The sequence below is a fragment of the Butyricicoccus sp. OF10-2 genome (assembly GCF_003481925.1).
Lineage (GTDB): Bacteria > Bacillota > Clostridia > Oscillospirales > Butyricicoccaceae > Agathobaculum > Agathobaculum butyriciproducens.
In genome coordinates this window covers 57,672-162,593 of sequence record NZ_QUMC01000003.1, presented here as the reverse complement: position 1 = coordinate 162,593, position 104,922 = coordinate 57,672, and the positions used below count along the sequence as shown (strand labels likewise).

Sequence of the window (104,922 nt, the reverse complement as noted above, 5' to 3'; positions counted from 1 at the left end):
AGACCCTCCAAGGGAAAGGGGGGATTCACAAGAGGGTGGAAACCGCAGGTGTCTACCCTCTTGTGCCCCGCCGGGCAGGCCATGTCCCGCTGAATTCAGCGAAAAACTCACAAATCCTGAATATTCATCTTCTCGATCTGCTTTTTGCGGTTCATCCCTCTGCGGCTGAGGAAGTAGATCACCAGCAGCACGATGGTCGGCATGGAGATAACGAGCAGCGTCAGCACCGTGTTGAGCACCGTCACGAACACGTCATACGAATCCACTCCGCCAACCGCATTGTCAGCCACTGAGGTCATCACCACATTCGTCACCACGTTCAGCAGGATGAACAGCTCCCCCGAAAACGTGATGGCAGGCAGTACCAGTCCCGGCACTTTGCTCTTCCGTCTGGAAAGATAGACCTGCAAAATAATCATTGCCGCGACAAACGCGATCAGAAAAATCAGCGAAATAATTGTAGAAACCGTTGCAATCAGCATTATTTGTTCCCCTCTCTCAGCTTTTTGTACTCGTTGATGAGCAGCTTCGCCGTGTCAAAATCCAGCTTGTCCTTGACCGCAAGACGCTTGATGAGCGCGATATACGGCTCCTCGTCCGCCTGCTCGCCAAGTCTGATCTTCTGGATCAGACGGTCCAGACGCAGGCGCACGGTCGGGTAGGTCACACCGTAAATGCCCGCGACCTCCTTGAGCGAACCCGACGCCAGCACGAATTTTTTGATGAACGACACGTCCTCCTCGTCCAGCGATGCAAGCCACTCCGGCATTACCTCGATTGCCACGGCTATCACTTCCTTTCATTGCAACTTCATTATAATATCAAATTATATTAAAGTCAATCTTTAATTTTATCAAAGTCCGGAAATAAAAAAACGGCACACCGTGAGATTCTCTCCGGTATGCCGTTTGCTGTTTCTTACTTACTTTTCTACTCGTTTCTGGAACGCCAGACGTTCTCCGCGCCCGTTTTCCAGCTCAATGACGCCGCAATAGGTATAGCCGAGCTTGTTCAGCAGACCCTGCATGGGCTTGTTGTTCGCGTGCGTGTCGATGCGGATGTTGCCGCACTGCTCCATGCACCAGTTCATGCAGAACGAAGCCGCGCCGTGCGTGCCCTTTGCCGCCGCGATACGGTGGACAACGCCGTACGGCGCATCGTCCAGCCAGGCGCCGCCGCGAATGACGCGGTAGGTCGGCTCGCCGTCGGTCGTAAACGCAAAGGTCGCTGCGATTTTGCCGTTGTCCTCGCAGACGTAGCTGCGGTGCAGTGCAAGATCCTTGTCCAGCATTTCCTGCGTCGGGAATCTGTCTCCCCACTGATCGGGATTGCCGTTTTCGCGCATAAATGCCCGCGCGTCCGCAAAAATTTTCTGCATCGCCGGAAGATCCTCCGGCCGGGCGTGTCGAATCTGCATTGTTATTCCTCCTTCAGCCATTCCGCGCAGAGTACCTGCCAGCGGTTTATATGCCGGTCGGGCACGCGCCCTTTCATCGGGTCTGCTGTCTCCAAATCCGCGAGCGCGAGTCCGTGCACGCCGTGCGGGAACAGGTGCAGCTCGTGGCTGATGTTCTCTCGGCGCAAAGCCGCCTCGAGCAGCAGCGTGTTCTCGACCGGAACGGTCGCGTCCGTCAGGGTGTGCCACAAAAATGTACGCGGCATGCGCGCGGAAACCAGCGTTTCCAGCGAAAATCTCCGCTGTTCCGCAGCATTTTCACCTGCCAGACGCACAAAGCTGCCGCGATGCGCATACGCTCCCGCCGAGACCACCGGATAGCACAGCACCGCCGCATTCGGTCGGTGCGCCTGCAAATCCGTGCCCGCAGGAAACCAGTCCGCGTCGTGCCACGTCGCCGCCAGCAGTCCCGCCAGATGGGCGCCCGCCGAAAATCCGCCGACCGCAATGCGGTCTGCCGCGATGCCGAGCTGTGCCGCATGTTCTCTCACCCAGGCGACAGACGCGGACAGCGTGTGCAGCGGCTTTACGCCAAGCGGCACCTCCGTGCAGTCGTACTCGAGCACGAACGCTTCCACACCGTCCCGCGCAAACGCACGCGCGACCGGTGCGCCCTCCCGGATGGAGCAGTATTCGTAGCCGCCGCCCGGGCACAGGATGAGCGCAGGCTTATTCCATCCGGCCGGTGCCGGAAAATGCGTCAAAACGCCGTGATCGAGCCGCAAAACCTCTTTCATCGCGCACCTCACACGTTGTAGCGGTTGCGGATATCAATGCACGCAAGAATGCGGTCGGTCTCCGGCTTTTCGCCTGCCAACAGGTAGTCCATGAGCAGCTCGATCGGACGTGCCCCCTGCAGGGCGGCATCCTGATCGATCAGGAAGTCGATGAGTCCGCGGCGGACATTCTCCGCATTTGCCGGAATCAAATCGTGGCAGATCAGGTGCACCTTGCCCTGTAAACCCAGTTCACGCAGCGCGTCGCACGCGCCGAGCTGACCGTTTACCGAAACGTACACACCGCGCAGCGACGGATGCTCCTGCACGGCGCGGCACACAATATCATGCGCCAGCTGCTGATCGTCCCCGCAGGTCTGCGGCGGCAGCAGACTCAAACCGGGGAAATTTGCGGCAGCCTCGGTCTGAAAGCCGTCCACACGCTGCTGATGTGACCAGTTGTTTTCCTGACCGGCAACCAACAGGACTTCCCCGTGACCGGCGAGCAGCAGGTCCATCAGACCGGCGCTCATGCGTCCGCACGCGAAATTGTCCACGCCGACATAGCACAGGCGGCCCGAGTCCGGCAGATCCGAGTTGAAGGTAACGACCGGCATGCGCCCGGACAGCTCCTGAATACGGGCGCGTATCCGCTCGTCCTCCGCCGGAGAAAGCGCGATGCCCTGCACGCCTGCCTCGAGCAGCTCGTCGATCACGTCCAGCTGCTGCTGTGCATCGATGCCCTCAAGCGGCCGCACGAGCACCTCTGCGCCGGTGGTGGTAAAGTGCGCCGATGCGCGTTCGATCTCCTCAAATACCGTGTGCATGAACATGGTCTCGACCGACTGGACGATCACGCCGATCCTGATCGGGTTTTTCGCGCGTGCCAGCATGCGTCCCGCACGGTTCGGGCGGTAGCCTCGCTCTGCTGCAATGCAGCGCACGCGTGCCGCAACCTTGGGATCGACGCGTCCTCTGTCGTTAAGTGCCCGATCCACCGTACCGCGGGAAACGCCCGCCAGCGCAGCGATTTCTGCCAAAGTGACTGCCATGAATTTTCGCTCCTACATACCGCGTTGCGCGGTGTCATTCCAAAGGCACCACCACACAATTTGACTGCGGTGCTTTGTGGAAATTTTGCACTCTGACTTTGTTACGATTCTTGCAATACATCAAGTATTGCTGCGAAACCGTGCCGCGTCAGAACACAAACTTTACTCACAAATCACTCTTGTCCAATTATGTGGTGTTACCTTTTTATTTTACACGTTTTGAACGAAAATTGCAAATGCAAATCAGTGAAATCGACAGAAATCGGTCAGTCGTCCAGCAGTTCGCCCTTGATGGAAATGGTCTTCACCTGCCACGGCAACAGCTTGCCGCAGTTCTGCAGCGCGGTGCGGACGGCGTATTCCAGTCCGCCGCAGCACGGCACCTCCATGCGGACAACGGTTACGCTTTTGATGTTGTTCTGACGGAGGATTTCGGTCAGCTTCTCGCTGTAATCCACATCATCCAGCTTGGGACAGCCGACGAGCGTTACCTTCCCCCGGATAAAATCCTGATGGAAATTTGCGTACGCGTAAGCGGTGCAGTCTGCCGCGATGAGCAGGTTTGCGCCGTCAAAATAAGGCGCATTCACCGGCACAAGCTTGATCTGCACCGGCCACTGGCGCAGCTGGCTCGGCATCGGAATGAACGAGGCCGGCTGATTGACCGGGGCGTGTTCCATACTCCGTGCCATGCTGCCCGGCATCCGGTGTGCGGCTGAGATTTTGCCTGCATATTGGCCTGCACGGCGGCTTCGTCGTAAGCGGCGGCTTCGCGCTCGACGAACGAGATAGCGCCTGTCGGGCAGACCGGCAGGCAGTTGCCGAGGCCGTCGCAGTAGTCGTCGCGGAGCAGAGCGGCTTTGCCGTCCACCATGCCGATAGCGCCCTCGTGGCAGGCGTGGGCACACAGGCCGCAGCCGTTGCATTTTTCTTTGTCGATTTCGATAATTTTGCGAATCATAGTGTTTTCTCCTTATATATCCTGTTTCTTGTCTTGAGATGGTTCCGCTGAGCCAGCGGGGGGCCGCCTACCCGGCGGGGGCACAAGAGGGTAGACACCTGCGGTTTCCACCCTCTTGTGGATCACCCCTTTCCCTTGGATAGTCTGGCGCAGATTGCCGACATGTGACCGCTGCGAAATAAGGGAACGGCAGAGGATTTTTTCTTCCGTGTCTTTCGCAACCTGTTCGCAGGGTCAGATACCGTTCTGCTACACAGGTCGGCTACTTCCAGCAGGCGCGGCATGACAGTGCCGCGCAATTCGTAAGCGCATTATGATAGACAGCACCTACGAGGATAAATTGTACCAAACGTCTAAATTCGCAGATGCCGTGCGTTACAACGTGCCAAAGAGTTGCGCGACACTGTTATGTCGCGCCTGCGCAGAGTAGCCCGTATGTGTAGCAGTACGCTGTCTGTGAACTGCGAAAAGGCGGAGAAAGATACGCTGCGATAACCCGACTGCCGTTCCCCTTATTTCGCAGCGGTCACATGTCAGTAATCTGCGCCAGACTATTTAACAAGGGAAAGGTAGGAGTTCAAAGAGGAAGGAAAACCGCAGGTTGTCCTTCCTTTTTGCCCACCGCCGTGGGTACGGCGTCGTCCCCGCTGCGGGGCGCGGCACGTTCCCGCCGTCCGCAGACGGCGAATCCCCCGCTGAGGTTCAGCGGAAAACTTCCCGCCCGTCAGGGGCGAACACGCCTGCGGCAGTTCGAGTGCCCCGCTGGGTCGGTGCAGAAAAGAAGCCGCCCGGAAAGGGCGAACACGCTGACGCAGTTCGTGTGCCCCGGCTTTCCGGTGCTGAAAAAGCTGCCGCCCCGTTCGGGCGAACCCGCCTGCGCGGTTCGTGTGTCCCGCTTGACTTTACGCTCATATCTTACTATACTGAGAAGGCAAAGTATGTTGTCCCAACAACAAAACAGGAGGAAATATGAACCTGTCCATCCTTGCGCGCTGCGGCCTGTTCCGCGGCATTGAAACCGCAGAATTATCCCCGCTTTTGCGCCGTCTGCACGCCTGCACGCGTGAATTTGACAAATTTCAGCCGATTTACCGCGTTGGCGATACCGCGCATGCGCTGTGCATTCTGCTCTCGGGCGGCGTGAATATCGAGCGCTGCGACGCATGGGGCCACAAGATGCTGCTCGATCACATTACGCCCGGTTCGGTATTCGCTGAAACGTACGCCTGCGTCCCCGGCACGCCCATGATGGTCTCCGCGGTGGCGGACGAGCCGTCCGAGGTGCTGTTCCTGCCGAGCGAAATGCTGCTCTCCTCTGCCGCGCAGGACAGCGCGCACAGTGTGCTTTTACGCAATCTTTTGGACGTCACCGCGCAGAAAAACCTGCTTTTGACGCGAAAAATCTTCCACACAAGCCCGAAATCCATGCGCGGCAAGCTGCTGTCGTACCTGTCCGCGCAGGCGGTGCAGCACGGCTCGGACACGTTCGACATTCCGTTTGACCGTCAGCAGCTTGCCGACTACCTCGGCGTGGACCGCAGTGCGCTGTCCGCCGAGCTGAGCCGCATGCAGCGCGACGGACTTATCTCATACAAAAAGAGCCATTTTGTGCTCAATCATTCCCAATCCGATGAATAATCCACCCTGTTAAGGAGGTTTTTATTATGAACTGCAAACCCTATATCCGCGCACATGCGGACGAACTGCTGGAAAGTCTTGCCGCGCTCGTGCGCATACCGAGCGTGGAAGGCGTGCCGGAAGAGCATGCGCCGTTCGGCCGTGAGCCTGCCCGTGCGCTGCACGAAACGCTTGCGCTCTGCGAAAAGCTGGGTTTCCGGACCGGCAATATGGACGACCGCGTCGGCTGGTGCGAGTACGGCGAGGGCGAGGAAATGGTGGCTGTGCTCGGTCATCTGGACGTTGTGCCCGCCGGCGACGGCTGGACCGAGACCGAGCCGTTTTCCGGCGAAATCAAAAACGGCCGTATTTACGGACGCGGCACGATGGACGACAAGGGCCCGATGGTGGCGGCCATCTACGCGCTGGCGGCGCTCAAGGATGCCGGATTTGCCCCCTCCAAGCGCATCCGTCTGCTGTTCGGCACCAACGAGGAAACCGGCTGCGGCGATATGTCGTGGTACGTTTCGCATGGCGGCGAACTGCCGGTGTACGGCTTCACGCCGGACGGCGAATACCCGATCATCAACGGCGAAAAGGGCATTCTCAACGGCACTTACAGCCGAAAGCTGCACCAGACCGGCGATTACCGCCTGACAAAGTTCGAGGGCGGTGCTGCCTCCAACATCTCTCCGGCGTATGCAGCGGCGGAGCTGCAGTGTCCGGCGGACGCGGCTGCCAAAATCTCGGCGGACAAGGTAACCATCACGCCGATCGAGGGCGGCATCCGCGTGGAAGCCGAGGGCATTGCCGTTCACGGCTCGACCCCGGAGCAGGGCGAAAATGCCATCGGACGGCTGGCGCAGGCACTCAATCAACTGCCGCTGACCGGCGAGCTTGGCGACTGCATCGCATTTGTGGCAGAGCGCATCGGCATGGAGGTACACGGCGAGTCCCTCGGCCTCGCCATGCGCGATGAGCTGTCCGGCCCGCTGACGCTCAACCTCGGCGTGGCAAAATTTGAGCAGGAAACGCTGTCGCTCGTTTTCTCGGTGCGCTACCCGGTCACCCTGAAATACGAGCGCGTGTACCCGCGTCTGTTGCGCGGTTTCACGCTCGGCGGCTTTACTGAAACCGAAATGACGCACGCGGCGGCCATTTACATGCCGCCCGAAAGCGAACTCATCCGCAGACTGTCCAAGGTATATGAGGAGCAGACCGGCGAGAAGGCCGAGCTGAAGAGCATCGGCGGCGGCACCTATGCCAAGTCCATGCCGAACCTTGTCGCATTCGGCCCGATCTTCCCCGGCGATGAGGTGCGCGAGCACAAGCCGGACGAGTACATGGAGATCGAGCGCGTGCTGCAGAACGCGGAAATCATCGCGGCGGCAATGTACGAACTGGCAAAGTAAGGAGATTGTATGAGCAGAGAGACAAATATGACCGTCGGCCGTCCGACAAAACTCATTCTCGGACTGGCCGTACCGCTGATTTTGACAAATGTCGGTCAGCAGCTGTACACAGTCGCAGACGCGTCCATCGTCGGGCGCGGTGTCGGTGTGGAGGCGCTGGCCGCACTCGGCGCGACCGACTGGCTGTACTGGCTGGTGCTGTGGACCGTGCAGGCCATGACGCAGGGCTTTTCCGTGCTCGTGTCGCAGACCTTCGGCTCAAACGATAAAAAGGGACTGCGCAAGGCCATCACCATGTCCGTGCTGCTGTGCGCGGCAGTCGGCATCCTGCTGACCGTGGTGTTCGTGTCCTCGGCAGGCTGGCTGCTGCACCTGCTGGACACGCCCGAGAACATCTATGACGGCGCGCACATTTATTTAACCATGATGTATGCGGGCACGCTCATCACGATGGCGTACAACATGGCAGCGGCGATTCTCCGCGCACTCGGAGACGGCAAAAGTCCGCTTATTGCCATGTTTACTGCCGGATGTCTGAACATTGTGCTCGATCTGCTGTTCGTTATCCGCTTCGGCTGGGGCATTCCGGGCGCTGCCGCCGCGACGCTGCTCGCGCAGCTGTTTGCATTCGCGTACTGCGTCATTGCGCTGCGGAAAATCCCAGCTGCGTCCGTCGAAAAGCCGGACTGGCAGCCGGACGGCAGTGTAATCCGGCGGCTGTGCCATCTTGGTCTGCCGCTCGCGCTGCAGCATTTCGTCATCGTCATCAGCGGCATCATCATGCAGGCGGTTATCAACACCTGCGGCTTTGTGTTCCTCGCGGGCTTCACCGCGACCAACAAGCTGCACGGCCTGATGGACTGCTCCGCGTCCGCGTTCGGCTACGCCGCCTCGACCTACACCGGCCAGAACTGGGGCGCAAACCGGCTTGACCGCGTGCGGATGGGTGTCCGCTCGACGCTTGTGCTGGCGCTCAGCTTTTCCGCGCTGCTGGCGGCGGGCATGATCCTGTTCGGCCGTCACGTTGTCGCGCTGTTCATCTCCGCGGATGCTGCCAACGCCGCCGAGGCGCTGTCGGTCGCGTATGATTATCTGGTTGTCATGAGCACGTTTTTGCTGTCCGCCTATGTGCTGCACACCTACCGCTCGGCCCTGCAGGGCATGGGCTTTACGACCGCGCCCATGCTCTCCGGTCTGACCGAGTTCGCAGGCCGTGTGGGTGCATCGCTGCTGCTGACCAGGGCCATCGGTGAGCGCGGTCTGTTCTACACGGACGCGGCCGCGTGGACATTCGCAGCGGTATTCCTTGCGGCATCGTACTATATCCAGCTGCTTATCATCCGAAAAAAGGGTCTGACCTATCAAAACACCAAGTAACAAAAAGAGGCTGTAAGAGATGCTTACAGCCTCTTAATTTGTAGAAAAATCTATTTTTCTACGAATTTGACACAAATCGCGCAGCAGCGCGCATTCAATAGAATTTGCACTGCAAATTCATAAAAACCGGGAGCATGTATCACGGTTTTTATACCTATAGAGGGAGAAAGTTTCGACCATCGGGAGGAACTTTTGGACGACTTTGGAACGGCCCACGGTCCGTTCCTGCTTGTCGGCGAAACTGTAGTTTCGCAGCAGCTGCGCTTATTCGCCGTAGATTCCGGCGCGGTCGTTGATAACCAGTGTGCGGAGCAGCTCTTCGGTCAGGTCGAGTTTTCCGTGCTCGTCGCCAAGCAGCCAGCCCTTGCGCGTCAGCTTCTCGACAGTCGGCTTCGCCCACGCGGGAACGGCGGAAACGCTGTTGTACGTCCTGCGGGTGCTCTCGATGATCTTCTTTACCTCGGCTTCGGTCATGTCAGGTTCCTCCTTTTTCTGTAGACCCTGCTTGAATGCTGTCCACGCGGATGCGCTCTCGACGAACGGCGCAGGACAGTTTTTGTGTGTAACATCGTAGTGGCGCACAACATTTTCGAGCGGAATACCGTATTTCGCCATCAGTTCGCACGTCAGCGCCTGCGCCCGACGCACAGTCTCGGGCATAAAGTAGAATTTCTCGCCGTTTTTGCGGCTGCACAGCTCAATGCCGATGCTGTTCGCGTTGCGGCAGTACGGGTGGAAATAGACGCCGCGCGTGCCGCAGTGCCATGCGATATCCGCGTCGCGGACCGACTGCCAAACCTCGTTTTCGTCCACAAAATAGTGCGCTGAGGTCGAAATCTCCGCCCGAGCGAAGTAATCCGCGTTATTTTTTGCGGTATCGCCGTCGTTCGCCGTAAAGTGAATCACCAGATAGCAGATATCCTCCTTTCCGCGTGCGGATCGGCGGTAGTTGCCGCTGTGCGCCTGTTTGAATGCAATGTTCATCATTGCGTCACCTCCTTCAACCCTATGCCGGATGGAGGTGAAAATTGACCGTGAATGGTCAACTTTTTGAAAATTTTCGAGAAATTTTTCTGCACCGATTGTGCAGGGCACTCGAACTGCCGCAGGCGGGTTCGCCCCCCAACGGATCGGTGCAAAAAAAACAGAGGACGCCCAGACCGGGGCAAAAAGCCGCCGTTTGTTAACAGTATATCCCTTGTATTTTCCCGTCTGGCTTGATACAATAGGCTTGTAAGAGAAAGGAGGCGTTTACAATGAAACGCTCAAAAGTTATTATAGCCGTAATTGCGATCATTGCAGTAGTCGCCGCAGCCTGTGTATATGGATATGTCCGCAGCAAGCCCGCCGATGAGCCGGAAAAGCCTGCTGTTACCAAGCCGGAGAACCCGACCACGCCGGACGACAGCAATTCCGGCAAACCGTCCGATTCCAAGACCGATAAACCTGCCGTACAGCCGGAAAACCCCAATCCGAGCGGCACGGAGTCGGTCACGATCTACGTTCCGGATGAACAGGGCGAAACGCTCACACCGACCGGCGCAGACGCGAAGGACGACTCCGACCAGTCGCTCGTGGACGCGCTCATCGCCGCAGGCTCGCTGCCCGAGGGCGTCAAGGTGCAGTCCTCGTCACTCGAGAACGGCACGCTCACGCTCGACATGAATGCCGCCTTCGGCGAGGCGATCCGCGCCTCCGGCACCGCCGGTGAAACGCTCAAGATCTACGCACTGGTCAACACGTTCGCGCAGGCGCGCGGCGCAACCGCAGTGCTCATCACCGTGGACGGCAAGGTGCTCGAAAGCGGACACGAGATCTACGATTACGCGATCGAACCGAACAACTGACCGGCAAAAGAAAAGCTCCGAAACGCCTGTTTCGGAGCTTTTTCTTACTTATTCATCATTTTCAGGAACTTTTCCTTGATATGCGCGGCAGCCGCGCACGGATCGTCCGCCTTCATGACGGCAGAGACCACGGCGATGCCCTTGATGGGGCTGTCAGCCAGCACGTCCATGTTATCCGCGTTCAGGCCGCCGATGGCAACCACCGGAATCGGGACCGCGCGGCACACATCGTTCAGCACGGAGACCGGCGTAACCTTGGTGGTAACGTGGGTAGTCGTCGGGTAAATGGCGCCGGTGCCAAGGTAATCCGCGCCGTCATTGTACGCGGCAACGGCTGCTTCGACCGTCTTGGCGGTCGCGCCGACGATCTTATCCGGGCCGAGCAGCTTGCGGCACACGGCAACCGGCAGGTCGCTCGCGCCGACGTGCACGCCGGCTGCATCGCAGGCAATGGCAACGTCCACGCGGTCGTCGATGATGAGCGGCACGCTGTAGCGGTCGGTGACGGACTTGACCTGCTGCGCCAACTCAAGGTAGCTGCGTCCGCCGGTGTCCTTCTCGCGGAGCTGAATGAGCGTTGCACCGCCCTTGCAGGCTTCGTCCACCGCGTGAAGCAGGGTCTCGGTCGTGTGGTAGGTACTGTCCGTAATGACATACAATGTAGGATCAAACTGCATGATGATACTCCTTTTTTAACTTATTGTGCCGTTTCGCATTCTTTTACCGTCTTGCGAATGAAAAACAGGCTGATAACATCAACAACGTAAATAAACTGGGAAATGACCTGCAGGACTGCAGTTCCCGTGCCGATTGCACCCTGCTTGCACGCGTGCAGGATGAGCGCAATGCAGTAGCCGGACGAGGCCATCATGGCAAACCAGGCAACCAGCATTTGTAAGAGCACGACCGGCAGCGTCATCGGGAAAATCAGCGTAAACATGCCGTAAATCATGCCGAAAAAGAAATTCAGCAGGAACATTGGAATCGCGATGCACTTCATTGCAATGATGCAGCGCCACAGCGTCTGCCGCACCGCCGGGTCGGACAGCCGCCTGTACATCACAGCAGCGCAAATCAGATTGCAGATTGCCAACGGCCCAATAAGCAGCCAGAACAGGAATAATCCCATCTGAAATATGTCCTTATCCGTTCCTTGCGCCACAAAAGCGCACAGAAATTCGCCTGCATACGACAGCGCCAGACCGACAAAGCAAACGATTTCACAGATGATAAAGCATTTGGCAGCCTTCATTTCCTCTCCCCATTCACTTAATTTTCATCAATTTATTTTCACGATAAGCAAATCCTGTTCTTCCCCGAGTTCACCGAGCGCGGTGCCGTCCGGCTGAAACGCCATGCTGTGCCCGACAAATTTTCCGGGCGCATACTGATCTGCACCGAGCACGGTCAGACCATTCTCGATGGCTCGCGCGCACAGAAGGGTGCGCCAGTGCAGCAGCTTGTTTTCGCCCTGCACCCAGCCCGCCGGAACGAACAGCGTCTCGGCGCCGCGCGCCTTCTGCTCGGCGGCCAGCGCCGGAAACCGAAGCTCGAAGCAGGTAATGATACCCAGTTTTCCAGCGGGTGTCTCGATGGGCGAAAACGGCTTGTCCCCTGCCCGGCACTCATCGGATTCCCGATAGCCGAACGCATCGTACAAACGGTTCTTGCGGTGCGTTCCGCGCAGGCTGCCGCGGTCGTCAAGAACCGCAATCGTGTTGTACGGCAGACCGTCCGTGCGCTCGTACATGCCTGCGGCAATCCACAGGCCGTATCTCCTGCAAAGCTCACCGAGCGCAATAATGAACGCGCCGTCACACGGCTCTGCGGCCTCGATATTTTTCGACCGCGCGTTCACTTTTGCGTAATACATGCTGTATTCCGGCAAAAACAGCATTTCCGCTCCATTTTCCGCTGCCGTTTGTGCAAGGCGTTCTATTTCCCTGAGATTGGCAGTTTTGTTCTCTCCGGCGCCGAACTGCCCGATAGCAACCGTGCTCACGCCTCTCTCCAGCCCTTGCAGACGTCCACCCATGCCTTGAAACCGGAGAATTTCTCCAGTTCCGGGATGGTGACCTCGATGGCTGAGTTGGACGAGCCGCACGCTGGGAATACCGTCTCGAACCGTCGGAGCGATTCATCGAGGTAGACCGTTACGCCGTCGTTCACGCCGAACGGGCACACGCCGCCGACCGCATGACCGATCTCCGGCTCGACCTCCTCAAACGCGAGCATCCGCGCCTTGCAGCCGAACCGCGCCTTGTACTTCGGGTTGTCGATCTTGGTGTCGCCTGCCGCAACGATGAGGATCACGCCGTCATTCGTGCGGAACGACAGCGTTTTTGCGATGCGTGCCGGTTCGCAGTGGACAGCTTCGGCGGCCAGCTCCACGGTCGCACTGGACACCGGGAATTCGATCACGCGATCCTCTGCGCCGAACTGACGCAGATACGCTTTTGCTTTTTCGATGGACATGGGTCTCAATCTCCTTCTGTCTGCTGCGGGATATCGTCGATCATGCTTTCGCACAGCCGACGTAAATAATTTGCAATTTCGCTGAGCGCAAGGCATGTGCACAGCCGCTCCTCCGGGTCATCCGGCGTCTCGGGCAGCTGGGCAGTCAGCAGCGGCGGAATGGCTTCGCGCATGCGCTTCTTGTCCGCGAGCAGATGCTCGTAGCACGCCGCAAAGTCCACATCGTCCCGACCGGTCAGCGCCTTCACATCGTTTAAGCGCAGCGTCTGCTTCAAATGGTACACGCAGAGCAGCTGCATGATCTGCTGGCGCGTGTATTTTTTGCCCTTCACCGGCGTCATAAGCCCTTCCTTGACGTAGTTGTTGACCATGGTTTTTGTCAGCAGCTTATCCTCCGGCGTGCGCTTGCTGCCCGATAAGCACTGATCGAACAGCGTCAGCACCTGATCCATATACAGGTCAAGCTGCGGCACCTCGTCGGGCATGATATCGCGGTCGGCAAAGACCGCTTCTATGGTTTTCTCCAGCCGCGGCATGGCGTTCACCTCATCTTTTACAAAATATCGAGGCAACACCGAACAATTAAAGCTGCGGCTCCTTGTGCAGGCTCCGGTCGCACTGCCGCGGCGCTTTACAGAAATTTTGTGCCCTGACTTCGTTGTGAGTTCACGGTAATACATCAAGTATTACCGCAAACTCACGCCTCGTCAGAACGCAAAATTTACTCGTAAATCGCTCTTGTTCAATTATGCGGTGTTACCTTGCAACTGCAGTACCGAACGGAAACACGCAATTTTTCGTCTGCCCGTGCGGCCTGCAATGCTATTATTATAAGCCTTTTGCGCGCTTCACGCAAGAGTTATACCGCTCGACAAATCCACTGTAATATGATATACTGAACGAACAATAAGCGATAGGAGGCTTACATATGAAAAAATTCTGGCAACGCCTGGTCCTTTTCGGACTGACAGGTGCATTTTTTGTATCCTGCATCAGCTGCAGCGCGGCAAATACTGCCTCGAAGGTTCCGATTCTGATGTACCACAACCTGACGAACGACCCGTCCGCCGTGACGAGCATGACCATCACCGGCGAGCGTTTTCAGGAGGACATGGAATATCTGGAATACAACGGCTACACGCCGCTACTCTCGGCGGATTTGATCGACATCCGAGCCGGAAAGGAAGCCATGCCCGAGCGGCCGGTCATGATCACCTTTGACGACGGTTATCGCTCCAATTACGATATTGCGTACCCGATTCTGCAGAAAACCGGCATGAAGGCCGTCATTGCACTGATCGGCAAAAGCATCCGCGCAAACGACAACACGGAAGCGAACCGCTTTTTCATCAAGTGGGATGAGGCAGCCGAAATGGCCGACAGCGGTCTGGTGGAGCTGGCCTCTCACACCTACAACCTGCACAACCCGCAGTACGGCGGACTGACCGCACCGGACGGCATCAACGGCATCCAGCGGCTGAAGGGCGAGTCGCAGGCGGCGTATAACAAGCGCGTCGGCGAGGACCTCAAGCAGAGCATCGACCTCATCACGCAAAATACCAGCCAGAAAAACGTGCTGTTTTTCGCATATCCGTTCGGCGCGCGCGACGGGTGGATGCAGCCGCTGTTGCAGAAAAACGGTATTCAGGTCAGCGTACTGACCAACACCGGAACGGCGTCTATCCGGCGCGGATTGACCGATCTGCCGCGTTACCGCATCACAATGGACACCAAACTGAGCGATATTCTTCCGGCGAACCCGAACGCCTCGCACGATATTACCGTGCGGGCGCACATGCCGACCATGATCAAGAATGAGAAAATCCGGCAGGAAGTCGCCCGGCACCTTCCCGCGCAGGAGAGAACCATAAAGATTCCGAAATCGTATACCTGATTTTTCAAGCACTGTCTTTGATTAACAAAGACGGTGCTTGAGACTGTCGAAAAACTTTGTTTTCCGAACAGCCTCTCGCTCGAAACCACGCTTTCGAGCGAATCTCGAAGAAAAACCGCGTCCTGCGGACACATTTTTTCTTCCCTTGTATAAATTCCGAGATACATGCTCCCGGAATTTATGAATTTGCAAAGCAAATTCGATTGAATGCGTGCTGCCGCACGAAGCATAAAAATCGAATATTGCTTTTTCGACAAGCTGAGGCACAATGAGAAACTCATTGTGCCTTTTTATGCATAAATTTATCAAATTTGTGGGCATATCCGGTGTAACTGCTGAGATATGCGAAAAAATTTACGAATTATTAACGGAACTGTGCAAAAAATGTCATGTAAACGCGAGTGGATTCTGATACAATAAATATATCACACAATACAGTAAAAGGGAGGAATCATCATGACACCGGAACACGATATTTTACAGGTCACGCCGCGTGTGGAAGCGCTGGCGGCGCTCTGCCGCTCGAACAGCCGCATTGATCCGGCGTTGTACCGCAAGTACGATGTCAAGCGCGGTCTGCGCGACATCAATGGACAGGGCGTACTGGCCGGTCTGACCAACATTTCGGACATTATCTCCCGCAAGGAGATAGGCGGCGAAATCGTGCCCTGTGAGGGCGAGCTGTACTATCGCGGCATTCGCATTCAGGATCTGGTGCAGGGCTTCATCCGTGACGGCCGCAAGGGTTATGAGGAGGTTGCCTATCTGCTGCTGTTCGGTGAGCTGCCGGATGCCAAGAGTCTGGGCGATTTCAAGGCTCTGCTGGCACAGGGACGCACGCTGCCGACCAATTTCACGCGCGATGTTATCATGAAGGCGCCGACGCATGATATGATGAACAGCCTGTCGCGCAGTGTGCTCACGCTGGCATCCTACGACAGCAACGCGGATGATATCAGCCTGCCGAACGTGCTGCGGCAGTGCTGATGCTGATTTCGGTCTTTCCGATGCTGGCTGTGTATTCCTATCACGCCTACAATCACTACGAGTGCGGCGGCAGCATGTACATTCACTACCCGTCGGACAGTCTGTCTACTGCGTCCAACTTCCTGCGCATGCTGCGCCCGGATATGCAGTACACGCCGCTCGAGGCCAGCGTGCTCGATCTGGCGCTTGTGCTGCACATGGAGCACGGCGGCGGCAACAACTCGTCGTTCACAACACACGTTGTCACGTCCTCCGGCACGGATACCTATTCGGCTATTTCTGCGGCGCTCGGTTCACTGAAAGGCCCGAAGCACGGCGGAGCGAACTACAAGGTCGTGCAGATGTTCGAGGATATGAAGAAAAACGTGTCGGACACCACGGATGAGCAGGCAGTCGCGGACTATCTTGTCAAGCTGCTGCGCCGTGAGGCATTTGACCAGAAGGGACTCATCTACGGCATGGGCCACGCTGTGTACTCGATCTCGGACCCGCGTGCGCAGGTATTCCAATCCTTCGTCGGTCAGCTGGCGCACGAGAAGGGCAGAGATGCGGATTTCGCGCTGTACACCATGGTCGAGGAGGTGGCGCCTCGGGTTATCGCGCAGGAACGCCACATCTATAAGGGTGTGTCCGCAAATGTTGATTTTTACTCAGGTTTTGTGTATTCCATGCTGGGTTTGCCGCCGGAATTGTACACGCCGGTGTTCGCGATGGCGCGTATCGTCGGCTGGAGCGCCCACCGCTTGGAAGAGCTGATCAACACGGATAAGATCATCCGTCCGGCGTACCGCTGCGTGCAGCCTGCGGAGCCTTATATTTCTCTTAAGGAACGCTAAGACTTAATATAATAAAGAAAGCAGGTGCTGTAAGCGTAAATTACAGCACCTGTTATTATAGATATAAGATTTGAGGCAATACCGCATAATTGAACAAGAGTGATTTGCGAGTGAATTTTGCGTACTGACGAGGCACAGTTTTGCGGTAATACTTGATGTATTACCGTGAAACTTCGGCAGCGCGGACGGAACTCTCGCAAGGAACCGAAGCCAAAGTCAGGACACAAAATTTTCGCAAAGCACCGCGGCTTTAATGGTGCGGTGTTGCCTTAACCAATATTGAGCGCTTCGCGCAGCACCTGCAGGCTGGCGAGATGACCGTCGAGCATGGAGAGCGTCAAATCTTCCATTTCAAGGGAAATCTCATCGTTGTAGCCAGACATGCGGACAACCGAGAAAAACTCCTTCCACCACTTGGCATCGTGTCCCGCGCCGACGGCAACATAGTTCCACGAGCGTCGGGCAAATGCGTCGATCGGCTTGGTATCCAGCATGCCGTTTGGCTGCCAGTAGCGGCGCTCCGGCCGCGAATCCTTGCCGTGAATATGGTAAATCGCGCCGTGCTCACCGAGCACGCGGGCCGCTTCGATCGGATCGCCGCCCATCCAGAACAGGTGGGACGGATCGAGGTTCATGCCGATCATCGGACCGACAGCCTCACGCAGACGGAGCAGCGTTTCCGGGTTGTAAACCAGCTGCATACCGTGGTTTTCGAGCGCGATTCGCTCGATTCCGCAATCCTCCGCCAGCTTAACAAGGTTTTTCCATGCGGGAATCGCAACCTGATTCCACTGGTAATCCAGAATGTCCTGCGTCTCTGGCGGCCACGAGGTCGTGATCCACACCGGCGTTTTATCGCCCTCGCAGCCGACCGGCAGACCGCTCATCATAACGATCTTCTTTACTCCGAGCTGATGCGCCAGCTCGAAGGTTTTCTTGGTTACATCCATGTCCTTTTCATACGCGAGCGGGTTGCCCGAGCAGTTGAGCGCGCACAGCTCCAGCCCCTTTTTACGCATGGCGTCATACCATTTTTCACGGGCGGTCTTGTCGCTTACCAGAAGGTCGAGGTCACAGTGCGGCGCACCCGACCAGTTGCCGGTGCCGATTTCAATAGCGGCAATTTTCTGCTCCACGCAGAAATCGAGCATCTGCTCATAGGGCATATCCAGCGTGCAGGTTTTGATAGCAAGCTTCATTGTCGTATTCCTTCTCTCATTAGGATACTGTAATTTTACCACATTGTAACCTTTGGTGGCAAGAGATGTCTCCAAAATGTGCCCAAAACGACCATGAAATTTCCATGATTTTATGGGAAAAATGCCGTAAGAAAAATAAAAATGCACAATGCACGGCGTCGGATTTTCAAATGTCACAGCAGGAATTTGTGAATGTGTACAAAACGGAATGTGTGAAAATCACCACCTCTTACAAAAATAACAACGAAGGGTTGCCAAAACGATATTATTGCATTAAAATATTACCAGAACGTTGGAGCGTTCCTAAGTCCCACAGCAGTGGGAACCGACCGCAGAGCAGACAACATGAGAGACTGTCTGCTCCGCATAAAAAAGGAGAGAGGTTTTATCATGAAGAAGAGATTACTTGCTATGCTGATGACCGGCGCTATGGTTGCAAGCCTTGCAGCTTGCGGCGGCGGTTCTTCCACCCCGTCTACGGACGACAAGACCGGCGGCAATAAGGCTGGCACCACTTCCGGCTGCTCTGTTGACGTTATCCTGAAGACGACTGCTTCCGAGTACTGGAGCTACGTTAAGGCTGGCGCTGAGGCTTACTCCAAGGACAACCCGGACGTAAAGGTTGAGGTTAAGGGCGCTACCTCCGAGACCGCTTACGACGAGCAGCAGAATATGATCGAGACCGACCTGAACTCCGGTGCATACGATGCATTCGTTATCGCTCCGCTGCAGGCTGACCTCGTTAAGACCCTGATCGCTGGCCAGACCGCACCGATCGTTGCTGTTGATACCAACATCGACGCACCTGAGGTTCTGTCTTTCGTAGGCACCGGCAACGAGGATGCTGCTGCAATGGGCGGCAAGGCTGCTGTTGAGGCTGCTAAGGCTGCTGGCTGGGATAAGGTTCAGGCTATCGCAATTTCCGGTGTACAGGGCGACGGCACTGCTACCGCTCGTCTGACCGGTTATGAGAAGGGCGTTACCGAGGCTGGCGGCGAGTTCCTGAAGGACGAGATCCAGTACGCTGACGCTGTTGCTGATAAGGCTGCTACCTCGATGGAAGCAATCATGCAGAACCATCCGAAAGGCGTCGCTATCATCGTCTGCAACAACGACGATATGGCTATGGCTGCTGCTCGTGCTGCAAAGGGCAACGCTGCTTACGAGAAGACCATCTTCGTTGGTTTCGACGGCATCCAGTCCGCTTGCAACGCTATCCTGTCTGGCGAGGAGACCATGTCCGTTGCTCAGGAAGCATACGACATGGGCTACAAGGCAGTTGAGGCTGCTGTAAAGGCTGTTAACGGTGAGAAGCTGGAGAAGTTCATCGACTCCGGTTGCTCCGTTGTCAACAAGGATAACGCTCAGGAGCGTCTGGATACCCTGAAGGGCTACATCGGCTAAGCAATCCATCCCACACGCTTGTGGTTTTCCATTAGTTCCAGCATTTAAGTGAACGAGAAGAAACCCCTGCTCGATTTTAATCTCTGCAGGGGTTCTCTTTTCAAACATGCTCCCGCGGACAAGAAATGGTAAAGAGCTTGCACTGGGCAGGCTTTTCCTTAGGGAACTGAACCGAGAACAGTTTACTTTGTCCCGCACTTCATCTCGGAGAAGAAAAGGTGATATGCAAATGAGTGAATACGTAGTAGAACTGAAAAACGCGACCAAGCGTTTTCCGGGCGTAGTGGCTCTGAAAAACATGCAGCTTTCCGTCAAGCCGGGCGAGATCCTCGGCCTGATCGGTGAGAACGGCGCAGGCAAATCTACGCTGATCAAGGTGCTGACTGGTGTACATCAGGCAGACGAGGGTCAGATTTTCGTAGACGGCGTCGAGCAGCATTTTAAGGACCCGAACGATTCGGCAGCGGCTGGCATCGCGTGCGTATATCAGGAGCTTAATATTGAGAAGCTGCTGAGCATTACTGACAACATTTTCATCAACAAGTGGATTAAAAAGGGTACTCTGCTGGATTACCCGACCATGCATAAAAAGGCAAAGGAAGTTATGGCTTCGCTCGGTCAGGACGTAGACCCGACCAAGCCGGCAGGTAACTTTGGTATGGGCGTACAGCAGATGATCGAGATCGCGAAGGCGGTTCTGATCAACGCAAAAATGATTATTATGGACGAGCCGACCTCCTCTCTGGGCGAGAAAGAGGTTGAGCAGCTGATGAAGACGTGCCGTGAACTGAAGGCACGCGGCATCGGCATCGTCTTTGTATCCCATAAGCTGGAGGAGCTGTTCGAGCTGTGCGACCGCGTTGAGGTTATCCGTGACGGTGAGTTCATCGCAACCAAGCCGATCGATCAGTGGGATAATGACTCCCTGATCACCGCAATGGTAGGTCGTTCGCTGGACAACCAGTTCCCGAAGGAATTCGGCGAAAAGTCCAAGGAGCCGATGCTCGAGGTTGACAACGTTGTTGAGGCAGGCGTCCTGAACGATGTATCCTTCAAGGCATACGGCGGACAGATTCTGGGCTTTGCAGGTCTGGTCGGCGCCGGCCGTACCGAGATCATGCGCGCAGTATTCGGCGCAGATCCGATCGACAGCGGCAAGATCAAGATCAAGGGCAAGGAAGTACATATCAAGTCCCCGCGTCAGGCGATCCATCACGGCATTGCGTTCCTCACCGAGGACCGTAAGGGACAGGGTCTGGTACTGGCTCAGACCATTCGCACCAACCTGATTCTTGCTAACATGAAGGGCTTCTCTTCGGGCTTGTTCCTGAACGAAAAGAAGATCCTCGAGGCAGGCGAGCAGAACATTGCGTCGCTGCGCATCAAGACCCCGTCGATCGACGAGATCGTAGGCCAGCTGTCCGGTGGTAACCAGCAGAAGGTCGTAATCGGCAAGTGGGTCAACACGGATGCAGAGATCTTTATCTTTGACGAACCGACCCGTGGTATCGACGTCGGCGCAAAGGTCGAGGTTTACAACGTAATGAACAGCCTTGTCAAGCAGGGCAAGTGCGTTATCATGGTATCTTCGGAAATGCCTGAGATCCTCGGCATGTCCGACCGCGTAATCGTAATGCGCGGCGGCGAAGTAATGGCCGAAGTAGACCGTGACAGCGAACATTTCAATCAGGAAGACCTTATGAAGGCAGCTTGGGGAGGTAAATTAGATGACTAAATCGAAGAAATCCAGCAGTTTGATGTCTTATGCTGGTACTTTTGGCGCACTGGTAATCCTTTGTGTAGTTCTGGCGATCGCTTCGCCGAACTTCTTTAAGTATTCCAACATGATGTCTGTTCTCAAGCAGACCTCGTTCAATGCACTGGTATCCACCGGTATGCTGCTCTGCCTGATCACCGCCGGCATCGACCTGTCCGTAGGTGCGAACGCAACGTTCGCTGCCTGCCTTGCAGGTATGCTGGTTAACAAGGACATGAACAATCCGGTTCTGCTGCTGGTTGTTGCCATCGTTGGCGGCACCCTGATCGGTTGGATCAACGGTATGCTTCTTACCCGTCTGCACCTGCCGCATCCGTTCGTATCTACCCTCGGTATGAAGAACGTACTGTGGGGCGGTGCGCTGATCATCACCAACTCTCAGATGGTATCCTTCTCCGGTAATGATGCTGTTATGTGGCTCGGTTCTTCGACCGTAGCCGGCTTCCCGGTATCCTTTATCGTAGTACTTGTCATCTACGTTATCATGCACATCCTGCTGACCAAGACCGCTCTGGGCCGTTCCATCTACTGTGTAGGCGGCAACCCGGAAGCAGCTCGTCTGTCCGGTATCAACTCCGCTAACGTGCTGACCTTCTGCTACACCCTGTCCGGTTTCATGGCAGCTCTGGCTGGTATCGTATCCATCGGTCGTTCCGGTATCTGCAACGGCGTTAACGCTATTCAGCCGTACGATACCGACGCAATCGCAGCCTGCATCATCGGCGGCGCATCCTTCATGGGCGGCAAGGGCACCATGGTTGGTACCATGCTCGGCGCGCTGATCATCGCTGTTCTGCGTAACGGCTTCTCCCTGCTGTCCGTTTCTTCGGCAGTACAGAACCTCGTACTCGGCCTGGTTATCATCGGCGCCGTACTGCTCGACGTTACTCGTGAGCGCATGGCTGCTAAGGCTCGCCGTCTGGCTGCTAAGTAATCAGTCCGCGCATATCAAACAAAAAAGAGTCGCTGTAAAGCGGCTCTTTTTTGTTGTGTAAATCGTTATCTGATTACTAAAGTATTGGAAATGGGAGCCAACCTTTGGCTGGGGGACCAAAAGGATAGACACCTAAGGTTCTATCCTCTTGGGACTCCATCTTCCTTTATTTCTTAGTTTGGCGCAGATCAGAGAACGGCGACCGCTTCGATATGGGGAACGGCAGTCGGGTTACCATTGCGTGTCTTTCGCAAACTATTCGCAGTTCACAGATAGCGTACTGCTACACATGCGGGTTATTCTTCACAGGCGCGACATAACAGTGTCGCGCAACTCGTTGGCTTGGATATTTTGCACGACACCTACGAATTGCACTCGTTATACCGTAGGGTGTGACGACTCGGCGCACCGCTTGTATCCGACCTGCACAATCTATCCCGTAGGGGCGGCCATTGGCCACCCACACAACGGTAAACCGTCACGTCAATTTTCCATTCTCCATTATCAATTCTCAATTACTGCAAATCGCTAAATGCAATCTCTCGTTACAACATCTCCTGCGTAATCAACCGCAGATCGGTATAATACAGCTCCCGTTTGGGCTGCACGCCGCGCAGCAGCATTTGATACATCGCCAACACGGCGTGGAACGATTCCTGCGAGAATGACTGACCGATCACGAAATCCACCGTTCCCTCGCGCAGATACCGCTTCGCGGTTGGCGTGAGGTCGTTGCAGACGATATGCGGACGGGTGGTGCGCCGCGCTTTTCGGATGCCCGCGATGCAGCCGGAGAGCGGCTGGCAGGCCATATAGACGGCGTGCAGGCGGCTGTCGGCCTGAAGCGCCTGCGCGACGAGTTCACCGGTGAGTTCAGGCATTTCGTTGGTTTCGATCACGCGGTAGGCATCTTCGGAGAAACCCAGCTCGAGCAGCCGGCGGCAAAAGCCGTCCACGCGGCCTTTGTGGGCCTCCATACGCAGATTTCCGGTGACAATGAGAACGTGCTCGGGCGGGCGGATGAGCCGCGCCATGACACCGGCGGCGATAGCGCCTGCGCGGACAAGATCCTGTCCGGCGTGGCACAGACGGCCGCTGTGCGGCACATCGGCATCATAGGTGATGACGGTAACGCCTTTCTGCACCGCCTGCTCGATGGCGGCGCGGACCTCCGGCGTATTCTCGGCACGGATAATGAGTCCGTCCACGCCGGAACGAATCTGTTCGTCCATCGCGCGGAGCAGCTCCTGCATCGTCATGGTGCGCAGCGGCTGCTCGGTCAGTATAAACGCCGGATCGGCGATATAGCGCAGTGCCTTGCGAATGCCGCTGACGATCTGCCGGTTGAAGTGCCCATCCGTCCATTGCGGAATGAGAATAGCCGCTTGCCTGCAATCTGCCGATTTCGGCGGCACTGGAGACTGGTAGCCGAGTTTTTCTGCGGCACGGACAACTTTTTCGCGTATCATCGGATTGACGTTGGGGCGTCCGTGCAGCACACGGTCCACCGTGCCGCGCGACACACCGGACAGCTCTGCGATTTTTTGTATGGTAACTGCCATTGACACATTCTCCTTTTCTACTTCAAAGTATAGGGGAGAGCAGCGCTGACGTCAAGTATAACTACGCACAGTGCACAATCAAAAATGCACTGTCATCTGCTTTTGAGCCTTCATTTTGCCATAAATTTGCGGTGCTTTTTTAGGCAGGCTACCAATGTTTTGGTGGGACGGTTGACCGTGACGGCGGGATTGCGGTACAATGTATACAATGAAGAAAAAAGTGTGAAAAAACGCGGGAATCCGCGAGTATTAACGAGATTTTAAGCGATTATTCTTGCTGTTAAAAGGAGAGGATCAGCATGCTGAATATTGGTGTTATTGGCTGCGGCGCAATTGGCCGCGATCACATTCGACGCCTGACGGACATTGTTCCGGGCTGTCAGGTTGTTGCCTGTGCAGACTATTTTGAAGAAGCTGCGATTAAGGTTGCGGCGCAGTACGAAGGCATGAAGGCATACAAGACCGGCGAGGAGCTGATTGCAGCACCGGAGGTGCAGGCGGTCGTTATCACCTCGTCCGACCCGAGCCACGCAGGCTATGTGCTCGAGGCTCTCAAAGCGGGCAAGCAGGTGTTCTGCGAGAAGCCGCTGGCACAGAGTGCCGCCGACTGCGAGAAAATCATCGCGGCCGAGACCGCACACGGCAAGCGTTTGGTACAGGTCGGCTTTATGCGCCACTATGACCGCGGCTACGCCGAGATGAAGCGCATCATCGACTCCGGTGAGCTGGGTGCGCCGCTGATGATTCACGCGTGCCACCGTAACGTGTCTCAGCCGGACGGCTTCCAGACCGAGATGGGCGTTTCCAACGTTGCAATCCACGAGCTGGACATATGCCGCTGGCTGCTCGGCGATGAGTATAAGAGCGGTCAGGTGCTCAAGGTGCGCCAGTCCGCGTGCTCTACCAAGGGTTACGACAACCCGCAGATCGTGCTGCTGGAAACCCAGTCCGGTGCGCGTATTGACGTAGAGGTTCAGGTTGCGGACGCTTACGGTTACGACATCCAGTGTCAGGTCGTCTGCGAGAAGGGCACAGTCAACCTGCCTGATCCGTATGCGGTTGTCAAGCGCTCGAACGCAACCCGTTCGTTCCCGATCCTGACCGACTGGAAGGACCGCTTTATTGAAGCCTATGACATTGAGCTGACCCATTGGGTCAAGACACTCGAGGAGAAGGGTGAGCCGGATGGTCCGTCCGCATGGGACGGCTACGCTGCCTGCGTCGCAGCAGACACGCTCAACCGTTCCCGCGGCACGAATCAGTTCCTGCCGATCGAGATGATGGATAAACCTGCTCTCTACAAATAATCTCTCATATATAAGAAAAAGGACCGCCCCAGCGGTCCTTTTTCTTTTATATTGGGTTATACGGTCAGCTTTTCCGCTTGATATGCGGCACGGATAAACAGGGCAAGCAGCACAAGGCTGGCAATCTGCGAGAGAAAAATCGGAATGGAAGTTGGCAGCATGCGCAGCAAAATGTTGATAAGGGAAAGATAAAAGCACCAGCGAATACGCTTGGGCGGAAAGTCGTAGCCGCGCTCTGTACAGACATCGTCCAGTCCGGTGTACAGCCAGAACTGCGAGACATAGGCTGCGATCACACCGGCAAGTGCGATCAGGCTGAACAGCAGATAAAACGTGCTGGGTGTATACGGCGGCGTGTCGCTCGGAACGAGCGTCATGGCCAGCAGGCCGACAACGGTTGCCGCCACGCTGAGCACAGTGGCTGTGAACGCACGCTGCAGGCGCTCGGACACGCGGCTGAACCGGTAAAACGGATAAAACTGCACGAGGGTGCAGAATATACCGAGAATGCCGGTAACGGTGAGCGCTGCACCGTTTGTACCGTTCAAAGTGACGGAGCCGCTGAATTGTCCAAGCACCAGTGAAACGGCGCTGCACAGCCAGAACATGGAAAGCCAGCGGGCAATGGGAATGTTGTTGTTCATAATCTCTACCTCCTTGCCATTATAATAGCAGAGAAGATGAAAATATGCAAGAAAAAGCAGAGCCTTTCGACTCTGCTTTTGTGCGATTTTACAATATATTAATACTGTACCTGAACCGGCTTGCCGGAGTGGAACGAATCCGTAATCGCGTAGGTAACGAGGGTTGCCTTGGTGCCGTCGTAAACGGTCAGCTCGGGCTTGCGGTCCTTCTGGATGCAGTCGATGAAGTCCACCATTTCGAGCAGGTAAGCCTCTGCGAAACGCTGCGGGAAGTTCTCGACGATCTCCTGACGGGCACCGTACTGATCGTAAACCATTACACGGTCCTTCCACGGTACACCGGCTACGCGGATATGCGCCTCGGTGCCGACGATTTCGGTCTCGGTGTGGTAGCCGTGCGGCGCAGTACGGCCAACGTGCAGGAAAGCGACCGTGCCATTGTCAAACTTGAGCATTGCCATGCCGGTCTCGGTGTCGCCGTTCTCGGCAAACTCGGGGTGCTTAAAGTTGGTGCCTGCGGCGTAAACCTCGGTAACCTCACCGCCGAGGAACCAGCGCATCAGGTCAATGTCGTGCGAAGCCGCGTCGATGAAGATGCCGCCCGAGGTCTTGGAGAACTTGATGCAGCTCTCGACCAGTGCTTCCGGGTCCAGACCGGTAGCCTTTACCAGATACGGCTTGCCGATGCGGCCTGCGTTGATCTGTGCCTTTGCATCCGCATAGGACGGATCGTAGCGGCGCATAAAGCCAAGGAAGAAGATCTTGTCCTGGTGACGTTCAACAGCAGCCTCAGCGCGCTTGCACTCCTCAAGCGAGCAGCCGAGCGGCTTGTCGGTGAAAACGTGCTTGCCTGCATCGAGCGCGTACTCGATCATCCAGCAGTGCTCCGGAGAGGAGGAGACGATAACGACAGCTTCAATGTCTGCCTCATCAACCATTTTCTTGTAGTCCGTGGTGGTGTACTCCACCTTGAGGTAGTCCTTTGCCCAGTCCAGCTCCTTCTGCACGAGCGAGCAGGCAGCGACCAGCTTGCAGCCGGGAATCTTGAACGCAAGATTCTGCGCGTGTACCGAACCGAGACGGCCCAAACCAACGATGCCAACTTTGATTTCCTTCATGTTTGTTCTCCTTTTTATAGAGCGGATTTTCTCTCTACGGCAATCGAACGATTGCCTGTCTCTCTCATAATAATTTTATCACTGTGTGAACGCGAACGCAAGGAAAAACGACCAAATCAGAGCATTTTTCATACGGTGAAAATTGGCATTTCAGCACTCGGCAGACGAGTGTGATAAAATTCCGACCATCATTTCATAAATTGTTCACAAACAGCACTTGACTTTGTCCGTATGTGGTGGTAAATTAAGTTTAGCACTCGGGGAGATGGAGTGCTAACAACCGAAAGAAAGGAGTCTGCTTCGGTGGAGCTTTCGGAACGTAAAAAGCAAATACTCAAAGCCATCATCGGCGATTACATCCGCACGGCTGAACCGGTTGGCTCCAAGGCATTGACCGAGGGACACGAGCTGCCGTTCTCGTCCGCCACCATCCGCAATGAGATGAGTGAACTGGAGGACATGGGCTACCTCGAAAAGCCGCACACCTCTGCGGGGCGAATCCCCTCACCGCAGGGTTATCGACTGTATGTGGATGAACTGATGGAGCGTCCGGCCGACAATGCGGAGGACGGAAACGCACTGCAGAACAGCGTGCTTACCAAGGTACGCGAGCTTGACCACCTCATTCAGGAAGCCGGCAAGCTGCTCACCAGTCTGACGAATTACGCGTCGGTTGCTATCACACCGGCCATGACGCAGATCGCCATCCGGCAGTTTGAGATCATTGCAGTCGATAAGATGAATTTCGTAATCGTAGTAGTTACGGATTCGGGCACGGTCAAGAATAAAATGGTCCGCACGGTGGCCGAGGTCTCCAAGGATGAGGCCGAGCTGCTCACCTATGTGCTCAACCAGACGTTGACCGGACTGCCGCTCTCGAGCATCACCGCCGAGCGATTCGACATTGTGCGCCGCGCCGCGGGATTGACCGCGCTGCTCGCTCCGGTGGCCGAGTACATCGCAGAGCTGATCACCGAGCTGAGCGACCAGAAGGTTTACCTCGACGGTGCCAGCAAGCTGCTTCGTTTTCCGGAGTACCGCGATACGAAAAAGGCGCAGACGCTGCTCGATTACATGGAGGACGACCGTAAGCACCTGCTGCCGGCCACCCGCAAGATCGACGGCATCCAGTTCTTCATCGGACCGGAAAACGGTGAAAACCCGCTGAGTGAAACCTCGGCGATTTACGCAAAATACGATATCGGCAAGATCGGTCAGGGTGCGATCGGCATCGTGGGTCCGACCCGCATGGATTACGCCAAGCTGTCCGCACAGCTCAGCCGCTTTGCAAAAGGGCTGAACAAGCTGATTGCCGAGACATTTTTAGATGAAAAAGACGGAAATCATTGATTTCCTGTAAACGGAGGCACAAAACGACATGAGCAAAAAGACAAAGCCGGAGGCGGAAGAGCAGGAGCAGGTAAAGACCGAGGCTCCCGCAGAGGAGACCGCTAAGGCTGATGCAAAGCCCGCGACGGACTGGGAAGCCAAGTATAACGACTTGAACGATCGTTATCTCCGCATGGCGGCGGAGTACGACAACTTCCGCAAGCGCAGCCAGCGCGAGCGCGAGCAGGCGTACACCGATGCAGTCAGCCGCGCCGTAACCGCACTGCTGCCGACCTACGATAACCTCGAGCGGGCGCTCAAGGCAGAGACCGCCGACACCGAATATAAAAAGGGTGTCGAGCTGACCATGACGCAGCTGACCGAAAGCCTCAAGGGCATTAACGTCACCGTCATCGACGCTACCGCAGGCACCGCATTCGATCCGAACTTCCACAACGCGGTTATGCACGTTGAGGATGAAAGCCTCGGTGAGAATGTTATCGCGGAAACCTTCCAGCAGGGCTTCCAGATCGGCGATAAGGTTATTCGCCATGCGATGGTGAAGGTTGCAAACTGATTACTAACTATTAATTAAAGTAAACTAAATCCTAACTATTAAGGAGTGTATTTATTATGGGTAAGATCATTGGTATTGACCTTGGTACGACGAACTCTTGTGTATCTGTTATGGAGGGCGGCGAAGCCGTAGTCATCCCTAACGCTGAGGGTGCGCGCACCACTCCGTCTGTTGTTGCATTTTCCAAGGACGGCGAGCGTATGATCGGTCAGGTCGCTAAGCGCCAGGCTGTAACCAACGCTGACCGTACCATTATTTCTATTAAGCGTCACATGGGCACCGACTACCGCGTAAACATCGACGGCAAGCCGTACTCCCCGCAGGAGATTTCCGCTATGATCCTGCAGAAGCTGAAGGCTGACGCAGAAGCATACCTCGGCCAGCCGGTCAATCAGGCGGTCATCACCGTTCCGGCTTACTTCTCCGACTCGCAGCGTCAGGCTACCAAGGATGCCGGCAAGATCGCAGGTCTGGAAGTTCTGCGTATCATCAACGAGCCGACCGCTGCTGCGCTGGCTTACGGCGTAGATAAGGAATCCGAGCAGAAGATCATGGTTTACGACCTCGGCGGCGGTACGTTCGATGTATCCATCCTGGATATCGGCGAGGGCGTTCTGGAGGTTCTGTCCACCGCAGGTGATACCCACCTCGGCGGCGATGACTTCGACCAGCGCATCATCGACTGGATGGTTGACGAGTTCAAGAAGTCCAACGGCATTGACCTGTCGAATGACCGTATGGCTATGCAGCGCCTGAAGGAAGCTGCTGAGAAGGCAAAGATCGAGCTGTCCGGCATGAGCCAGACCTCCATCAACCAGCCGTATATCACCGCAGACGCAACCGGCCCGAAGCACCTCGAGCTGACCCTGACCCGTGCAAAGTTCAACGAGCTGACCGCAGACCTCGTAGAGCGCACCATGGGCCCGGTTCGTCAGGCTATGAGCGACGCTGGTCTGTCCGCTTCCGATCTGTCCAAGGTTCTGCTGGTTGGCGGTTCCACCCGTATCCCGGCTGTACAGGAGGCTGTTAAGGGCATCACCGGTAAGGAAGGCTTCAAGGGCATCAACCCGGACGAGTGCGTAGCAATCGGCGCATCCATTCAGGGCGGCGTACTTGGCGGCGAGGTCAAGGACGTGCTGCTGCTCGACGTAACTCCGCTGTCCCTCGGCATTGAGACCCTCGGCGGCGTATGCACCAAGCTGATCGACCGCAACACCACCATCCCGACCAAGAAGAGCCAGATCTTCTCCACTGCAGCTGACAACCAGCCGTCGGTTGAGATCCATGTTCTGCAGGGCGAGCGCGAGATGGCTGCGGGCAATAAGACCCTCGGCCGCTTCACCCTCGACGGCATCGCTCCGGCACCGCGCGGCATTCCTCAGATCGAGGTTACCTTCGATATCGACGCAAACGGCATCGTAAACGTATCCGCTAAGGATCTCGGCACCGGCAAGGAGCAGAAGATCACCATCACTGCATCCACCAATCTGTCTCAGGACGAGATCGACAAGGCAATGCACGAGGCTGAGCAGTACGCTGAGCAGGATAAGAAGAACAAGGAAGCAGTTGAGGTTCGCAACAACGCTGAGCAGCTGGTATTCCAGTCCGAGAAGGCACTGACCGATCTGGGCGACAAGCTGTCCGCAGATGAGAAGGCAGGCGTTCAGGCTGAGATCGAAAAGGTTAAGGAGCGCTCAAGGGCACCGATACCGATATGATCAAGGCTGCAACCGAAGGTCTGTCCAAGAAGTTCTCCGATCTGGCCGGCAAGATCTATCAGCAGCAGGCACCGCAGGGCGACCCGAACATGGGCGGCCAGCCGGGTGCAGGCGCACAGGGCGGCCAGCAGGGCGACTTTGTAGACGCTGACTTCACCGAGGTTAAGGACGACGACAATAAGTAATAAGCAAGAGTGAAGATAGAAGAGTGAAGAGTGGAGAGAAAAACTCCTCACTCTTCACTCTCCACACTCCACTCTAATGGAGAGGCGCACTTTGGTGCGCCTATCCCTGTGTATAGGATGATTTTTTATGGCTGATAAAAGAGATTATTATGAAGTGCTCGGCGTACAGAAGGGCGCAAGTGATGATGAGCTGAAAAAGGCATACCGCAAGCTGGCGCGCAAGTACCACCCGGACCTCAACAAGGATAATCCGGAGGCTGCGGATAAGTTCAAGGAAGTAAACGAAGCATACGAGGTGCTGTCCGACAAGGAGAAGCGCGCCAAGTACGACCAGTTCGGCTTTGCCGGCGTTGACCCGAGTTACGGCGGCGGCGCCGGTGCAGGCGGCTACGGCGGCGGCTTTGACATGGGCGATTTGGGCGACCTGTTCGGCTCATTCTTCGGCGGCGGCTTTGGTGGCGGACGGTCGTCCCGCCGCAACGCACCGCAGCGAGGCGAATCCATCCGTCAGACGGTGATCCTGTCCTTCGAGGAAGCCGCATTCGGCTGTGAGAAGGAGATCACGGTCGAGCGCATCGAATCCTGTGACGACTGCGGCGGCACAGGTGCCGCAAAGGGCACCACGGCGGAGACCTGTCCGAACTGCCGCGGCACCGGCGTTGTTACGCAGACCCAGCGCACGCCGCTCGGCATGTTCCAGACGCAGGGCGCCTGCCCGAACTGCCGCGGCACCGGCAAGATCATCAAGAAGCCGTGTCCGAAGTGCGGCGGTCAGGGTCGTGTCCGCAAGACCCGCAAGTTCAAGGTCAACATTCCGGCAGGTATCGACGATGGTCAGTCCATCCAGCAGCGCGGTCAGGGCAATGCAGGCGTGAACGGCGGTCCCGCAGGCGATCTGTTCGTAACGGTTGCCATCCGTCCGCATCCGATCTTTACCCGCAACGGCTCGGATGTACATGTCGATATTCCGATTTCGTTCGCACAGGCCGCACTCGGCGATACGCTGCAGGTGCCGACCATCGACGGCCGCATCGAGTACAAGATTCCGGAAGGCACGCAGACCGGTACGACGTTCCGCATGCGCGGCAAGGGCATTCAGAATGTCAACGGCCGCGGTCGCGGCGACCAGTACGTCCGCGTAAACATCGAGGTGCCGAAGAACCTGTCCGACAAGCAGAAAAAGCTGCTGCGTGAGTTCGAGGAAACGTCTACCGACGAGAATCAGGTCAAGCGCAAGAGCTTCTGGGATAAGGTAAAGGACGCACTTAAGGATAAATAATTAAAGGAGCTTTGCTTTTTGAAGAAATACGGCGAATTGGATTCGGTAAGCTGACCGGGAGGTCGGCTGAACCCATAAACCACCTCCCCAAAGGACGAATAATATCGACTTTTCAGGAGGAATTCTCATGAATCGGGAGAATAAACGCAAGCAATATCAAAAGGGTTATTACAAAACGCACGCCTGCGACGACAGCTTCACCTGCAGGGTGTGCGGCCGTCCGGTCGTACCGGCAGGCGCGGTGTACTGCACTCTAACCGCGCAGCGGCGGACGATAACCCGATGAAGCTGATGTCCATCGCCATGAAGCCGGTGGCGTTCCCGCCGTTCCCACTGGAGCGGATTGAGGAGCTGACCGCGCTCATGGGCGGAGAAGGCTCGGTAGAATAAAGAAAACCACCCGGGATTTTCTCGGGTGGTTTTTCGTCTGCAGGAGGAAAATGGAGAATTGAGGATGGTAAATAAAAATGCTCTCTGAATCATCAGAGAGCATTTTTTTTTTGCACAATTTTAGAGCTGCGGCAGCAGGTTTGCCAGCTCGAGAGCCGCAATCGCTGCATCTGCGCCCTTGTTGCCGGCCTTGGTGCCTGCGCGCTCGATGGCCTGCTCGATGTTCTCGGTGGTAACCACGCCGAAGGTCACCGGCACACCGGTCTGCAGGTTGACCTGTGCAATGCCCTTGGCAGCCTCGTTGCACACGAGGTCGTAGTGGCTGGTCGAGCCGCGGATAACCGCGCCGAGGCAGATAACTGCATCATACTTGCCGCTCTGCGCCAGCTTCTGCGCCGCCAGCGGAATCTCAAATGCACCCGGAACCCATACGAGCGTGATGTCATCCGTGTCCACACCGTGACGTACCAGCGTGTCCTCCGCGCCGGAGATCAGCTGGAAACGATAAATTCGTTGAAACGTGCACCAACGATTGCAAACTTGCCCTTGGTTGCTACTAACTTGCCTTCGAGTACCTTCATCTTAAAATCTTCCTTTCAATATGGTGAACAGATATATTGCAGGGCGAGGTGAGGTCATCCCGCCCTGCGGGATAGATTGATTACAATGTTTCACTAAAGAGGTGACCCATCTTAATTTTCTTGGTTCTGAGGTAGAACGCGTCGTCCTTCTGCGGTGCGATCTCGATCGGCACGCGCTCGGTGATCTCTACACCAAAACCGTCCAGACCGTAAATCTTCTCCGGATTATTGGTCAGCAGGCGCAGCTCCTTTGCGCCGAGGTCCTGCAGAATCTGAGCGCCGATCCAGTATTCACGCAGGTCGGGCGCAAAGCCGAGCTTTACGTTTGCCTCGACTGTATCGAAGCCCTTTTCCTGCAGCTCATACGCCTTCAGCTTGTTGATCAGACCGATTCCGCGGCCTTCCTGGCGCATATAGAGCAGCACGCCGCGTCCTTCCTTGTCAATCTGCTGCATGGCTGCCGCCAGCTGCTGACCGCAGTCGCACCGGCGGGAACCGAACACGTCGCCGGTCAGGCACTCGGAGTGTACGCGGCAGAGCAGGTTCTTGCCATCGCCGATCTCGCCCTTGACGAGCGCAACATGGTGCTCGCCGGTCAGGTCGTTGACGTAGCCGTAGATGCGGAACTCACCGAAACGGGTGGGCATTTTCGCACAAGCTTCGCGGACAACGTGCTTATCATGACGGCGGCAGTAGTCCTGCAGGTCCTTGATGGTGATGATCTTGAGACCCCATTCTTTGGCCTTCTCCATCAGCTCGGGCGTGCGCATCATCGTGCCGTCATCGCGCATGATCTCACAGCACAGACCGCACTGCTCGAGTCCGGCCAGACGGCACAGATCGACAGTCGCCTCGGTGTGGCCGTTGCGGGTCAGCACACCGCCGCGGCGTGCAACAAGCGGGAAAACGTGTCCCGGACGGCGGAGCTCCTCCGGCTTGGTGTGGATATCCGCACATTTGCGGCAGGTAAAGCCGCGTTCCTCGGCGGAAATGCCGGTCGTGGTGTCCACATGGTCGATGGAGACCGTGAACGCGGTGTGGTGGTTGTCCGTGTTGACCTTTACCATCTGCTCCAGACCGAGACGGAGCGCAACCTGCTCACTCATCGGTGTGCAGATCAGGCCCTTGGCATGGGTCGCCATGAAGTTGACGTTTTCGGTCGTGGCGAACTGTGCGGCGCAGATGAGGTCGCCCTCGTTCTCGCGGTCCGGGTCGTCGATGGTGAGGATGAGGTGTCCGGCGCGAAGTTCTTCGAGCGCTTCTTCAACTGTATTGAACTGATATTCCATAAAAGAAAACCTCCGTTAAAATCCGTGTTGTGCAAGAAAATCCATTGTAATACCGCTGGATTTGTGCGGCGTGAGCATTTTTTCAACGTATTTGCCGATCACATCGCATTCGAGGTTGACCGGCTCGCCCGGCTTTTTGCCGAGCAGAATGGTCTGTGCGCCGGTGTGCGGGATGATGGAGACCGAAAAGTCGGTGTCCGTCACAGCCGCCACGGTAAGGCTGACGCCATCAATGGCGATCGAGCCTTTTTCGACGATGTACCGGAGCAGGGGAGCCGGTGTTTTGATCGTCACCCACACGGCGTTGTCCTCGCGCCGCTGCGAGAGAACCGAGCCGGTGCCGTCGATATGGCCGGATACGATATGACCGCCGAACCGTCCGTCGGCAGGCATCGCGCGCTCCAGATTGACCAGCGAGCCGCTCTGCAGACTGCCGAGCGCGGAACGCCGCAGGCTCTCCGCCATCACGTCGGCGCTGAAGCTGTCATCCGTCAGCGCGACCACGGTCAGACATACGCCGTTCGTGGCAATGCTGTCGCCGATTTTGGTATTTTCCAGCACGGTATCTGCCGCAATCGTCAGCCGAGCGCCCTTTGCGCCGCGCTCGATGCGCCGCACCGTACCGATTTCTTCGATAAGTCCAGTAAACATTACAATCTCCCTTCAAGCAGGAAATCTTCGCCCATCGGCGTGCAGGTCACGTCCTTCAGCGGAAGCGCCTGCACCATCTTGTCAAATCCCAGACCTCCGACCGGACTTTTTGCGCCTGCACCGCCGATGATTTTCGGGGCGATGTACGCCTGCACGCGGTGCACCACACCGGCCTGCAGCGCGGAGAACGCAAGTGCCGAACCGCCTTCAAGCAATATGCCGTCGATGCCGAGTGCGCCGAGCTGGTGCATCAGGTCGGCAAGGTCTACGCGCTCGTCTTTCGTTTTGCATTCGAGAATGTGTACACCGTGCCGTTCCAGTTCAGCGGTGCGCTCATTTCGACCGACGACCGCGATATAGGTCGGGATTTTGTTTGCCGTCTGTACGATTCTGCTGTCGATCGGCGTGCGTGCGCGGCTGTCGCAGATTATGCGGATCGGATCGCGCCCGCCGTCAATGCGGCAGGTGAGCAGCGGATCGTCCTCAAGCACGGTGCCGATGCCGACCATGATGGCGGGCAGCCGGTTGCGCGTTTCGTGTACATTACGGCGGGCGGTCTCGCCGGTAACCCAGCGGCTGTCGCCTGTGTGCGCGGCGATTTTGCCGTCCAGCGTCATCGCGTACTTGAGCGTCACAAACGGCGTTTTGTGCGTGATGTAGTGAAAGAAGACTTCATTCACGCGGCGGCATTCGTCCTCGCACACGCCGGTCTCGACTTCAATGCCTGCGTCGCGCAGGATCTGTGCGCCTTTGCCGGCTACCAGCGGGTTCGGGTCGAGGCAGCCGACGAACACGCGGCCGATCTTGTGCTCGATGACTGCGTCTGTGCACGGCGGCGTGCGTCCCCAGTGGCAGCACGGCTCGAGCGTGACGTACAGGTCTGCGCCTGTGCAGTCCTCGGTGCAGTGCGCGAACGCGTTGCGCTCGGCATGCAGGCCGCCGATGTGCTCGTGCCAGCCTTCACCGATGATTTTTCCGTCCTTGACGATGACGCAGCCGACCATCGGATTCGGATTGACGTGACCGGCTCCGCGCTGGGCCAGCGCCAACGCCTGACGCATATATTCCTGTTTTTGCTCCTGCATAGAATCACCTGATATAATAATTCTGTAGAAAATTTCACGATAGTTTGGCGACAGCCAAAAAAACGTCCCAAAGACAGAATCTTCGGGACGCTGAAAAAAGCATTGTGAAAATAAAAAGTCTGAAACACCGAATCGGCATTTCAGAACAGCAAACAACGGAAAATCTTTCCGCGCATTCTTCTTTTATCCAGACTATACTGTCGGCCTCGGAATTTCACCGAATCATGCTTCCGCCGAATGGCATCCGCTCGCGGGCTGTACCGCCGGTAGGGAATTGCACCCTGCCTGAAGAATCAAATATTTGGTTTTGCGGGGCAGAGCCTTTATTGTTCCGCCTGAGGAAAGTATAGTCCCAAGCGGAGAAAAATGCAAGAGTTTTTTGAAAAAATAATTTTACAGAATATGTGAATGCAAACAAAACGCTGTAAAAGTTCGAAAAAGACTGGAAAATACGCTGATAACGCACAGAAAATATAAAATGACCATACGGTTGTTATTGATAATTTTCCGTTTTCCATTACCAATTTTCAATTTGCTCCGGTTGTGCTATAATCAAATAGCTATGAAACGAAAGGAGAGTGTGCCATGCGGATCTGGACCGGACGAGCGGGAAGCGGCAAGACAACGGCCATCCTGCGGGAGATCGCGGCGCTGAGTGAAAGGGGAGAGGGACGGCAGATTCTGCTCGTGCCCGAGCTGAACTCGCACCTGATGGAGCGGCGGCTTGCCGCAGCCACGCACAACCACGGCGCACGCACGGCCGAGGTGCTGACGTTCTCGCGATTGGCTGACCGTGTGTTCTCTGAGGTCGGCGGACTGGCACAGCAGATGCTGACGCCGGCAGGTCAGCTTTTGACCTTGCAGGAGGCGGCACGCCGTGTGCAGGGGGGGCTGAGTGCGTGGAAGGGTCTGGCAGACAAGCCGGAGCTGCTGCAGGAGGCGCTGCGGCTGATCGACGAGTGCAAAACCTGTGCGGTCGCACCGGAGACGCTGTTTGCGGCTGCCGAGGAAAGTGAGGACGCGGTACTTGCAGAAAAATTATCCGATCTTGCACAGATTTTAACAGCCTACGAGCGCCTGTGCGAGGAGTCCCTGCCCGACCCGAGAGACCGTCTGACACATTTGCGCGACCGCCTGGCAGAAAGCCACACGCTGGACGGTGCAGCGGTCTATCTGGATGGTTTTCTCGGCTTTACCGTGCAGGAAAGTGCAGTGGTCGATGCCATGCTGGCAGCGGGTGTGCCGCTCTCTGCGGCGGTAACCTGTGATACGGATTACCCGGAGATTTTCCTTACCGGCTGTAAAACAGTGCAGAGATTAACCCGGATGGCAAAGCATCATAACCAGATGGTCGAGCGCATCGAACTGGGCGAAAGCAAGGTGGCTCGACCGGCGGGACTGGCTGCGCTCGAACGCGAAAGCCTGCTGCCGGTGCGCACCCCGCAGGAGAGCGCGGCTGGCGTTCGTTTGTACGAGGCGGCTTCGCCGTTTGACGAGTGCGAGCACGCGGCGGCTTACATTCGGCGCAAGGTGCGGGACGAAGGCGCGCGCTGCCGCGATTTTGTGGTTGCGGCACGCGATATCGAGCCGTACAGCGCGTTTCTCGCAATGGCGATGGCGCGGTACGACATTCCGGTGTTCCTCGCGGAAAAGCCGGATCTGCTGTCCCGTCCGCCGATGGCGCTGGTCACAAATGCACTCGAGGCGGTACGAAATCACTTCCGATATGAAGATCTGTCTCCTGTCTCAAGACCGGACTTGCGGGCTTGGATTGGGACGAAATTGATAAATTAGAGAACTATGTGCTCACCTGGAACGTCCGCGGCGGAGCATGGGAACGCGAGTGGACCGAGCATCCGGACGGCTATGGTCTGTCCATCGACGAGAATGCGAAGGCGCAGCTTGCCGAACTGAACACACTCCGCAAACGGGCAATCGCGCCGTTCTCCGCACTGCGCGAGGCACTTGCAGGTGAGCAGCCTGCAGGTGACTGCGTGCGTGCGCTCTATGCATTCCTTCTCGCGGTGGACGCGCCGCAGCGCATGACCGACCGCGCCGCCGGACACGAGCAGGCGGGGCGTCTGCAGCTGGCCGACGAGTACCGCCAGCTGTGGGAAATCCTGGTTTCTGCGATGGAGCAGTTCGCGTGGGTGTGCGGGGATATGCCGCTGACGCTCGACCGTTTCGCGCAGCTGTTCCGGCTGGTGCTCGGCGAGTACGATGTGGGTACGATTCCGGTTTCGCTCGACCGCGTGACCTGCGGCAACATCGAGCGTGCGTGTACGGAAAATGCGAAATATGTCATCCTGCTGGGCGTTAACGACGGCCTGATACCGAAAACCCCGTCCTCGACCTCGCTGCTGAGTGACATGGACCGCGACAAAATGGATGCGCTCGGCGTGGAACTCAAAGCCTACGGCGAGGAACGCCTGCTGATGGAGCAGGAAACGCTCTATCGGGCACTCGCGTGCCCGACAGACGAGCTGCTGCTGACGTATCACACCATCGACGCAGGCGGCGGTGAAACGCGGCCGTCCTACTTCGTGAACACAGTGCGGGAGCTGCTGCCGGATGTGCCGTTTTCCACCCACCGGACGGAGACCGTGCGCGACCGCCTGCAGGCGGAACGACCGGCGGTCGAACTTGCGTGCGCGTATCTTTCGGGCGACCGGACAGCCGCTGTGCGGGCCGCCTATGACTACTATAAGGATGATGAGCGAGTCAAAAACGCGCAGGCGCAGCGGCGCGGCAGAGGACCGCTGAGCAGTCCGCACACGATTGACGGCTTGTACGGAAAAAGTCTTAATCTGACCGCTTCGCGCGTGGATACGTTCTATTCCTGCCGGTTTGCGTTCTTTATGCAGTACGGCCTCAAGGCCAAGCCGCGCCGCGTGGCGAGGTTTGATGCGCTCTCGACCGGCACGTTCATCCACTATGTGCTCGAGCATGCGCTGGATACCCTTGGAAAGTGCGAGGGCGGCGCCGCCCATGCCGATCAGCCGACCGTGCGGAAAGCCTGCCGTGAAGCGGTACGGCAGTATGTCGCGGAGGAGCTTGGCGGCCTGGAGAATAAAACCGCGCGCTTCCAATACCTGTTCCGCCGACTGGTGCGCGCCGTGGAGCAGATCCTCGACAACGTGATCGAAGAACTGCGCGTATCCGACTTTGCGCCGATTGACTATGAGCTGGACTTCTCGCGCAGCGGCGACCTGCCGCCCGTGCAGTGCGAGGACGGCGATGTGTCGGTTTCACTCTCCGGCAAGGTGGACCGCGTGGACGGCTACATCAAAAACGGTCGTCTCTATCTGCGCGTTATGGACTACAAAAGCGGCAAAAAGTCATTTTCGCTGTCCGACATCTGGTACGGACTCAACATGCAGCTTATCATCTATCTATACACGCTGCAGCAGGAGGGTCTGGACCGCTATCGTGCCCGCCTGACCGCCGAGCTGAACGAAATCGTACCGGCAGGCGTGCTGTATGTTCCGGTACGCGATGAGCTGCCGGATGCGGCGCGCGACACGGACGAGGACGGGCTGCGCATCCTGCGCGACAAGGCGCTGCGGCGTTCGGGTCTGCTGAGCGACGATATGTCGCTGCTCGAGGCGATGGAGCACGGTCTGGAAGGTGACGGACGGTTTATTCCGGTCTCTATCAAGACAAGGAAGGGCGAGGACGAGCGACGCTTGCCGCCAAGTCTGCGGTAGCTGATCTGGCGAAATTCGGCAGACTGGCACGCTATACGCAGAAAAAGCTACTCGAAATGGGACAGGCTCTGCGAAACGGCAGCATTGAAGCCAACCCGCGCAAGACCGACCGCAGCTACTGCGAATGGTGTGATTTCCGGGCAGCCTGCCGGTTCGATGAGACCGCCGGAGACAAGGTGCGCTGGCTGAAAAACATCAAGGACAAGGAATTCTGGGAGCAGTTAGGAGGGGACGACAATGCCGAAGTGGACACCTGATCAGCAGACCGCGATCGACGATCGCGGCGGTGCACTGCTGGTTTCGGCGGCAGCCGGCTCGGGCAAGACGGCCGTACTGACCGAGCGTGTGCTCCGGCGGCTGACGGACGAGAACGATCCGGTCGATATCGACCGCCTGCTGCTGGTTACCTTTACCAGCGCAGCGGCAGCCGAAATGCGTGAGCGAATCGGTGCGGCCCTTGGTGCGGCTGTAGCCGCAAACCGCGGGATACCCGTCTGCGGCGGCAGCTGTTCCTCGTGCACCGCGCGAAAATCACGACCGTGCACGCGCTGTGTCTGTCGCTCGCGCGCGAGCAGGCGGCAGTGCTCGGTATTGCACCCGACTTCCGCCTGATGGACGAAAACGAGGGCAAGCTGCTTCGCGCCGAGGTGCTCGAAGAAGTGCTCGACACGGCCTACGAGCAGGCGGATGAGAAGTTTTTCGCGCTCTGCGACCTGCTGACGGCGGGGCGCGACGATAAAAAGCTGGGCGAGGTCATTCTCGGCACCTACGAGAAGATTCAGGCGCATCCTGATCCGCGGGCGTTCCTCGAGGATGTGCGCGCCGGATTGTACACGCGCGGCATGGACACGCCGCACGGCCGTGTTCTGCGCGAGCAGGCGAAGTCGGCGGCACAGCACGGTGCGGCATTTCTGCACATGGCTGTGGATGAATTGACCGGCATTGATGAGCTGGCGGACAACTATCTGCCCGCGCTGACGAGCGACTTAAATCAGGCCGAGCATCTGCTGGACGCACTGTTTGGCGGCAGCTGGGATGACTGCGTGAAGGCTGCCCGGTCGATTTCGTTTGACCGACTGAAGGCCGCGAGAAAATTTGAGGACAAGGCGTTCCTCGAGCAGATCAAGGCCATGCGCGAGGAGTGGAAGGCGTTGCCAATAACATTCGGGAGAAATGGCTGACCGTCACCGCAGAAGAAGCGGAGTACGACCGCGGCCTGACAGCCCCCGCGCTGTTCGCACTCATTGACATGGTAAACGCCTTTGACGATGCCTTTACGGCAGCGAAACGTGCGAGAAATGCTGCGGATTTCAACGATTTGGAGCACTTTGCCGTGCGTCTGCTGTACACAGACGGCAGGCCGTCTGCACTGGCGAAAACCATGTCCGAGCAGTTCACCGAAATTGCGGTGGACGAGTATCAGGACACCAACGCCGTGCAGGATGCCATCTTCCGTGCACTCTCCAGAGACGAGACCAACCTGTTCATGGTCGGTGACGTCAAGCAGAGCATTTACGGCTTTCGACTGGCTGACCCGTCCATTTTCCTTGAGAAATACCGCAGCTTCGGTGAGGTGGCAGACGCCGCTGACGGGCAGCCGCGCCGTGTCGTGCTCGGGCAGAATTTCCGTTCACGAGCGGCCGTGCTGGACGCGTGCAACTATCTGTTTGCCGCCGTCATGGGCGAGACCGTGGGCGATCTCGTGTACACGGACAAGGAGGCGCTGCACCTCGGCGCGGACTACTATCCGGAGTCCGGAAATGCGCGGTACAAGACCGAAGTCCTGCTCGTGGACGCGGACGGACTCGGCGAGGACGATGATGCGCCGGACAAGACCGAACTCGAAGCACGGCTTGCCGCGAAGCGCATTCGTGCGCTGCTCGATGAAGGCTTTCCGGTGACGGATAAGCAGACCGGAAGGCTGCGTCCGGTCACGCCGGGTGACATCGTAATCCTGCTGCGCTCGCCCAGAAGCAAGGCGCCGACCTACATTGCGGAGCTGGAGCGTATCGGCGTAACAGCCAGCGCCGAGCAGCGCGGCGGCCTGCTGGAGACTGCCGAGGTCGGCACAATGGTGTCGCTGCTCAGCGTCATTGACAATCCGAGGCAGGACGTTGACCTTATCGGTGTGATGCGCTCGCCGCTGTTCGGCTTCACCGAGCAGGAACTGGCAGATATTCGCCTTGTGGATCGCAAGATCAGCTATTATGACGCGCTTTTGCAGTCGAGAACGGATTTCCCGAAGGTGGAAACCTTTCTGCAGCGGCTGGACTTTCTGCGCACTTTTGCGTGCGATCAGCCGGTGTACCGCCTGCTGTGGGAGATTTACGATCAGACCGGTGCACTCGGCCTGTACGGCGCGCTGCCGAACGGCGCACAGCGCCAGAGCAACCTGCTGACATTCTTCGAGCGGGCGCGCTCGTTTGAGGGACAGGGCTTCCGCGGCCTGTTTGACTTTGTGCGCCTGCTGCGCGGCATGCTCGAACAGGGCGAGGATTTCCAGACGGTCGGCGCCGAGGCCACCGGCGGTGCGGTCCGCATTCTGTCCATCCACAAGTCCAAGGGACTGGAATTTCCGGTTGTTATCGTGGCGGACTGCGCCAAGCAGTTCAACGACAGCGACCTCAAGGAGCCGGTGCTCGTGCACCAGAACCTCGGCTTCGGCAGCAAGTGCCGCGACCGTGACCGCGGTGTGCAGTACGACACCGCCGAGCGCATTGCGGTCTCGGTGCAGATGCGCCGCGAGATGATATCCGAAGAGCTGCGCGTATTATATGTAGCGATGACGCGCGCCAAGGAAAAACTGATTCTGACGGCAGCCACCGGCAGCCTGCGGAATTCGCTGAAAAAATGGTCGCTGCTGGCATCGCTCGATGAGCTGCCGCAGTACGCCATGGGCGCGGCGCGCACGCCGCTTGCGTGGATTCTGACACCGCTGCTGCGGCATCCGTGCGCGCGTGCGTTCCGCGAGGAGTATGCGCCTGAGGTGCCCGAGCACGGCACGGACAATGACGCATTCACACTCAAGGTGTATTATCCGAGCGACCTGCAGCCGCAGGAAACTGAAATCCTGCGTTTCGAGGACAGGGAGACCGGCGACTGCACCGTGCAGCCGCACTTCGACTACCCGCATGCTTACCTCGCGGATCTGCCGAGCAAGCTGACCGCCACCGGTGTCGGCCGCGGCTACCGCGCAGACGAGGCCGCCGAGCAGACACCGCCTCCGCGAAAGGAGGTGCAGCTGCGCGCGCCGCTGTTCGAGCAGGGAGAAAAGAAGCTGACGCCTGCCGAGGTCGGTACAGCACACCACCTGTTCATGCAGTTCTGCGACTTTGACGCCGCCTGTGCGCCGAACGGCGTGGAAAACGAGCTGAATCGTTTGGCGGAAAAGAAGATTTTGTCCACAGAACAGGCGTATGCTGTGGATAAACGCAAGATCGAACGGTTTTTCGCCTCCGACCTGTACAAAACCTTTATGGCGGAAAACAAGGTGCGGCGTGAGTTCAAGTTCTCCGTGCTTGTTCCGGTGCAAGCGTATTTTCCGGTCGCGGCGGATGCACCCGAGGAAAACGTGCTCCTGCAGGGCGTTATCGACTGCCTGATCGAAACCGGGGACGGCTTTGTTATCCTTGATTTCAAGACCGACCGCATCAAGAAGGGTGGTGCGGTCGAGAGAGCCGAGCAGTACCGTCCGCAGCTGGCCGCCTACGCGCGTGCTGTGCATGAGATTTACGGCAGACCGGTCCGTGCCTGCGTGCTGTACTTTTTCCACACCGGCGATACCGAATGGGTGTCGCTCGACGAGACCTGACGGCATTCGACCGCACAGCAGTTAAGAGTGTGTTAAGATTCATTTGCACGCATTGACATTGCGGCCGCACGATGGTAAATTGAGTACAACAAAAGCGAAGGGGCACCGGAAAAATACCGGACGGCTCCGCAGAACCTCAATATGCCACCATCATTCATTCCTCATTTCCAAATGAAAAATCCGCAGACGGGAACGTCTGCGGATTTTTCTATCTGTCAGAGGCTGGTTTCGTGACAGCCGTTTGCACGGATTGCATAACACGCATGCGGCAAAAATCGTGAAAAACCGTCATATGCCCGCTTTACTTTACAGGGCAAAAAGGATATAATAAACTTAACTATCAAAAACGACCTATTTGGAGAAAAGGAGAACGACGAAATGGCGTATTATTTCAGTGAACCTTCGCATACCTTTAACGAATATCTGCTGGTACCGGGGTATTCCTCTGCGGAGTGCATGCCGGCGAACGTAAGCCTGCGCACACCAATCGTTAAGTACAAAAAGGGCGAGGAATCCGCGCTGTATGCCAACATTCCGATGGTTTCCGCAATCATGCAGGCGGTATCGGATGATCGTATGGCGATCGCACTGGCGCAGGAGGGCGGTATCTCCTTTATCTTCGGTTCGCAGTCGATCGAGAGCGAGGCTGCCATGGTTTCCCGCGTAAAGAGCTACAAGGCGGGCTTCATCGTATCCGACTCCAACGTAAAGCCGGACACCACCCTTGAGGAGGTTCTCAAGCTGAAGGAGCGCACCGGTCACTCCACCATGGCAGTTACCGATGACGGCACCGCTAACGGCAAGCTGCTCGGCATTGTCACCAGCCGCGACTACCGCGTTTCCCGCATGGAGCGCAGCGTTAAGGTTGAGGAGTTCATGACTCCGTTTGACAAGCTGATCACCGCTCCGGCAGATACCAGCCTCAAGATCGCAAACGACATCATCTGGGACAACAAGCTGAACTCTCTGCCGCTGGTAGACGACAAGCAGCATCTGGTTTATATGGTATTCCGCAAGGACTACGACAGCCACAAGGCAAACTCTCTTGAGCTGCTCGATGAGCACAAGCGTTATGTAGTCGGCGCAGGCATCAACACCCGTGACTACGCAGAACGTGTTCCGGCACTGGTTGAGGCCGGCGCAGATGTTCTCTGCATCGACTCCTCCGAGGGTTTCTCCGAGTGGCAGAGCCGCACTCTGTCCTGGGTACGCGCAAAGTACGGCGACAGTGTAAAGGTCGGCGCGGGCAACGTTGTTGACCGCGAGGGTTTCCGTTTCCTCGCTGAGGCCGGCGCGGACTTCATCAAGGTCGGTATTGGCGGCGGCTCCATCTGCATCACCCGTGAGCAGAAGGGCATCGGCCGCGGTCAGGCTACCGCTCTGATCGAGGTTGCAGCCGCTCGTGACGAGTATTTCGAGGAGACCGGCATCTACATTCCGATCTGCTCGGACGGCGGTATCGTTCACGATTATCACTGCACGCTGGCGCTGGCTATGGGCGCTGACTTCCTCATGCTCGGCCGCTACTTCTCTCGTTTTGACGAGTCCCCGACGAACAAGGTCAACATCAATGGCAGCTACATGAAGGAATACTGGGGCGAGGGCTCTGCTCGTGCCCGCAACTGGCAGCGCTACGACATGGGCGGCGACAAGAAGCTGTCCTTCGAGGAAGGCGTTGACTCCTACGTTCCGTACGCAGGCTCGCTGAAGGACAACCTCGGTCTGACCCTGAGCAAGGTCCGTTCCACCATGTGCAACTGCGGCTCTCTGTCCATTCCGGAGTTCCAGAAGAAGGCAAAGATCACGCTGGTATCCGCAACCTCGATCGTCGAGGGCGGCGCACACGATGTTGTGCTCAAGGAAACCGCATCTACGAGCAAATAAGCATAGTTTACTCACAAATTGCCCCACAGGTTATCTCTGCGGGGCAATTCTTATCGGAAATGAGATTGCATGAAGGGGGAGGGGCGCTATGCCTCAGAATAATAAGCCGGGACGCCGTCTGCTGCGGCGGCTGTACGGTTCGTGGTACCGCGTGCGGCGCAATATCAGCGCGTTTGCGCGGTGGTGCCTGTTTGCAGTCATTATCGGCGTGGTGGTGGGCGCAGTCGGCGCGGCGTTTGAGCACGCCCTCGAATGGGCGACCGAAACCCGTCAGGAATACAGCTGGACGCTGTATTTTCTGCCGCTGGTCGGTCTGTTTATCGCGCTCTGGTACAGTAAAATGGATATGCCGCTTGAACGCGGCACCAACTTCATCCTGACCTCGGTGCGGCAGGATCATCCGGTGCGGCTGCGGCTTGCTCCGAGCATCTTTATCACCTCGGTGCTGACCCACCTGTGCGGCGGCTCTGCCGGACGAGAAGGTGCGGCGTTGCAGCTCGGCGGTGCGATTTCGGGCAATATCGGACATCTGATGCACCTGGACGACAAGGATTCCCGCACCATTACCATGTGCGGTATGGCGGCGTGCTTTTCGGCACTGTTCGGCACACCGCTTGCGGCGAGCGTGTTCGCAATGGAGGTTATCAGCGTGGGCGTGATGTACTACGCGGCGCTGTTTCCGTCCATCCTCGCGAGCGTGATCGCGCATCAGGTAGCGCTGCAGCTTGGCGGCGGCACGACCGCGTTTACGCTCTCCGGTGTGCCGGAAAATACGGATGTGCTGCTCATTGTAAAGCTGGTGGCGTTCGGCATGGTCTGCGCCGGACTGAGTGCGCTCGTGTGCGTCATCTTCCATAAAATCGGTCATCTGTTCAAGCATTTTCTGCCGAACCAGTACGCCTGCATTGCGGTTGGCGGCGCGGTCGTGGTGCTCATCAGCCTGCTGCTCGGCACGCGCGACTACAACGGTGCAGGCATGCAGGTCATTGAACACGCGATTGCCGGTCACGCGGCATACGAGGCGTTTTTCCTCAAGCTGGTGCTGACGGCGATTACCATCGGTGTCGGCTATAAAGGCGGTGAGATCGTGCCCGTGCTGTTCATCGGCGCGACCTTCGGCGCCGCCTACGGCGGATTTTTCGGTCTGGCGCCGTCCTTTGCGGCCGGTCTCGGTATGACGGCCGTGTTCTGCGGCGTGACAAATTCGCCGCTTACATCCATCCTGCTGGCGTATGAGCTGTTCGGCGGTCAGAGCCTTGCGCTGTTTGCACTGGTCATCGCCATCGCGTACATGCTCTCCGGCTACTACGGCCTGTACAGTGAGCAGAAGATCATCTATTCCAAGCTCCAGCCGAGATATATCGACCGAAAAACCAAATAACCAACCATCCGTAGGGCGCGACGACTCGGCGCGCCGTGTAAATCATGTGCAGTTGCTGAAAAAGCGGCGTGCCGAGGTCGTCACGCCCTACGATATACGTTCTCGAAAGGAACAAAACCAATGCAGAATTTCAAAGGTGCAATTTTCGACATGGACGGCACGCTTTTGGACTCCATGCCGGTCTGGAAACGACTGACACAGCGCTACCTTGCGCAGTTCGACGTTCACATCACAGACGCGGACTACGCGGTATGCGAGGGCTTTTCCCAGCCGCAGGTCGCGGAGTATTTTCTGAAACGCTATCCGAACCTGCCGCTGACCCAGCAGCAGATGCTCGACGGCATGGACGAGATGATTACCTCGCGCTACGAGACGATTGCCCGGCCGAAGGACGGCGTGATCGATTTTCTCGAAGGTCTGCGCGCACGCGGCATCAAAATGGCCATCGCTACGCTGACGGCACGCCGCCACGCGGAGAAGGCGCTTATCGACCGCGACATGATGAAATATTTCGAGTTCATGCTCACCATCGAGGACGTAGGCGTGCCCAAGTACGAGCCGGACATCTATCTCGAAGCCGCCCGCCGCCTCGGCCTGACAGCAGGCGAGTGCATGGTGTTTGAGGATGCGCCGTATGCGGGCGTAACGGCGAAAAAAGCCGGTTTTGCGCTCTGCGGTATGGCAGAGCCCGCCTACGCGGAGGGCGAAGACACGCTCCGGCAGGTCAGCGATGTGTTCGTCGAGCATTCCTTTGCCGAACTTGCGGATAAACTGTAAAAAACACTTGCAATATAACGCATCATATCCTATTATATATAGGAAAGAGAGTATGGAGCTGCGTTAGAAATCCTAACGCGGCTTCCTTTTACGTTGGGAGGCTGAAATTTTTGGAACAACAGAATAAAATGGGAACCGCCCAAATGGGCCCGCTGATCTTCTCGATGGCACTGCCGGCGATGATCTCCATGATCATCAACGCGCTGTACAATATCGTGGACAGTATCTTCGTGGCCAAGTATTCGCAGGATGCGCTGGCGGCGGTTTCGCTCGTATATCCGCTGCAGATGCTGGTCGTGGCGATCGGTGTCGGCACCGGTGTCGGCGTAAACTCACTGATCGCACGCCGTCTGGGCGAAAAGCGCCAGAAGCACGCGGACTCGGCGGCAGAGCACGGCGTAGCGCTGGCGGTTGTTGGCGGCATCGCATTCTTCATCCTCGGCTGGGGATTTTCGGGTGTATTCGTCGGCGCATTCGGTGCGAGCGAGGCGGTTTCGGCTTACGCTATCCAGTATTCGCACCTTGCGGTCGGCATGAGTATTTTTGTTATGATCTCGATGATGTGCGAGAAGATCCAGCAGTCCGGCGGCAACATGATCATCCCGATGTGTCAGGGTCTGACCGGTGCGATCATCAACATCATCCTCGACCCGCTGATGATCTTCGGTATCGGTCCGTTCCCGGAGATGGGTATTCGTGGCGCGGCGCTCGCGACCGTTATCGGCCAGATCTTCGGCATGGCGCTTGGTCTGTGGGGCGTGTTCCGTCGTCAGAAGGTGTTGAATGTTAACATGCGCGAGTTCAAGTGGCGCGGACAGACGATCAAGGACATTTACCGTGTCGGCCTGCCGGGTATTGTCATGCAGAGCGTCGTTTCCGTTATGACGGCCGGTATGAACGGTATTTTGATTGCCTTCTCGCAGACGGCGGTCAACGTACTCGGTGTGTATTTCAAGCTGCAGACCTTCGTCTTTATGCCGGTATTCGGACTCAATCAGGGTGCGCTGCCGGTTATGGGCTACAACTACGGCGCACGCAACCGCAAGCGTCTGATGGGGGCGTACAAGATCACGCTGACGGCGGCTGTCGTCATTATGGCGCTTGGTCTGGTGCTGTTCCAGCTGCTGCCCGAGCAGATGCTCATGCTGTTTGTGGACAAGTCCGATGCAGCGGCAGCACAGGAGATGATTGAGGTCGGCGTTCCGGCGCTCAAGACCATCAGCCTGTCCTTCCTCGGTGCAGCGTTCGGTATCATTAATTCCACAATGTTTCAGGCAACCGCACGCGGCATGAACAGCCTGATCGTGTCTGTCTGCCGTCAGCTGGTCGTTATCCTTCCGGCGGCATGGCTGCTGGGTCAGCAGTTTGGCCTGAATGCGGTATGGTATGCGTTCCCGATTGCAGAAATCGCAGCATTCTTTATCTCGTATATTTTGCTCTGGCGCGAATACCGCTCGGAACTTCGGTTCCTTGATGTAGAAAAGGAGGCAAAGGCATGAAACGAATTGCCAGCTTTGAAGTAAACCATGATAAACTGAAGCCGGGTATGTATACCTCGCGTATCGACGGCGACATCACCACCTATGATATCAGAATGGTGTACCCGAATGCGGGTACTTACATCCAGCCTGCGGCGGGTCACACGTTTGAACACCTGTTTGCAACGTATGCGCGCAACTCGAAGTTTGCCGATCAGATCATCTACTGCGGTCCGATGGGCTGTCAGACCGGCTTCTACTTCCTTGTGCGCGATATGAAGCCGTCGGATGCGATTGCGCTCGTGCAGGAGAGCATGGCGTTTATCGCCGCTTACGAAGGCGAGATTCCGGGCGCGAGCCGCATTGAGTGCGGCAATTATCTGCTGCACGATCTGGCAGGCGCAAAGCAGCTTGCCGCTTCCATGATTCCCGTGCTCGAGGGCTGGAAAGAAGAAAATCTGATTTATGAAAAATAATGCTTGCATTTTCGGAAAACATGTGGTAAGATAAATTTACGACTGTTGGAGATATGTAAACATATCCGTGGAAAGAGGTGAAACAACATGAAACAGGGCATCCATCCCGACTACAAGCAGACCACGATCCGCTGTGCCTGCGGCAATGTCATTGAGACCGGCTCCACCAAGGAGAACATCGTCGTTGACGTTTGCTCCAAGTGCCACCCCTTCTTCACGGGTAAGCAGAAGCTGGTAGACACCGGCGGACGTGTTGATCGCTTCAAGAAGCGTTTCAATCTGGACAAGTAATGAGAAAAGCCATCGAAACGTGTTTTCGGTGGCTTTTTCGTTATCTGTTTGCAGATTGCGGAAGGGTGTTTGCGGCACAGGCGGTTTGGTGCGCTTGAACCGCGCAGGCGGTTCATCCTGTCCGGGCGTCAGGCTTTTCCTGCACCGATTAGGCGGGGCACACGAGTCGCGTTAGCAATACTCGCTGTCCGGGCGGAAAGTTTTTCGCTGAACCTCAGCGGAGAGTTGCCGTCTGCGGACGGCAGAAGATTCGCCGTACCCACGGCGGTGGGCAAGAGGGTAGACACCTGCGGTTTCTACCCTCTTAACTCCCGTTTCCCTTTGTTTCTTAGCTTGGCGCAGACCAGAGACCGGCGACCGCTCTGAAATAGGGGGACGGCAGAGGACTTTTTTCTACCGTAGGGGAGCACAGTGTGCTCCCATGTCGCGGCCTATCCGCAGTGCCGGATACCATGCTGCTGCACAGACGGTTTACTCTGCGCAGGCGCGGCATATCTGTGCCGCGCAACTCGTTTACGCGTTGTTATGGACAGCAACTACGAGTTTAATTTGATAACAGATGTTACCGCAGGGTGTGCTGACTTACAACGATAGGGCATTTTCTATATAACAAAAAATCCGCCACGGTTTGCCGTGACGGAAAAATATTCACTTTTCTGCCTTTATATTACCGCAAATCGGACGGAAAATCAAGTCTTGTACGGTTTTGCGTTTGGGTGTAATAAATATAGAGGACAATTTAACAGCAAGGAGGAATTTTCCATGCCGTTTACCAATCAAACAGAAGAAAAGCAGATCGAACGGGCGGTTCTGGTCGGTCTGTCGTGTCCGAGCTTCAACGCCGATCAGGATGCGGACGAGCGCACGATGGACGAGCTGCGCGCGCTGGCGGAGACTGCCGGTGCGGAGGCCGTTGCGATGACGCTGCAGCGCCGTCCGGCGCCGGATGCCCGCACGTTTATCGGTGAGGGCAAGGCGGAAGAGGTTAAGCAGCTTGCCGAGATGAACGACGCAAGTCTGATCCTGTTCGACAATGAGCTGTCGCCGTCGCAGATGAGCAATCTGGAGGAATTGACCGGCCGCACGGTACTCGACCGCTCGGCGCTCATCCTCGATATTTTCGCGCAGCGTGCGCGCACCGGCGAAGGCAAGCTGCAGGTCGAACTGGCGCAGTACCAGTACATTCTGCCGCGTCTGGCGGGCATGGGCAAGGCGATGAGCCGTCTCGGCGGCGGCATCGGCACGCGCGGACCCGGTGAGAGCAAGCTGGAGAGCGACCGCCGTCACATCCGCAGCCGCATCGACAAGCTGCGCCGTGATCTGGAGCAGGTGCGGCAGGTGCGTTCTGTGCAGCGCCGCCAGCGCAAAAAGGCCGAGCTGCCACTGGTTGCCATTGTCGGCTACACGAACGCGGGCAAGTCCACGCTGCTGAACACCCTGACCGGTGCGGGCATCGAGGCGAACGACCGTCTGTTCGATACGCTCGACCCGACCACGCGTAAAAAACGCATTTCGGATACGCAGGAAATCCTTCTGTCCGATACCGTAGGCTTCATCCGCAAGCTGCCGCATCATCTCGTGTCGGCGTTCAAGGCAACGCTCGAGGAGCTGGCGTATGCCGATCTGCTGCTGCATGTCGTGGACGTTTCGGACGAAAACTGGCAGATTCATGCACAGACTGTGGATAAGGTTGTGGCACAGCTCGGCGCACAGGATATTCCGCGCGTGATGGTGTACAACAAGGCGGATAAGTGCGATCCGGATGTTATTCCGTTCATTCGGCCGGATGAGGGCGTGAAGATTTCCGCAAAGAGCGGAGAAGGCATTGACGACCTGCTGACAGCCATCGAAAAGGCGCTCGGCAAGGGCAAGCATAAGGTAAAGCTGTGCATCCCGTACAGCGATGGTGCCGTGCTCGATATGCTGCACCGTGAAGCGCAGATCGACTCGACCGACTATGCCGCAGAAGGCACGATTGTCGAGGCGGTCGTGGATGATAAGACCTACGGCAGAGTTTCGACATACATTATGGATAATGAGTAATTAGTAATGAGGAATTAGGAATTAAGGTGCGCGAAGCGCATTTTGAATCATCGCGCATGGCGCGATACCGCAATTACTAACTACTAATTCCTGATTATTTAAGGATTTGCTGATGGAAAAAGACTACTTTGTGCCTTTTGCCGATTACGGCGAGGACAAATTTGAAGAAAAACGCTCCAAGTTCACTGGACGGCTGTGGCACGTTGAAACCGCCGAAGAGGCGGTAGCGAAGATAAAGGAGATGCGCGAGACCTACTGGGACGCGACACACAACTGCTACGCCTACATTCTCCGTGAAGGCAATGTGATGCGCTACTCGGATGACGGAGAACCGCAGGGCACGGCAGGCATGCCGATCCTCGAGGTGCTGCGCCATGAGAACCTGACCGACTGCGTTTGCGTTGTCACGCGCTATTTCGGCGGTATTCTGCTCGGTACGGGCGGATTGGTCCGCGCGTACACGCAGGGCGCGCAGGTGGCTGTCGCGGCAGCCGGTGTACAGAGAATGAGCCTGTACACGGTGGCGCTCATCGCGTGCCCGTACAATCTGTATGAGATTATTCTGCACCTGCTGCCGGACCACGACTGCGCGGTCGAGGAGACCGACTACGGTGCGGATGTAACGCTGACCGTGACGCTGCCCGCCGGTCGGGAGGACGAGCTCAATCGGGCGCTTGCCGAAGCCACGGCAGGGCAGGTCTACGCCGAGGTCATGGAGACCCGATTCATGGGTCGGCGTGTCAAGTAAATATCGGCTTGCAAGGCTCACAAAATTCTGAAAAAATTTTTGTGAAAAAAGAGGATTTTCAGATTTCGTTTCGTATAACTATTATGTGACGGATTCTCCGAGGCTGAGGAGGCGGTACATATGACCATTCGAGAGCAGAACGAACAGCGCGAGCACGCGGTGCTCGAGCCGTGGGCGACCTTTGCGGACAGCTCCGCAGGCAGGCTGCGCCCGATGGAGCCGTGTCCGTACCGCACCTGCTTTCAGCGCGACCGCGACCGCATTATCCACTCGAAGGCGTTCCGGCGGCTGGGCAACAAGACGCAGGTATTTATCTCGCCGGAGGGCGACCACTACCGTGCTCGGCTGACGCACACGCTCGAGGTCGCGCAGATTGCGCGGACAATCGCGCGGGCGCTTGGACTCAATGAGGATTTGACCGAAGCGATCGCGCTCGGACATGATCTCGGGCACACGCCGTTCGGTCACGCCGGAGAGGCGGCGCTCGATGAGGTTTGTCCGTTCGGTTTTCGGCACAACGAGCAGAGTTTGCGCGTTGTGGATGTGCTCGAGGATTTGAACCTTACGCGCGAGGTGCGCAACGGCATTGTCTGCCATACCGGCAGGCGCAAGGCGAGTACGCCGGAAGGCCGCATTATCCACTTTGCCGACCGCATTGCCTATATCAACCACGATATTGACGATGCGGTACGCGCGGGCATTATCCGCGAGAGCGATATTCCGCAGCATTTGAGGAAACGCCTGGGTGAGACGCACGGCAAGCGCATTGACACGCTGGTGACGGCGATGATCGAGTACGGTCAGCGGTATCTGGAGATCGGCATGGACGAGCAGATGCACGCGGACATGATGGAGCTGCGGCAGTTCATGTTCGATCATGTGTACCACGGCACGGCTGCACAGCGCGAGGAAAAACGCGCAAAATCCATGCTGCGCAGTTTGTACGAATATTTTATCGAGCATCCTGACGAGCTGCCGGACGATTACTTCGTGCTGCAGGCCCGGGGGGAGGCGCTCGAGCGGATTGCGTGCGACTATGTTGCAGGCATGACCGACCGCTACTCGATAGCGGTCTATAAGAATTTGTTTATTCCGAAAAGCTGGAATAAGATTGAGGATTAACGAAAATGGGTATTATATATTCGTTTTCGTTCGATAAATAGGGAAGGAGGGGCACGAAGTGCCGTTTGACCGTATATTTCTGGATGAGCTGTCCGCGCGGAACGACATTGTAGAGATCGTTTCGCAATATGTGCAGCTGAAAAAGAGCGGCGCGAACTATTTCGGTCTGTGTCCCTTCCACAACGAGAAAACCGGTTCGTTTTCGGTCTCGCCGGACAAGCAGATCTTTCACTGCTTCGGCTGCGGCGCAGGCGGCGGTGTCATCACCTTTATTATGAAGGCGGAAGGTCTGACCTTCCCGGATGCGGTACGCTATCTCGCCGAGCGAGCGGGCATGCAGATACCCGAACAGGGTGAAGCCGAGCGCAAAGCGGCGCGCCACAGAGAGCGTCTGTACGCGCTCTGCAGGGACGCCGGACGCTATTATTATGACACACTCTGGCGGCCGGAAAACCGAACCGCACAGCAGTATTTTATCAACCGAGGTCTGTCCCGAAGGACAATGAACCGTTTCGGACTCGGCTATGCACCGGATTCCTTCCACGCGCTCATCGATGCGATGACGGCCAAAGGCTACACGCGCGAGGAACTCATGGACGCCGGTCTGGTCAGCCGCAGCGAAAAGGGACATATTTACGACCGGTTCCGCAACCGTGTCATGTTCCCGATCATCGACGTGCGCGGCCATGTGATCGCATTCGGCGGCCGTGTGCTGGATGATTCCAAGCCGAAGTACCTGAACTCGCCGGAAACGCCGATCTTCCACAAGAGCCGCAATCTGTTTGCGCTCAACCTGTCAAAAAGCACGAAGAACGATTATTTTATCTTAGCCGAGGGCTATATGGATGTCATCGCGCTGCATCAGGCGGGATTTGATTCCGCGGTTGCATCGCTTGGCACCTCGCTGACCGAGGAGCAGGCGCGCATTATCGCGCGGCATACCGACCGCATTGTCATCTCGTATGACGCGGACGGAGCCGGTCAGGCGGCGGCACAGCGCGCGATCGACATCCTGAAAAAATGCGATCTGCAGGTCAAGGTGCTGCGCATTCCGGGGGCCAAGGACCCGGATGAATTCATCAAGGCACGCGGCGCGGATGCGTTCCGCAATCTGATTGAACGCAGTGAGGACCACAACGCGTTCCGCATTGAGCAGATTGCCGCAAAGTACGATCTTGAGGACGACGAAGCACGCGTGCTGTTCCTCAGAGATGCAGCGCGCATGCTCGCCGGCATCGAGAGTACCATTGAGCGCGAGGTCTACGCCGGACGTGCCGCCAAGATGGCAGGCGTGACCGCCGAAGCCATGAACGTTGAGGTTCGGCGCGAACTCGGCATTCAGCGCAAGCGGCGAAAGGCCGCCGAACGGCGTGAGATACGCTCTCCGGTCGGACTGGCGCAGCCAAAGGACAGGTCGCTGGCGTATACCGATATGAAATCCGCCAAGGCCGAGGAGAATGTGCTTAGACTTCTGTTCTCGGACCAGAAATTGATTGCCGTTGCCGAAAAGGACTTGCAGCCGGCGTGGTTTTCCGCACCGGTGCTGCGTAAGATATACGAGCGCGTGCTGGAGCTGAACCGAAACGACCAGATGGTCGATGTGCTGTCCTTTGAGGGATGGCTGGAGCCTAACGAAATGAGCCTGCTGTCCGCGATACTCGAACCCGGCATTCCGGCCGGAGAGCATCGAGGGGAACTGCAGGAATACATAAACACCATACGAATGCAGCGCGTCAAGGATGGAACCATTACGCAGGCGGGAGAGGACCCGCTGCTTACATTCGGACGCATCAAAAAACAAAACGCGGGAGGACAAACGATATGACGAAAGCAAACGCAAATGCAGCCGCAAACGCACAGGAGCAGCAGGCAGCACAGCAGCAGATCCTGCGCGACCTGCTCGCGCTTGGCAAGAAGAACGGCCGACTGACCCTCAAGGAGATCTCGGATGCACTGAGCCATCTGGAGCTGTCGAGTGAGGACATCGACAAGGTGTACGAGACGCTCGAGACCATGGGCATCGAGGTCGAGACGAACGGTGTGCTGGAGAAGGTCATCGGTGACGATGACGACTCCTTTGAGCCGGAGGAAGTGGAAGAGGTTCCGGAGGAAGAACTGGTCGATACCTCTGCCATGGCTGAGACGTTCGCCATTGACGATCCGGTCCGCATGTATCTGAAGGAGATCGGCAAGGTCGATCTGCTGTCTCCTGAGGAGGAGGTAACGCTCGCAGAGCGGATGCAGAAGGGCAACGAGGCCGCAGAGCGTATCGCAAACGAAGGCGATGCCATTCCGGCGGAGGAGCGCGCACAGCTTGAAAAGGATATCAAGCTCGGCGACCGTGCAAAGAAGCGTCTGGCTGAGGCGAACCTGCGACTGGTTGTCTCCATTGCAAAGCGCTATGTCGGCCGCGGCATGCTGTTCCTCGATCTGATCCAGGAGGGCAACCTCGGTCTGATCAAGGCAGTTGAGAAGTTCGACAGCACCAAGGGTTTTAAGTTCTCTACCTACGCAACGTGGTGGATCCGTCAGGCGATCACCCGTGCGATTGCGGATCAGGCGCGTACGATCCGTATTCCGGTACACATGGTTGAGACCATCAACAAGGTTATCCGCGTTTCCCGCCAGCTGCTGCAGGAGCTGGGCCACGATCCCAGCCCGGAGGAGATCGCCAAGGAGATGAACATGCCGGTTGACCGTGTGCGCGACATCCTGAAGATCGCGCAGGAGCCGGTATCGCTCGAGACGCCGATCGGCGAGGAGGAGGATTCTCACCTCGGCGACTTCATCCCGGACGACGACGCACCGGAACCGGCAGAGGCGGCCTCCTTTATGCTGCTCAAGGAGCAGCTCGTCGAGGTGCTCAAAACTCTGACGCCGCGTGAGGAAAAGGTTCTGCGCCTGCGCTTCGGCATCGAGGACGGCCATACCCGCACCCTCGAGGAGGTTGGCAAGGAATTCAACGTAACTCGCGAGCGTATCCGCCAGATTGAGGCAAAGGCGCTGCGTAAGCTGCGTCATCCGTCGCGCTCCAAGAAGCTGAAGGATTTTCTGAACTAAGCAAGATATCAAAAGCCGCTTACCATTGGTAAGCGGCTTTTTTATGGAAAACGGAGGATTGAGGATGGAGAATGAAACCGTTGCGTTAATTCTTCATGCTCAATTACTGCGATATTCGAGATACCGCAAAAATGCTTGACCGCCGGAGATGCGTCTATCGTGTTGTAAAACTGCGGCAGAATATTGCCTGAGATCGGTGGAACGGCCAGCTGTGCAAAATGCCGTCACAGGCTTTTCTTTGTCAGATTGTGCGAAGGGTGTTTTTTCTTCCTTTGTGAAGTAGCACTAAAATTATATCATTTTATTTGTAAGAAATAAACAAAAGCGGGCGATTTTGCTGAAAATCTTTCAGAAATGCAAAAAACAAAGGAAAATTCGGATTTTTTATCAGAATGTGTGCGAAACGTACACTAAGTGGCCGCCGCTGTTATTCGACGGCGTTGTGAAAAATGCTACATGAAAATTGCACAAAAAACTGCTTGCATACCTGGTTCATATGGTGTATAATAACGAAGAAGGGGAACGATCCCGCAAAGAGAGGATCGCTCCCGCGAAACAAAGCGCCCAGGAGTATAACGTGCCGGCAGGGCACGATAACAGGTTAGGGCAGGGGAGTGTAATATAAACTATGGCGAATTATCCGGTTAACAAGATCCGTAATGTATGTCTGATGGGTCACGGTGGCGACGGCAAGACCTCGCTGGTCGAGAGCCTGCTCAATATCGCCGGTGTAACCGACCGCGTTGGCAAGATCGCGGACGGCAACACGGTTTGTGACTTTGATCCCGAAGAGATCAAGCGCAAGTTTTCCATTTCCACGGCTGTAGCGCCGGTAGAGTGGAACGGCTGCAAGATCAATCTGCTCGATACCCCGGGTTTCTTTGATTTTGAAAGTGAAGTGCAGTGCGCACTGCGCGTTGCGGAGTCCGCGCTGATCGTCGCAACCGGCAAGTCCGGTCCGGGCGTCGGCACCGAAAAGGCATGGGCTCACTGTGAGGAGCACGCAATGCCGCGTATGTTCTACATCTCCAAGATCGACGAGGAAAACTCGGATTACTATAACTCTCTGCACAAGCTGCAGAAGCAGTTCGGCGTATCGGTAGCGCCGATCGTTGTCCCGATTTTTGAAGGCAACCGCGATACCGTTGGTATTGTGGACTGCGTTATCCGCAAGGCGTACCGCATGGAAGGCAACAAGCGTGTCGAGATCCCGATCCCGGACAACATGAAGGACCGTGTCGACCAGCACCGTGCAGCACTGTGCGAGAACATCGCCGAGCTGTCTGAGGACCTGATGGAGCGTTACTTCGCAGGTGAGGAGTTCTCGGATGAAGAACTGATCGCCGGTATCCGTCAGGGTGTGAAGGATCTGGTTCTCGCGCCGGTATTCTGCGGCACCGCTGCAACCGGTATCGGTTCCTACGCACTGCTCAAGGGCATTGCGGACTACATGCCGTCTCCCGACGAAAAGCCGGTTGAGATCTGCGAGGACGAAAAGGGCGAGCTGATCGAGATCAACTGCACCCCGAACGGCTCTGCCTGTGCATTTGTATTTAAGACGGTCGCTGACCAGTACGGCCGCTTCTCCTATTTTAAGGTTATGTCCGGCGAGGTTAAGCAGGATATGACGCTGGTCAACAAGCGTGCCGATGCAAACGAGAAGATGGGTCACATCTTCACCGTATGCGGCAAAAAGACGACCGAGGTTCCGGTGATTGGCTGCGGCGACATCGGTGCCGTTTCCAAGCTGGTTACCACCAAGACCGGCGATACGCTTTCGATGAGCGTTCGCAAGGTTGAGCTTGAGTCGATCGAGATTGCGCCGCCGTGCTACACGCAGGCAATCGCGCCTAAGGTAAAGGGCGTTGAGGAGAAGATCTCCACCGGTCTTGCTCGTCTGCGTGACGAGGATCCGTCCTTCGATACCGAGTTCAACCCGGAAACCAAGCAGCATCTGATCTCCGGTGCCGGCGATATTCATCTGGACGTTCTGTGCTCCAAGCTGAAGGATAAGTTTGGCGTAGAGGTTACGCTGACCGATCCGATCGTTCCGTACCGCGAGAAGATCCGCAAGGCTGTTACGGTAGAAGGCAAGCATAAGAAGCAGTCCGGCGGTCATGGTCAGTACGGCCACGTTAAGATGGAATTTGCACCGTATGCCGAGGGTGATTATCTGTTCCAGGAGAAGATTTTCGGCGGTTCCGTGCCGAAGAACTTCCATCCGGCAGTTGACAAGGGCATCCGCGAGGCGATGGAGCATGGCGTTCTGGCTGGCTACCCGATGGTTGGCCTGCGTGCAACTCTGCTCGATGGCTCCTACCACGATGTAGACTCCAACGAGCTGTCCTTCAAGATGGCAGCACGTCTGGCATACAAGGCCGGTATCCCGGAGGCAAATCCAGTACTGCTCGAGCCGGTATGCTCGCTCAAGGTCGTTATCCCGGATTCCTACATGGGCGATGTTATCGGCGATCTGAACAAGCGCCGCGGCCGCATCATGGGCATGAATCCGCTCGACGGCGGCAAGCAGGAGATCGTGGCCGAGTGCCCGATGGCAGAGCTTGGCGATTACGCGATCAAGCTGCGCTCCATGACGCAGGGCAGAGGCTCGTTTGTTTCCCAGTTCGAGCGCTACGATGAGGCACCGGTTCCGGTACAGGAAAAGGTTATCGCAGCGAATAAGGCTCGTCTGGAGGCGCTGAACAAGGAATAACATTCCCTGCATTTTGTGAAATTGAAACCGGCTGCGTGAGCGGCCGGTTTTTCTTTGCTTAACCGGTTAGGAATGGGTGTTTGACGCTTGCGAAGCGAACGAAACTTGCCTACCCGGCAGGGGCACAAGAGGGTAGACACCTGCGGTTTCCACCCTCTGATTTTCATCCCTTTCCCTTAGAGGGCATGGCGAAAATCGGAGAGCGGCGGCTGCGAAAAAGGGGAACGGCAGAGAATTTTTTCTACCGTAGGGGAGCACAGTGTGCTCCCATTTCTTTACCTCTACGCAGTGCCAGATACTTTGCTGCTACACAGGCGGTTTCATTCTCACTCCTATCTTGCAGAAACTGAAGATTTCTCCTATAATGAGATTTGAAGGGGGAGCTGCCCATGAAGAACAAACGAATGCGCTATATATCGATAACGGCGGCTATCCTGCTGGTTTTTGTGCTGCTGATGCTGCTGTTTTCCAACCGATCCGGCGATTTCAGCGCAATGGAAGCGCAGAACGGCGTACTGGATGCAACATCAGCGGACTTTTCGTCGGCGGTATATGAAATAGACGGTGAATGGACGTTCTATCCTGAGGTGCTCGGCAGCGGCGCAGAGCTGGACGCTGCCCAACCGGGAGAACGCAATGAATCCATTCCATACGGCTCATATCGGCTGAAAATACACGCGCAGCCGAAACAATACCTGACACTCGGCGGCTACTCATTCGATTACAGCACGCGCGTGTTGGTAAACGGCAGTAAAGTGCTCGAAATCGGCAAGGTGGGGGCGTCTGCGGCGGAGTCTGAGCCGCGCATCGACTACATGCTCATACCGATTTACACCGGCGAGGATGGCGAGGTCGAGGTGGTCTGTCAGTACGCGAATTTCGTGCACCGCGAAGGCGGCGGTCTGACGCAGATGCACCTGTCCACCGCGGAGAACATCGACCGCATGCGCCGAAGCCGGAATCTGTATTCACTGGTGCTTGGCGGTTCGCTGTGCCTGTTCGGCATGTATTTTCTGCTGTTTGCGGTATTTCAGGGCGAGAGCAAGTATGTTTTCCTCGCGGTCATCTGTGTGCTGCTCGGTCTGCGCGACCAGAATTTCTATGTGCTGCATCTGCTGCCTGCAAACTACAACTGGGCAGTCGCATATCGGTTTCTGGTGCTGATGATTACGCTGCAGCCGTGTTTTCTGCTGCTTTTGCTGCAAAGCCTGTACGAAAAACTGGCGAAGCCAATCGTTGTGCGGTGCTATGCGGCGCTGTATGCCGTGCTGGCGGCGGCGCATTTTATCCTGCCGACGCAGGATATCGCACCGCTGAGTAAAATCGGGTACTATCTCTCGATGCCGTTTTTCCTGTATCTGGTCGTACAGCTGATTCGGCGGTTCTGGCGCATCCGGCGGTTTGAACGGGACGATGTGCTTGTTCTGCTCGGCTATCTGCTGCTGTTCGGCTCGAACGTGTACGAGGCGGTATTTGGCCGCATCGTGACGACCATCACGCGCCACGGAGCAGCGCCGCCGTATCTGCTGGTGTTCGTGTTCCTGATTGCGGGAGCCATCAGCCTGAAGATCAACCGCCGGGAACAGGAGCTGTCCGAGAGCCGCCGTCAGCGCGAGGTGCTGACCCAGCTCAACCGGCTGAAAAGCGAATTTCTGCACCAGATGGCGCATGAACTGAAAACACCGCTCACGGTCATGAGCGGCTACGCGCAGCTGACCGACTGGCAGCTTGGCACCGGAGAGGTCAGCGCGGACGCGCATGAACACATGCAGACCATTTCGTCCGAAGCGCAGCGGCTTTCTGCGCTCGTATCGCGGCTGATTGATCTCGCCAACGGAGGTTCACCCGATATTGAGATGGGCGTCATTGACGCGGTGCAGCTGCTGTCCGGTGCGGCGGATGTATGCCGTCCCATGCTGGAAAAAAAGCACAACCGGCTGGAAAGCGACAGCGGAGACGGTATTGCGCTCTGGGGCAATCCGGAAATGCTGCTGCAGGTGCTCATCAACCTGACGGTCAATGCCAATCGCCACACGGAGAACGGCGTGATTGCCTACCGCATTACGGACGAGGGCGAGCGGGTGTGCCTGCGCGTGAGCGATACCGGCAGCGGCATTGCGCCCGACCTGCTGCCGCATATCTTTGAGAAGGGCTGCAGCGGCGACGGCGGCAGCGGTATCGGTCTGACGATCTGCGCGGACGCGATGAAGATTCACCACGGCTCGCTCGAGGTGGAGCATACTGATGCAGACGGCACGGTGTTCCGGCTCGAACTGCCGAAAAAGCCGCTCAAAACACAAGGAGAGAACGATTGTGGAAGATAAACTGATTTTGCTGGTCGAGGACAATCCGCACATCATGGCGATCAACGACGCGGCACTGCACATGCGCGGTTACCGCACCCTGCAGGCGGAAACTGCACACAAGTGCCGGGAGCTGCTGTGCTTTCACGCGGTGGACTTGATCGTGCTGGATATTCTTCTGCCGGACGGCGACGGCGTGGCGCTGTGCCGCGAGATCAAGCAGGAATACGATGTGCCGATCCTGTTCCTGACCGCTATGGGCGAAAATGAGGATATCGTCAAGGGCCTGACCGCAGGCGGAGACGATTATCTGACAAAGCCGTATGATCTGGAGGTGTTCATGGCCCGCGTGGAAGCGCGTCTGCGGGCGGCGCACCCGAAGGAACGCGCAGTACGGCTTGGCCCGCTGCGGATGAATCTGCTGAGCGGACGCGCGTACATCGGAGAGACCGACCTGAACCTGACGCAGAAGGAGTTTGCGGCGCTGCTGTATCTGGCGCGGCACCCGAACCGCAGCGTCAGCGCGCAGGAACTGTACGAGGCGGTCTGGCAGCAGCCGATGGGAGCCGACCCGCATGCCGTGCGCATGACGATCTCACGGCTTAAGCAGAAGCTCGGCGGCGAGGATGCGAGGGTCACGGTCAATTCGTACCGCAGCAGCGGATATCGGCTCGAGGAGCAATAATTGAATATTTACAGCGGACGGCGAAGGTAACAAATTTGGTACCTTCGCGTCCGCCGCCTTTTTGCCCTTATACTGAAAGTACGGTGAAATACCTGTATCCTCGGACGGTGCTCCGCGGTAAAGCAAGGGGAAAGCCGTGGAAACCGTTTATTTCATAAGGCAAGGAGGAAGAAAGATGAAAAAACGAATTTGCAGTTTGCTGCTGATATGCAGTATGCTGGCGGGTCTGCTGCCGCAGATCGTGCTGCCGCAGGCGGCGGCAGCGGATACTGCAGCAGCGGATACTGCAGTAGCAAAAGACGGCTTTGGTCTGCCCACGGAAGAAAAAACGGGCATAAAAGACACAGCCACACTTCGTAATAACCCGTACGGCACGCTGGGATGGGTTCCGCTGTTCCAGAACCACGAGCTGGTCGTAGCCGGTGTGGACTCGGATGAGTTCCAGACGACATACGAGGGCGCAGTCAAAGGAAAGGGTAAGCAGATGTCTACGTTTCGGTGGAGCAACTCGACCGATGTCGGCAATGCCGAGCGTATTGCGACTGTGGCGTTTGATCCGAACGGCACCGGCAAGGATGAATACATTGCGAATCTGGTATTTGATAAAAGTTCGGCACGGCTTCACCTGTATGTGACGAACAAGGATCGCAGAGTATCGAAGGTTGTCCAGATTGGTGATGGAAACGACAGTGAATACATCAAGAAACTGAAATTCTACCAGACCCGCGCTATGCTGAGTCTGGTCGCAGGCGACTTTGACGGTGACGGCAAGGACACCCTGATGGTCTACACGCCGGGCAACAACAACAGCACGGATACGGTAGACAGCATTAAAGAGTATACGTTCAGCGGCGGCAAACTGGATGAGGGTAAGCGCGTTATCAACCTCGGCGACGTCATTGACGGCGGCCGAAACGCGCTGAAAGCAATGCTGTACCACGACGGCAACGGCGATAACGAGCTGCGTGCGCATCTGAGCGTTGATATGGAAGTCGGCGACGTGGATATGGACGGTATCGACGAGCTGGCAATGACAGTCAATGTCAACGACCTGAAGGAGAAATCGTATGACGGTCATACCGACTACGAGAAATCCTATCTGACGGTTTACGATTACAACAACAATAAAAGCTGGAAGCAGCTGATGAACAAGAAACTGCTGAACAGCAATGACGGTCCAAGCGGCCGTGCCCGTTTTGCAGGCGTAACCATCGGTTATGTCAGCAATGCGCCGAGCGGCAGTATGCCGCCGGAAGTTGTTGCGGTAGGCTACTACGATCAGAATGGTGATTATCAGGACTGCGACTTTAACAAGAGCAAGCTGCTGGCATACAGCTATCAGTACAGCACGAAGGATAATTCGTGGACAGAGAAATGCAAGGCAACCGAAGTTGTCACCAACGGCTTTACCAATACCGGCACCAAGGGTGACGATGTGCAGAATCCGATCGCGGTAGCGGCTGTTGCAGCGGACGGCGTGAACACCAAGGAATATCTGTTCATTTCCGGCAGTATGTATCAGATTGGCACGGTGGACGGCAATCAGCGGCTGTCTATCCTGAACGGCTCGGATAAGGGCCATGACCGCTGGCTGGGCGGCCGTCTCATCAACAACAGCGGTATTCTGGACTATGCCGTCGGCAATTTTGACGGCAACAAGCAGGGCATGGAACAGGTATACTACGTTGAGTACCGCAAGCAGGAGACCTTCGACAAGCAGTTTTTGAAGATTGGTCAGCTTTACAAAGGCTCGACTGGCAGCACGTTCAACCGCTGGGAGGATGATTGGACATACTATGACAAGAGCAACTGCAATCTGGCGCTTACAACGGCAGATGTAAACAACGATGCCATGCTCGCGAAGATCCAAAGCGTCAGCACCGGCTATACCGACCCGAAGGTAATGGCGATTCTGGAGGCGTCGCCGCATTTTGCGGAGGTGAATGACGGCGATATCGGAAACTCGCAGACCGGAATCGGATACAGTAAGGATAATACTGTAACAGTAACGGCATCCGGTTCGTTTGGTTTTGATATCATGGCGGGCTTTGAATATGTTGCACCGCTGATTGAGACCGGCGGCGGTGTTGAATTTAATACCAGTCATACCTTTACTGTTGGTGCAACAAAATCTACAAGCAAGGGAATAACGGTCGAGTGGAATAATGATACGAACGACAATATGGTGCTCATGTATGCAACACCGATGACCTATTACGAGTATCAGGTGAAGTATCCGGATGACACAAAGAAGGGCAATTCGCCGAAGCTGACCAGTTCTATGACGCTGGCGGTTCCGGGTAATCCTTCGATGAACATGGTTTCGGTAGATACTTATAATAAGGCTGCTTCGGCGTACGAGGGTATGCAGCAGATTGGCAGCAACCTGCATCTGGGCACGTCCGGTCAGCCGAATACGTATCGTTCCAGTCTGCCGAGCGGTAAACATTCGGAGCAATCCGGTAGAGTTGGTCATTACAAAGATTCGGGTACACAGCTGCAGAGTTTTACGGCTGCAACCAGCAGCGGCGTAAACTTTGAGTACTCCTATGAGGGTTCGGTGCAGATGTATGGTGTAGTTGGCGGCTTCAAGGCTGGCGGCGGCTATCACTGGGGAGCAAGCGCCGGAACCGAAAGGGTAAACACCAATACGATTACCAAGCTGGGCGCTGTTACCGGCGGCGGCGATTCGCGCTATAACTTTGACTGGAGCTTCGGCACATGGACGGTACCGTTCAACGGCGATGAAGTACCGGTATTGGGCTATGTTGTCAGCAATGTGACGGCACCGCCGTCTCCGGCGCAGGATCTGTCGCTGAGCGAGCAGACCACCAACAGCATGGTGCTGTCGTGGGAATCCGGCGACCGTCCAGCAGAGTATTACAAGATTTACCGCTATCTTAAAGATAATAAGGAAGAACCGTTCGTATTGATTGATACTGTGGATGCGGCTGAATCTTCGAGTGGTCAGTATGAGTACACGCTGAAGGATCTTGCACCTAATGCGAAGTATCAGTATGCGATTACCTCGGGATATTACACCAGTCAGGAAGAATCGGTTGAAAGCGAGATTATTGCCGGTACAACTCTGGCAAATGATAAGAGCCGTCCGGACATCAACGGACCGGATAACGCAATCGTTCAGATGAACGGCTCGGCAACCTCGAGGTACTGGCTTCTGTACCCGATGAGTACAGCAGCACGAGATACCAGTGGCAGCAGCGTCTGCCGGGCAAAAAGTGGGGCAATATTGCAGGGGCAACTAGGGACAGCTATACTGTAAAGTCGGTATCGAGTGACCTGAACGGTGCGATGTACCGTTGCGTGGTAACATGTTATGACGGTGCAAGAACGCCGATTTCGTTCTACAGTGATGCGGCAACGCTGACGGTTGGTACACCGCAGGCAACCGCCGGTTTGACGGTATCCGGTACTTCGGAGGGCAGCGGCACTCAGGATACCCCGTATATCGGTCAGAGTAATTTCAACACGGTTAAAACCACGACAGATCCGTAAAGACAACCGTTCCGTGCACCGTAGAAGCCGATGACATGACGCTGAATGTTTACGAGGTAAAAGATCAAGCGGGTACGGTGCAGGGATATGTCGGCATCGGTGAAAAGAAGGAAGACGGTTCGATATCGACCGTATACTACGCCGTAACAAAGAATGGCGAGACGTATACCGCAGGTGCGGAACTCACCATGAATACCACCTATCAGTGGAAGAACGGTGATGCAGACGCAGCGGTGCCGAGCACAATTACGCCGGAAACCGTGGTGATAGACAAAAACGAAAACGAAAACGCAAAAGCAAAAGCGTTTACGCTGGACAGTACAACGTATGTACCGACAGCCGCGGAATACGACGAAAGCAAGTACCGGAACGGCGAGCAGTACCTGATTCACGGTATGGATACCGTGACGGAGAACGGAGTTGAAGTTCCGCGCTATATCCTCAGCAAGATGGATAAGTCGACCAGTGGTGCAGACAGTGCCGCAGAGGACACCTATACCGTCAAGTATTATCAACTGCTGAAGAAGGCAGAGAACAGCTATGAACTGACCAAGCTGACCTGCACACAGCAGACGACCTTGGGCAGTTATACGGAGCCTTCCTTCACACTGGTAACAAAGAAAACTACGGTTGAAAATAAGGTTACGACCTCTACGCCGGGTCCCGGTACGGCGCTGACCCTGACGACGAAAACGGCGGAAAAGGCGGAAAAGAACGGCGCTGCACTCGGCAATGTGGAGTACACGCTGACGATTACGAACACGTCGGACGGCACGGTCAGCACGATTGTCGGCAGAACGAACAGCAGCGGCACGGACAGCAAAACGTGGACTGCACCGACAGCCGGTCTGTATGCCATCACAACCACCGCAACCGGCGGCTTGACAAGTGATACGGTATATTATCTGGCAGGCGTGCAGAGCGTAAAGGACGGCGATACCAGCACAACGGAGACCGTTTACACGCTTAAAAGCACTGTTGGCAAAGAAAACAAGATTACGAGCGTATACGGCACGCCGATTGCTCTGACCGTGCAGCAGCAGACTGTAACGAAAAACGGAAACGCTGTTACCGCAGGCAACAAAACAGAGGTTACGGGAGATATCGCCTACACCTGGCGTCAGTCCGGTCAGAGCGAGAGTAAGGAAACGGCTATCACTGACAGCATTTTCCGACCGGAGAAGGCGGGAACCTATATCATTACGGCATATCAGGATGATAGCGATACTTCCAAGCGCACCAAGCTGGCATCCACGACCATTACAGTAAAGCGCAAGCCGCTGGAGCTGTATGTTACCTGGGATAAGGATAACGCCACGCACACTTCGACCGAAGCGCCGGACAGCAAGGGCGCATTGGTGGTCAAGGCGGATGCGCTGGAGACAGGTGATTCCCTGCCGTCGGCAATTACAGCCGCATGTGCGCTGTATGCTGACAATGGCAATCGAAAGAACGTCAGCGGCCGCTTTGAGGTAACGATTGCGGTCAACGGTGAGGACGCGGCTGTGAAGTCGCTGCTCGAGAAGTACGAGCTGAATCTGACCAAGCGCATGCTGGTTGTCAAGCAGGACACCTTGAGCGTAACCTATCGCGCCGGGGAAGGCGGCTCGCTTAGTGCAAGCTACAACAGCGGCAACCTCGACCAGAAGTTTGAAAGCGGTAAGAACATCGCTAAGAACACCAGGCTGATGTTTGATGCCAAGAGCAACGACGGTTTCATTGTAAAGGAATGGAAGGTCAACAGTCAGTCCATTACCGGTAATACCAATTACAAGGTGACGGATATTCTGTCGAACGGCAAAAAGGTCGGCGAACGACTGACGGTAGCGGCGCTGACGGAAAAGCTGGACGTAGAAGTAGCCTTCAGCAGTGATTCGCACACGATTACCTTCAGCAGCGGCGAAGGCGGTAAGCTGACCGCAGCACTGAAGGACGGCGGTGCAGTCACGACCGGACAGAAGATTGCGGAAGGCGCAAATGTGACGTTCACGGCTGCGCCGAACCCCGGTATGTCGGTAGCAAGCTGGGTGGTGGACGGCAAGCCGTATTACTGGCGGGGTACGACCGATTTGTACCGCGAGTCCACACTGATACTGGAAAATGTGCAGAAGGACCGCAATGTAAAGGTAGAATTCAGCAGCGCAGGCAAGCATAAGCTCACCTTCAACATCGAGTCGGAAACCGGCAGCACCTTGCCGTCCGTGCAGACCTCGGCGAAGCTGGCAGACGGCACAGCGGCAGATCTGAATGCGGTTCCGGACGGTGCGGCAGTGACCTTTGCGCTGGAAAATCTGGGCAGCAACTACACGGTCAAGACGTGGAAGGTGGATGGTAAGGAAGCCGCAAATTCGGGTACGCAGAAGCAGTTTACACTGCGCAATATCACTGCAGCGCATACGGTTACGGCTGTAATCAATGCGGCGCAGGAGGTAACGCTGACCTTCAAGGCAGTGGATGCAAATGGTGCCCCGATAACCGCAGACATTGCTTCCGTTACCGCAAAGATTAAAAACGGCAATGCGATTACCAGCGGCAGTACGGTCGGCAATTATTCGACGATTGAGTTTGCTGCTGCGGTAAACGAGAATTACTACGTTTCTCAATGGACTGGTGCGGAAGCGGATAAAAATGATTCGGCAAAGGCCTCCATCGCAAGTCTGGAAAAGACCACTGAGGTTATCGCGCATATCGCGGAGAAGCCGAAGGTGACGGTGGCTGCGCCGGTCAACGGCACAGTCGAAGTTGCTGGCACACGCGGCATCCAGAATGTAACATTGATTGGTGCGGCAGGTGAAAACGGCCATGTGAATATGAACAGCACGGCAGCAATTACAGCAACACCGAGTGATGGCTACTTCGTCAAGAGCATTATCGTTACAACTGACGGTGCAGCGCAGACATTCGATTACGACAATGCGAAGGACTATCAGCCGGGTAAGGTAACGAAGGATGATATCCAGATTACGAAGGATACCTTGGTTCAGGTAATCTTTGCAGAGAAGCCGACGGTAACCTTTGGCGGTGACACTCACATCACCGTAACGGCAAAGCAGGGTAACAAGACGCTGAGCACCGGCGATCATGTCGAGAAGTACAGCGGCGATATCGTATTTACGGCAACACCGGATGATGGCTACGAGACTGACAACTGGAATGTTACCGGTTGGACGAATGTCAACGGAGCAGAAAATGATAACACCACTTATACCCGGAGTGGCTCTATCGAAAGCAATGTAGACGTTCATGCAACGTCTAAGGCGCTCCCGCAGTACGACTTCACCCTGTCCGTTGATTCGCTCGGTGACGAGGGTGACGGCGGTACAGTTTCCGCAAAAATCACCCGCAAGGGCATGAGCGCATACGAACAGGAGAACCTCGAAGCAGGCAAGCACCGCTTCTACCGCGACTCGAATATCACGATCACGGCGGTGCCGAACGCAGGCTACCGCGTACAGGACTGGACCATCAACGGCCAGACCACGGCGGATACCGCAACGAGCCAGACGCTGACCAATCGGCAGGGCAATGTCACCGTTTTGGTTCGCTTTGTCAAGCTGGTGACCGGCATCACCTTCGGTCCGACGGACAAGAACAGCGAAGGCGGATACATCAGCGAGGCAAATCTGGTAAACAATAATGAGTCGATCCTTGACAGTGCAGAGACAGGCGCAAATATTGCACTGAATCTGCCGATCCAGTTTACGGCAGAAGTAAAGCCGGGTTACGAAATCGAAGGCTGGTACGTTAACAATGTGCGTGACGAGGAAGCAGGCAATTCGGAAACCTATAGCTATCCGAATACGACCAGTGCAAGCTCGATTTACATTGCACCGAAGTTCCGGCAGGTTGAGTATGACATCACCACAGGCGATAACGTCACCGTAAACGGACAGAACCGCACAACCGCACGCGGCGGCGAGTCGCTCACCTTTACGGCAGTACCGCCGGCAGGTCAGAATGTGACCGGCTGGGCGGTAAACGGCGAGGCTGTACAGGGCAGCGGCAATACGCTGACTTGGACGGTCGAGAACGGCTGTCTCACGAAGCCGAACGTAACGGCATATCATGTTGAAGCACAGTTCAGCGCAGGCGAGTACGAAGTAACGTACAGCCAGCCGGCAAACGGCAAACTAACGGCTTCCGTTGAGAGCGGCACACAGGTCAACGGCGGCACTAAGGTTGCCTTCACTGCAGAACCCGATGAGGGTTACGAGATTGACGAGTGGACGGTAAACGGTCATTCGGTTGCCAACAGCGGCAGCAGCTACACGCTGAACGTAACCGAAAACAGCACGGTTGCAGTCACCTTCAAGGCAATGGTTCCGGTCAGCGCCGTGCGGAACGGCAGAAACGGCAATATCGCCATCACCGCAAACGGCAAGACGGTTTCGGACGGCTGGGTATCCTCCGGCGCGGACGTGACCTTCACCGTAACGCCCGAGAACAAGGACGATATGGTGCAGCAGTGGACGGTAAACGGCTCGACAGTCGCTGAGATGACCGATACGGCAGATGCACCGCTCACTTATACGGTCAAGAATGTAACCGCAAAGACTGAGGTTTCCGCAACGCTGATTGAGCGCCCGACATACACCATTACGGTAACGAGCGAGGGCAGCGGTACGGCGTCGGCAGAACCGGCAAGCGTCAAGCGCGGCGGCAGCACGACTATTACGGCAGTGCCGAGCAGCAATAGCTACTATCTCAAGGAATGGTCGGTTAACGGCGGTGCTGCACAGGCTGCCTCCGGCAATACGCTGGCACTGACGGAAATTCGCAGAAATACCACAGTCAAGGCCGTATTTGACGGCGCGATCAACTACGATGTAACCCTGGATGTTCAGGGTGCAGATACTGGCACAACGGTTGCTGCAGCGGCAAACGGCAAGGCCATTACGCCGCAGAAGAACAGTCCGGCAAGTGTTACCCGCGGCAGCAAGGTTGTATTTACGGCAACGCCTGCCGTAGAAAACGGACAAAACAAGCAGATGGTCGCACAGTGGACGGTAAACGGTGTAGATCAGAATAACATCTCTAACGAGCTGGTTATCCCGAGCCTGACCGGCAAGACCGATGTGGCTGTCAAGTTCGTTCCCTACGAAGGCTTCGCTATTCCGACCGGCGGCACCGGCTGGAAGGTCTCCGACGTAAAGCGCACACCGGAGGACACTAAGCCGGCAACCGAAATCCGCAAAAACGGCACGGTCACCTTTACGATGACGCCGGTTGACAAGCGCCTGTTCCGTAAGCTGATAATCGGCGGCATGGACTGCATGGCACTGCCGACTACTGGCAATGTCACCGCCGTGAAGAACGGCGCGGCGTACACGATCACGGTCAAGGATGTGACGAGTGATATCACGGTTGACGCGGAAGCGGTTGAGTATCAGGTAGCAAGCAGCACGCTTGCGACCGTTCCGACTGCACTGAAGGGTACGTTCGACTCGCTCGACAAGCTGAAATCCGCGCTCCGTTCCAAGGTGAACAGCGCAGTCACCGAAGCGAACACTGCTTATCTGGATATCGTTCTGCAGTACAAGAGCGGTACGGATTGGGTAACGGTTACGAATCCTGCCGACTTCCCGGAGGGCGGCATGGACGTTCAGGTTCCGTACAGCACGCTGGCGGCAACCAATGCGCCGAACAGCAGCTATAACTTCTCGGTCGTTCATATGTTTACGACTGATATGAGCGGCAAGACGGTCGGCGATACGGAAACGCTCACGCCGACCAAGCTCGACGATGGAATTACGTTCCATGTTTCCAGCCTGTCTCCGTTTGCCATCGGCTGGTACAAGAGCACCGCACCGTCCGGCGGCGGCGGTGGCGGCGGCGGAGCCGTTGCCCCGACCACCTACGATGTTGTGATCCCGTCCGCACTGGCGAATGTCGTCAAGGCGGATAAGACCAAGGCGGCCGCAGGCGACACCGTAACGCTGACTGCTGCCGGAGAAGGTACGCTGACTGTCACGGACGCAAACGGCAAGACGGTTGCCCTGACCGACCTCGGCAGCGGCAAATACACCTTTAAGATGCCGTCGGCTAAGGTCAGCGTGGGCTTCAAGACCACCGCAGATCAGCCGTGCGACGGCGGCAAGGATTGTCCGTCCGCACCGTTTACGGATGTAGATACTGCAAAGTGGTATCATCTGTCCGTTGATTATGTGCTCACGCACAAAATGATGAACGGTGTATCGAGCCGTGCATTTGCACCGAACGCCAACCTGACGCGCGGTATGCTCGTGCAGATCCTGTATAACCTGGAAGGCAAGCCGAAGGGCACAGCGGCGAACTTCTCGGATGTGCAGGCTGATGCATGGTATGCCGAAGCAGTCGGCTGGGCAGCGTCCAATAAGGTCGTAACCGGCTATGCAGACGGTACCTTCCGACCGAATGCCGCCGTCACCCGCGAGCAGGCGGCAGCGATCCTGTATCGCTACGCCCAGAGCAAGGGTATCGACGTAAGCGTGGGTGAGAATACCAATATTCTCAGCTATGTGGATGTTCAGCAGGCCAGTGAGTACGCGATTCCGGCTCTGCAGTGGGCAGTCGGCGCAGGCGTGCTGAACGGCAAGAATGGCGGCCGTCTGGCACCGACCGGCACCGCCACCCGTGCCGAGATCGCAGCGATCATGCAGCGCTGGTGTGAAAACATCATCAAGTAACGGCAGACAAAACAGCAAGACAGAGAAAAGGGCTGACCCGACGGGTCAGCCCTTTTCCTATGCGGTTAGCGGTTAAATAATTGAGAATGAACGAGATGGTATGTCGTTATGTGGGCGGCCAATGACCACCTACGGGATAGATTATGCAGACCGGATATAAACGGTGCGCCGAGGTCATATCCCAGGGCAGGCAAGATTCGTTCGCTTCGCAAGCGATTACTCTGCAAGCATCGCTGCGCCCACCAGACCTGCGTCATTGCCGAGCGACGCACAGACGATCTCGGTATTTCGGTCCTCACCGCGGAAGGTCTGCGGGAAAGTGAGCATGCGCAGCGGCTCGAGCAGCTTTTCGCCGTAGCCCGCCAGTCCGCCGCCGAGCACGATGCGCTCCGGCTGAAACAAATTCACAAAACTTGCCAGACCGTTCGCCAGATTGCCGCAGTATTCGTCGAACAGCTCCTGCGCGAGCGCGTCACCCGCGTCTACTGCGTCGCAGATCTGCTTGGCGTTCAGCTGACCCTTGTGTACGGCAAGCACGCTCTTTCGTCCGTCCTCGAGCGCACGCTCGGCAAACCGCACGAGCGAAGCCGCTGAGCAGTACGCCTCCAGACAGCCGCGCCGTCCGCAGTTGCACGGCTCGCCGTCCTTCTTGATGACCATGTGCCCAATCTCACCGGCAATGCCGTTGCAGCCGGTGTACAGCTGGCCGTTAATGATGATGCCGCCGCCAACGCCGGTGCCGAGCGTTACCATCAGCATGTTGCGCGTACCCTTGGCCGCACCGGCAGTCGCTTCGCCGAGCGCGGCGCAGTTGGCGTCGTTATCCAGATGCACCGAACAGCCGAACTCCGGCAAAAACGCATCCGCAAAGCTGACGTTATTCAGTCCCAGATTGGTGCCGAACCGAAGGGTGCAGGCCGCCTTGTCAAACGAGCCGGGCACACCGATGCCGATTGTCGTTACGTCCTCTACCGCGCAGCCATGCGCCCTGCACAGCGAGAGCGCCAGCGTTTTCATATCTGCTTTCAGGCCGGCTGAGTTGCCGGTCCGGGTCGGAAGGCTGTCCTTGCACAGCAGCGTGCCGTCCTCGGCGCAGAGCGCCGCCTTGACGGTCGTGCCGCCCAGATCAATACCGATTCTCACAGCAAATCCTCCTCGTCGAACAAATGCAGGCCGCGGCCCTTGAAATAGTTGTTCAGCCGCTCCACACTGCTGTTGATGATCAGCTCCTCCGGGAAACCAATTTCCTCGAGCATTTCCAGTGCGCCCTCCACATGACCGACGCGGTAGCAGATATGGCTGTCGCTGTCCACCGAGATAGGCACCTCATATTTCATGCACAGGCGGGCGATGTCCATGCAGTTGTCATGGCTGCCCTTGCGGATGGACAGAGACGCGTTGTTGATCTCGACAATCTTGCCGTGGTCGTTGCAGCGGCTGATGATGTACTCGTGATCGAACGGGAAGTTGGAGTTGCCGAGGTGGCCGAACGCGTTGACATACGGGTTGTACAGGATGGCCTCGAGCGCCGCCGTGTGCACACTGCTGTCCACCGGCGGGAACATGCACTCGTGGAAGGACGCAAGCGCAAACTCAATGGGCTTGAGACTCTTGTTGGAAATGACATTGATGCCGCCTGCCGGAGCGGTGATGTCGAATTCGATGCCGCGAATGACCGTTACCTTGCCGATCTTGCGCGGGATAAGGTCCAGATTGGAGAAATGCCACTCGTGCGGGCCGTCCGGATTGGTGGGGCCGTGGTTGGTGATGGCGATAGCCGCAAGACCGCGGTCCTCGGCCGCCTGCACCATTTCGGTGAGCGTGCTGAACGCGTGGTCGGTTACATTGGTGTGGGTATGCAGGTCTGCGATGATTTGCATGGGAAAAGGCTCCTTTTGACGTATGATTTTTTGGGGGGAAGATGAAAGGCGGACACATGGGTCCGCCTCTGTATTTGCAGTTCGCTGAACCGCCGGTATGCGATTGTTTATCGGCGGTGTCTGCGAGGATAATCATCGTTATCGTAGCGCTTGCGCATCGCCTTGCGGCGACGGCGGCGCCGGATTCCGCCGAATGTGATGTTGAACAGAATGTACAGCACGATGAAGATTGCGGCTGCGATCAGCACGATCTTGAATACGGTGCTCTGGAAGAAATGGCTCAGCTTGTCCGAGTAATAGAGCACGCGGCTCATTTCCACATCGCTGAGCGCGACCAACTCGACCGTGCCGTAGGACGTGCCGTTGCAGCTGTATGTCATGCTGCCGATCACATCGCCGGCCTTGATGGGTGCGTCAACGGCTTCCGGTAGATTGGGGGTCGCTTCCAGCGAATCGGTCTCTACATCGGCAGGGAGCAGCGCCATCAGATCAGTTTTCGCGGTCAACACCAGCTGATCGGTCTGCGTGGACAGGTCTACCTTAACATGGGCGAGCGTGTCGCCCTTTTTCGCAACGGTCTTGGTCTTAAAGTGGGTGAAACCCCACTTATACAGCGATTTGGTGTCCGTGAAGCTGGCCGCTACCGTCGGGTACTCCTTGGACGAGGTGGCACTGCCGAGCACGACCGAATACAGCTTGGCATCGCCGTACTCCGCGTAGCCGACAAAGCAGTTGCCCGCCTGCGAGGTGTGTCCGGTTTTGATGCCCTTGTTGTACGGGTATGACCACGGGTTGAACGAGCTGAAGATGAGCTGGTTGGTGGTGAAGATGATGCGTTCCTCGTGCATGTTGGTCTTGGGCATGCGGTACTGCACGGTGTCGATAATGTTGGTGAACGTGTCGTTCTTCATGGCCTCGCGGGCAATGAGGTACAGATCACGGGCGGTGGTGTAGTGATCTTCTTCGTGCAGGCCGCATGGGTTGCAGAAATGCGTTCCGGTGCAGCCAAGCTCCTCAGCGCGGGTGTTCATCATGTCCACAAAGTGCTCGCTCGTGCCGCCGACATGGCGCGCGAGCATGTACGCCGCCTCGTTTGCGGAGGGCAGCATAAGCGCATACAGCAGGTCGATGACGCGCACGGTCTCACCGACCTTGATGTCTGCGTTCGAGCTGTCTGCTGTAACCTTGGTGAAGTCGCCCTGTTCGGCCGTGACGGTCTCGTTCAGATCCTTGACATTCTCAAGCGTCAGCAGCGCGGTCATAATTTTGGTCGTGGACGCCGGATAACGCTTTTTGTCCGCATTTTTCTCATACAGCACCATGTCGGAATCCGGGCTGATGAGCAGGGCGGCGGTAGCCGTTACGGCCGGCGCTTCGCTTGCCGCTGCGATAACATCCTTGTCATTGTCGGCGGTCATGTCCTTGGTGTCCTTGGAATCCTTGCTGCCCGAATCGGTGGACGAGGTGTCCGAGCTGTCGGAATCCGACTGGCTCGATGAGGTATCGCTCTCGTCATTTACGGCATAGGCGCGGGTGATCGGCGCCGCACCGAGCAGCAGCGTAAAGCACAGCGCCAGTGCGGTAAGACGGTTTTTGAAATTATTGCTCTTCATCGGTATCTCCTAAAGAAAAATCGGCATCGGTGAAGTGCCCGCGCAGAACCGCCGGCTTGGGCGGGGTGCGCCGCAGCGGATCGTAGCGGAAGGAACGGCAGTGATCGGTGCCGTTTACCACACCGCGTTTGCGGCAGGCAATGCGTTCGCCGTCCGCCAGCGGAGAGCCGTGCGCGCAGTAGGTACAGCGCGGTTCTATATTTTTTCGCAGCAGCTTTTTGAGCCTCATGCGTAGGGTCACTCCAATCGGTTAAAATCAGTGGTAAAAGTGTCCTGTCGAGTGGTGTCGGTCAATACAGGACGTATATAAAATATTATATATCATTTCCTGCGCTTTTTCCACCCCCAAATTGGATACAAAGCAGAAACGAACAGCACAGCAAGCGTATACCGGAACCGTACCGATATCGGTGTCAGCTCCGGTGAGGAAACCGTCAGCACGGCAGGCGAGAGGGAAAACAGGAAAGCCGTCAGCACAGCTGCGAGCGTACCGTGCAGCAGCTTTGCGGCAAACAGGCCGTGAACCGGCAAATCGTGTGCTTCCGCGAGGGCGCGCACCTGAAACTGCACAGCCAGTCCGCCAAATCCCAGCAGGAAGGACGCAAGCGTCAGCCGCGCTCTGCGCGGCAGCGGCAGCACGGCCAGCTCGTCTAAGCCGTTAGTCAGCTCGATCATGCCGTCCAGTACGTTTCCGTATGGAAAAAGTGCAAAAACCGGCGAAAGCAGCCGCAGCAGGATGGAAAACATGGTCAGAAATGCTGTTACCGTCAGCGCCGTGGATGCTGCCTGCTGTACGGACGCGCAGAAAATCGAGGGGAATGAGGTGCGGTTCCGGTTATGGATACGCTGCGACAAGGCAGATAACGGGGTACGCGCGAAAAACAATCCGACGATCAGTGCCGAAACGATATGTATCCCGTACAGCATCGCGCCTGCCTGCGCAGAGCCGAACACGCCGAGCCCTACCAGTCCGATGCAGAAGCCAGGACTGGCGCAGTTGCAGAAGCGGTTCACGCGCTCTGCCGCTTCGCGGGATAGCACACCCTCGGAGAGCAGCGCACACGCGGTCGCGGCGCCGACCGGATACCCGCCGATGAGTCCGAGCACCAGAGCAGGCGCAGCCTCGGGCGGCAGGCCGTATAAGCGGGCAAGCGGCTTCGCCAGCAGCGGCGACAGCCGCGCGGTATCACAGCGGACAAGCAGTCCGCTGACAACGAAAAACGGAAATAAAGCCGGTAAAGCCTGCGCTGCGGCTAAAGAAAGCCCCTCGCGGACACCATCCGCGCAGGCAGTCGGGCAAAGCAAAAACGCGGCAAAAAGAGCCAGCGATAAGAACAGCTTCATAGCGTCACCTCGGAACAGTGTATGAGAAGCAGGAAAGTTTCAGTACGCTGATACATAACATATACCGTTATACCTGCCTACGGAGAAGGTAAAATGCGATATGAAGGTGGCGCGATATGCTGAAAGATAACTTATACGCCGAACTCATGGAGGACCTCCACCCAAACCGCCCGCGCGTGGAAATCCTCGGAGACAGCCGGGTGATCGTGGAGAACCACTGCGGCATACAGGAATACGACGACAGCATCCTGCGCGTCAGATGCCGCGGGTGCGAGGTACGCATTCTGGGTGCAGACCTGGAGCTGACGGCGCTTTCCATGGACGAACTGGCGGTGATCGGCGTGATCTCGTCGGTGGAATACATTACGACCGAGTGAGGAAGGAGGAGCGCGAATGATCGGGCGGCTGTGGCTGCTGGCTTGCGGGCAGGTGCGCGTGCGCGTGACAGGCGCAAGCCTGACGCGGTTTCTCAACCTGTGCGCGGCGCAGGGTATCACGCTGCGGCAGATGGACCGCACGGCATGGAATGAGCTGCACGCAACCCTGTCCATCCGGGATTTCCGAACGCTCAGGCGGCACATGGGACGCACGGGATGCCGCGTGCATATTCTCCGGAAACGCGGTCTGCCGTTCCTTGCGGCGCGTCTGCGTCCGCGTACGGCGCTCTGGGGCGGAGCCGTATTCGCCGCGGCGCTGTGCTGGCTGCTCGGCACGCATGTATGGGCGATACAGACCGAGATCGCACCGGCGATAGATGAGATGGCTGTCATGCAGCAGCTGAGCGAAATGGGGGTGCATATCGGCATGCCCATCAAGAAGCTGAACACCCGTCAGATACGGTGGAAGATGATGCAGCTGCAGCCGAATATCACGTTTTTTTCGCTCAATCTGCGGGGCAACAGCCTGACCGTGGTCGCCTACGGCAGTACCGACCCGCCGGAGGTACTGGACGAGCACGCGGTCACCAAGGTGGTGGCCACGCGGGACGGTGTGGTAACGCAGGTGCGTGCGCTCGAGGGACAGCCAATGGTGCAGGCAGGAGATGCCGTGCAGACCGGTGATACGCTCATCAGCGGTCTGGTGGAGCCGACACGCGAAGGCGGAAAGTACCGCACAGCGCATGCGCACGGCACCGTACAGGCGTACACCACGCATACGGTTCGGGCAGCGCGGCCGCTCACCGAGCAGAGAAAGCGGTATACGGGTAAAATTCGTCATCAATATGCACTGGTGATGGGAAATAAACGGTTAAATTTCTATATTGGCAGTGGAATTGCAGGGGGTACTTGTGATAAAATAATAACGACCAGACATTTTTGGCTGTCGGACAGCGTGGTGCTGCCGGTGGCGCTGGTCACACAAACGTATACATTCTACGAGCGGGAGCCGACGACGCGCACCGCCGAGGACGTGCGGGTGGATATGCTCTCGCGCGCACTGGGCGAGACCGCCGCGGATATCGACGGCATGGTGACGAGCCACAGCGAAACGCTCACCGAGCAGAACGGCGCGGCAGTGCTGTACCTCACCGTCCACGCCGAGGAGCAGATCGGCACCGAGGCCGTGGATGACAGTACCGTTCCGGAGGAAAATGCGGAGATGGAGCAGGTGCCGTAGAGACAGAAAAGGAGACGCCTATGAACCGTAAACCCGCGACGATTCTCGCAGGACTGAGCACCGCAGCAGCATTTGCCGTAAACGGCTCGGACTGGCTTCACGGCGGTTCCGCGAGTGCAGGCAAATTCTGCGTCAGCGCGGTGTTTATCGTGCTGATATCGCTACTGGTGTGCGCATGGCGGAAACACAATACCGCAATGTGTCTGCTGACGATTGCATCGGCGCTGATTGCGATTGGTGCGGCAGCCGGTTTGCTTATGACGGTGGATATCCTTCCGGCAAATTCGGTGCTGCTGCCGTTTAGTGTGTTCCTCGTGCCGTTTTTCGGCGTGACGAATTTTATGACGTCCACAGCTGCCGCAATGTTTCTGCCGACGGCGGTTTCGGTGGTGTGGCTGATTGTCGCGGTTGGAAACTGGATTCACAATTGGAAAAACGTATGATTTTACGTTGTGTGGGCGAACAATGTTCGCCCCTACGGTTAGGCAATGTGCAGATTGTTTACAACGGTGCGCCGAGTCGTACCCCAGGGCACCTTCTCTTGCGGCGTTGCCGCAATTCACCTTGCCGCACCCTACGGTAAAACATCATGTATTGCTGCAGATATATGAAAATTAACTGTATGTAACCGTATGCAACTGTATGTTGAACGAGTTATTGCAACAGATACATACACTTGCATACAGTTTATTTGATAGATAAACACTATCCGCAGGAGAGCAGGTAACGACAGGGAAAGCGCCTGCCTCCTGCCTTGCACGGATGAAAACTAACATTTAATTCCTAACTCTAATTACTAATTAAACATAAGAGGGTGTAATCATAGAACAGGTAATGCAGATTGAACAAACCGAACTGCTGATGGCAGTATTCGGTGCATTTGACGAAAACATCAAGCAGATCGAGCGGGAACTGAACGTCTCGGTCATCAGCCGCGGAACCGAGCTGAAAATCACCGGCGAGGACGAAGGTGTGTCCATCGCTGCACGCGCGATTACGGCGCTGCTGGCGATGGCAGGCCGCGGAGAATCCATCGGCACCCAGACCGTGCAGTACGTCATCGGTTTGGCAAAGGACGGCCGCGAGAGCGAGGTTCACACGATGAGCCGCGATGTGCTGTGCATCACAGCCAAGGGCAAGCCGGTCAAGGCGAAAACGCTCGGCCAGAAAAAATACATGGAGGCTATCCGCAAGAACACTATCGTCATGGGCGTTGGCCCTGCCGGTACCGGCAAGACCTATCTCGCCGTTGCGGCGGCTGTTGCGGCCTTTCGGGACAAGCAGGTGTCTCGTATCATCCTGACCCGCCCGGCGGTCGAGGCGGGCGAAAAGCTCGGCTTTCTGCCCGGCGACCTGCAGAGCAAGGTAGACCCGTATCTGCGCCCGCTGTATGACGGTCTGTTCGATATGCTCGGCGCGGAAAACTTCACCAAGTATCAGGAGCGCGGCTCCATCGAGGTTGCTCCGCTTGCGTACATGCGCGGACGCACGCTCGACGACAGCTTCATTATTCTCGATGAGGCGCAGAATACCACGCCCGAGCAGATGAAAATGTTCCTCACCCGACTGGGCTTCGGCTCCAAGGCAGTCATTACGGGCGATATTACCCAGATTGACCTGCCGGACGGCAAGCAGTCCGGTCTGCGCGAGGCGCTGCGCGTGCTGGACGGCGTAGAGGGCATCGCCCAGTGCTTCCTGACCGAAAAGGACGTTGTGCGCCATGAGCTAGTGCAGCGCATCGTCAAGGCGTATGCAGAGTACGAAAACAAAAAGGGCAAGGGCAAGCCTGCCGCAAAACCGGCAGGAAAGCGCCTTCCGACCCGCCGCAAGGAGGGAAAATGATGAATCATCAGATCAATATCGGCTTTGAGACCGAGGTAGCAGACGAAAACAGCGTGCGTGAGCTTATTCGCACCTGCGCCGAGCGCGTGCTGACGAGCGAGCAGGTGGACTTTGACGCCGAAATCGACGTTACCGTTGTCGATGCCGACGCCATCCGCGAGATGAATGCCGAGTACCGGAATAAGGATGCCGTGACAGACGTCCTCTCGTTCCCGATGTACGAATTCCTCAACGGTGAGCCGCAGGAGGAGCTGGAGGCCGAACCGGACTCCGGCTGTGTCATGCTCGGTGATATGATCCTGTGCTACACGCGCGCCTGTGAGCAGGCAGAGCAGTTCGGGCACTCGCCTGCAAGAGAGTGCGGCTACCTGACCACGCATTCCGTGCTGCATCTGCTCGGCTACGACCACGAGCGCAATGACGAGGACACTCGCCTGATGCGCAGCAAGGAAGAGGACAACCTTGCGTTCCTCGGTCTGACGCGGGACTGAGCCATGAAAAAGAATATTCGAAAACTGAGCGAGAGCTTTCTGCACGCCTTCCGCGGTCTGCGGCTGTGCATCCATGACGAGCGCAACTTCCGCGTGCACATGACGGCGGCGTTCTACGTCATCCTGTTCGGCGTGTTCGGCGGCGTGAGCATGACCGAAGCGGCCATCCTGTGTATCTGCTTCGGCCTTACCATGGGCGCGGAGCTGCTGAATACCGCCATCGAGCGCCTGTGCGACAAGCAGGCGAGCGGGTATGACGGCATGGTACGCAACGCGAAGGATATCGCGGCGGCAGGTGTGTTTGTGTGCGCGGCAGCGTGCGTCGCGGTCGGCGCGTGTATCTTTATCGGAAACGGCGTGCTTGCGGCAGCCATCAAATTTTTGTGGTACAGGCTGTGGCTTGGCATGGCGGTTGTGGTCACCGTGCCGTTTGCGGTTTGGTTCGTTTTTCATTTTGGAAGAATTCAATAATAATGGAGAATGGAAAATGGAGAATTCGCGCAAGGATAGCTCGTCGCAGCGCGGACGGAACTCGCGCAAGAATAGCTCGTCGCAGCGCGGACGGAACTCGCGCAAGAATAGCGACATTTTCAATTTTCCATTCTCAATTCTCAATTACTGTACTGGAGATAAATAATGAGCAAGATTACAAAAACTGCGGTCGTATCCGTTGTAGGACGGCCGAACGTGGGCAAATCCACGCTGACAAACAAGCTGGTCGGCCAGAAGGTGGCTATCGTATCGAGCAAGCCGCAGACCACGCGCACGCGCATTACGGGCGTACTCAGCCGCGGTGAAACGCAGTATGTTCTGCTGGACACCCCGGGTCTGCACAAGCCGCGCTCCCGTCTGGGCGACTACATGTGCAAGGTGGTGACGGACACGGTTTCCGAGGTGGACGTTGCCGTTCTGGTGGTAGAGCCTATCCCGAACATCGGTCCTGCTGAGGAAAGCCTGATTGCACAGATCAAGCAGCATCACATGCCGGCGATCCTCGTTATCAATAAGATCGACACCGTCAAGAAGGAAGAGCTGCTCGCTGTCATTGCGACCTACGCGGCAGCACATGAGTTCGACGCGGTTGTGCCCATCTCGGCACGCACAGGCGAGGGTGTAGAGGAGCTGCTCACCGAAATCGACAAGTATGCGATCGAAGGCCCGCAGCTGTTCCCGGAGGACATGGTCTCCGATCAGCCGGAGCGTCAGCTTGTCGCTGAAATTATCCGCGAGAAGATGCTGCGCCTGCTCGACCGCGAGGTTCCGCACGGTGTAGCCGTCGGCATTGAGCGCTGGAACGAGCGCGAGGACGGTCTGGTGGAGATCAACGCGGTGATCTACTGCGAGAAGGCCAGCCACAAGGGCATTATCATCGGCAAGCGCGGCGCGATGCTGAAAGAAATCGGCCAGCAGGCGCGCGCGGACATCGAGCGCATGCTGGATGCCAAGGTATTCCTCGAGCTGTGGGTCAAGGTCAAGGAGGGCTGGCGCAACAACCAGTACCAGATGCGCAACTTCGGCTACGAGGATCAGTAAATGGCCGAGGTCAAGCTGCGGGCACTCGGTCTGCGCGAGGTGGATTTCGGTGACTTTGACCGCTATCTGACCGCACTGACCGAGGACGGCCGCAGGATTGAAATCCTGTGCAAGAACGCGCGGCGCGGAAAAAAGCAAAATCCGGCGGCACGGCAGCTGTGCTACTCGGAGTTCATTCTGTCGGACAGAGGCGGCAGGTACACCCTGCGGGACGCCGACCTGGTACACTCGTTTTTCGCGCTGGCAGGCGATATTGAGAAGTACGCGCTGTCGTGCTACTTAAACGAGCTGACAACCGCTCTGACTGTGCCGGATTTTGACAATCCGGCCTTGTGCCGTCTGCTGCTGTACGCGCTATACGCACTCGAGGGCGGCAAACGCAACCCCGAGCTTGTCAAGGCAGCTTTCGAGTGGCGCATTATGGCTGAGAGCGGCTACGCACCGGATTTAACCTCGTGCGGTGTGTGCAGCGAGGTGATAGAGAACCCGCCGGTGTGCTTTTCCGTTCGGGCGGGCACAGCCGCGGACGCAAAGTGCGCGGGGAGAGTCGGCGGTTATGCACAGCTTGTGGACAGTACCTGCGGGCGATGCTTCATGTGCTTACAGCCGAGCCGAACAAGGTCTATGCGTTCGCACTCAGCGGACCCGCCAGAGAGCAGTTCTGCGGCATGGCCGAGGAGTATGTGAAGTACCACCTCGGACGCGGGTTCGAAAGTCTGCAGTTTTATCAATCGCTGCAGATGCCTATAAAATAACTGTGTAGAAGAGTGTAGAAGTGACGAGCCTGCACGATCTATCATCAGATATGCAAACCTATCCCGAGAAAGGAGCAGCGGTATGGATCGCAAAGCAGTTTCCATGTGGAAGGTAACCAAAAACCTGATTCTTACAGACGTCTGTGTGATTGCCTTGTTCTGGCTCATACCGAGCGTAAAAATGCCTGCGCTGCTGCTCGGTGTACTGTGCGCCATCGGATATATGCTGTGGCTGGGACGGTACTTCCTGAACGACTGCAAGGCCAATCTGCCGGTTGAGGACTATCAGCGCATTGCTGCCGAGTTCGGCTTTATCTGGTTCTGGAACCCCGGTCGAAGAGAACAGTGGCAGTACGTTGCCGAGGAAAGCGGCGAGACCGGTGCAGCACTGCTGCGCATCTGGCGCGGCAATATGGTGCTTGTCATCGTGTCGCTGGCGGTCATGGCGGTGCTGGTTTGGATGGGGTAAACGCAGTTATAAGATAATGCACAGCTATATCGTAGGGTGCGACGACCTCGGCGCACCCTGCGAAAGCGAATAAACAACAAGAAGATTTTACGGGAGTTTGAAATGAACAAATTAGGCGAAAAATCCCTTAAAACACTGGAATACTACGAAATACTGGAAAAACTGGCCGGACAGGCGGCATCCCAGGCGGCAAAGGAGAAATGCCGTGCACTTCGTCCGCTGGACGACCACGAGCAGGCCGAGCTGTGGCTGCAGCAGACCACGGACGCGAAGGACCTGATGGTTCGTCAGGGCAGTCCTGCCTTTGGCGGCATCCGAGAGGTAGGCGCGATCCTGTCCCGCGCGGACCGCGGCGGTACGCTCAATCCGCGCGAGCTGCTGGCGGTGGCAAGCCTGCTGCAGACCGCGCGCCGTGCTCTGCTGTACGATGCCGAGCACGAAACCAAGACCACGCTCACGCCCATTTTCGGTCTGCTCTCCGGCAACCGTGATCTGGAGGAATCTATCACGACCGCCATCATCTCCGAGGAGGAGATCGCGGACGGCGCGTCTCCCGAGTTGCTGAGCATCCGACGTGAACTGCGCCGCGTGTCCGGCAAGGTGCGCGAAACGCTCAACCGCATGATCTCGGGCGAGCGCTCCAAGTACCTGCAGGAGAATATTATCACCCAGAGAAACGGCCGCTTCGTTGTGCCGGTCAAGGTGGAGCACCGCGGCGATGTGCCCGGTCTGGTGCACGATACCTCGTCCACCGGTGCGACCGTGTTCGTCGAGCCGCAGCAGGTCGTGGAAATCAACAACCAGATTAAGGTGCTCGAGGGCCGCGAGGAAAACGAGATCGAGCGCATTCTCGCGGAACTGTCATCGCGCGTGTCCATGTATAAGGGCGCCATCGAGCAGGACTACGATGCGCTGACCACGCTGGACTTCATCTTTGCGCGTGCCAAGCTGTCGTTCGATATGAACGCCTGTGCGCCCGTACTGGTCGAGGACGGCAGCCGCTGCAAGCTGCTCCGTGCGCGTCATCCGCTGCTGGATAAGGACAAGGCGGTGCCGATTGACATCGCCATCGGCTACGATTACGACACCCTCGTCATCACCGGTCCGAACACCGGCGGCAAGACGGTTTCGCTCAAAACGCTCGGCCTGCTGTCGCTCATGGCGGCAAGCGGCCTGCATATTCCGGCGAATGAACAGTCGGAAATCGGCCTGTTTGAGCATGTTTACGCCGATATCGGTGACGAGCAGAGCATCGAGCAGAGCCTGTCCACGTTCTCTGCGCACATGAAGACCATCGTGTCTATTATGGACTGCTGCGGGCAGGGCGACCTCGTGCTGTTCGACGAATTGGGTGCGGGTACCGACCCGGTCGAGGGCGCGGCACTGGCGGTTGCCGTCATCGGCTATGCCCGCCAGATGGGCGCGTGCGTTGCTGCGACCACGCACTACGCCGAGCTGAAAACCTTTGCGCTGACCACGGACGGTGTAGAGAACGCCTCCTGTGAGTTTGACGTCAATCCCTGCAGCCGACCTACCGTCTGCTGACCGGTATTCCGGGCAAGTCGAATGCGTTCGCGATTGCGGCTCGTCTGGGTCTGCAGCCGACCATCATCGAGCGGGCGAAGGAGCAGGTCTCCACCGAGGACGCCCGCTTCGAGGACGTTCTGGCGGAACTGGAGCGCGAACGCCGCCGTGTCGAGCAGATGAAGGAAGAAGCGCAGCGCATGCGCTCTGCGGCGCAGTCCGAGCGCGACAAGATGCGTGCCGAGCGCGATGCCGCCGAGGATCGTGTGGACAAGATGATGGAGAGCGCCCGCGGACAGGCGGACAACATCCTCAAAAATGCCCGCATGACGGCGGAAACCGTGTTTGATGAGCTGGAAACGCTCAAAAAGAAGGCGCAGAAGAAGAACGCCGACCAGAACCTCGCGGCAGCCAAGGCGGCGCTGCGCGGTGTCATCACCCAAACCGAGAACGAACAGCGCCGCGGCATCCAGAAGCGCGTTGTCGAGGCTGACGAGATCCGTTCGGTGCAGAAGGGCGACCGCGTGCGCCTGCTCAACGTCGGCGGCGTTATTGCGACTGTGCTTGCTCCGGCGGACAGGGACGGCGGCGTGCAGGTGCAGGCCGGCCCGATGAAGATGACGGTCAAGGAGAACGAGCTGCGCCTCGTCGAGGAGAAGAAGAACGCGCCTAAGCCCAAGCCGCAGCCGCGGCGTGACGCTCCGCGCAGAGAACTCAACATCCGCTCGGCGGAAAGCGAGGTCGATGTGCGCGGCATGAGCGCCGAGGAGGCCCTCTTCGAGGTGGACAACTTCCTGTCGCGCGCCATCATGGCCGGACTGCCGTCTGTCACGGTCATCCACGGCAAGGGAACCGGCGTGCTCCGCACGGCTGTGCAGCAGCATCTGCGGAAAAACAAGCGCGTCAAGAGCGTCCGCAGCGGTGTTTACGGCGAAGGAGAGCAGGGCGTAACAATCGTCGAATTGCGCTGAGGCAATCCTGCACAGTTTACGCATAGATTTCTTTTAATGAATTATGTGGTATTGCCCTAAAAATACCTGTTTTAGGAATCGGAAACCGGCGAATAGGGCATAATGCCCTATAAATCAGTACGTTTTTTGAAAAATTCATTTAAAAAGCAAAGGGCACATCTGGAAATAGTCCTTGACGAAAATGCAAAAAAGCGATAGACTATATACAACGGATTTGAAGAAATAGGAGCGATGCAGATATGTATTCAAAAGAGGTACAGGTTACCAATCAGGTAGGCTTATATGCCCGCCCGGCAACTTTTTTCATTCAGAAGGCAAATGAGTTCAAGTCTACCATCCTGGTAGAAAAGGAAGAGCGCCGCGTAAACGCGAAGAGCCTGCTCGGCATTCTGTCCCTGGGTATCACCAAGGGCACTACCATCAACCTGATCGCTGATGGCCCGGATGAGGAAGAGGCTGTTTCCGCACTGGTTGAGCTTATCACATCCAATTTTACTGACTAAGTTATCGCGTCCTGAGGGAAAAGCGCCGGTTGTTTTGATCGGCGCTTTTATTTTTGCAAATGACGATTGAGGGCAAGGAGGGCAGTCCGCATGACAAGAGAACAGCTGAAGGAGCGCGTGCGCAGGCTGCCCATGCAGCCCGGCGTTTATATGCACAAGGATAAGACCGGAAAGGTGATTTACGTCGGCAAGGCCAAGCTGCTCCGCAACCGCGTGTCCAACTACTTCCAGCCTCCCGAACGGCTGAACGCCAAGACGCGCCAGCTGGTCAGCCATATCGATGACTTCGATATCATCGTCACGGACAGCGAGTTTGAAGCGCTCGTGCTCGAAAACTCGATGATAAAGAAGTACAAGCCGAAGTACAACATTCTGCTCAAGGACGACAAAGGCTATCCCTATGTGCGGCTGGACACCACTCTGTCCTATCCGGATTTCAAAATTGTCTCCAAGCCTGCACATGACGGAGCGCGGTACTTCGGTCCGTACATGGGCCGCGGTGCGGCAAGACGAGCGATTGATACGATCGGTGAAGCACTGCACCTGAAAAGCTGTGCGCGTTCCTTTCCGCGGGACATCGGCAAGGACCGACCGTGCCTGAATCTGCACCTCGGCCGCTGCTGTGCGCCATGCACCGGCAAGGTCAGTCCGGAGGGGTATCACGCGCTGATCGAACAGGCGATCTCGCTGTTCGAGGGCGACGCAAAAAAGCTCGAGCGTGAACTCACCGAGAAGATGAATGAAGCCGCCGAGGAACTGCAGTTTGAGCGTGCCGCCGTCCTGCGTGACCGCCTGCGTGCTATCCAGAAGCTGGGCACCAAGCAGCATGTGGTTGCCGGTGCGTTCGCAGAGCTGGACGTTATCGCCTTTGTGCAGGGACAGACCCGCGCGTGTGTCTGCGTGCTGCATTACAGCGGCGGCACGCTGCAGGATAAGGAATACACGTTCTTCCACGTCACCGAGAGCGACCCTGCCGAGGTGCTTTCCTCGTTCATCAAGCAGTATTATGCACAGCGCAATGCGGTGGCGAAAACCGTTCTGCTCTCGCACGAGATCGAGGAGCAGGACGCCGTCGGCGAATACCTTTCGTCCATCGCAGAGCGCAAGGTGGAGCTTGCCGTGCCGCAGCGCGGCGAACGCCGGGTGCTGACCCGCCTTGCGGAGAAAAACGCCTTCGAGGAGATCGAACGCAGAGAGAAGCAGTCCGAGAGACGGCATAAATCGCTTGAGCTGCTGCAGAATGTCACCGGTATGGCGGCACTGCCGCTCCGGCTGGAAGCCTACGACATTTCCAACTTCGCTGGACAGGATACGGTCGGCTCGATGATCGTGTTTGTCGAGGGTCAGCCGAAAAAGAGCGATTACCGCAAGTTTAAGATTGCGTGTGCCGCCAACGGGCAGGATGACTATGCCTCCATGCGCGAGATGCTCACGCGCCGCGTGCAGCGCTATGTAGACGGCGACGAGAAGTTTGCGCCGCTGCCCAACGCGTTCATGATCGACGGCGGTCTGGGTCATGTGCATGTCTGTAAGGAGGTGCTCGATTCGTTCGGGCTGTCTGTCCCGTGCTTCGGCATGGTCAAGGATGACCGCCACCGTACCCGTGCCCTCGTTGCACCGGACGGCCGTGAGTTCGGCATCTCGGCGACTCCGGCGCTGTTTGCGCTCATCGGCCGTATGCAGGAGGAGGTCCACCGGTTCGCCATCGAGTATAACCGCAAGCTGGGCGGCAAAAAGGTGCGCGGCTCCACACTGGATAAAATCCCGGGCGTGGGCGATAAGCGCAGAACCGACCTGCTCAAGCACTTCGGCAGCATTGAGAATATCAAGCAGGCGTCCGAGCAGGAGCTGGCAAGGATTCTGCCGAGGAATGCCGCGCAGAGCGTTTACGAATTTTTTCATCAGGATTCATAAATAGTATGAAACCGCATGATGTATCTGGGTTTCCATAGGGCGGGGTGCTCTCATCCCGCCCTACACGATAGAGTGATGTTATTGTTAAAAAATTTCAGCAGGAGGCTACCATGAGAGTTGTATCCGGAACTGCGCGGGGCTGTAAATTGCAGCCCGTGCCCGGCATGAACACCCGCCCGACCACCGATCGGGTAAAAGAAAACGTATTCAATCTGATACAGGATCATGTGCGCGGTGCCGAGGTGCTCGACCTGTTTGCGGGCACCGGTCAGCTTGGCATTGAGGCGCTCTCGCGCGGCGCTGCGCACTGCGATTTTGTCGAGCACAACAAGGCAGCTTACGGCATCGTGAGCAAAAACGTCGAAAGTGCGCGTGTGAAGGATAAGGCGGCGCTCCACCGCACGGAGGCAGCGGAATTTGTTTCCAAAGCAGGCAGGGAACGGTACGACGTGATCTTTCTGGATCCTCCGTACGGCGGCGTGATCTTAGAAAATGCGCTGAAACAGATAGAAACGTTTGACATTCTCTCTGTAAATGGTATAATAATATGCGAAAGTGCAGTAGAGGACAGATTCTCCCACGGCTTCGCAGTCGTGCGGGAACGCCGCTACGGCGCAACCATGATTACCATTCTGCAGCGGCAGAGTGGCGAAACGGAATGAAATAAATGAAAATTGCGATTTATCCGGGCAGCTTTGACCCTGTTACACTGGGACATCTGGATATCATCCGCCGTGCGTCGGTCATGTTTGACCGGCTGATCGTTGCGGTAATGCACAACCAGAACAAAAAACCCGCTTTTTCCGCCGAGGAACGTGTGGGATTCTTAAAGCGGACAACGGCTGACCTGCCGAACGTCGAGGTGGAATCCTTCGGCGGCCTGCTGGCAGACTACGCCAAGCAGAAAAACGCATGCGCCATCGTAAAGGGTCTGCGTGCGGTTTCGGATTTTGAATACGAATTCCAAATGGCACTTGCCAACCGCAAGCTCAATCCTGAGCTGGATACCGTGTTTTTGATGACAAGTGCGGAATATATGTACCTCTCTTCCTCGATCGTGAAGGATATTGCGGTACACGGCGGCGGTGTCGCCGATTTTGTTCCCGAGGGGATTATGCAGGACATTGTGCGCCGAATTAGAAAGGGAGAGTAAAATGGCAACTTTAGAGGAACTCATTAACCGCATGTATGATATGGTGCAGGACGCAAAGGGCATTCCGCTGGCAGGCGAGAAGTGCATCGTAGAGCGTGACCACATGCTGGATATGCTGGACGAGCTGCGTGAGGCTCTGCCGAACGATCTGCAGCAGGCACAGGAAATTGTTGCAAAGCGCAGTGAGATGCTGGCATCCGGCAAGCGCGAGGCTGAGGCGATCCGCCGTCAGGCTGAGGAGGATGCACGTCAGATGGTCTCCGAGACCGAGATCGTCGTAGCGGCACGCCGCAAGGCCAAGGAAGTACAGGCAACGCCGAGATTCAGGCTCGTGAGCTGCGCCGCGTGGCAAATGAGTACTGCGAGGATACCCTCAAGCGTACCGAGGAGGCAGTGGCTCTCGGTCTGGAGGAGGTCCGCAAGGCACGCCAGCGCTTCAAGAGCATCGCAAAGTAAAACCGAAATGCAGGCAGTCACCTTCGGGTGGCTGCTTTTTCGTGTTCTTTGCGGTACCGGCACAACGGGAATTCTGCGTAGCCTTTCTCGGCACAGGGTGACTGGGAGACACGAACTGCGTGAGCGTGTTCGTTTCTAACGGGCGGGAGTTTTTCGCCGGATAGGCGAACGGTTCTTGCCTGCGCGGCGGGCGCACAAGAGGGTAGACACCAAGGTTTCCACCCTCTTGTGAATCACCCCTTTCCTAAAAGAGTCTGGCGCAAACCAGAGAGCGGCGACCGCTGCGAAATAGAGGAACGGCAGTTGGGTTACCGTTGCGTGCCTTTCGTGAAAAATTTGCAGTTCACAGACAGCGTACTGCTACACATATCGGCAACTCTACGCTGGGTGCGGCATGACAGTGCCGCACAATTTGCTTACGCGTTGTTGCGGACGGCACCTGCGAATTTTATTTGATAACAGCCGTCACTTTGTCTGCACCACGCCATCACCCACTCCTCACCACCGGCACCGAAAAAGAGAACCTTACACCCACTTTGTGCCACCAACCTGAAAAATGTCCGGCTGAGATTGCACAAAAATACACACTCTGTGGATAAGCTTTGGGATAACTCTCCACTTCGCAGTAAAATGCAGGAAAACACCGCATACGAACACAATCGAACAACTGTTCGTAAAAATTGCGAAAACTATAAAATTTGCAAGAAAAACGCCCGAATTTTTCGTGCAATAATGCAAAAAATATCTTGCAATCTATTCTCCGTACCGCTATAATAAAATCAAGGTGGAGAGTTGTGGGGTAAAGTGTCACAAATTCCACCAAAGCGGAAGGGTAGGTGTGAATGAGTGAAGGGCGAATACAAGCATTCCATAGACGCTAAGGGTCGTCTGGCAATGCCGGCCAAGCTGCGCGAGGAGCTCGGCGAGCACTTCACGGTCACCAAGGGCCTCGATGGCTGTCTGTCCGTATATCCGGAAGCGGAATGGAAGCGTCTGGAGGACAAGATCCGCACGCTTGGCAACGGCGAAAAGGCAAGACGCGTCAAGCGCTACTACTTCGCCAATGCGTTCGATGCACAGCTCGACGCACAGGGCCGCATCCTCATTCCCGCAAATCTGCGTACCTTTGCGGAGCTGCAGAAGGATGTTACCGTGATCGGTCAGCTCGACCACGCGGAAATCTGGAACAGCGACAAGTGGCGCGCTTACAATGACGAGATCGACGCGGAAGTTGTTGCCGCGGACGTAGAAGATATTGATTTTTAACAAAAGGGCAGGGAACTATGGAATTTCATCATGTATCCATTTTGCTTGAGCCTTGCCTTGAGGCTCTGCAGATCAAGCCGGACGGCGTTTATGTGGACGCCACGACCGGCGGCGCCGGTCACTCGCTCCGCATTGCGGAGCGTTTGCATGATACCGGTCGTTTGATTTGCATTGACAGAGATGACGAAGCACTCGAAAACGCGATGGACCGCCTCAAGGATGTGTGGCAGCGTGTCACACCGGTCAAGAGCGACTTCCGCGATATCGACAAGGTGCTCGAGGGACAGGGACTGGCAGGTGCGGACGGCATTCTGTTCGACCTCGGCGTTTCCTCTCCACAGCTGGATCATGCCGAGCGCGGCTTTTCCTACATGCAGGATGCGCCGCTCGATATGCGCATGGACCGGCAGCAGAAGCTGACCGCATATGATGTGGTGAACGGCTGGAGCCGTGAGGAGATCCGCCGCATTCTGTTTGAGTACGGCGAGGAGCGCTACGCACCGCTGATCGCAGCGGCGATCGAGCGCGAACGCGCAGACAAGCCGATCCAGACCACGCTGGAGCTTGTCCGTGTAATCAAGGGCGCCATGCCCGCGAAAGCGCTGCGAGAAAAGCAGCATCCGGCGAAGCGCAGCTTTCAGGCGATCCGCATTGCGGTAAACGATGAGCTGGGCGCGGTGCGGGAAGCAATGGAAAAAGCCATCGACTGTCTCAATCCGGGCGGTAGACTGGCGGTCATCACCTTCCACAGCCTGGAGGACCGCATCGTCAAGGCGGCTTTTCAGCAGGCGGCACAGGGCTGCACCTGTCCGAAGGACTTTCCGGTATGCATCTGCGGCAAAAAGCCGAAGGTTCGGCTGACGCCGCGCAAGCCGATCCTGCCGGATGAAAGGGAAATTGAGGAGAATCCGCGCGCCCGAAGCGCGAAGCTCCGGGTTTGTGAAAAAATCTAAACCGAAAAAGCAAATTCAAAAGAAAGGAAAGCGCAAGATGGCTTCTGGCAGGAACAACGCGGCAAGAAAATATGAAGATCAGGTTCCTGCGCAGCGTGAGGTACAGCCGAAACGCCATCTGCAGGTAGCGGCAGCGCCGGTCAAGAAAAAGAAGCACCGCCGCAAGCCTGCTGTGATGCAGGGCGTGTATCCGTGCATTTTTCTGGTGGCGATCACGGCGGCGTTTATCCTGTTCTGCCAGATGCAGCTGACCCAGCTTACCGCGGAAGCGAGTGAGCAGAGCGACCTGCTCAGCGAGCTGCAGTCGGAGAATGTTTCTCTGACGACCAAGCAGATGAACAGCATGAACATGGATGAGGTAGAGCAGTACGCCACGGACACGCTCGGAATGGTCAAGATGGACAATTCGCAGATCGAATATGTGGAGCTGACCAATCCGGATCTTGTCACCGTTGCAGACGACAGCATGACGCTGCACGGTCTGTGGAGCGCACTGGCAGCGCGCTTTTCCGCACTTGTGGAATATATCCGATAAGCAGTTGAATACAATGCGTACAGGGGAGTGAGAGGTGGATAACTTCTGACTCCTTACGCTTTTTCAGGAACAATATGGAGGCTGACTAAATGGCAGTTAAGGGACCCAACCATCAAATGCGCACGCGTATCCGCGGACTGACCGTGCTGTTTGCACTGATCGGTTTCGGGCTGGTAGGCGTGCGGCTGCTGTATATGCAGGTATTCAATCACGATTTCTATGTGCAGCAGGCGACAGCGCTGCAGACGCGCGACACGTTCATCACGCCCAACCGCGGCAAGATCTACGACGCGAACATGCAGGTTCTGGCTGAATCCGCCGCTGTAGAGCGCATTACGGTCGATCCGAAGGCCGTTGTGGACGAGAGCAAGGTCAAGAAGGGCATCACGGCGGAAAGTCAGCAGCAGACGCTTGCGACCATCCTGTCCGAAACGCTGGATGTGGATTACGATACCGTGATGGAGAAGCTCCGGAAGACGAACTCGCAGTACGAAATTATCGCGCAGAAGGTCGATAAGGACGTATCCAAGGAACTGGATGAGAAGCTCGAAGCGGCAGACTGCACCGGCGTCTACTCCGAGCCGGATACCAAGCGGTACTATCAGCACGGCGCCTTCCTGTCTGCGGTTCTGGGATACGTCGGCAGCGACAACAACGGCGCGTACGGCCTGGAATCCGAGTATAACGACGAGCTTTCCGGCACGGCGGGCCGTCTGGTGCGCGTGCAGAACCAGCAGAACAAGGACATTATGCCGGAGACCCAGCAGTATATCCCTGCGACGGACGGCAACTCTCTTGTGCTGACCATCGACAGCGATATCCAGAACTATCTGGAAAAGCACCTCGAGACCGCACTGGCCGACAATCCGGAGGCGCGAGACGGCGTTTCCGGCATCGTCATGGACGTCAAGACCGGTGAGGTGCTCGCCATGGCGAACCTGCCGGACTTTGATCCGAACGATGCCTACAAGCTGACGAGCGACAAGTATATCAACGAACTTAAGGAAAATGTTGCGAAAATCCTCAAGGAAGAGAACGTAAAGGTCGAAATTCCGGATGCCTGGTATGAGAAGGGCGGTCTGGACAATCTGCCGGAGGCGATTCATGACAATTCTGATCTGGTGGATGAGCTGGGCAGCGCCCGCGTCAATATCCTGATGAAAACGTGGCGCAATCCGGTTATCGCGGATAACTACGAGCCGGGCTCCACCTTCAAGCTGATGACGGTCTCCACCGCGTATGATCTGGGTGCTACCCATGCCGAGGACACCTACTACTGCGGTGGCTCCCTGCAGGTGGAGAACTGGGAAATCAAGTGTGCAAACACAAGCGGCCACGGCATGCAGACGCTGACCGAAGCCTTGATGAATTCCTGCAACGTAGCGATGATGCAGATTGCCCAGAGCGTCGGCATGGATCGGTTTTACAACTTTTACAAGGCGTTCGGCCTGACCGAGCCGACCGGCATCGACCTGCCGGGTGAGGGCAAGGGTCAGTTCCATAAACTGGATGTTGCCAGTGACTGGAACGAAGTCGCACTGGCAACCGCATCGTTCGGTCAGCGCTTCACGGTAACGCCGATTCAGATGCTGAACATGGTCTGCGCGATCGTGGACGATGGCAAGCTGAAAAAGCCGTACGTCGTCAAGGAAGTGCTGAGCGGAGACGGCTCGGTCAAGTCTACGAACGAGACCGAGGTGGTCCGACAGGTCATTTCCGAGGATACCTCCGCTTACATGCGCGAGGCGATGGAGCAGGTTGTCGCAAACGGCACCGGCAAGAACGCGTATGTGCCCGGCTACCGCGTCGGCGGCAAGACTGCGACCTCCGAGATTCAGCCCGAATACGACAGTGACGGCAAGGTGCTCGATACCGAGGACCGCTACACGGCCTCCTTCATCGGCGTAGCGCCGATGGACGACCCGCAGATCGCGGTTCTGGTCGCCATCAACGACCTGCCGGAATCCGCAACGCATACCGGCGGTACGATTGCCGCTCCGGTTGTCGGCCGCATCATGGAGGATGTGCTGCCGTATATCGGCATTACGCCGGTCTATGACGACAGCGAGAGCGACCGCCGCGAGCTGACCGTGCCGAGTGTATCCGGCAAGACGCGCGATGATGCGATTTCCACGCTGTCCGACGCAGGCTTTGACTGCATCATCAAGGGCGACGGCGATACCGTCACCGATCAGGTGCCGAATGCAGGCATGCGCATTGCGGCCAGCGGCAAGGTTATCGTCTACATGGGCGAGGAAAAGCCGACTGAGGCCGTTGAAGTGCCCAATCTGTCCGGCATGTCGCCGGATGAGTGCCGCGATACGCTGGAGGAGTACGGTCTGTACCTCAAGCAGAAGGGTGTTTCGTCCGCGCAGATCACAGGCGATACTACCGCGACCAAGCAGAGTCCGGAGGCCGGTACCAAGGTAAGCCTCGGTGCGGTTGTCACGGTAGAATTTTCCGATACAACGACGGTCAACGACCGATAGGAGGAAATTATGAAATTACAGGAACTTTTGAAGGATGTAGCAGTGAAAAACAGCACTGCCGCACAGGATATCGAGATCAAGGAAGTGCGTTACGACTCCCGCGCGGTACAGCCGGGCGACCTGTTTGTAGCCATCCGCGGCTACGCGACCGACGGCCACAAGTACATCGCCAAGGCGATGGAGCAGGGCGCGGCAGCCGTTGTCTGCGAGGAGGCGCCGGAGGGCGTCCCCGCAGTCGTTGTGGAGAATTCTCGTATCGCGCTGGCTGAGATTGCGGCAAACCGCTTCGGTCATCCGGCAGAGAGCATGGTCATGCTCGGCGTGACCGGCACCAACGGCAAGACCACCACGACCTACCTCGTCAAGCACATGCTTGAGGACGCAGGCCACAAGGTGGGTCTGATCGGCACCAACCAGAACCTCATCGGTGATGAAGTGATCGAAACCGAGCGCACCACGCCGGAATCCTACGAGCTGCACGCACTGTTTGCCCGCATGAGAGACGCAGGCTGCACGCATGTGATCATGGAGGTTTCCTCGCACTCTCTGGTGCTTGACCGCGTGCACGGCATTCCGTTTGCGGTTGGCGCGTTCACCAATCTGACGCAGGATCACCTCGATTTCCATAAGACCATGGAGGAGTACCGCAAGGCAAAGGCGCTGCTGTTCTCCATCAGTAAGAAGGGTGTTATCAATCTGGATGACGCTGCGGCGGAGAAGATGCTCGCGGACGCAAAGTGCCCGTGCATGACCTTCTCCTGCGGCAAGCCGGAGGCCGATCTCGAAGCCACAGACCTGCAGCTGCACGCGGACGGCGTGGAGTTTACCGCACAGTATCAGGGTGAAAAGGCAGATGTCAAGCTGCCGATTCCGGGTCATTTCTCGGTCGAGAATGCACTGACTGCGCTCGGTATCGTGCTGCAGCTCGGCATGCCGCTTGCGGATGCGGCGAAGTCCATGGCAACTGCAACCGGCGTCAAGGGCCGTGTTGAGGTCGTGCCGACCGATACGGATTACACCGTGCTCATCGACTACGCACACTCGCCGGACGGCGTGGAGAACGTGCTCAAGGCCGTTCGCGGCTTTGCAAAGGGCCGTGTCGTTGCTCTGTTCGGCTGCGGCGGCGACCGCGACCGCACCAAGCGCCCGAAGATGGGTAAAATTGCGGCGGATCTCGCGGACTTCTGCGTTGTAACGAGCGATAATCCGCGCACCGAGGAGCCGAAGGCCATCATCGACGACATTCTCGAAGGCATGAAGGATTCGGATACGCCGATGCAGGTCATCGTGGACCGTCCGGAGGCGATCCACTGGGCACTTGCACACGCACAGAAGGACGATATCATCGTGCTGATGGGCAAGGGACATGAGACCTATCAGGAAGTAAACCATGTGAAGCACCACATGGATGAACGCGAGATCGTAGCGGATTATTTCAAGAAGTAAGAAACGGCAGACGGGCGCACACTGTGCGCCCATACGCCTGAATGGACAAAGAAGTAAAATGGGAAGAAAACTGGGGGAAACGGCATGGAACGATTTACATTAGCGCAGGTGGCGGCATGGACACACGGCGAAGCGAGAGGCGAGGCGGCTCTGACGGCAGTCACGACCGATTCGCGGCAGATCCCGCCGGAGGCGCTGTTCCTGCCGATCAAGGGCGAGCGGTTTGACGCGCACGATTTCATCGGCAAGGCGATCGAGAACGGCGCGGCCGCCGTGATGAGCCATCGAGAAAACGAGGAATATCCGGTGCCGGCGCTGTACGTTGAGAACACCTCGCAGGCGCTGCTCGACCTCGCGGGCGGCTACCGCACGATGTGCGGCGGCAAAGTCGTCGGCGTGACCGGCTCGGTCGGCAAGACCACCACCAAGGAGCTACTGTATGCCGTTCTCTCGCAGGGTTTCCGCGCACAAAAGACAGAAGGCAACCTGAATAATGAGATCGGTCTGCCGCTGACGCTCATGCGTATGACCCGGGATACCGAAGTGCTGGTAGCAGAGATGGGCATGAACCATTTCGGTGAGCTTTCCCGCATGACGGCGGCTGCCAAGCCGAATCTGGCGGTTATCACCAACATCGGCACCTCGCATATCGAGTTTCTTGGCTCGCGTGAGGGCATCTGCAAGGCCAAACTGGAGATTCTCGAGGGTCTGCAGGAGGGCGGCGCGGCTGTTCTCTGCGGCGATGAGCCGCTTCTGTGGGACAAACGCGAGAGCCTCGGCTGCAAGGTGGTAACTTATGGCATCGAAAATTCCGCCTGCGACCTTACTGCGGACTTGCACAGCGACGGTACATTTGATATAGTAAATAACGGTCTTGCCGCGGCGCACCTGCCGGTCGGAGAGAAATTCACCGCGAAGCTGAGTATTCCGGGCAAGCATAACGTGCTCAATGCACTGGCGGCGGCAGCCGTCGGTCTGCTGCTCGGTGAAACACCCGAGCTGATCGCGCAGGGACTTGTCAGCTATCAGGCGAGCGGCATGCGCCAGAACATCTATGAGCAGGATGGCTACCAAATCTATGCGGACTGCTACAATGCAAGTCCGGATGCGATGGAGGCTACGCTGTCCGTGCTCGGCGGCATGGCCGGGGACGGCCGCCGGTTTGCGGTTCTCGGCTCGATGCTTGAGCTTGGCGATTACGCCGAGGAAGGTCATCGCCGTGCCGGTCGTGCGGCGGCGCAGTACGCGGACGCCCTGTACGCCTACGGTCCGGATGCAGCGGCCATGGTAGCCGGTGCCAGGGAGAAGGGCATGGAGCATGCGTATGCGTTCGACGACCAGACCGCGCTTGTCGCGGCACTGCGCGAGGACGCGAAAAAAGGAGACGCGCTGCTATTCAAGGGCAGCCGCGGCATGCGCATGGAACGCGCACTTGCAATGTTTTTAGGGGAGGAAGTTGAAGCATGAAACAGGCTGTGCTTGTTTTCGCAATCGCACTGGTGATTACGCTGGCTATCGGTCCGGCGGTCATCAATTATCTGCGAAAAATGAAATTCGGTCAGAAGATTCTCGAAATCGGACCGAAATGGCACATGAACAAACAGAATATCCCGACAATGGGCGGCTTTATGTTTATTATCGGTATCGCGGCGGCAGTCATTATCGGTAATATCGTGATGGGTGAGATTTCGGTCTCGTCGCTGGCGGTGCTCGGCCTTGCCGTGGCCTACGGTGCGGTCGGTCTGGTCGATGACTATGCTAAGATCAAGAAAAAGGAAAATGCGGGTCTGACCCCGAAGCAGAAGCTGGTGCTCCAGATTCTGGTTGCCGGCGTGTTTGTGCTCGTGCTGTTCCTGGGGTCGAGCGGTCTGCCGCAGCTGTGGATTCCGTTCACGGGCATTTCGTTCAGCTGGCCGTGGCCGCTGTACATCGTGTTCGCGGCCTTCGTTATCGTCGGCGCGGACAACGCCGTCAATCTGACCGACGGCATCGACGGTCTGGCGGCAAGCGTTACGCTTCCGGTTGCCATCTTCTTCGTGTTCGTCGGCTTCCGTCGCGGAGACATGGGCGTTGTGATCTTCTCGGCGGCACTCGCGGGTGCGCTGCTGGGCTTCCTGCGCTATAACTTCAACCCGGCCAAGGTGTTCATGGGCGATACCGGCTCGCTGTTCCTCGGCGGTGCGGTTGCCGGTCTGGCATTTGCGTGTGAAATGCCGCTCATCCTGCTGCTGGTCGGCCTGATCTACATCATCGAAACGCTGTCCGTTATCCTGCAGGTCACCTACTTCAAGGCGACCCACGGCAAGCGCCTGTTCAAGATGGCGCCGATCCACCACCACTTTGAAATGTGCGGCTGGTGCGAGAAGAAAATCGTGCTGGTATTCACCGGCATCACGGTTGTGCTGTGCCTGCTGGCCTACCATGTGGCGCTCGCATCGCTGTTTTAATTCGTAATTCGGAGGTAACCCTATGGCTTCGACAACTGGAAAGACGAATCCGCAGTACCGGCCGGCATCGCGCCGTCCCATGCCGCGGAATGCGCCGAGCGGCAAACCGGCGCGTCCTTCGCGGGAGCCGGTGCCGAAGGAGCGTTACCATACCGGCACCGCAAAGCCGAAGCGCAGACGCATGCGCAGCATGAAGGCGCACATCTGGGATACCGGTGTATTCTTCTCGGTGCTGCTGCTGCTGATCACCGGTCTGATTGCGCTGTTCTCGGCAAGCTATACCAACGCGATGTTCTACAAGGGCAGCGCGACATACTTTATCATGCGTCAGGGCATTTTCGCCGCGATCGGTCTTGCGGCGATGATCGTTCTTTCCAAGATTCCGTACCGCATGTACGCGGGCATTCACAACATCATCATGTGGATATCGGTCGCGCTGCTGATTCTGGTTGTGATACCGGGCATCGGTACAACGGTTAATAATGCACAACGCTGGCTGTTCGGCTTTCAGCCGTCTGAGATCGCAAAGCTGACCGTCATCATCTGCTTTTCCTACTGGGTAGCGCGTGACCCGAAGAGCGTGCGCAGCGTCAAGACCATGGTGCAGCCGTACGGTCTGCTGCTGGCGCTGTACATCGGTCTGCTGTACCTGGAGCCACATACCTCGGCGATGATCATCATCTGCGGCATCGGCATTATCATCCTGCTGGCAGGCGGTATGCGCCTGTGGTACTTTGCGCCGATTTTGGGACTGGGTGCAGGCGTAGTTGCGGCATTCTATGTTGCGTTTAAGCATGTACGAGACCGTTTTGAAGTCTGGCTCAATCCGTTTTCGGATATGGCGAACAAAGGTCTGCAAGGCTCGATGAGCCAGATTGCCATCGGCTCGGGCGGCCTGCTCGGACGCGGACTCGGCAACGGCCTGCAGAAGCAGCTGTACCTGCCGGAGCCGCATAACGACTTCATCTTTGCCACCTGGTGCGAGGAGATGGGTCTGATCGGCGCTCTGCTGGTTATTCTGCTGTTCGCGTACCTTATTTACCGCGGATTCCGTGTGGCGCGCTATGCACCGGATAAATTCGGCAGTCTTCTGGCGACCGGTATCACCGCCAAGCTGGCTATCCAGACGCTGATGAACCTGTTCGTTGTCACCGGCATCATGCCGGTAACCGGCGCGGCTCTGCCGTTTTTCAGCTATGGCGGCACAGCGTTGCTGCTGCAGCTCGGCGAGATGGGCATCCTGCTCAATATATCGCGGTATATGCGGATTGACGGAAGAAATCAGGATTAAGTTATGGCAATACCGCATAATTTTCGCAAAGCGCCGCGGCAGCGCGACCGGAGCCTGCGCAAGAAGCCGCTGCTTTAATTGTGCGGTGTTGCCTTATGCAAATCGAGGCTGTTTGCAGCATACAAACAGCCTCGATGACTGTGATATTGCTGTCAGGCAGTACCACATGATCCGGTAAACAGACTTTGCCGGACCATGTGATCCTACCTTGCATTTGAAAAGTAACAAACAGGAGAGGGGAACTCAGTTTTGAAACTGTACATTACGGGAGGCGGCACGGGCGGTCACGTTACACCGGGGCTTGCCATTGCACGCTATTTTGAAAAAAAGCAGCCGCAGACGACGGTGCGTTTTGCCGGTTCGGCACGCGGCATTGAAAATAAGCTGGTCCCGCGTGAGGGATACCCGCTGGACACCATCGAGATCATCGGCATGTCGCGCTCGATGAGCCCGAAGGGCATTCTGCACAATCTGAAGGCGGCAAAGCTGGCTGTCTCGGCGGTCAGCAAGGCGAAAAAGCTGCTGAAGCAGGCCAAGCCGGACTGCGTGATCGGCTGCGGCGGCTATGCGTCGTTCGCGGTGGTACGCGCGGCACAGCAACTCGGCATTCCGACCGTGCTGCTCGAGGTCAACGCGCTGCCCGGCAAGGTAACGCAGATGCTTGCAAAGGACGCGGACCGCGTACTCGTTTGCTTTGAACAGGCAAAGGAGCTGCTCGGCGGCGGAGATAAGATCATTCTGACCGGTGCGCCGGTGCGCGGTGAGATTCTGGCTGCGGACCGCGTAAAGGCACGCGAGAAGTTCGGCCTGACCGATGATGACCAGCTGGTCGTATCCTTCTGGGGCTCGATGGGTGCAAAGTACATGAACGAGCACATGGCCGGTGAGCTGGCGCTCGAATGTAAAAACGGCGTGCCCTATCACCATGTTCACGCAACCGGTGCGGCGGCCTGTGAGTGGCTGCCCAGAATGGCGAAGGAGCAGGGCGCCGACTTTGACGCGCACCCGAACATCGAAGTGACCGAGTACATCTACGACATGGCCGACCGCATGGCGGCGGCTGACCTGATCGTGTGCCGCGCAGGTGCGGCCACTCTCGGTGAGCTGTGCATGCTCGGCCGTCCGGCACTGCTGGTGCCGTCTCCGTATGTGGCGGAGAACCACCAGGAGAAGAACGCGCGCGCGCTCGAAAAGGAGGGCGGCTGCCGTGTTCTGCTCGAGAAGAACGCCAATCCGCAGGTGCTGTACGACGAGATTCAGGATCTGCTGAGCGACCGCGACCGTCTGCACCGGATGGGGCACGACGCGACAAAGCTGGCAGCGCACGATGCAAGCGAGAAGATCTATCAGGAGATCCTCTGGGCAATCGAAAACCATGGCAAGAAGTAACAAAGAAGGGATGCTGTGATGAGACGCAGAAGGCGAAAAAAGCACACGCCCGACCGGATGGAGCAGCAGCGTCGCGGCAGGAAAATCTTTCGTGTGCTGGGACGCGTGCTGCTGACCGGTATTGTTCTGGCGGCTGCCGTGGTGGCGATGACCGTGTTCTTCAAGGTTAAGACCATTTCGGTGGAAGGCGCCAAGCAGTACGGCTCGGAGGAGCTGATCGCCGGTATGGATATTCAAAAGGGCGATAATCTCTATCTGTGGAACAAAAACCGCGTATTGTCCGACCTGATGCACAGCTTCCCGTATCTGGAAAGCGCACAGCTGCGCCGCAAGCTGCCGGATGGACTGGTGCTGACTGTCACCGAATGCACAGCGGCGGCTGCCGTGAGGAATGAGGATAACACGTTCACTTATATCAGTGCGGGCGGCAAGGTGCTCGAGAACAACGCCGCGGACGGCGGTCTGCCGACCGTGCTCGGCGTTACGCTGAATGCGCAGATTGGGGATTTCCTTGCTACCGGCACGGATGCACACGTTGACGCTATGCTGAACGTGCTGGAGAACATGGATGCCGCCGGGCTGCTCGAAAAGATGAGCTTCCTCAATCTGAACGACCTGACCGATGTGCGCATCGGCTATGACAAGCGGTTCGACATCCGCGCAGGCTCACTGGATGATCTGACGTACCGTCTTCGGTTTGCACAGACCGTTATCAGCGATCGCCTTTCGGCATCGGATATCGGGCGGCTGTACTGGGATGCGCAGAACCGTCTGCACTTTGTGCCGGAGACGGCGGAGGATGTAGCGCGCTCCGGTACCGACCAGGCAGGTGACAATCCGGTGACCTCGCCGGCGTACACCAATCCGGACGGCGAAGTCGGCACGACCGACAATACGAACGGCGATGACTCGACCGATTCGAGCAGCGACAGCTCGGATAGTTCGGATAACTCGGATGATTCCGATGATTCGGATTACTCGGACGATTCGTCCTATGACGATTCCTACGATGACAGCAGTTATGACGATTCGTACGACGAATCGTATTACGACGACAGCTACGATGGCGAAGGCTGAGCTTTTTCTGCCTATACTGGCGAAAATAACCGAAAACACAAGGGAAAACGCGAAAAAATACAGCCTTTTTCCGTATCGCCCGCCGGTTTGCGGGAAAGACACGGAAAAGATTAAGTTTTTTTGAGGAATTCGCTAATTCCTGTTGCAAAATAGAATAAATCGAGGTAAAATTAAAACAATAGGGGCGAAGTGCCCTCAAACGCGGTAATTGATAATCAAAGAACGATTCTTTATCATAAAACGGAGGACAACGACAATGGGTTTTGAGTTTGAACAGGGCTTGGATAACGTAGTAAACATTAAGGTCATCGGTGTCGGCGGCGGCGGCGGCAACGCTGTAAACCGCATGGTCGAGAACGGTGTACAGGGTGTTGAGTTCGTTTCCATCAACACGGATATGCAGGCTCTGAATTATTCGCAGGCCACCACGAAGATCCAGATCGGCGAGAAGCTGACCAAGGGTCAGGGCGCAGGCGCAAATCCGGAGATCGGCCGCAAGGCTGCTGAGGAGAGCAAGGATCAGATCGCAGCGGCTCTCGCTAACACCAATATGGTATTTATCACCGCTGGCATGGGCGGCGGCACCGGCACCGGTGCAGCTCCGGTTGTTGCACAGATCGCTCGTGAGCTGGGCATCCTGACGGTCGGCGTTGTTACCCGTCCGTTCGCATTCGAGGGCAAGAAGCGTCTCGAGCAGGCGCTGAGCGGCATCGAAGAGCTGAACAAGAACGTAGACTCCCTCGTTATCATCCCGAACGAGCGTCTGAAGTATGTATCCGAGCAGAAGATCACCTTCAAGAACGCATTCGAGATCGCTGACGGCGTTCTGCGTCAGGCAGTTAAGAACATTTCCGAGCTGATCACCGTTCCGGGCTTCATCAACCTGGACTTTGCGGACGTTACCTCCGTCATGAAGGACGCAGGCTTCGCTCACATCGGCACCGGCTCCGCTGCAGGCAAGGACAAGGCTGCAGAGGCTGCACGCGAGGCAATTTCCAGCCCGCTGCTCGAGACTTCCATCGACATGGCTCACGGCGTTATCGTTTCCGTTATCGGCTCTGACGATATCGGCCTGGATGAAGTTGAGACCGCAGCTACCATGGTTCAGCAGGCGGCTCATCCGGATGCACACATCATCTTCGGTGCATTCATCGACGAGAACATGGACGACGAGATCCGCGTTGTTGTAATCGCAACCGGTTTCGACAATGTTCCGAACTCCGCAAAGATGAGCATGGACGGCAATAAGGACAAGGATTCCGGCTCCACCGGCCTGTTCACCGAGGCTGCTACCGCAGCGGCTGACAAGAAGCCGGCTCGCGCATCCGCTTCCAAGCCGTCGTCCGATGTTGGCTCTGACGATGCTGCATTTGATGTTCTGATGCGCATCTTCGATAAGGACAACCGATAATCTAACTGATAGCTATTCAAAACAGCCCGTAACAGGGCTGTTTTGTCAGGTATGGGAAGGTTAATTTTAAGGCAACACCGCACAATTAAAGCAGCGGCGCTTTGCGGAAATTTTGTATTCTGATTTTGTTGCGATTTCTTGCAATACGGCAAGTATTGCTGCGAAACCGCGCCTCATCAGTACGCAAAATTTATTCGCAAATCGCTCTTGTTCAATTATGCGGTATTGTCTTAA

General features: G+C 56.8%; 85 protein-coding genes, 5 pseudogenes and 1 riboswitch. Of the genes and pseudogenes, 65 read left to right on the top strand and 25 right to left on the bottom strand.

Annotated elements, in window-relative coordinates; genetic code table 11:
• Positions 1 to 107: 107 nt before the first annotated feature.
• The 6 genes and pseudogenes from DXB00_RS03295 to DXB00_RS03270 form a co-directional block, all read right to left on the bottom strand.
• On the bottom strand, positions 108 to 482 hold the full coding sequence (locus DXB00_RS03295) for a hypothetical protein (RefSeq protein WP_118478570.1): 375 nt from the start codon (positions 480 to 482) through the stop codon (positions 108 to 110).
• On the bottom strand, positions 482 to 784 hold the full coding sequence (locus DXB00_RS03290) for a DUF2089 family protein (protein ID WP_110437322.1): 303 nt from the start codon (positions 782 to 784) through the stop codon (positions 482 to 484). Before DXB00_RS03290 ends, DXB00_RS03295 begins: the two co-directional genes overlap by 1 nt.
• Before the next feature lie 138 nt (positions 785 to 922).
• A complete protein-coding gene (locus DXB00_RS03285) occupies positions 923 to 1,417 on the bottom strand; it encodes a GNAT family N-acetyltransferase (RefSeq protein ID WP_118478568.1) in 495 nt (164 codons plus the stop codon).
• 2 nt (positions 1,418 to 1,419) lie between these two features.
• Positions 1,420 to 2,193: an alpha/beta hydrolase gene (locus DXB00_RS03280; RefSeq protein WP_118478566.1), complete on the bottom strand. Its 774-nt coding sequence runs from the start codon at positions 2,191 to 2,193 to the stop codon at positions 1,420 to 1,422.
• 8 nt (positions 2,194 to 2,201) lie between these two features.
• Entirely contained in the window at positions 2,202 to 3,224 is a 1,023-nt protein-coding gene (locus tag DXB00_RS03275; protein WP_118729761.1) for a LacI family DNA-binding transcriptional regulator, read from the bottom strand.
• Between the two features lie 266 nt (positions 3,225 to 3,490).
• Positions 3,491 to 4,185 (bottom strand): annotated as a pseudogene (locus DXB00_RS03270) (ATP-binding protein).
• A 969-nt stretch (positions 4,186 to 5,154) separates the two neighbouring features.
• On the opposite strand from DXB00_RS03270, the gene DXB00_RS03260 reads away from it, so the two are divergent.
• The 3 genes from DXB00_RS03260 to DXB00_RS03250 are packed head-to-tail and all read left to right on the top strand — an operon-like array spanning position 5,155 to position 8,591.
• The gene (locus DXB00_RS03260; RefSeq protein ID WP_118730314.1) at positions 5,155 to 5,823 is read left to right on the top strand and encodes a Crp/Fnr family transcriptional regulator; all 669 of its coding nucleotides are present in this window, start codon (positions 5,155 to 5,157) and stop codon (positions 5,821 to 5,823) included.
• Between the two features lie 26 nt (positions 5,824 to 5,849).
• On the top strand, positions 5,850 to 7,214 hold the full coding sequence (gene pepV / locus DXB00_RS03255) for a dipeptidase PepV (RefSeq protein WP_118730315.1): 1,365 nt from the start codon (positions 5,850 to 5,852) through the stop codon (positions 7,212 to 7,214).
• Positions 7,215 to 7,223: 9 nt separating this feature from the next.
• Positions 7,224 to 8,591, top strand: a complete 1,368-nt coding sequence (locus DXB00_RS03250; RefSeq protein ID WP_119214513.1) for an MATE family efflux transporter — start codon at positions 7,224 to 7,226, stop codon at positions 8,589 to 8,591.
• Positions 8,592 to 8,855: 264 nt separating this feature from the next.
• On the opposite strand, the gene DXB00_RS03245 is transcribed toward DXB00_RS03250, so the two are convergent.
• On the bottom strand, positions 8,856 to 9,578 hold the full coding sequence (locus tag DXB00_RS03245; protein WP_243107147.1) for a peptidoglycan recognition protein family protein: 723 nt from the start codon (positions 9,576 to 9,578) through the stop codon (positions 8,856 to 8,858).
• A gap of 269 nt (positions 9,579 to 9,847) precedes the next feature.
• Here DXB00_RS03245 and DXB00_RS03240 point away from each other — a divergent pair, with 269 nt between their 5' ends.
• Positions 9,848 to 10,438 carry a GerMN domain-containing protein gene (locus DXB00_RS03240; protein WP_118730317.1) on the top strand — a complete coding sequence of 197 codons (591 nt, stop codon included), beginning with the start codon at positions 9,848 to 9,850 and terminating at the stop codon, positions 10,436 to 10,438.
• Between the two features lie 44 nt (positions 10,439 to 10,482).
• On the opposite strand, the gene thiE is transcribed toward DXB00_RS03240, so the two are convergent.
• Genes thiE through DXB00_RS03215 form a run of 5 tightly spaced genes read right to left on the bottom strand, consistent with a single transcriptional unit; the run spans position 10,483 to position 13,449 of the window.
• A complete protein-coding gene (gene thiE, locus DXB00_RS03235; RefSeq protein WP_118730318.1) occupies positions 10,483 to 11,115 on the bottom strand; it encodes a thiamine phosphate synthase in 633 nt (210 codons plus the stop codon).
• Between the two features lie 20 nt (positions 11,116 to 11,135).
• Positions 11,136 to 11,690, bottom strand: coding sequence for a hypothetical protein (locus DXB00_RS03230; RefSeq protein ID WP_119214512.1), 555 nt, complete (start codon positions 11,688 to 11,690; stop codon positions 11,136 to 11,138).
• A 27-nt stretch (positions 11,691 to 11,717) separates the two neighbouring features.
• Positions 11,718 to 12,440 (bottom strand): nitrilase-related carbon-nitrogen hydrolase, encoded by a 723-nt coding sequence (locus DXB00_RS03225; protein ID WP_158575588.1) that lies wholly within the window; start codon positions 12,438 to 12,440, stop codon positions 11,718 to 11,720.
• Complete coding sequence (locus tag DXB00_RS03220; protein ID WP_117752153.1) at positions 12,437 to 12,913, bottom strand: YbaK/EbsC family protein; 477 nt, start codon at positions 12,911 to 12,913, stop codon at positions 12,437 to 12,439. Before DXB00_RS03220 ends, DXB00_RS03225 begins: the two co-directional genes overlap by 4 nt.
• Positions 12,914 to 12,918: 5 nt before the next feature.
• Complete coding sequence (locus DXB00_RS03215) at positions 12,919 to 13,449, bottom strand: DUF1836 domain-containing protein (protein ID WP_117492121.1); 531 nt, start codon at positions 13,447 to 13,449, stop codon at positions 12,919 to 12,921.
• Positions 13,450 to 13,841: 392 nt separating this feature from the next.
• Between DXB00_RS03215 and DXB00_RS03210 the strand changes: the two genes are divergently transcribed.
• Positions 13,842 to 14,807, top strand: a complete 966-nt coding sequence (locus DXB00_RS03210; RefSeq protein ID WP_118668025.1) for a polysaccharide deacetylase family protein — start codon at positions 13,842 to 13,844, stop codon at positions 14,805 to 14,807.
• Positions 14,808 to 15,263: 456 nt separating this feature from the next.
• A pseudogene (locus tag DXB00_RS03205) lies at positions 15,264 to 16,630 on the top strand (citrate/2-methylcitrate synthase).
• Positions 16,631 to 16,899: 269 nt separating this feature from the next.
• On the opposite strand, the gene DXB00_RS03200 reads toward DXB00_RS03205, so the two are convergent.
• Positions 16,900 to 17,829, bottom strand: coding sequence for a sugar phosphate isomerase/epimerase family protein (locus tag DXB00_RS03200; RefSeq protein ID WP_118729018.1), 930 nt, complete (start codon positions 17,827 to 17,829; stop codon positions 16,900 to 16,902).
• 390 nt (positions 17,830 to 18,219) lie between these two features.
• Here DXB00_RS03200 and DXB00_RS03195 point away from each other — a divergent pair, with 390 nt between their 5' ends.
• The 3 genes from DXB00_RS03195 to DXB00_RS03185 all read left to right on the top strand — a co-directional run bounded on the left by DXB00_RS03195 (position 18,220) and on the right by DXB00_RS03185 (position 21,944).
• Positions 18,220 to 19,233, top strand: coding sequence for a sugar ABC transporter substrate-binding protein (locus DXB00_RS03195; RefSeq protein ID WP_118729017.1), 1,014 nt, complete (start codon positions 18,220 to 18,222; stop codon positions 19,231 to 19,233).
• A gap of 229 nt (positions 19,234 to 19,462) precedes the next feature.
• Positions 19,463 to 20,968 (top strand): sugar ABC transporter ATP-binding protein, encoded by a 1,506-nt coding sequence (locus tag DXB00_RS03190; RefSeq protein WP_118729016.1) that lies wholly within the window; start codon positions 19,463 to 19,465, stop codon positions 20,966 to 20,968.
• Complete coding sequence (locus tag DXB00_RS03185) at positions 20,961 to 21,944, top strand: ABC transporter permease (protein ID WP_118729015.1); 984 nt, start codon at positions 20,961 to 20,963, stop codon at positions 21,942 to 21,944. The genes DXB00_RS03190 and DXB00_RS03185 overlap by 8 nt, the downstream gene beginning before the upstream one ends.
• A 545-nt stretch (positions 21,945 to 22,489) precedes the next feature.
• On the opposite strand, the gene DXB00_RS03180 is transcribed toward DXB00_RS03185, so the two are convergent.
• Positions 22,490 to 23,506, bottom strand: a complete 1,017-nt coding sequence (locus DXB00_RS03180) for a LacI family DNA-binding transcriptional regulator (RefSeq protein WP_118729014.1) — start codon at positions 23,504 to 23,506, stop codon at positions 22,490 to 22,492.
• Between the two features lie 299 nt (positions 23,507 to 23,805).
• Between DXB00_RS03180 and DXB00_RS03175 the strand changes: the two genes are divergently transcribed.
• Complete coding sequence (locus tag DXB00_RS03175) at positions 23,806 to 24,813, top strand: Gfo/Idh/MocA family protein (protein ID WP_118286294.1); 1,008 nt, start codon at positions 23,806 to 23,808, stop codon at positions 24,811 to 24,813.
• A gap of 56 nt (positions 24,814 to 24,869) precedes the next feature.
• Here the strand turns inward: DXB00_RS03175 and DXB00_RS03170 are convergent, their stop codons facing one another.
• Both DXB00_RS03170 and DXB00_RS03165 read right to left on the bottom strand, forming a co-directional pair.
• On the bottom strand, positions 24,870 to 25,457 hold the full coding sequence (locus DXB00_RS03170) for a hypothetical protein (protein WP_118286295.1): 588 nt from the start codon (positions 25,455 to 25,457) through the stop codon (positions 24,870 to 24,872).
• 98 nt (positions 25,458 to 25,555) lie between these two features.
• Positions 25,556 to 26,575 carry a Gfo/Idh/MocA family protein gene (locus DXB00_RS03165; RefSeq protein WP_118729013.1) on the bottom strand — a complete coding sequence of 340 codons (1,020 nt, stop codon included), beginning with the start codon at positions 26,573 to 26,575 and terminating at the stop codon, positions 25,556 to 25,558.
• 303 nt (positions 26,576 to 26,878) lie between these two features.
• Between DXB00_RS03165 and hrcA the strand changes: the two genes are divergently transcribed.
• From hrcA to DXB00_RS03140, 5 genes and pseudogenes are all read left to right on the top strand, one after another.
• Positions 26,879 to 27,925: a heat-inducible transcriptional repressor HrcA gene (hrcA, locus tag DXB00_RS03160; RefSeq protein WP_158557228.1), complete on the top strand. Its 1,047-nt coding sequence runs from the start codon at positions 26,879 to 26,881 to the stop codon at positions 27,923 to 27,925.
• A 28-nt stretch (positions 27,926 to 27,953) separates the two neighbouring features.
• Positions 27,954 to 28,481 carry a nucleotide exchange factor GrpE gene (gene grpE, locus DXB00_RS03155; RefSeq protein WP_118729012.1) on the top strand — a complete coding sequence of 176 codons (528 nt, stop codon included), beginning with the start codon at positions 27,954 to 27,956 and terminating at the stop codon, positions 28,479 to 28,481.
• A 56-nt stretch (positions 28,482 to 28,537) separates the two neighbouring features.
• Positions 28,538 to 30,384 (top strand): annotated as a pseudogene (gene dnaK / locus DXB00_RS03150) (molecular chaperone DnaK).
• Between the two features lie 127 nt (positions 30,385 to 30,511).
• Entirely contained in the window at positions 30,512 to 31,663 is a 1,152-nt protein-coding gene (gene dnaJ, locus DXB00_RS03145) for a molecular chaperone DnaJ (RefSeq protein WP_118729010.1), read from the top strand.
• A gap of 127 nt (positions 31,664 to 31,790) precedes the next feature.
• Positions 31,791 to 32,053: pseudogene (locus DXB00_RS03140) on the top strand (hypothetical protein).
• A 120-nt stretch (positions 32,054 to 32,173) separates the two neighbouring features.
• On the opposite strand, the pseudogene ribH reads toward DXB00_RS03140, so the two are convergent.
• The 4 genes and pseudogenes from ribH to ribD all read right to left on the bottom strand — a co-directional run bounded on the left by ribH (position 32,174) and on the right by ribD (position 35,659).
• Positions 32,174 to 32,634, bottom strand: a pseudogene (gene ribH, locus DXB00_RS03135) (6,7-dimethyl-8-ribityllumazine synthase).
• Positions 32,635 to 32,714: 80 nt separating this feature from the next.
• Complete coding sequence (locus DXB00_RS03130) at positions 32,715 to 33,923, bottom strand: bifunctional 3,4-dihydroxy-2-butanone-4-phosphate synthase/GTP cyclohydrolase II (RefSeq protein WP_117491331.1); 1,209 nt, start codon at positions 33,921 to 33,923, stop codon at positions 32,715 to 32,717.
• Positions 33,924 to 33,938: 15 nt separating this feature from the next.
• Positions 33,939 to 34,574, bottom strand: coding sequence for a riboflavin synthase (locus tag DXB00_RS03125; protein WP_118729009.1), 636 nt, complete (start codon positions 34,572 to 34,574; stop codon positions 33,939 to 33,941).
• Positions 34,574 to 35,659: a bifunctional diaminohydroxyphosphoribosylaminopyrimidine deaminase/5-amino-6-(5-phosphoribosylamino)uracil reductase RibD gene (ribD, locus tag DXB00_RS03120; RefSeq protein ID WP_118729008.1), complete on the bottom strand. Its 1,086-nt coding sequence runs from the start codon at positions 35,657 to 35,659 to the stop codon at positions 34,574 to 34,576. The genes DXB00_RS03125 and ribD overlap by 1 nt, the downstream gene beginning before the upstream one ends.
• 171 nt (positions 35,660 to 35,830) lie before the next feature.
• A riboswitch (FMN riboswitch) is annotated at positions 35,831 to 35,956 on the bottom strand.
• 288 nt (positions 35,957 to 36,244) lie between these two features.
• Here ribD and DXB00_RS03115 point away from each other — a divergent pair.
• The 23 genes from DXB00_RS03115 to DXB00_RS03005 all read left to right on the top strand — a co-directional run bounded on the left by DXB00_RS03115 (position 36,245) and on the right by DXB00_RS03005 (position 72,319).
• Positions 36,245 to 37,453, top strand: coding sequence for a PD-(D/E)XK nuclease family protein (locus DXB00_RS03115; protein ID WP_119214511.1), 1,209 nt, complete (start codon positions 36,245 to 36,247; stop codon positions 37,451 to 37,453).
• Entirely contained in the window at positions 37,426 to 39,366 is a 1,941-nt protein-coding gene (locus DXB00_RS03110) for a PD-(D/E)XK nuclease family protein (RefSeq protein WP_147359180.1), read from the top strand. Before DXB00_RS03115 ends, DXB00_RS03110 begins: the two co-directional genes overlap by 28 nt.
• A 56-nt stretch (positions 39,367 to 39,422) precedes the next feature.
• Positions 39,423 to 39,623: a hypothetical protein gene (locus DXB00_RS03105; protein WP_442861360.1), complete on the top strand. Its 201-nt coding sequence runs from the start codon at positions 39,423 to 39,425 to the stop codon at positions 39,621 to 39,623.
• On the top strand, positions 39,604 to 39,978 hold the full coding sequence (locus DXB00_RS17620) for a UvrD-helicase domain-containing protein (protein ID WP_305143085.1): 375 nt from the start codon (positions 39,604 to 39,606) through the stop codon (positions 39,976 to 39,978). The genes DXB00_RS03105 and DXB00_RS17620 overlap by 20 nt, the downstream gene beginning before the upstream one ends.
• Complete coding sequence (locus DXB00_RS03095; RefSeq protein ID WP_158581248.1) at positions 39,882 to 40,547, top strand: UvrD-helicase domain-containing protein; 666 nt, start codon at positions 39,882 to 39,884, stop codon at positions 40,545 to 40,547. Before DXB00_RS17620 ends, DXB00_RS03095 begins: the two co-directional genes overlap by 97 nt.
• Positions 40,508 to 43,177, top strand: coding sequence for a helicase-exonuclease AddAB subunit AddA (gene addA / locus DXB00_RS03090; protein ID WP_119214507.1), 2,670 nt, complete (start codon positions 40,508 to 40,510; stop codon positions 43,175 to 43,177). The genes DXB00_RS03095 and addA overlap by 40 nt, the downstream gene beginning before the upstream one ends.
• Before the next feature lie 378 nt (positions 43,178 to 43,555).
• On the top strand, positions 43,556 to 45,061 hold the full coding sequence (locus DXB00_RS03085) for an IMP dehydrogenase (protein WP_117491317.1): 1,506 nt from the start codon (positions 43,556 to 43,558) through the stop codon (positions 45,059 to 45,061).
• An 88-nt stretch (positions 45,062 to 45,149) separates the two neighbouring features.
• Positions 45,150 to 46,442: a chloride channel protein gene (locus tag DXB00_RS03080; RefSeq protein WP_117750912.1), complete on the top strand. Its 1,293-nt coding sequence runs from the start codon at positions 45,150 to 45,152 to the stop codon at positions 46,440 to 46,442.
• Positions 46,443 to 46,562: 120 nt separating this feature from the next.
• Positions 46,563 to 47,219 (top strand): HAD family hydrolase, encoded by a 657-nt coding sequence (locus DXB00_RS03075; RefSeq protein WP_119214506.1) that lies wholly within the window; start codon positions 46,563 to 46,565, stop codon positions 47,217 to 47,219.
• A 110-nt stretch (positions 47,220 to 47,329) separates the two neighbouring features.
• A complete protein-coding gene (locus DXB00_RS03070; protein ID WP_118729004.1) occupies positions 47,330 to 48,718 on the top strand; it encodes an MATE family efflux transporter in 1,389 nt (462 codons plus the stop codon).
• The gene (locus tag DXB00_RS03065) at positions 48,715 to 49,173 is read left to right on the top strand and encodes an S-ribosylhomocysteine lyase (protein ID WP_110436301.1); all 459 of its coding nucleotides are present in this window, start codon (positions 48,715 to 48,717) and stop codon (positions 49,171 to 49,173) included. The genes DXB00_RS03070 and DXB00_RS03065 overlap by 4 nt, the downstream gene beginning before the upstream one ends.
• An 87-nt stretch (positions 49,174 to 49,260) precedes the next feature.
• Complete coding sequence (gene rpmE, locus DXB00_RS03060) at positions 49,261 to 49,464, top strand: 50S ribosomal protein L31 (RefSeq protein WP_016147979.1); 204 nt, start codon at positions 49,261 to 49,263, stop codon at positions 49,462 to 49,464.
• 762 nt (positions 49,465 to 50,226) lie between these two features.
• Positions 50,227 to 51,507, top strand: a complete 1,281-nt coding sequence (hflX, locus tag DXB00_RS03055) for a GTPase HflX (protein ID WP_118729003.1) — start codon at positions 50,227 to 50,229, stop codon at positions 51,505 to 51,507.
• Between the two features lie 112 nt (positions 51,508 to 51,619).
• A complete protein-coding gene (locus DXB00_RS03050) occupies positions 51,620 to 52,255 on the top strand; it encodes a YigZ family protein (RefSeq protein WP_118729002.1) in 636 nt (211 codons plus the stop codon).
• 120 nt (positions 52,256 to 52,375) lie between these two features.
• A complete protein-coding gene (locus tag DXB00_RS03045) occupies positions 52,376 to 53,377 on the top strand; it encodes a deoxyguanosinetriphosphate triphosphohydrolase (RefSeq protein ID WP_118729001.1) in 1,002 nt (333 codons plus the stop codon).
• Between the two features lie 58 nt (positions 53,378 to 53,435).
• On the top strand, positions 53,436 to 55,202 hold the full coding sequence (dnaG, locus tag DXB00_RS03040; protein ID WP_118285635.1) for a DNA primase: 1,767 nt from the start codon (positions 53,436 to 53,438) through the stop codon (positions 55,200 to 55,202).
• Positions 55,199 to 56,437 (top strand): RNA polymerase sigma factor RpoD, encoded by a 1,239-nt coding sequence (gene rpoD / locus DXB00_RS03035; RefSeq protein WP_110436306.1) that lies wholly within the window; start codon positions 55,199 to 55,201, stop codon positions 56,435 to 56,437. The genes dnaG and rpoD overlap by 4 nt, the downstream gene beginning before the upstream one ends.
• A 628-nt stretch (positions 56,438 to 57,065) precedes the next feature.
• Positions 57,066 to 59,150 (top strand): elongation factor G, encoded by a 2,085-nt coding sequence (locus DXB00_RS03030; protein WP_118729000.1) that lies wholly within the window; start codon positions 57,066 to 57,068, stop codon positions 59,148 to 59,150.
• A 389-nt stretch (positions 59,151 to 59,539) separates the two neighbouring features.
• The gene (locus DXB00_RS03025) at positions 59,540 to 61,474 is read left to right on the top strand and encodes a sensor histidine kinase (RefSeq protein WP_118728999.1); all 1,935 of its coding nucleotides are present in this window, start codon (positions 59,540 to 59,542) and stop codon (positions 61,472 to 61,474) included.
• The gene (locus DXB00_RS03020; protein WP_158574639.1) at positions 61,464 to 62,138 is read left to right on the top strand and encodes a response regulator transcription factor; all 675 of its coding nucleotides are present in this window, start codon (positions 61,464 to 61,466) and stop codon (positions 62,136 to 62,138) included. The genes DXB00_RS03025 and DXB00_RS03020 overlap by 11 nt, the downstream gene beginning before the upstream one ends.
• Before the next feature lie 175 nt (positions 62,139 to 62,313).
• Positions 62,314 to 65,421 (top strand): fibronectin type III domain-containing protein, encoded by a 3,108-nt coding sequence (locus DXB00_RS03015; RefSeq protein ID WP_119214505.1) that lies wholly within the window; start codon positions 62,314 to 62,316, stop codon positions 65,419 to 65,421.
• Positions 65,422 to 65,462: 41 nt separating this feature from the next.
• Positions 65,463 to 65,654, top strand: coding sequence for a hypothetical protein (locus DXB00_RS03010; protein ID WP_147359179.1), 192 nt, complete (start codon positions 65,463 to 65,465; stop codon positions 65,652 to 65,654).
• Positions 65,655 to 65,689: 35 nt separating this feature from the next.
• A complete protein-coding gene (locus DXB00_RS03005) occupies positions 65,690 to 72,319 on the top strand; it encodes an InlB B-repeat-containing protein (RefSeq protein ID WP_119214503.1) in 6,630 nt (2,209 codons plus the stop codon).
• Between the two features lie 216 nt (positions 72,320 to 72,535).
• Here the strand turns inward: DXB00_RS03005 and DXB00_RS03000 are convergent, their stop codons facing one another.
• The 5 genes from DXB00_RS03000 to DXB00_RS02980 form a co-directional block, all read right to left on the bottom strand.
• Complete coding sequence (locus DXB00_RS03000) at positions 72,536 to 73,462, bottom strand: ROK family protein (protein WP_158581247.1); 927 nt, start codon at positions 73,460 to 73,462, stop codon at positions 72,536 to 72,538.
• Positions 73,459 to 74,199: a phosphatase gene (locus DXB00_RS02995; RefSeq protein WP_119214501.1), complete on the bottom strand. Its 741-nt coding sequence runs from the start codon at positions 74,197 to 74,199 to the stop codon at positions 73,459 to 73,461. The genes DXB00_RS03000 and DXB00_RS02995 overlap by 4 nt, the downstream gene beginning before the upstream one ends.
• 107 nt (positions 74,200 to 74,306) lie before the next feature.
• Positions 74,307 to 75,812 (bottom strand): D-alanyl-D-alanine carboxypeptidase family protein, encoded by a 1,506-nt coding sequence (locus DXB00_RS02990; protein WP_119214500.1) that lies wholly within the window; start codon positions 75,810 to 75,812, stop codon positions 74,307 to 74,309.
• Positions 75,799 to 76,041 (bottom strand): hypothetical protein, encoded by a 243-nt coding sequence (locus DXB00_RS02985; protein WP_110436314.1) that lies wholly within the window; start codon positions 76,039 to 76,041, stop codon positions 75,799 to 75,801. Before DXB00_RS02985 ends, DXB00_RS02990 begins: the two co-directional genes overlap by 14 nt.
• A gap of 92 nt (positions 76,042 to 76,133) precedes the next feature.
• A complete protein-coding gene (locus tag DXB00_RS02980; protein ID WP_118728993.1) occupies positions 76,134 to 77,156 on the bottom strand; it encodes a sporulation protein in 1,023 nt (340 codons plus the stop codon).
• 116 nt (positions 77,157 to 77,272) lie between these two features.
• Here DXB00_RS02980 and DXB00_RS02975 point away from each other — a divergent pair, with 116 nt between their 5' ends.
• From DXB00_RS02975 to ftsZ, 27 genes are all read left to right on the top strand, one after another.
• Positions 77,273 to 77,533, top strand: a complete 261-nt coding sequence (locus DXB00_RS02975) for a YabP/YqfC family sporulation protein (RefSeq protein WP_116705406.1) — start codon at positions 77,273 to 77,275, stop codon at positions 77,531 to 77,533.
• Positions 77,534 to 77,549: 16 nt separating this feature from the next.
• Entirely contained in the window at positions 77,550 to 78,773 is a 1,224-nt protein-coding gene (locus tag DXB00_RS02970; RefSeq protein ID WP_118728992.1) for a sporulation protein YqfD, read from the top strand.
• A gap of 20 nt (positions 78,774 to 78,793) precedes the next feature.
• Positions 78,794 to 79,216, top strand: coding sequence for a hypothetical protein (locus DXB00_RS02965; RefSeq protein ID WP_118728991.1), 423 nt, complete (start codon positions 78,794 to 78,796; stop codon positions 79,214 to 79,216).
• A 391-nt stretch (positions 79,217 to 79,607) separates the two neighbouring features.
• A complete protein-coding gene (locus tag DXB00_RS02960; protein WP_110436320.1) occupies positions 79,608 to 80,615 on the top strand; it encodes a PhoH family protein in 1,008 nt (335 codons plus the stop codon).
• Entirely contained in the window at positions 80,612 to 81,106 is a 495-nt protein-coding gene (gene ybeY, locus DXB00_RS02955; protein ID WP_242988007.1) for an rRNA maturation RNase YbeY, read from the top strand. Before DXB00_RS02960 ends, ybeY begins: the two co-directional genes overlap by 4 nt.
• A gap of 3 nt (positions 81,107 to 81,109) precedes the next feature.
• Positions 81,110 to 81,577 carry a diacylglycerol kinase family protein gene (locus DXB00_RS02950; protein ID WP_110436322.1) on the top strand — a complete coding sequence of 156 codons (468 nt, stop codon included), beginning with the start codon at positions 81,110 to 81,112 and terminating at the stop codon, positions 81,575 to 81,577.
• Positions 81,578 to 81,742: 165 nt separating this feature from the next.
• Complete coding sequence (gene era / locus DXB00_RS02945) at positions 81,743 to 82,639, top strand: GTPase Era (protein WP_118728990.1); 897 nt, start codon at positions 81,743 to 81,745, stop codon at positions 82,637 to 82,639.
• Positions 82,640 to 83,326, top strand: coding sequence for a DNA repair protein RecO (gene recO, locus DXB00_RS02940; protein WP_119214499.1), 687 nt, complete (start codon positions 82,640 to 82,642; stop codon positions 83,324 to 83,326).
• Positions 83,327 to 83,476: 150 nt separating this feature from the next.
• Positions 83,477 to 83,863 carry a hypothetical protein gene (locus DXB00_RS02935; RefSeq protein ID WP_118728988.1) on the top strand — a complete coding sequence of 129 codons (387 nt, stop codon included), beginning with the start codon at positions 83,477 to 83,479 and terminating at the stop codon, positions 83,861 to 83,863.
• A gap of 102 nt (positions 83,864 to 83,965) precedes the next feature.
• Positions 83,966 to 85,408, top strand: coding sequence for an endonuclease MutS2 (locus DXB00_RS16960; RefSeq protein ID WP_243107146.1), 1,443 nt, complete (start codon positions 83,966 to 83,968; stop codon positions 85,406 to 85,408).
• A gap of 158 nt (positions 85,409 to 85,566) precedes the next feature.
• Positions 85,567 to 86,358 carry a Smr/MutS family protein gene (locus DXB00_RS16955; RefSeq protein WP_243106024.1) on the top strand — a complete coding sequence of 264 codons (792 nt, stop codon included), beginning with the start codon at positions 85,567 to 85,569 and terminating at the stop codon, positions 86,356 to 86,358.
• A 239-nt stretch (positions 86,359 to 86,597) separates the two neighbouring features.
• The gene (locus DXB00_RS02925) at positions 86,598 to 86,861 is read left to right on the top strand and encodes an HPr family phosphocarrier protein (RefSeq protein WP_107632189.1); all 264 of its coding nucleotides are present in this window, start codon (positions 86,598 to 86,600) and stop codon (positions 86,859 to 86,861) included.
• Between the two features lie 90 nt (positions 86,862 to 86,951).
• The gene (gene uvrC, locus DXB00_RS02920; protein WP_119214498.1) at positions 86,952 to 88,775 is read left to right on the top strand and encodes an excinuclease ABC subunit UvrC; all 1,824 of its coding nucleotides are present in this window, start codon (positions 86,952 to 86,954) and stop codon (positions 88,773 to 88,775) included.
• A 110-nt stretch (positions 88,776 to 88,885) separates the two neighbouring features.
• Positions 88,886 to 89,437, top strand: coding sequence for a 16S rRNA (guanine(966)-N(2))-methyltransferase RsmD (rsmD, locus tag DXB00_RS02915; protein ID WP_118285618.1), 552 nt, complete (start codon positions 88,886 to 88,888; stop codon positions 89,435 to 89,437).
• 5 nt (positions 89,438 to 89,442) lie between these two features.
• Entirely contained in the window at positions 89,443 to 89,928 is a 486-nt protein-coding gene (gene coaD, locus DXB00_RS02910) for a pantetheine-phosphate adenylyltransferase (protein WP_118728985.1), read from the top strand.
• A gap of 1 nt (position 89,929) precedes the next feature.
• The gene (locus DXB00_RS02905) at positions 89,930 to 90,523 is read left to right on the top strand and encodes a hypothetical protein (protein WP_243107145.1); all 594 of its coding nucleotides are present in this window, start codon (positions 89,930 to 89,932) and stop codon (positions 90,521 to 90,523) included.
• 707 nt (positions 90,524 to 91,230) lie between these two features.
• Entirely contained in the window at positions 91,231 to 91,650 is a 420-nt protein-coding gene (gene mraZ, locus DXB00_RS02900) for a division/cell wall cluster transcriptional repressor MraZ (RefSeq protein WP_227600590.1), read from the top strand.
• Between the two features lie 17 nt (positions 91,651 to 91,667).
• A complete protein-coding gene (gene rsmH, locus DXB00_RS02895; RefSeq protein ID WP_118728984.1) occupies positions 91,668 to 92,603 on the top strand; it encodes a 16S rRNA (cytosine(1402)-N(4))-methyltransferase RsmH in 936 nt (311 codons plus the stop codon).
• Between the two features lie 37 nt (positions 92,604 to 92,640).
• Positions 92,641 to 93,138, top strand: a complete 498-nt coding sequence (locus DXB00_RS02890) for a cell division protein FtsL (protein ID WP_118360326.1) — start codon at positions 92,641 to 92,643, stop codon at positions 93,136 to 93,138.
• 89 nt (positions 93,139 to 93,227) lie between these two features.
• A complete protein-coding gene (locus tag DXB00_RS02885) occupies positions 93,228 to 95,627 on the top strand; it encodes a penicillin-binding transpeptidase domain-containing protein (RefSeq protein WP_119214496.1) in 2,400 nt (799 codons plus the stop codon).
• Positions 95,628 to 95,636: 9 nt separating this feature from the next.
• Positions 95,637 to 97,073, top strand: a complete 1,437-nt coding sequence (locus tag DXB00_RS02880; RefSeq protein WP_119214495.1) for a UDP-N-acetylmuramoyl-L-alanyl-D-glutamate--2,6-diaminopimelate ligase — start codon at positions 95,637 to 95,639, stop codon at positions 97,071 to 97,073.
• An 84-nt stretch (positions 97,074 to 97,157) separates the two neighbouring features.
• Positions 97,158 to 98,540, top strand: a complete 1,383-nt coding sequence (locus DXB00_RS02875) for a UDP-N-acetylmuramoyl-tripeptide--D-alanyl-D-alanine ligase (protein WP_119214494.1) — start codon at positions 97,158 to 97,160, stop codon at positions 98,538 to 98,540.
• Positions 98,537 to 99,520 carry a phospho-N-acetylmuramoyl-pentapeptide-transferase gene (gene mraY, locus DXB00_RS02870; RefSeq protein ID WP_119214493.1) on the top strand — a complete coding sequence of 328 codons (984 nt, stop codon included), beginning with the start codon at positions 98,537 to 98,539 and terminating at the stop codon, positions 99,518 to 99,520. The genes DXB00_RS02875 and mraY overlap by 4 nt, the downstream gene beginning before the upstream one ends.
• 22 nt (positions 99,521 to 99,542) lie before the next feature.
• Positions 99,543 to 100,811 (top strand): FtsW/RodA/SpoVE family cell cycle protein, encoded by a 1,269-nt coding sequence (locus tag DXB00_RS02865; protein WP_119214492.1) that lies wholly within the window; start codon positions 99,543 to 99,545, stop codon positions 100,809 to 100,811.
• A gap of 249 nt (positions 100,812 to 101,060) precedes the next feature.
• Complete coding sequence (murG, locus tag DXB00_RS02860; protein WP_118728979.1) at positions 101,061 to 102,200, top strand: undecaprenyldiphospho-muramoylpentapeptide beta-N-acetylglucosaminyltransferase; 1,140 nt, start codon at positions 101,061 to 101,063, stop codon at positions 102,198 to 102,200.
• 18 nt (positions 102,201 to 102,218) lie between these two features.
• On the top strand, positions 102,219 to 103,277 hold the full coding sequence (locus tag DXB00_RS02855; RefSeq protein WP_118728978.1) for a cell division protein FtsQ/DivIB: 1,059 nt from the start codon (positions 102,219 to 102,221) through the stop codon (positions 103,275 to 103,277).
• 256 nt (positions 103,278 to 103,533) lie between these two features.
• Positions 103,534 to 104,688 carry a cell division protein FtsZ gene (gene ftsZ / locus DXB00_RS02850; protein WP_110436340.1) on the top strand — a complete coding sequence of 385 codons (1,155 nt, stop codon included), beginning with the start codon at positions 103,534 to 103,536 and terminating at the stop codon, positions 104,686 to 104,688.
• The last annotated feature ends 234 nt before the right edge of the window (positions 104,689 to 104,922 follow it).

What these genes read in the sequence shown, in the direction of transcription:
- DXB00_RS03210 (WP_118668025.1), top strand. Translation starts at nt 13,842, where the DNA reads ATGAAAAAATTCTGGCAACGCCTGGTCCTTTTCGGACTGACAGGTGCA.
- DXB00_RS03030 (WP_118729000.1), top strand. Translation starts at nt 57,066, where the DNA reads ATGGCGAATTATCCGGTTAACAAGATCCGTAATGTATGTCTGATGGGT.
- DXB00_RS03165 (WP_118729013.1), bottom strand. Translation starts at nt 26,575, where the DNA reads ATGAAGGAAATCAAAGTTGGCATCGTTGGTTTGGGCCGTCTCGGTTCG.
- DXB00_RS03180 (WP_118729014.1), bottom strand. Translation starts at nt 23,506, where the DNA reads ATGGCAGTTACCATACAAAAAATCGCAGAGCTGTCCGGTGTGTCGCGC.
- rsmH (WP_118728984.1), top strand. Translation starts at nt 91,668, where the DNA reads ATGGAATTTCATCATGTATCCATTTTGCTTGAGCCTTGCCTTGAGGCT.
- DXB00_RS02980 (WP_118728993.1), bottom strand. Translation starts at nt 77,156, where the DNA reads ATGAAGCTGTTCTTATCGCTGGCTCTTTTTGCCGCGTTTTTGCTTTGC.
- DXB00_RS03185 (WP_118729015.1), top strand. Translation starts at nt 20,961, where the DNA reads ATGACTAAATCGAAGAAATCCAGCAGTTTGATGTCTTATGCTGGTACT.
- DXB00_RS03195 (WP_118729017.1), top strand. Translation starts at nt 18,220, where the DNA reads ATGAAGAAGAGATTACTTGCTATGCTGATGACCGGCGCTATGGTTGCA.
- DXB00_RS02875 (WP_119214494.1), top strand. Translation starts at nt 97,158, where the DNA reads ATGGAACGATTTACATTAGCGCAGGTGGCGGCATGGACACACGGCGAA.
- DXB00_RS02885 (WP_119214496.1), top strand. Translation starts at nt 93,228, where the DNA reads ATGGCAGTTAAGGGACCCAACCATCAAATGCGCACGCGTATCCGCGGA.
- DXB00_RS02865 (WP_119214492.1), top strand. Translation starts at nt 99,543, where the DNA reads ATGGCTTCGACAACTGGAAAGACGAATCCGCAGTACCGGCCGGCATCG.
- rpmE (WP_016147979.1), top strand. Translation starts at nt 49,261, where the DNA reads ATGAAACAGGGCATCCATCCCGACTACAAGCAGACCACGATCCGCTGT.
- coaD (WP_118728985.1), top strand. Translation starts at nt 89,443, where the DNA reads ATGAAAATTGCGATTTATCCGGGCAGCTTTGACCCTGTTACACTGGGA.
- DXB00_RS03190 (WP_118729016.1), top strand. Translation starts at nt 19,463, where the DNA reads ATGAGTGAATACGTAGTAGAACTGAAAAACGCGACCAAGCGTTTTCCG.
- ybeY (WP_242988007.1), top strand. Translation starts at nt 80,612, where the DNA reads ATGATGAATCATCAGATCAATATCGGCTTTGAGACCGAGGTAGCAGAC.
- era (WP_118728990.1), top strand. Translation starts at nt 81,743, where the DNA reads ATGAGCAAGATTACAAAAACTGCGGTCGTATCCGTTGTAGGACGGCCG.
- DXB00_RS03230 (WP_119214512.1), bottom strand. Translation starts at nt 11,690, where the DNA reads ATGAAGGCTGCCAAATGCTTTATCATCTGTGAAATCGTTTGCTTTGTC.
- rpoD (WP_110436306.1), top strand. Translation starts at nt 55,199, where the DNA reads ATGACGAAAGCAAACGCAAATGCAGCCGCAAACGCACAGGAGCAGCAG.
- DXB00_RS03050 (WP_118729002.1), top strand. Translation starts at nt 51,620, where the DNA reads ATGGAAAAAGACTACTTTGTGCCTTTTGCCGATTACGGCGAGGACAAA.
- DXB00_RS02925 (WP_107632189.1), top strand. Translation starts at nt 86,598, where the DNA reads ATGTATTCAAAAGAGGTACAGGTTACCAATCAGGTAGGCTTATATGCC.
- DXB00_RS03130 (WP_117491331.1), bottom strand. Translation starts at nt 33,923, where the DNA reads ATGGAATATCAGTTCAATACAGTTGAAGAAGCGCTCGAAGAACTTCGC.
- DXB00_RS03245 (WP_243107147.1), bottom strand. Translation starts at nt 9,578, where the DNA reads ATGATGAACATTGCATTCAAACAGGCGCACAGCGGCAACTACCGCCGA.
- DXB00_RS03080 (WP_117750912.1), top strand. Translation starts at nt 45,150, where the DNA reads ATGCCTCAGAATAATAAGCCGGGACGCCGTCTGCTGCGGCGGCTGTAC.
- DXB00_RS03125 (WP_118729009.1), bottom strand. Translation starts at nt 34,574, where the DNA reads ATGTTTACTGGACTTATCGAAGAAATCGGTACGGTGCGGCGCATCGAG.
- DXB00_RS03285 (WP_118478568.1), bottom strand. Translation starts at nt 1,417, where the DNA reads ATGCAGATTCGACACGCCCGGCCGGAGGATCTTCCGGCGATGCAGAAA.
- DXB00_RS17620 (WP_305143085.1), top strand. Translation starts at nt 39,604, where the DNA reads ATGCCGAAGTGGACACCTGATCAGCAGACCGCGATCGACGATCGCGGC.
- DXB00_RS03200 (WP_118729018.1), bottom strand. Translation starts at nt 17,829, where the DNA reads ATGAAGCTTGCTATCAAAACCTGCACGCTGGATATGCCCTATGAGCAG.
- DXB00_RS03025 (WP_118728999.1), top strand. Translation starts at nt 59,540, where the DNA reads ATGAAGAACAAACGAATGCGCTATATATCGATAACGGCGGCTATCCTG.
- DXB00_RS03085 (WP_117491317.1), top strand. Translation starts at nt 43,556, where the DNA reads ATGGCGTATTATTTCAGTGAACCTTCGCATACCTTTAACGAATATCTG.
- DXB00_RS03220 (WP_117752153.1), bottom strand. Translation starts at nt 12,913, where the DNA reads ATGTCCATCGAAAAAGCAAAAGCGTATCTGCGTCAGTTCGGCGCAGAG.
- DXB00_RS03280 (WP_118478566.1), bottom strand. Translation starts at nt 2,193, where the DNA reads ATGAAAGAGGTTTTGCGGCTCGATCACGGCGTTTTGACGCATTTTCCG.
- ribD (WP_118729008.1), bottom strand. Translation starts at nt 35,659, where the DNA reads ATGCAGGAGCAAAAACAGGAATATATGCGTCAGGCGTTGGCGCTGGCC.
- DXB00_RS03215 (WP_117492121.1), bottom strand. Translation starts at nt 13,449, where the DNA reads ATGCCGCGGCTGGAGAAAACCATAGAAGCGGTCTTTGCCGACCGCGAT.
- DXB00_RS03015 (WP_119214505.1), top strand. Translation starts at nt 62,314, where the DNA reads ATGAAAAAACGAATTTGCAGTTTGCTGCTGATATGCAGTATGCTGGCG.
- DXB00_RS02990 (WP_119214500.1), bottom strand. Translation starts at nt 75,812, where the DNA reads ATGAAGAGCAATAATTTCAAAAACCGTCTTACCGCACTGGCGCTGTGC.
- grpE (WP_118729012.1), top strand. Translation starts at nt 27,954, where the DNA reads ATGAGCAAAAAGACAAAGCCGGAGGCGGAAGAGCAGGAGCAGGTAAAG.
- DXB00_RS02880 (WP_119214495.1), top strand. Translation starts at nt 95,637, where the DNA reads ATGAAATTACAGGAACTTTTGAAGGATGTAGCAGTGAAAAACAGCACT.
- hflX (WP_118729003.1), top strand. Translation starts at nt 50,227, where the DNA reads ATGCCGTTTACCAATCAAACAGAAGAAAAGCAGATCGAACGGGCGGTT.
- DXB00_RS03075 (WP_119214506.1), top strand. Translation starts at nt 46,563, where the DNA reads ATGCAGAATTTCAAAGGTGCAATTTTCGACATGGACGGCACGCTTTTG.
- DXB00_RS03115 (WP_119214511.1), top strand. Translation starts at nt 36,245, where the DNA reads ATGCGGATCTGGACCGGACGAGCGGGAAGCGGCAAGACAACGGCCATC.
- DXB00_RS03260 (WP_118730314.1), top strand. Translation starts at nt 5,155, where the DNA reads ATGAACCTGTCCATCCTTGCGCGCTGCGGCCTGTTCCGCGGCATTGAA.
- DXB00_RS02855 (WP_118728978.1), top strand. Translation starts at nt 102,219, where the DNA reads ATGAGACGCAGAAGGCGAAAAAAGCACACGCCCGACCGGATGGAGCAG.
- DXB00_RS02935 (WP_118728988.1), top strand. Translation starts at nt 83,477, where the DNA reads ATGGATCGCAAAGCAGTTTCCATGTGGAAGGTAACCAAAAACCTGATT.
- pepV (WP_118730315.1), top strand. Translation starts at nt 5,850, where the DNA reads ATGAACTGCAAACCCTATATCCGCGCACATGCGGACGAACTGCTGGAA.
- uvrC (WP_119214498.1), top strand. Translation starts at nt 86,952, where the DNA reads ATGACAAGAGAACAGCTGAAGGAGCGCGTGCGCAGGCTGCCCATGCAG.
- DXB00_RS16955 (WP_243106024.1), top strand. Translation starts at nt 85,567, where the DNA reads ATGAAGGAAGAAGCGCAGCGCATGCGCTCTGCGGCGCAGTCCGAGCGC.
- ftsZ (WP_110436340.1), top strand. Translation starts at nt 103,534, where the DNA reads ATGGGTTTTGAGTTTGAACAGGGCTTGGATAACGTAGTAAACATTAAG.
- DXB00_RS03065 (WP_110436301.1), top strand. Translation starts at nt 48,715, where the DNA reads ATGAAACGAATTGCCAGCTTTGAAGTAAACCATGATAAACTGAAGCCG.
- DXB00_RS02970 (WP_118728992.1), top strand. Translation starts at nt 77,550, where the DNA reads ATGATCGGGCGGCTGTGGCTGCTGGCTTGCGGGCAGGTGCGCGTGCGC.
- DXB00_RS16960 (WP_243107146.1), top strand. Translation starts at nt 83,966, where the DNA reads ATGAACAAATTAGGCGAAAAATCCCTTAAAACACTGGAATACTACGAA.
- mraY (WP_119214493.1), top strand. Translation starts at nt 98,537, where the DNA reads ATGAAACAGGCTGTGCTTGTTTTCGCAATCGCACTGGTGATTACGCTG.
- DXB00_RS02985 (WP_110436314.1), bottom strand. Translation starts at nt 76,041, where the DNA reads ATGAGGCTCAAAAAGCTGCTGCGAAAAAATATAGAACCGCGCTGTACC.
- DXB00_RS03170 (WP_118286295.1), bottom strand. Translation starts at nt 25,457, where the DNA reads ATGAACAACAACATTCCCATTGCCCGCTGGCTTTCCATGTTCTGGCTG.
- DXB00_RS02965 (WP_118728991.1), top strand. Translation starts at nt 78,794, where the DNA reads ATGAACCGTAAACCCGCGACGATTCTCGCAGGACTGAGCACCGCAGCA.
- DXB00_RS02905 (WP_243107145.1), top strand. Translation starts at nt 89,930, where the DNA reads ATGGCAACTTTAGAGGAACTCATTAACCGCATGTATGATATGGTGCAG.
- DXB00_RS02890 (WP_118360326.1), top strand. Translation starts at nt 92,641, where the DNA reads ATGGCTTCTGGCAGGAACAACGCGGCAAGAAAATATGAAGATCAGGTT.
- DXB00_RS02950 (WP_110436322.1), top strand. Translation starts at nt 81,110, where the DNA reads ATGAAAAAGAATATTCGAAAACTGAGCGAGAGCTTTCTGCACGCCTTC.
- DXB00_RS03250 (WP_119214513.1), top strand. Translation starts at nt 7,224, where the DNA reads ATGAGCAGAGAGACAAATATGACCGTCGGCCGTCCGACAAAACTCATT.
- DXB00_RS02995 (WP_119214501.1), bottom strand. Translation starts at nt 74,199, where the DNA reads ATGCAAATCATCGCAGACCTGCATACCCACACCAATGTAACCGACCAC.
- DXB00_RS03295 (WP_118478570.1), bottom strand. Translation starts at nt 482, where the DNA reads ATGCTGATTGCAACGGTTTCTACAATTATTTCGCTGATTTTTCTGATC.
- thiE (WP_118730318.1), bottom strand. Translation starts at nt 11,115, where the DNA reads ATGCAGTTTGATCCTACATTGTATGTCATTACGGACAGTACCTACCAC.
- DXB00_RS02960 (WP_110436320.1), top strand. Translation starts at nt 79,608, where the DNA reads ATGCAGATTGAACAAACCGAACTGCTGATGGCAGTATTCGGTGCATTT.
- rsmD (WP_118285618.1), top strand. Translation starts at nt 88,886, where the DNA reads ATGAGAGTTGTATCCGGAACTGCGCGGGGCTGTAAATTGCAGCCCGTG.
- DXB00_RS03105 (WP_442861360.1), top strand. Translation starts at nt 39,423, where the DNA reads ATGGGACAGGCTCTGCGAAACGGCAGCATTGAAGCCAACCCGCGCAAG.
- DXB00_RS03045 (WP_118729001.1), top strand. Translation starts at nt 52,376, where the DNA reads ATGACCATTCGAGAGCAGAACGAACAGCGCGAGCACGCGGTGCTCGAG.
- DXB00_RS02975 (WP_116705406.1), top strand. Translation starts at nt 77,273, where the DNA reads ATGCTGAAAGATAACTTATACGCCGAACTCATGGAGGACCTCCACCCA.
- DXB00_RS03175 (WP_118286294.1), top strand. Translation starts at nt 23,806, where the DNA reads ATGCTGAATATTGGTGTTATTGGCTGCGGCGCAATTGGCCGCGATCAC.
- recO (WP_119214499.1), top strand. Translation starts at nt 82,640, where the DNA reads ATGGCCGAGGTCAAGCTGCGGGCACTCGGTCTGCGCGAGGTGGATTTC.
- DXB00_RS03275 (WP_118729761.1), bottom strand. Translation starts at nt 3,224, where the DNA reads ATGGCAGTCACTTTGGCAGAAATCGCTGCGCTGGCGGGCGTTTCCCGC.
- dnaJ (WP_118729010.1), top strand. Translation starts at nt 30,512, where the DNA reads ATGGCTGATAAAAGAGATTATTATGAAGTGCTCGGCGTACAGAAGGGC.
- DXB00_RS03240 (WP_118730317.1), top strand. Translation starts at nt 9,848, where the DNA reads ATGAAACGCTCAAAAGTTATTATAGCCGTAATTGCGATCATTGCAGTA.
- DXB00_RS03005 (WP_119214503.1), top strand. Translation starts at nt 65,690, where the DNA reads ATGACGCTGAATGTTTACGAGGTAAAAGATCAAGCGGGTACGGTGCAG.